The organism is Flagellimonas oceani, assembly GCF_011068285.1.
Taxonomy (GTDB): Bacteria; Bacteroidota; Bacteroidia; order Flavobacteriales; family Flavobacteriaceae; genus Flagellimonas; species Flagellimonas oceani.
In genome coordinates this window covers 720,172-835,514 of record NZ_CP049616.1, presented here as the reverse complement: position 1 = coordinate 835,514, position 115,343 = coordinate 720,172, and the positions used below count along the sequence as shown (strand labels likewise).

Genomic DNA, 115,343 nt, shown 5'->3' with positions numbered 1-115,343 from the left:
TGTTTTATTGATGCAAATTAGCATCAAATGGTATGGGAATTTGAAACGCCTATGTTGATAACTCCAAAACTTTCGAATCGCCCGATGCTCAAAAACGCCAGTTTTGGGATTTTAATGTGAAGGCTTCCCTGTTTTTGAAGGCTTTGTAGCCTTCCCTAGAATGGGTAAGGTGTAAGGCTATATTTTTAGGGACACTTACACAATTAACTGTTCTTGATGGGAATTCAATTAATTAAATACTGGATTATGAAGGGACTTTTTGTTAAGTCAATACAAACTTCAAAAAATACTGTTAGGCTTTGACTCTTTAAGCAGCTATTGCTATCTCAAGAGCCCACTCAAATCCACTACTTTTTAAACAATATTTAACTGCAGCAGAATATTCAGAACTTGGATTTGCAAGTTGTTTTAATTCTTGCATGTTATTTTTAATCGTTTGTCTCCTAAACAAATCAAATTGCTGATTTTGAAGTATTAGCAATCTTGAAATATCTTGAATTAAATAAGAAGCTCTTCGAAATCTATCTTTTCTTGCTTCGATAAATTTTTCGTTTAATTTAAGTCTCCTTATGGTATATTCTGCTTGAAGATAATCTCTTGAATTTTCATCTGCAGATTTAGGGTTAACCTTTCCTTCAATATCGTAGGATAACTTTGGGGGATCATCAATCTCTGTTGGGTCAAGAAAAAGTATATCTTCCGCTTCAATAGGGTCGATAATACTCTGAGCTCTGTTAGCGTTAACATGAAAGTAGTCCCTTTTAGGCACATTGTTAGCAGGGGCTGAAAACCTATAATTTCTCCAATCAAAAGCTAACCACCAATATCCGCCTTCATCTCCTCCAGCTTCATTAATCGCCTTTTTCTTTGGACGAAAATGGTCCACATGACAATAGGCTCCGTCATTAATAGATTCGGAGTACCAGCATTTTCTGTAACTTATATTACTAAGATGCTCTCGCAATTCAGCCCATAATGCTTGGTTGTCATCAATAATTTGATTCCTCGTTTCTATATCCTCGGCTTCTAGCAATTGCTGAGTTACTGCATCCGCCCGATCAATCCAATCTTGAGGTGGCGGGTTATTTAATAAATCGATATGAATCATTCGCTACCCCCTTCCTCTGAGATTATTTCATTGAGAATATCCATGGCTATTTCATTCTGGCGTTTTATATTTTCCTCTGTAGGATTTTCGATGAAAAACTCCTCTCTTTTACCAACCGCCACAATAAATTTTTGGTATAGTGGATCCCTATCAGTAGTATTTATTCCCAAAGAGCTTAAATGCTCAAATAAAGCCCTTAATTCAGCTCTTTCGTTATCGGATAGTTCTTCTGTATCTTGTTTGGAAATAAGTTCATTACGTCGCTTAAGTAGCCCTAAAGTTTCTTTGTCCAATGTTGAGGAAAGTCCAAATAATTCGCTTGTTAAAATACCAGCAACACCCAACCCTTTTGGGTCAACTTCTGGCTCCGCCGCTACAACCTTCTTAAGTTCCATATCCCGTTTAAATACACGAACCTCTTCTTTTACCAGACTTCCAATTACCAGCGGATCATGTGTATTCATTATTATTTGTGTTGTTTCTGGCTTATTTACAACATCTTTTAAAAATTCTCTATATTTCCATTTCCAGATGGGATTTAAGTGAGTATCGGGTTCATCCAATAGAATTAGTGATTCTTCATCTCTTGTAAATTTTAAAAGCCCAAGAACAGTTAATAATTGTTGTTCTCCTTCACTTAATTCCTTAAAAGTTATATCACCTTTAACACCTTGTTTCTTTACTTTAACTCTTACTTCAAATATTAAATCCGAAATATAAGTGCTTTCAAGTGCTTTAAAAAAATCGGTATTTGAATTATAAAACGATGCTATCTCCCTAAGCTCATCTTTTCCTTTTATAAAAAGATACAACAATTCTCTTTTAGCGCTTCTTCTAAAGTCTAACGGAATATTCTCTTCGTTGTAAATTGGAGCTAAACTGTATTCCCATACCTTCTGAAGAAATTCATTTACGAGTCCTTTTGCTCCCCAAAAAGTTCCCTTTTTCCCCCAGTGAGGCTTATTTAAAACAAACAGAATGGACTCTAAATCTTTAATATTAAGTATCTCACTAAGGAATTTCGAAGATGATTTTTCTTCGTCGTCGAAAGAAAAATAAGCAAGTAATACAAAGTAGGAATGGACAAGTTGGACATAAAATAATCGTCTTAAATCCTCTACATCATCTTTTGTAACACCTTTCTTAATAGATTTTTCGTAAAACCTTTTTTGATGATCATCAAAATGATCCTTTAATTTATTACTGACACCAGAATAATAGGTAAAAACATATTTAGGAAGATAAATGTTCTTATTTACAAAAAACTCTTTGTTAGTTATTGAATTTAAGCTAACCAATTTCTTTTTTTCTCCGTGTATATTGGCTTTTAAAATTGTGTTAGCTTGGAATTTATATCTACTATTAATACATTCAACTTTAATCTGGAAATTTCTAAGTTCATACTCTATCTTGTATTCAAAAGGTGGTTTCGATTCTAAATCCAAATGCTTAAAAATCAAGACAAGAGCTTCAATGAAATTTGACTTTCCTGTAGCATTTTGACCAAGAAGTATCGTTTCCATCTTGGATTTATCAAGATTAATTGTGAAATCCTTTAGATTCTTATAATCTATTATTTTTACCCTATCTATACGCATTAAACAATTTCCAAATATTCTTTGTCTTTACTTTCTTTTATTTTGTTTTGATTGACTTCTTGCTTAAGTGCTGCGTAAAAGGCATCAATATCATCCTTATATTTTGATTTTTCCCATAATTCTTTAGTTTTCATACGTGAATTATGTGCTTGCAAAATTTCTAGTATATCCATAAGTTTTCTTTTTTCTTTTTTTGTACGATTTATAAGTCTTTTTCTCTCTTTTTCTTTACTTAAAACAAGTTCTTTCTCTCTTTTTATTTGTTTTAACAAATCTTTGGAAAAGCCTTCAACATCTTTTGTTTTTATCAAATCTCCAGAAAATGCCTTATCTAATATTGACTGATATAAGAGCTCTACTTTGTCCTTAATTTTTAGGCTTTCCGAATAAGCTCTATCTATAGACTTCAATAAAGTTTCAATTTTTGTCACCAATTTTTTCTGAATTCCCATTGGAGGGATTAAAATCTTTATTCTGTTAATCTCTTTGCTATTAATATTATTTACGCCACTTGTGGATCTTGATGTTCCAACTATTTGGTCTCTAACAAACTTAGAATGGAAGGCATAATTCAAAAATTTTGAATCTATAATATCAGCTTTTGGTCTGATTCGGATTAGATAACCAGCATAACACATACCTTCAAATTCCTTTGAAACAATAGAGGTCCTTCCCAAAAGATTCAAACTCCCGTTAGATCTGATTAATAATAAATCACCTTCTTTTAAGTAATAATTTTTAATCTCAGTATCTGTCAAACTGGAAAATTTTAAATCTGATTGATCTAATGCGAAGTTTACCAGGTTAGGTATTCTTAAAACTGGAGTACCTTTATTATCATAATCTGATTTTTTAGAAGTACCATATTTCAAACCATGAATTAAATCCTCAACATGATATTCGCTATATGCGACTTCCTCTGAAATTAATGAACCCGATAAGGTGCCGTTTAATACAATATTTTTGAAATCCTCTATTAGATTAGTAATTTTTAAAAGAGATGATTTGCTTTTATCTAGTTTGGTAAAAAGCAAATCTATCCTCTTTGCGATTTTTTTCTGAATAATTAGAGGAGCAAGCGGGAACTTTAAATTCGAGAAAACTATAGAATCGACATGCGGTATGCCAACTCCTTTTGTGTTTTGATTTAGATATTTAAACTTACTCTTAAGAAAATAGAATAAGTAGGTTTTATTGATGACAACTGGTTTTATGGCCACCAAAGTTGAACCTAATGCACCATCTTTACTAAGACCTACCCAACCACTTCTAGATCCATCCCATACTAAAACCAACTCTTCACTTGATGTTATTCTTGATGAGAATTTATCCGCCCATCTATCTATATTACCAGTCTCAATAGCTTTTATATCTAGATAGGGAATTGAATCTTTGAAATTTTTGTTTCTGAGAACCTTTGGTTTTTTACCTTTACCGTATATTATAACTTCATCAAGTTTTACGTAAATCCAACTCTCAGGTATTTTTTTATTCATTTTCATCAAGTAGTTGAATTACTTCTTTAAAGTTATCTGTAATAATTTCCAATTCATCAATCAAATTCAAGGCTAACTCATGAGGGTCTGAAATTTCTGTTATTTCAGAACTTAATTCTTCTTTTAACCATGTGAAATCTAACCTGTAATTTTGTTTTATTATTTCTTCTTTTGAAAACCGCTTAAAACGCAAAGATTCTTTTCGACTATCTTTACCATTGGGGTTAGTACCATAAACCTTTTCGAATTCTTCGAAGTGCGAACTATTTAATGGTCTATTTTTTTTAGTTACACTTTTGATATTTGTTCTACCATCGTATATCCAAACTTCATCCGTTGGAATTCCCGTTTCAAGAAAAATAACTATTGCTTTTACATTCGCATGTAGCCTTCCCCCTTTTAGGACATCGCTAAATTCATAAAATTATCATTAATGTTGTCCGTTTCGGGGAAGAATTCTTCCCCGAAACGGTTCTTGTATTCCCTGGGCGGCATATCCCCGATTGATGAATGGGGATGCCTTGTATTGTAATCCTCCATCCATTTTTGGGTCAGTGTCCTTACTTGGTGCAGGTCGTTGAACCAATAGGCATCTAGCACATCTTCCCTGTAAAACCTGTTGAGGCGTTCCATATATCCGTTCTGCATGGGCTTGCCGGGCTGGATGAACTGCAGCTCCACCCGTCTGCTCTTGCACCATTGCGATAGGGCCTTGGATATGAACTCCGGACCGTTATCGCAGCGTATGGTCTTTGGCAGGCCTATCTCTTGCTCCAATTGTGATAAGGTCTCCACGACCCTTATCGCCGGATAGTTAAGCCCCACATCCATGGCCAGTGCCTCCCGGTTGCAATCGTCCATGACATTGAACACCCTTATCTTCCTTCCATCGGACAGGACATCGGCCATAAAGTCCATGCTCCACACCTCGTTGAGCTCCATCGGGGCCTCCAATGGGTTCTTTGTCCTTGCGGGAAGCCTCTTCTTGTGCTTCCTCCTGAGCTTTAGGTTCATGGACCTGTAGACCCTCAACACCCGTTTCCTGTTCCAGTAGTGGCCTTCGCGACGCAAACGCTTGTAATATACCTCGAATCCCCTTGTCGGCAGCTCTTCGGCCAGCCTGGAAAGGGCGTCGACCACCTCGGTGTCGTCCCTTTTGCCATGGTAGTACCACATCGACCGTGCAAGGTCCAGTACCCCACAGGAACGCGATACACATACCGAATAGGCCTCCTGGAGGTATTTGGCGCGCTGCTTCTTGTCGGAAGGCCCTAGAACTTTTTTGACAGTACGTCCTTGAGCATGCGGATGTCAAGGCTGGCATCGGCGTACATCTGCTTGAGCTTGCGGTTCTCCTCCTCGAGTTCCTTCAAGCGCTTCATATGGGCCACTTCCATCCCCCCGTACTTCTTCCTCCAATAATAAAATGTGCTGGTGTCAATGCCCATCTCACGGGATATATCACCCACCTTGCGGCCCTGTTCGTTCTCTTTCAGTGCCTTGATGATCTGGCTCTCGGTAAACTTGCTTTTTTTCATGTGACAGTTAAAATTTAAAGTTAGAAAATCTGAATTTTAAACTGTCCTATTTTTAGGGAAGGCTACAAATTCAATTGTTTATTGGTAGTCTTAACTTTAAAATCACGATCAGGGATATTGTCAGCTCCTCTTGTACCAAAAGGAGGGTTTGTAAGGATACATGAAACCAGTTCAACTGGTCTTGGTTCATAAATGGTATCCCCTAATTCAATATTTGGGCTCAATCCGTGAAGATATAGATTCATCATTGCTAACCTGCGTGGTCTAATTACTAATTCCTGACCGTAATAGGTTTCATTAAGTAGTTTTTGTTTTTGTTTTTTTGATAATTCTTGATAATCATGTTTTTTCTTAAACCACTCATAACTTTCTGTAATGAACCCTGCGGTTCCACAGGCAACATCAGAAACTTTAAAAGTTGGTGTTTCAAAGGGATTAGGTTTCATTACGTTAACAATTGACCTTATTAGAGGTCTCGGTGTGAAGTACTGCCCTGCCCCCTTTTTGCTCTCGCTAGCTGCTTTTTCCAACAGTCCTTCAAATGTAGCACCAAGGACATCTAAATCATAATTAGACCAATTTACTTCATCTATAAGATTTAAAAGTTTTCGGAGGCTACTCGAATTATGAATCTTAGCAATTGGTTCACTAAAAATCTCTCTAAGTATACCCTGTTGCTCACTCAACCCTTTAAGGATTACATTATAATTTTCTAATAAATTTTTATCGGAAGAAGTTGTTAATGACACCCAATTGAGCTTTTCAGGAATTTCAATACTCCTTTCTTCCGCTATCTTTAGAAAAAGTAGATAGGTTAATTCTTCTATATAATCAGCATAATCGACACCTTCATGTCTTAGAGTATGGCAAAAACCCCAAAGCTTATTTACAATATTGGACATATCAACTTATCAATTATTTTTTAAGGTTAAATTTTTACATATCTCATTCATAACTTCACAGGGGTTTGTATCTATTGCCAGAGCAATAAGATATAATTCATCTACTCTTAATTTGGATGATTTGTTTAATGTAAGTTCACTCAAACGTGATTGACTCAATCCTGTTTTTCTAGAAACCTCTGCCTTTTTTATAGATTTTTTGGCTAAATATTCTCCTAGCAAAGTCATAACGTTAATTTTTTACAAACTAGAAGCTAATATAGTTTTTTAGGAGCAATATTTAGATTTTCTAAAATCATTATTTTCTCTTATCCCTACTCCCTTTATCAAATCCTATTAAATTAAACAGTTCCCGCATCCGCGATCTAACTCGGTTTCCATAGCGCTCCTCCAATTCCTGGGCATTGAGGTTGGTAGTGGCATGGGTCTTGACTCTATGGTTGAGATACAACTCATGGCGTGAGAGCAAAATTTCCCCCATCACATTGCAGTCTTTACCGTAGTGTCTACCCATAGGCTCCACTCCCAAATCATCAAAACAGTAAAACCGATGATCGCCGTACTGCTCGATGATGGAATACCCGATATGATTAAAGGCAAAGGAGATATTCCGGGCAGGAATCAAATCGTAGGGTGTAAAGTGCGGTGTAATATAGCGTATCAATCTCATCAAACTGGTCTTGCCACAACCTACCGGACCGGAAAGCAGAATCCCTTTTTTAGGATCAATGCCCAGCTTTTTACAGGTGCCCCAATTTTTGACCTGATAGTTGCAGAGTTTATACAGGATTTCATGGTCCTCTTTGTAAATCCTGAACTTTTTGCCGAAGAGCAGCCTTCCCTTGACATCCAGATAGGCAAGTATCTTCTCAAAATCATATTGTATGCAACGACCTTCAAGTGTGCCCAATCTGTACTGTGAACCACCCTCGGTAATGATATGCGGTGCGGGGTGTCTCATAACGGCTCATTGTAATCCTTGTCCCTGGTCGTTTTAAGGTTGTCCGTATATGGGACACCGCCGGGTTGTTTGCCGTTGCTTTCAAATTCCTGAAAAATTGAATTTTTAAAATTTTGCCGTTCGATCCTGTTTTTATTGTTTTCTATAGTTTGTATATGTTTGTTTATAGGTACCGATGCTTGTCCGGAACTTGTCCCGTTTTTGGTACGGCTTGGGTACAGCACCTGTCCGGTACTTGTCCCAAAATCGAACATCTTGATCCGGCTGCCCTTGAACGGATTGTGGGATGGGGTATAGAGAATGTATTTCCAATGACTGAGTTGCTTGATACACCTGTGATAGGTGGATTTGGAACCGATTTTTGAAAAGTCCATAACTTCGTCCCGATTGATATAGAATTCCGCTTTAAAAAAGTTGTTGTTCCAAATCTGGAACAAAGCCACGTACAAACTGATATGGGTCGGGTTCAATCGACCGTCCTTTGAGAATTGCTCCAATACCGCATTGAAGTGCCGGATATAATTGATCTCTTTCAAAACTTATTGTGTATCCGGTTCTTTTCCAACACTTCCATAATCTCAGTATACTCGTAGTACAACACACCCCCCACTTTCGTATAGGGTATCGTTCCATTGATCCTTAGATTTTGTAAGGTACCAGGGGAAATTCCCAATAGCTCCCTGACTTCCGGGGATTTCAGCCATTTTTTTGAAGGCTGGCCATGATGTGCCTGTATCAGTTGTTTGATCTCGTCCAGGAGTTCCATCTTGAACTCATAAAGGTCTTCGGTGGTAATGATTGTTGCGCCCATTGATCTTGTTTTAATAACAAAGCCGCCAAGGTTTCGCTTTTTTAATGGCGGCTTTGCATTGATTTGACTTTCGTTCTACAAAATTGATAGGCTTTGATGAGAATTCATCAGAGTCGGAACCGAGTTCGGTCAAATTTTAACAATTGTTTCTTTTGATGGTATTTGACGTGATTTGGTGTTGAATCAAGCTTATCCAGGTCACTAAATGGCCATGAAATTTATGGAAGACAAAAAAACCGAGTCGCAACCGAGTTCGGACTGTAAATCAACTATTTTACATCATCTTCATCCGCCATTTTTTGCCTTAATTTTTTTGTGGCTTCTTCAAGGAATTTTACCTGAGTACCCTTTCTAGCTTTGAGCTCGCTATAGGTTCTGGAATGGTTTCCCCGCGGTACCTGCAAATAATCCCCTAATACTTCAATAACTTTCTTGATTTTCTCATTCCCATTATTAATCGTTCCCATTTCTTGAAGGCCATATATCAGTTCTACAAATGCAGCATAGCTGCCGGTCCAAATGAGTTTGCTGGATTTACCACCCTCGCAATTTTTAAGAAATTCTTTCTTTTTCTTTATATAGTTCGCGTACATATTAAATCCTTTTATTCTTGCCCATAACTCATCATGGGATGTATTGAATATAGAATCTTTATAATATGGATAGCTCTTAACAATAGCATTTTTATTCTGGTTCTTCCTAGTGAAATAGTATTCATCAAGATGGGTATATCCCTGATTCATATATATAATGAACTCGGTATGTTTGGTAAAAAACTGGTTAACCTTTTTAGTTTGCTTATCTAGAAAGGATAATTGGAGCTTAAGGTCTAATTTAGGCATTCGGGCTTCGCAGGATCGGATTTCGGTATAGAGAATCAAATATTTCATGGGCTGACATTTTATAGCCTTGAAAAACGCAATCTCCTCTTCGATAGATTCAAAACCGGTTTTGGAAACACTTTCTTTGAAGATATCCAGAGCCCAAGCCGCAATACCAATACCTATATCAGCTTTTTTAAGTTGCTCTTGTGCGCTATTCTCTAGTTTCGCTATTTTATCATTGAATTTATTTATGATTGATGCATAGAACATGTGCCGACCTTATTACAAATTGATTTGGTGATAGGTTGGTCAGTTATACTATATCTTATCTACATAGTCGTTGCCCACAGTATTTTTTAATTTCCCCCTTCTTATATGTTTAATACATAAAAAAAACTCCAATATAAATTTTTCGATGTCAACATTCTATATCTTTCTTTTTATGCTATAAAACAATAAACTTGGGCTATTTGTCTTTCCAGTAAAGGAAACAACGCTCTTAAAATACTAGCCAAAAGATCCCCAAATCTTGGGCGGTAGAATATGAAATCTCGTTGCCCCCTTTATTAACCTTTACGGAGATACGTACAATTCCTAAAAAAAGGGTGGTTCGTTACAAACCACCCCCGATTAAACTAAACTAACTCAAAAAAACTAACTCAATGCCGCAATATTTAGTTATAATCTTTTACACATCTGAACCCGGTATGGGGAAAACCCGAATCCATACTGGATTTCATTCTCCTTGAAACCCTATAGCCACTACAGTAGTCATCATTGCACAGGAACGAACCTCCGCGGATAACATATTTAGGTATTTTGGGTTCATCGGGATCCAAAGATTCCTTTGGTCCTTTGGGGTTTTCAACTACCCCTTTTTTCTTATCCTCAAGGTATGCCCGAAAATGGTATTTATCGGCACACCACTCCCAAACATTGCCGGCCATGTCAAACAGGCCATATTTGTTGGGAGGGTACGATTTCACGGGTGCCGTGGTCAGATAACCATCCAACAAGGAATTTTTAAATGGAAAAAATCCTTGCCAAAAATTGGCCTTCTTGGAGGATTTTTCAGCTGGTTCGTTTCCCCATGGATATACAGGGTCATCCAAACCTCCCATGGAGGCCCATTCCCATTCTGCTTCCGTTGGCAATCTTTTGCCGGCCCATTTGCAATATGTTTGGGCATCTTCAAAAGCGATATGCACCACCGGATGATCCATACGTTGGATTATGGTAGATCCAGGGCCTTCGGGGTTTCTCCAAGAGGCTCCCACAGTCCATCTCCACCATTGTGAATAGTCTCTTGGGTCAACAGGCCCCTCTGTCATCGTAAACACCAGTGAACCGGCCCTTAAAAGTGAATCTGCCGGTTCTGGTGTCCCTACCGGCAGTTGTTGTTTCAAATCTTCCCAACTGATATTGCGTTCGGCTACAGTAATGTAACCCGTTTGATCGGTGAATTCCTTAAAGGCTCTATTGGTGACCTCAGTAATGTCCATGTGGAACCGGGACACTGAAACTTTGTGCCTTGGAAATTCATCAAAAGCAGCTTGTTCGCTTTTACCACCCATATAAAATGTTCCGGCAGGTATTAGGACCATATTGTCCGGACTTTTCAAATGAAAATTCTCTTGGGTCTCCTTTTTTGGTGAACAAGAGCTAATTACAGCGAATAAAACCGGGATAGAAACTAGTCTAATCATATTTTTGTATACAACCAGTTATTACTTGATTTTCTATTTTTAATCATTTTATCTTTGACCTATCATTTTGTCAACAATCTTGTGAGTGTTAATGGTTACCATGTGTCAATACCCCCTATCAATCCAATTATTATCCTTGTATTGCTGAATGAATTTTTCGTTCAGTTCATCTGAATCCTTATATTTTTTTCTCAGTTCTTCCAGTTCCTTCTTCAACAAAGCAATTTCATCGCTATATTCAGGGTCATCATATACATTGTTCATTTCATTGGGATCCTTTTTCCGATCATATAGTTCCCATTCATCAACATCATAATAGAAATGGATGAGTTTATACTCTTTGGTAACAATGGCGTAATGCCGTTTGACCATGTGTACTGCCGGATATTCATAATAATGATAATACACGCCATTCCTTGTCCAGCTTTCTTTATTGCCTTTCAACAATGGAATCAAGCTTTCACCCTGCATATCTTTGGGTGCCCCAATTCCTGCTGCTTCCAAAAGGGTTTGGGCAAAATCAAGGTTTTGAACCATTTCTTCTTCCGTGGTCCCGGGTTTTATGACATTTGGCCATCGTATCAACAATGGAGTCTTAAAAGACTCATTATAGGCAAAACGTTTGTCGAACCAACCATGTTCGCCAAGATAGAACCCTTGGTCCGAAGTGTACACTACAATTGTATTATCCGTGAGACCGCTTTCGTCTAAATAATTTAAGACTCTCCCTACATTTTCATCAACAGTGGCTAGGGTTCCCAAATAGTCTTGCATATATCTTTGATATTTCCATTGCATTTTTTCCCTATCGGTCATGCTGGGCCAATTTTTCTTGAAATCTACATTGATCGAATCCAGCACAGGACCATATTTGGCCTTTTGCTCTGCATTGGCACGACCATAAGGACCATAAAAACTGTTCTCATATTCAGGAACCTCGGGCATCACTTTTCCCATTAAAGCCAGAGTTTCAGGAAAAACTTTACTATCGTGGCCATACATCATATGGGTGAGCAAATTCATTTCGGCTGTTTTCGCTGCAGTACCCCTATTTTCGTAATCATCGAACAAAGATTCCGGTTCCGGGAATTTTTTCTTGGAGAACTCTGCAAACTTTTCAGGGCTGGGCCACCAAGGACGGTGAGGGGCTTTGTGCAGGTACATCATCATAAATGGTCTTGTAGAATCTCTTTCGGTTTGCAACCAGTTTAAGGTTAAATCCGTAATTATATCCGTTACATAACCATCAATTCTAACAGTATCTCCTTTTTTGTTGATAAAATCAGGGTTGATGTAAAAACCTTGACCCGGAAGTATCATGAACTCATCAACTCCCTTAGGGTTGTTTCCAAAATGCAATTTTCCAAACATTGCAGTTTGGTAACCTGCCTTTTGAAATAATTGTGGAAAAGTTACTTGTGTGGTGTCGAAAGGGGTCCTGTTATCAATTTTTCCATTGATATGTGTATGCTTACCAGTCAGAATGGTTGCTCTTGACGGCGCACAGATGGAATTGGTGACACTTGCATTGGTAAAGAGCATACCTTCTTTGGCTATTCTATCTATATTCGGGGTGCTTATGAGTTTGTCACTATATGCACTCAATGCTTGATAAGCATGGTCATCGGACATAATAAAAAGAATGTTGGGCCTCTCCTTTATACTGTCCTCCTTCATTTTATTTAAATCTTCGTTAATACCTTTGCAAGATATTGTCACAATTATGAGATTTGACACCAAAAGAAAACAAATGCATTTTTTCATAATCTTATAGAAATTAGTTTTTAGCATTTTAATTTATAGTTTTTGAATAGTTCATTCTGTCTAGTTGGCGGTATGTTAACCAACCATGCTTTTCCCTACATTTAATTGACTTCGAATCAAAAAACACCCCATTACTTATTGGTTTAACGGGGTGCGATTCAAACTAATTCAACTTAAATAGTCAAACTGATTCATTGTTTTGGAACAACTTTTTACAGTGTTCAGGCCCGAACCCATATAAGGGTATGTAGGTTTTCTTATGTTTCCGAATTTCCCATTTCCCTAATACCCCTCATTTTGCGTTAAGTTAGGATTACGTTCAATTTCCGTTTGAGGAATTGGGTATCTAACATGAAAAGCTTGGGCCGGTTTGCCCCGATCAATGGCCATTTCAATAAATTTGCCATGTCTTATCAAATCTTGTCTTCTTAATGCTTCGGTATGGAATTCCCTTCCCCTTTCATCCAAAATGAAATCCTTGAAAGCTGTTGGGCCGTTAAAGTCACTTATAACCAAAGTGCTAACTCCAGCTGCTTCCCTTATCATGTTCAAAAGATCAACAGATTCTTGGTTTAATCCATTGATTTCATTCAAAGCTTCTGCTCGCGATAAAATAATATCGGCATATCTTATAAACGGAAAATCATCGGAAGATCTACTTATACCTTGATTCGGGTATTCTGGAAATTTCAAACTTCTTGCGTTATCCTCACCCAATACAATGGTTTCGCCATCTTCATTTACGAATTCAAGCAAGAAGGCATCCAATCGTTCATCTTCGGCATCAAAAAGCTCTAAAAAATCTGACCATATCTTATATTCTGCAGCGAATATCTGTCGTGGCGGGTATTGCCATTGATACCCTCTTGGAACCACATGGCTCAGCCATCCGTCTCCAGTTATGTCATCGGGCGTATCCGACATTACTGAAACAAATATGAACTCATTGTCCCGTTGATTTTCCGGGCTGAACAACGCTGTCCTTTCACCTTCAGTGAACAGGTCATATACCTCAAGGTCCATTACTTGTTTTGCAGTATTGGCAGCTTCCTGCCATTTTTTGTTCATCATATAAAATTTGGTCAATGCCGCTAAAGCAGCCCCTTTTGTCGGGCGGCCGTACTGGTCTTTAGGCGGATTTATCGGGAGGATATTACTTATTTCCGATAACTCGGATTCAATAAATGAAATCATCTCGGTCTCGGAAGCACGCTCTGGACGATCCGTTACATCCGTTTCACTGGAAGTGATTAGGGGTACCGGACCAAAAAAGTCAAATAGCAAATAATAATTAAAGGCTCTTAGGAATCTGGCCTCTGCCAATATTTCTTGTCTTCTATTTTCATCCATTTCAGGCAAAGAGATATTGTCTATCACAGTATTGGCCTTATAGATACCTCTATATCTCCGTTCCCACGAGCTTTTTATCCATTGGTGGGAAGAGGTCCATACAAATTCTTCAATGGGTTGATTATGGGTAAAAATACCTCCACTTCGCTCAAAATGAATATCTGTGTTTACTTCTTGTAAGGTTACGGCGTCACGGGTTATATCACTATATCTCAGTTCACCGTAAACGGAGTTAAGTACTACTTCGATATCTTCCGCTGTTTTAAAGAAATCCTGAGGGCTCAATGCTGTATAGGTCTTCTCGTCCAATTGATCTTCGCATCCAACGGACAGAGCCAATACACAAATTACTACTATTATAAGTGCACAATATTTTTTAATCTTTTCCATGGTTAAAATGTTACATTAATACCGAGTGAATAAATCCTTGCAAGTGGATATGCGCTATAATCAATTCTTACATTTGACGAACCCAAAGAGTTTACATCTGGATTGTAGCCCCTATAGTCAGTTATGGTAAATAGATTTTGACCAGATGTATAAATTGAAAGTGCCTTGACCCCCTTAATGTTCAAATTGGGGAACGAATAAGCCAGTTTTGCGGATCTCAGCCTTAAGAATGAGGCATCCTCTACCACCCTACTATTAAAATCAAAGGTGCGTGAAGGGTTTACAAAAGAAGGGTGTTCATTGGTGGGGTTTTCAGGTGTCCACCTGTTTAGCACATAACGCTGTCTGTTCCTTAGGTCATCAATAGGATTTTCAGAATCCAAATTGGTAAAATTGGCCAATTCAAAACCAAATTTCCCTTCCAGGAAGAAGTCAAAGGTAAATCCTTTATAGTTGAGCGAATTGTTCAATCCCAATGTTATATCGGGAAATGGGTCGCCCAAGACAGTTCTGTCTTCAACATCTATTGCCCCGTCACCATTAATGTCCCTAAACTTTCTGGATCCCGGTGCTGCATTCGCTTGACTTGGTGAGGTGTCTACTTCTTGTTGGTTCTGAAATACACCATCAAATACATAACCATAATATGAATTAATAGGCTTGCCCACTTCCAACAGTGTAAATTCTGTCATAAACCTTTCTTCTCCTTGAAGTATTCTGGGTAGTTCACCTAGGTTTGTGACTTCGTTCTTTAAAGTCGCAAAATTCAAATCCGTTGTCCAGCTAAAATTTTCTCCTTGAAAGTTCCGGGATGTGATATTAAATTCAAAACCACTATTTCTTGTATCTCCAACATTCTGCAATGAATTGGAAAAACCTGATGTTGTTGGAATTGGCAACAAAAGCAATAAATCTCTGGTGTTATTACGAAAATATTCTATCGTACCGGATATTCGTCCATCAAAAAGCCCAAAATCGATTCCAGCATTAAATGATTGTGTTGTTTCCCATTTAAGATTTGGGTTAGCCAATTGAATTGGAGCAATGGACTGGAATTCAGTACCATCCAATACGGCAATTGGACCAGACCCCAAAAGGGTCAACGATCTTCCATTCGCAATTTCCTGGTTACCACTTTCCCCATAACTTGCCCTAAGCTTTAGATTGGATATAAGGCTGGTTTCGGGATAGAACGATTCATTGGAAATATTCCACGCTATGGCCCCAGATGGGAAATAGGCAAACTTGTTGTTCTCTCCAAACCTTGATGATCCATCTGCCCTAAATGAACCGGACAACAAATATCTATCGTCGAAATTGTAGTTTATCCTTCCGAAACCGGAAACAATGGTATTTTCACTTTTAAAAGAGCCTACATCAAATTTAGTGGGATCCCCTGCTCCCAAATTATTTGAACCAAATGAGTTTGTTGGAAAGTTTTGAGCTGCGGCAAAAAAATCAGAGTTTTCAAATTCTTGAAAAGAATATCCCCCAAGAAGATTCACTTTGTGTTTCCCATCATCAAATGCCAAATTATAATCGGCGGTAAATTCAAACAAATAACTACTGCTCTCCTCAAAATTCCGGGTAGCCCTACCTTCATCGAGTACTCCTCTTTGGGTTTGGGTGTCCATAAATAAATCACCGCGCAATAAACTTTGATCGTATCCAACATTGATCTTTGTTTTTAAATCTTTGATCAATTCGTATTCGACAAAGGCATTTCCATAGACGCGTGTAGTTTTTACAAGTTCATCAATGGTCTTGGCCTGGGCAACGGAATTACTTAAATCCTGCAAACTGATGGAAAAATTTCCATTCTCATCGAATACCGGTAAGGTCGGTGGCAATTGCAAAGAAGTGGCAATGGTTCCTGCCTCGGCATTGACCCCAAGTCCCAATGGAATCAAATTTTCTTGCTCAGAACTGGTGTTCAAGTTAAAACCTACCTTTAATTTTTCTCCAATGGAATGTGTAAGGTTTAGCCTTCCTGATAATCTTTTGAACCCTGAATTGATGACAATTCCATCTTGATCAAAATAATTCAATGATAAATAATATTGGGTATCACTGGAACCTCCGGATAGTGAAAGGCGGTGCTCATAAATCGGGGCCGATCGCAATATCTCATCCTGCCAGTTCGTTCCCCGACCTATTGCCACAATATCTTCTTGACTAAATGGAGGCTCATTGCCCCTGTCTACATGTACATCATTGTAAAAAGACATGTACTCTTGCGCATTCATTAAATCCAGTTTCTTTGCAGCTGACTGAAAGGCTATAGAAGTATTGTAATTAATTTCCAGTTTGGTATCTTTCCGGCCTTTTTTGGTAGTAATCAAAATAACCCCATTTGAGCCTCTGGCCCCATAAATAGCTGTTGCTGAAGCATCTTTTAATACTTCTATTGATTGAATATCAGAGGGGTTCAAAGAATTTCCCGGGTTGGCACCTGGAAGTCCGTCTATAACATACAGGGGTTCATTTCCCGCGGTAATGGAATTGGTTCCCCTTATCCGAATGGAAAAATTCCCTCCCGGTTCAGCACTGGATTGTGTAACCTGCACACCAGGGATTCTTCCTTGAATTATTTGATCAACCGATGCCTGTGAGTCGGTATTTAATTTATCTCCACGTATGGAACTCACCGCACCGGTCAGATCACTTTTCTTAACACTCCCATAACCTATTATTACCACTTCATCCAATTTGGCGGAATCCTCCGCCAAACTAACTTCAACAGAGGTTTGGCCATTAAGGGCAATCTCTTTCGTGGTAAAGCCCAGATAAGACACCACCAAAGTCGCGTTTTCATCCGCTACATTTATAGTAAAATTTCCGTCAAAATCTGTTTGGGTTCCATTGGTCGTACCTTTCTCTAAAATATTCGCACCGGGTAGGGGTGTTCCATTTTCATCATTGACTTTTCCCTGAACAGCTTTTTGAGCCTGTTCCTTGACTTTCGTTTCTGATTGTATCCGTTTTACAAGCGATATTTGCCGGTCGTCAATTTGGTATGTTGTCTTTGTTCCCGCAAATACCCGATCCAATACAGAATTTACTTTTTCCCTTTTTGCTTTTACCGATACAGTTCTTTTTAAATCGACATCTTCAAGAAGATAAAAAAACCTAAATTCTGTTTTATCTTCAATTTCATCAATAAACCGCTCGATGGTAATATTGTTCATGTCAAGAGTGACCTTGGTTCTTTGAGAATAACCTTCATTTGCATGCAATGCAAAAAGACCTGTCAACAATAAGAGGGCACTAAGTTTCATCTTTAAATCAAAATTGAACAACGAAGTTTGACCCTTCGTTCGTTTCAGAAGATTTTTCATAATTTTATAGTGTATTAATGTGGTTAAACTTTGGTCTAATCACTTTATCCAAATCGGGAAATGTTCGCGCATTTTCCGATTTTTCTTTTGAAAAAATGAACAATAGACCTTATTTCATAATTCAGTTGTTTATTTCATTGGCGCTTTGGTTTAGTTTGGTTATTTAAGTATGACTTTATCGGCATTAATGGTGTAGTTTATACCGTAGGTATTCTTAAAATAGTTCAATACCACCTCTAAGGGTTCATCACCAAAATTGGCATTGAATTTTTTTTTGGAATATTTTAAATTTTGATTTACAATGGTAATATTGTAATGCCTTTCCAATTTCTTTAAGATATTCTCTAAACTCATTCTCCTGAAAACCAGCTCTCCCTTCATCCATGAGGTATACACATCGGTTATTACAGGTTTTGTGACAATATTTCCTTGTTGCCTATCAAAACTTCCTTTAAAACCCGGCTCAAGAATAATGCCTTCACTTTTCTTGTCTGTTTGCAGACCCACCGAACCTTCAACCAAAACAACTTCTGTTGTTATATCTTCAGGATAATTAGAAACATTGAACCTGGTACCCAAAACCTGAATCTCAAAGTTATCGGAAGTGCTGACCGTGAAAGGACGTTTTGAATCTTTGGCCACATGCAAAAAAGCTTCCCCTACCAAGAAAACCTCTCTTTCACCTTCTTTTAAAAAACTGATTGGATATTTTAAAGATGTTCCCGCATTGAGATGAACAATAGATCCATCTGACAACTCAAGTTCAAATCGTTTTCCAAATGGAACCGTCAATTGATTATAAACCAATTCTTCTGATTCAATAGGAGCTTTATTGTAAGTCAGTCGATTACCTTTTTGTGTTCCTATTACCTCACCTTGAGCATTTATTATCTCCGTGGCCCCACCTTCAGAAAGCACCTCAAGATTTCCATTCTCAAGCTCTAAGGTAATTACGTCTTCACTGGGGAAAGCTATATTTTCAGTTTTGTTCGAAAAAAAATCTCGTTGAAAAAAATATCCGCTACCCAAAAGTATCACTACAACAGCTGCATACTTTAAATATTTGGTAATCTTCATGACGATCAAGGAGCGTTTATCCTTTTTTATTATTTCCAATAAAGTTTTTTTGGTTTTCTCTGTATTGAATTCACTCATTATATCTTCGATTACGTAATTGATCTTTATATACTCGTTAAAAAGTTTTTTGTCTCCAGATTTCTCAAACCACGAGTTCAGTTTATCCCACTCTTTTTTTGAAATGGAATTATTCAGATATTTTATAATGAGTTTTTCTGCGCTCTTCATCTTGGATTAAACAAAATCACTATACTTAGTACAAAGTCATTTTATCATACCACCAAGTTTTAGACATTTTTTTTAATATTTTGGCAGTATTTTTTTCACATTTGGTTCAAATTCCTACATTTGGAAGGTTAACAATGCATTATTGATTAAGTATTACATTTATGGGTATACCATTTTTTATGAGTTAGTTAACCAAACTAGATAGAATTATCCGGTCTTGACCATGAAAGATAACTGTAACAATAATTCTGATTTAATTCGCTATTTAAAAAATGGGGATACCAATGCTTATGCATATTTAGTAGATACTTATAACCATAAGCTGTGCTTGTACGCCAACAGTTTGATGAACGATATCCCTGCTTCAGAAGATATTGTACAAAACGTCTTCATAAAGGTCTGGGAAAGACGCGACAATTTGAAAACCAATTTTTCTATTAAAAGCTATTTGTACAAATCGGTTTATAATGCTTGTATAAATGAATACAAGAGGAACCAATCAGTTACTGCTCTTGAGAAAAAATACATTGAAGAATTGGGGCGAATCGTTGAGGATAAAGATGAAGATGCTTTAGAAAAATTGATTGGTTTGGTCAGGGAAGCTATACAAGAATTGCCTCCTAAGTGTAAAGAGGTTTTTCTTTTGAGCAAAAAAGAGGGGTTGACCAATATTGAAATTGCGGAATATTTGAATATTTCCAAAAATACCATCGAACGGCATATCAACATCGCTTTTTCAAAAATTCGTGAAAATGTAGGGAACAAGACAGATATAATCCTTTTTTTATTGTTCGGATTTCGGCAAAACCTCAGGGCGGAATAGTTTCCCTGTATTTGTATTTTATTTCTTAAAAATTAATTCCACTTCCCTATAAACTCTTTCAAAATTCATTTTTAATTCCATCTTTGAATACCGTCCTGGCTTTTTGGGGAGTTCCTTTTCAATAGCCTGCAATCTAAATTGTGTTCTCCTGTCCTTCCCATCCGCAAAGGCAATAAACTCCCCCTGTTTTAACCGAAAGAAAGTCTCGGCCCTACGTTTGGGCACTTCCCTTTCCCCTTTGGTAATGCGTGCCTCCCATGAAAGCCCGGTCCCTTTGCTCACACTCCGGGTCGGGTCCTTCACGATCTCAAAGAACCGTTCATAGTATTTGGCGGTATCCGGGTCGTTGACCTTCCCGAAAAACTGATAGGAAAGATTGCTCAAAATGGCCTTGCTCGCCCTGTCCCCATAGAGCATATCGTTCTGTACCTTGTCCTGCATCACATAGACCGTGGCAATGTCATAGCTCCTCAACGTTGCGGGAATACGGTGCATATTGGGCAGTTTAAGGGTCGGGGCCTCTTCCATCAGCAAAAAGGAATGGTTCCGGTCCCTAATGCTCATTTGCTTGATGACCGTATGTATGATGGTCGCTATAATGGGGGAATAGACCGTTTCATATTGTGGATCGTTCACAAGGGAAATGACCGATGGATCATCGGGGTTATTGATGTCCAATGGCACTTCGTCCCGGGACAGTACATAGAACAGCTTTTTGGAGCTTATCTTTTTAAAGGCATTGGCCAGGGTACTCTTGACCCCGGCGGTCTGCTTTTCAGACCCGATGCCATTGATAAAGGCACTGGCCATGGCATGGGAGGTACGATCCGACTTTAGGAAGGCCACCAGCTTTTTGGTATCCATGAGCTGGTACAGGGCAATGATATGGGGGAGGGTACATTGTTCACGGTAGGCCGTTTTCATTTTCCAGATCAACCCGCTCAACAAGCCCTCTACCGCATCGGCAAAGAACCTGGAGCTTCCCGAATTTTCCGAAAGGTTCCGCTCCAGGAGGTTATCCATCAACACCCTTGAAATCTCATTGACACTTTCCTCATTCGGCAAATATCGTGGGGCTATGGGATTGACCCGACAATGGATCTCATCAAAGGCGATGGTATGGAACTTGACGGTTTTCCCCCTGAAAAGTGGATATGCCATCTCGGTCAGTTCAAAATCCTTGTAGTCATGGATGACACCACAGAAACCATATTGGGAAAAATGCTGTAACAGATTATAGACCACACTCTCGGTCTTACCACTTCCGGCACTCCCTATGATGGAAATCCCCCTTCTCAGATTGTCGATCTTGAACCTGCCGTTACTTAACCTGAAACGGACCTGGTACCGTTTTGGGATTCTGTTCCCCGTCTCGGGAACCAAATAAACGAAAATGACGACGGCCAATGCCAACATTGGAACGATGATGTAAAGGATGATATGTGGCCATTCCCAGTTCATATGCCTATGGAACCGGATCGGATTCCCCTATCGATGCCCTTTTTCAGTTGCTTGAAAAGTTTGTAGGCCAGTTGTGCCTTGTTGGTCGGAATATTGGCCAAGGGGATATTTATCCCTGTTTTTGCCAATAGCTTGAATGCGGCCGACCTTTCATTGGCGGGCAGTCCCATAAGGTTGGCAAAATAGGTCGGGGGATGTTTGACCAATGTTTTTCTGGCCCTATAGGTCTCGACATAGTTGCGCTTATATCGGAATTGTGCATCGAACAGTCTTTCGGAGCTTTCAAAGAAACGGTTCCGGTCAAAGCCCCGTTTCACGGTCTTGCCGTTCATCTTAACTTCAGAGGCTTTGTACTTGCTGCCCGGGGAAAGGCTGTACCGGTTCGACCTGTCCTTACGGCTCACGATGATATGGATGTGGGCCTGGGAACCCTCCTTGGCCATGCCCTGGGTTATGCGCCTGCCGTTCAATCGGTGCGGGGCCGTTGCTTCCAACCGTTCGATCTCTTCCCGTTTCCTTTTGACGCTCCCGTTCAATTTCCCTTGCTCGATTTGTTGGATTTCGTTTCTCAATCGGGCGATCTTGGCGGAATAGGGGGCGTTTTCCCTGATGGCCCTGTCATTGCCCTTGTAGGTGCGTTGGTGCTCTATCTTGGCATAGTAGACAATATCGTTGACGTTTACCTTTCTCCCATCGATTTCACGGTGGAAGGATTTGGCATACTCCTTCATGAGTTTCCTGGTGTATGTCTTCAAATCCCTCGGGTGATCTTGTAAATGCTTTAGCTCCCTTCGGCTCGGATTGACCGTGATGGAATAGAACCTGGGCTCTTTCTTCTTGAGCTTTGCGGTATTTCCATCAATATCCCTTATGACCTCTCTTGGGGATATTCCCTCTCCGTATTGGTCGAAGAAATGTTCCTGCTCCTCCAGTTCCTTGCCCTTGTTCTCCTTTTCCAGATAGGCCACAAAATCAGAAGCGCTTTGAAGGTAGCTCCCGCCCAATTTCTGTGGGGTTATCGTGATGTACATGATCTAATCGTTGTTTAAATTGTTGAAACTCCTCCTTGGTCATATCCAGCCTTACATGGCCGTTGCCAAAAGTGCTTTTTATATAGGTGGCCCTTTCCAATACTTGCTCCAGTTCGCCCTTCAGTATCCCATGTTCCCTTAAGATGATGGAATAGGACTCCCTATAATGGGCCAGTTCCTCGTTCTCGTCCATCAACTGCGGGGTACCAAAACCATAGTCTTCTTCCCTTTCTTCTTCGGCAGCTTCCTCGAACAATCGTTGGAGCATGGCCGTTGTGGGCTTGGTCTGGTTCTTTTCTATGTCACGGATGATCGCGATGACAGCATTGAAACGTCGCTTGATCTGATGTTTCAGACTTGATACCGTCTCGCCCAATCGGTCGGTGGGGGACAGCTCGTTCACCTCGAAAAAATCCAGCATGGCCAACAGGGTCATCGATTGTGACCTTCCGAACCGCTTACAGAACCTCCTGAAACGCTTTGCCACGGATGTCTTTATCCGAAATCCCGCAAATCCCTCTTTTTCATATCCTCTGTCCATTTTTTCATAAAAAATCCACCTGTTTTATTGGCCTTTGGGCCTTTTTTCATAAAAACCACTATCGGCCTGTCTTTCCCAAAACCTTTCAATCCCTTGTGCAACAAGGTATTGCGCAAACAAATCAAATCCGTAACACCGTGAAACGTGTTACCCTCTTGCTTTTCGATTTTCGTCCCGCAGGGACCAAAATTTCCGAACAACCTGGTTTATGTACCAGTTGCTTTTTATTTAAAAACTGATGTTACGGTCAAGTGGAAAGTCAAATCCGAATAAGGAACCGACCGTATTTAAATTACTGTTCTACAGCCATATAAAGGTATACAAATAAAGGATTTTCACATAGAAAAAGCCCATCATAATCAATGGGCCTTTTTGGTGTGTTTTGATGTTTTAGATATTGAAAACATACTTGTAATTGTATAGATTTCGTATGGTTTCCTCTTCGACCAGTTCGTCATAGTCCAATCGATGCTTCAGGGCATATTCCCAAAGTTGCCTCCCAAATCGCCGTTCCACGTCCTTTTTGGAAAGGGAATGGAGATAGGATTGGGTCTCCTTGTCCAGATTGTTATAATCGGGTTCTATCATGGCAAGGGGACTTATAGGATCTCATTGTCTGCAAAACTGTAATAGTCGCCATTGGGCGTTATGATCAAATGGTCGAGTACCCTGATATCGAAAAGCTCGGCGGCCTTCCTGATCCTTTTGGTGATGCTTCTATCCGATTCACTTGGCTTTAATTGACCTGAGGGATGGCAGTGGGATAATACGATCCCGACACTCAAGGATTTTAACACCACTGCGAAAAGGATGCGCAGATCTACCAATGTTCCCGATATGCCCCCTTTTGAAAGTTCATAGATGCCCTTGACCTTATTGGCATTGTTCAATAGCAGTACCTTAAAGGTTTCCTGTAATCCTATGGTATCCTTGTCCCAATGCTCGAAAAGGAGTTCGGCAGCATCTTGGGACGATTGTATCCTGTACCAAAAGGAAGCGGGGATGCGTTCTTTGTAGCTGATTCTTATTTCGTTAACTTTGTCCTTCATTGTTATTTTCTTTACAGATTAATAATGAAAAAAGAGGGCAGAACTTTTGCGGGTGATGCCCTCTTTAATTTTTAAGTATTATTTGTTGGGTCTTCCGTTGAGCAAGAGAATTTCGTTTGCCACCACTTCGGTCACATAGCGTTGGTTGCCATCGTCCATGGTATAGGTTCGGGTCTTTAACTTGCCCACAATGCCAATTTCCTTGCCCTTGCCTACGAACTTTTCGATGATGTCGGCAACCTTTCCCCAAGCGACAACGGTATGCCAATTGGTGTCCGTCTGTTTTTCGCCCTTGCCGTTCTTGTAGTTCTCATTGGTGGCCAATGACAAGCGGGCAACTTTCTTACCGCTTTCAAGATTTGTAATGGTCGGGTCTTGCCCAACATTTCCGATCAACTGCACATGATTCTTAATTGTACTCATAACTAAAGATTTTAAGGCCTGTCCGTATGTCTTTTTGGACAGGCGGATTAATAATTCCCTTTTCAACTCGATTGGAATGAATTTTAAGGGGTGTTTGTTTGATTTCCTTCGTGCACGGCACAATGGATGGAGTGGGTTTTGTCAAGACTTTTGGAAAACAAATCAGGAGGGTCTGCAACGTAGTTTTTACCCACGGGCTAAAAACAAGGCAGTGGAAACCTTATTTTTTTCCAAAACCCTGTACGGTCTTGACAAGTTCCATAAGGGCATTAGCAATTCTTTTAAATCCATTTGCGACCTGAGCGTACAGGCAGTTAAGCGAGAAAAGCAAATGGATTTATATTAGAATTGTTTATGCACTGCCCCGTTTTCCGCTATCCCGGAAAACGATAAGGGCTCCATACATTATAAACCCCTTAAAATTTCAGGGGCGGTATCCCACCTTGGACGGCCGGCAGCAAATGCCAGGGATCATTTGCAAGGGACGGCCATTTTTAAAGGTGGGGATAACGCCCTTCCTATTTGGATTCTGTCCGTACCAAAAAAATAACGGCACATCCCGGTTATCGGGATGTGCCGTATCATGACTGATTTGCATTGCTAGAGCTGAAACTCGATTATCTCTTTTTCAAGTTCCGTCTTTCTTGCCTGTAGGGTCAACTGTAGATGCTCGGTCACCAACTTGATAAGGTTTGAATTGGTGGTCTTGAACTCCAATCCATGGGAATCCCTTATAAAGAAGGAACATGAATCCCCTTGGTTGTAGTTGAACTTGGTCAGTTCGTTCAAGGTACTGGTTAACCGTTCCCGGTTGGTGGCAAGGCCCCTGAGCTTCTCGAACCGTTGGATGCGGTCATCCAGATTGATGGTGGGCTTTTCCCTGTCTGGGACATCTTTTCCGTTTACAGTACTGGCCATGGCCTCTTGGGTCAATTTGTCCTTTACCGTTTTAACGGTTGCATTTTGCTTTACGGTCTTCCCATTGGTCGAACTTCTTTTTGTCTTTGTTTCCATGATAATGAAATTTTAGTTAAACAATATTTGAGCATGGACCAAGCGGAAGACAAAATTTTGGAGTGGAAAGGAAACGTATATAAAAAGTGACGGAGGAACGGCTTTATGCCGTCCCTTTTCCGAGAAAATTTTGCGAGCTTACCTTTCGATAATATTGGTTAAGGTAATTTCGGATATAAACTGAATTGGCATCGGGCAATACCTTCCAAATTCATCTCACCACACGTAGTTGAACATTACTGTGGTCATGGGTAGATTCATTATCCGATTTCAGTTTCATCAGTTCTTTGAGTCTGCCCATATCCTTACTGATCTTTTTCTCCACTACCCTGGCGTAACGTTGTGTAGTGGATAACTTGGTATGCCCCAATAGTTTTGAAACGGTTTCCAAAGGAACATTGTTCATCAATGTTATGGTCGTTGCAAAAGTGTGCCTGGCCACATGGAATGTCAGATGTTTGTTTATATGTGCCCGTTTTGCGATGGTCTTTAAATGTTTGTTCGACCTTTGATTGGAATAGACAGGCAAAAGACACTTCCCATTGTCCTTGTCCCGATAGCTCGAATATTTGCCCAATATCTCTTTCGCCTGGATAAGAAGTGGCACTCTTACAGGGGTCTTGGTCTTTTTCCGCCTGACATTGATCCACTGCTCTCCATCGATTCCCCTTACTATGTCTTTTTGCCCCAACATCTTGACCTCTATATAACTCAGTCCGGTATAACACGCGAAGAGAAAAACGTCCCTGACCAATCCAATTCCCGCTTCCGGAATCTCGATTCCTGCAATTTTTTTCAATTCGTGCTCTTCCAGAAAATCACTGTCGTACTCTTCGAACTTCATTTTATAGAAATTGAAGGGATTCTGTGAAATGCACCCGAACTTATGGGCAATGTTCACCAGTTTTTTAAACCGTTCCATATGTTTCATGATACCATTGTTGTTCAATGGTTGGGATTTGTTGATCGGGTCACATTTCCTTAAAAAGTTCTCAAATTCCATCACGAAAGTGTAATCGATAAAGGAAAGACCGATGTCGGGGGTTCTGAATTTTTTCTTGATGAAACTCTTCAGGTACTTTTCAGTGGCCGAATAGTTCTTGACCGTGCCTTTTTCAAGTCTGGAAATTTCATGGGTCCGATGATATCGGATAAGGTCTTCAAGGGTAACAAAGACCTTGTCCTTACCGAGATACCGTAGTTTTATGGCCCTTGAGGTAATCAGTGTTCCCTCCGAATATAGTTGTCTGTGACACTCCAATAAATTGGCGTGGATATCATCGAGGTATTTATTGATACTGCTGGCCCCTTTGACCCGATGGTCGATTTTACCCGAAATAGGACACCAACATTCTTCTAAGGTCGATCTATGGACGCTGATGTCCGAATATCTACCTTTAAATCTAATACGGACGTAGATTGGAATCTGTCCGTCTTTCTTTTTGGCCGTTTTTTTCAGCCAAAAGCTGATACTGAATGAGTTGGAAGTTTTCATATGCTTCGCTTTAAGTGGAACAATCCGTTAAGCGAAAGCCAAATCACACGAAAAATCGAATCAGGATATGCAATTTACGTAATCCTTTTTGATAAAAATAGGACATCGTATAGGACATCGTCACCGATGGTTTCAATTGGGTACAAAAAAAACCAGAAAAAATTAATTTTCTGGTTTTCAATTAATTAAGGTTTTGTTTGTTGCAACAAAAACCCCATTCGTCGGGGTGGCAGGATTCACACTCCCCTGTAAAACCCCTTATTTTATAGGGTATGCACAACAATAATCCTTAAGATATTACCTTTTTTGGGGAGTAATACTCCCCATAGTTATTTATTCAAAACGGAATCTTCATTTATCAGATTAAATATCATCAATGGTTTTCTCATTCCTTATTTTCCTTTCTTTATCCAACTCCTGTTTTTTCTCTAATTCTTGAACCTCTTTGTTGTCTTTCTCTCTACTTAATTCCTTCAAATACTTTTCAAAACTATCCTCCGTGAAGTGATAGATTGAAATCGTGTATGAAGATTTTATGATATTACCATTCTTATCCTGTTGGTAAATCATTCCATTGTCACGATTGGTCCAAGTATCTATATAAATCACGTTATTCTTTTCTCCTGTGATATTATATTTTTTCTTTAAAACATAAGAATCCTCCCTATATGATTGAGGTGTACCTATTGGAGTGTTTCCATTCAAATCAGTAACATCATCATATTTCTCACCATAAATTGAAAGAATTCCGTTTAAATCACCATCATACCAGATTCTAAAATCTCCTGGATTTTTCTTACTGTAGTACAACCCTATATAATCCTCATTAAAACTTGATTCCATTAATATCAAATCATAACTAGAATTATTGTACTCCAACGTGTATATGATATCATTACCTTTTTGTGTTAAATTTCCTCTTTCCAACTCTTTCTGCACTAATCTTTCTCCCATTTCAAATCCCATATTTGGGTAGAAGGACATAAAAACAAAATTGTCCTTATTTTGATTTAAAATTGAATTAAATTCTTCATCCGTTATCCCTTTTTCCTTGCACCCTAAAATGATAAATGGTATGATTAATAGAATTTGTTTCATCAACTGATTCTTTAAGTTATGGTGGAGAAAAGTTAATTATAATAATTCGTAAATTCAATATCCAAAGGATAAACCCTCATTTATCTCAAAAACTTGATTAACCATATCTAACACTTGTAAAAATACTGATAACAAATCACTTGGAAGACACGGAGAAAAATAGAAACCAGAAGGAAAATGAAAACAAGGGGTGTTATAAAAATTTAATATATATCATCCTCTTCGTCATAATTTACGTTATAGTTTGGGTTTCATTTATTGGTGATTTCTCTGATTTACTCGGTTTTGGAATTCTTGGAATATTAGGAGTCATTGCTATGATATTACTAATATATTTTGCATTCTATTTTTTTGACAACCTTCCTTGATTAAATCCCTTTTAATCATCCTGGTACCAAATTCCCTTTTTTTTATAAAACCGTTAAAGTTTCCACTTTTTACCGAAAACATTTACGTTTTCCCCTTCTCTCCAATATTTATTGTAAGAAAGAGGTAAATACTGTAATACAGTACCATGAGAGTGGTTGAAAGTGTACTAACGATTTCTAAGTTTAACGAACATCAATACCGGTAATGGGTAAATGGTATTCCATTATTCCATTACCAATAACTCAAATAACAATTATGAAATCAATGGGAGTAATGTTCAGAAAGATTGATAAATCTGCTAACAACAGAATCACCAATCCAAACAGGGAACTATTGAAAAAACAAGTAAAAACCCTTCACAGAAAATTGAAGAAGAAGGATGATATAACCACTTACTACGTCATTGAAAGTGACACCAACAAAGGAGGTAAGTACCATACCCACCTCCTTATCAAGTACAACAATCAGGAGAACCTCTACAACGGGTTATCTCGGTTCATAGGTGGAACAACATGGGAAGAAAAAGATTGGGGATTGGACACCCTTAAAACTTGCAAGGGAACGTTTGGTGAGGTTGATGTACACCCCATCCATGATGAAGTTGAGTTCATGAGGTACATGGACAAAAAGGAAATGATTGAAAAACCCTTGATTTAAAGAAATATTGGAACAAGGGTATTTATACAAAAAGAGGAACTAATTATGATAGATGGAATAAAACTGACAACAGAGGGTATAACACCTCAACAAATGAAAATCCGATTAAAAGAACTTAGTGGTGTCCCATTGTATGAATGGGAAAAAAAAGAAGTGGAAATCCCTTCAGAGGATGAAGATGAACTCTTTGATTTGGATGAAATCCTCAGAGAAATGGGATATGATGATGAAGATGAATTTGATATAGAGGATTCAGAGGAAGATATTTACAAGAAACTTTCCAGTTTGGAACTCAATGAGGGAAAGGTGAACGTGGATGGTATAAAGTTCATTTCCGTTATTACCTCAGATAACATTTTATCGTTCATACCATCCACCATGAAGGATATCATGGGGATTGAGGACAAGGGGTGGGGTGAAATGGATACCATCAAAAATATCATCACCCATTTGAAGAAGAAATTCAAAGGATTGGATTTCAACCCATCATTTGATTATGATGGTCAAGGATACGGTGTCGAGGTGGATATGAACTCGTTTATTTAATAAAGATGGAAATGGAAAAAAGAATTACAAAACAAGAACTTGAAAAAATGTACGGTGTGGGTAGAAAGACCATTGAGAATTGGGTAAAAAAATATGATTTACCTTTGATTAGGGTATCACCCAATAAGAAGTATATCAGAAAGAGTGATTTGATGGAGGGTGTAAACTGAACTCTGTCTGAAATAAATTTAAGTGCTAATTTTATTCAGACAGAATCATGAGAAAAGAAGAACAGACAGAATTCGAGAAAAAGGTACTTGACCAGTTTATGTCCGGCAAGAATCTTTTCGGCAAAGGAGGCGCATTCGCCCCAATGCTGAAGAATGTTATTGAAAAGGCCCTTGAGGCAGAGATGGAAGGTCATCTGGACGAGTCTCAACGTAACCAAGGTAACAAGCGCAATGGCAAGGGTAAGAAGACGATCAAAAGCGGCTTTGGCACTTTTGATATCGATACGCCACAGGACAGGCAAAGCAGCTTTGAGCCCGAACTGGTAAAAAAGCGGCAAACTATTCTGGCCGACAATCTATCGGACAAGATCATTGGCCTTTACGGCCTTGGGATGAGTTACCGAGACATTTCCTCCCATATCAAAGAAATGTACGATACCGATATCTCCCATACCGTTCTGAGCCAAATAACCGATAAGATCATACCTGACGTGAAAGCCTGGCAGAACCGCCCATTAGAGCCGCTCTATTGTATCGTGTGGCTCGATGCGATGCATTACAAGGTCAAAGAGGATGGTAGGATAACCCATAAGGCCCTTTACAATATTCTGGGCATCAACAAGGAAGGTCGCAAAGAAATATTGGGCATGTACATTTCCGAGAGCGAAGGAGCCAATTTTTGGTTGCAAGTACTTACAGACCTGAACAACCGTGGACTTAAAGATATCCTGATCGCCTGTACGGACAACCTCAGAGGCTTTACCGATGCGATATTGAGCGTATTCCCGAAAGCACAGGTGCAGCTCTGCATCGTACATCAAATACGCAACTCGCTGAAGTACATTGCCTCTAAGGATCAAAAAGAGTTCATGCGAGACCTAAAACTTGTTTATCGTGCCACCAGCAAGGAAGTTGCGGAGGATGCCCTTATCGATTTGGAAGAGAAATGGGGCGACAAATACCCCGTGGTCATCGAAAGCTGGCAGCGTAATTGGGAGCAGCTATCACAGTACTTCCAATATACGGAACCCATCAGAAAAATAATCTATACCACCAATGCAGTAGAAGGGTTCCACCGTCAGGTGCGTAAGGTCACCAAAACCAAAGGGGCGTTCACCAATGACATGGCCCTGCTCAAACTGGTATACCTGGCCACAAAGAACATCGAAAAAAAATGGACCAGCCCTTTGCACAATTGGAGCCTAACGGTTCAACAACTTTATATTAAATTTGGGGAGAGGATACCCTTGATATTAAACACCAATTCCTTTGGGGCTAGCCCCAAAGGAATTGAATCAAAGGACAGAGTTTAATTTACAGACCCATTTGATGGAATGGGAAGAATCAAAGATGGGTAATCAATTGTAATCCATGTAAGACCACTCCATACTCTTTCTTTTCCCATATTCTTCATCATACTGATTAAACCACTCAATCACACCTTTCAGGTTATGGGGTGTATTATGAAATTCAAGATACCCGTTTTTGTACAAATGGTATTTGGTATAACCATCAACGAAACCCCATTGTATATCCAATCTTAAATCATCTTCACCCACCGTGGAGTAATCCTTGTTCCTGTTTTTGTATTGATTGAGTATTTCAGGTATTTCTTCCCAAGGACCACAAGAAATTTTCTTCTTCTTATAATCAGTTCCAAGTTTATATTGAATCATCACAACCACCCTTTTGTTCGGTTCAAGGTTGGGATTCTCTTTACATTTCTTTTTGTTTCTCCACTCTACCTCAACCCATGAATTGAAATCCAGTTCCTTACCAAGATGTTTCACCTTATCAAAGTGTTTGAACAACTCCTTTTGATATCTTTTAATGGATGATTTCTTTTCACCGATCAAAGATTTCAATTCCTCCAATTGAGATTCCAATTCCTCAACTTCTTGTATTTGTCTGTGGTATTTCAGATGATGGTGACGATACTTACTGTAAGTACTTCGTTCCTCCTTTGTGAACCCATTGAAAACCACCTTCGGGAGATAATCTATAAAGAACTTCCTTCCCTTACTCTGATACTCCATACCCAAACCTTTTTCACAAAGATATGGATTCCAATCTATTTGGGTGGGAAACAATTTATCATCTAATTAGCACCCCACCCACATCCCGTATTTTAGTATTGTGATTGGGGGAGAGGTTCTCCCCCTGGTTAAAGAAGTGAGAATCAATATTAAAATTTAAAACAAAGTATTATGGAAAATCAAAATTTGTATGTGGGAACAAGAGAACCACGAAGTAAATTTCAAAACATCTTAAATCGTGATATCTATCATTTGAATGAAGGATTATCCAAGAAGTTGAGAACTTCTGTCATGAAAAAAGGAATTAAAAAAACTGAACAAGGGAAGAAACTAATGTTCTTTTCAGTAGGTGGTTCGGAATACCAAACTCTGATGGACAACAACATAGATATCCTTGTTAAGGTTGATGAAGATTCCCTATCAAATAAACTTCAAGAGATAAACTCTAACTATCCAAGAAGAATGGATTGGGACCTTTCTAAAAAATATAAAATAGAATTAGAAAGTGGACTTCTGGATTGTGTTGAGGTTGTTGGTAAGGATAAAAACATTAGAAAGAAACCAACACGAAATAACAACTATATCAATGGAAACACCAAACTCGGAAAACTAATCTACAATACAGATGGGTATCAACGGTGTTTAGGGGAGTTAAGTAATTTCTTTAATTACATCTTCTATAAAGGATATGTGATTGATTTCTCATATACGATAGATCATTCAAACATTGATTATGAATCATATAAATGGAATAAACAAAAAGAGATTAGTAAAGAGGTGTTTGAGAAATATCAAGATTGTTATCGTTTACTTACAAAATGGAGTAAGTTGGGTGGTTATGGAGAAATGAGAATTCACCTATATGAAATCAACGGAGAGTTCAGTTTATCTAACGGTTATTCCTATGATGGATTTTCAAATGATGTTGAGATTACAACTATTAAACACATTAAGGATTTGTACGATGAATATCTTAAACAATACAACCCTAATGATTTTACAGATTCTCTCATGTATAACTACTCACCATATGGATTTTGGGATTTCTTCAAAAATTATGAACCGATAACATGGGATGAGTGTAGAGAAACTTACGAAAATATATTTGTTCCAATCATAGTTGAAGAAGAAGGTAATGATGGATGTATCGGATATGACACATTAAACAGAGAGAGAATGAGGGATATATTGTTATCAAAGAGAGGACAAAATTGGATAACATTAGAAAACGGATTATGGATTAAGAAATACTACCTAAAAGAAAATGTTACAAAACAAGATATCGTTGATATATGGTGGTGGAACAAAAAGACCGATATACTCTATTTTAATCCTGATATTACAGAACAACAATTGAGTAAAGAAAAAGAGGAATTTGACAAGTTTTCGTGGAGTTCCGAATCAAGATTGGAGGAAATTTATGAGAGACTTAATCCTAAAATCTAAAAGAAATCAAATAATTCAAAAGGTTGTAAAACTTCTTTCAGATGAAATAAAGAAGGAACTGAATGAGATTAAAGAGAAAGAGTTAGAAACATTCTCTCAATTTCCAATGGATTAAAATGATGTTTAATTATTACAGTCAAAGTATATGGAGAGAATAGGTTGAACCCATCCCTCTCAATTGGGTTGAAATAATTTTATGGTTTACAAGGAAAGTCCCTCACTATCGATTGTGGGGTTTTTTCCTTTTAGGGAGTATGTGAGTACAAAAATGAAAAGGAATGAAAGATTGATATACTCTGTTTGGGATCGGTACATAACCACCCTGCAAGATATGTTGGAGATGGTTCATTGATTGTCCCTATATCCAACCCATTCAAACCAACTTACAGAGGGTTCTTTTTTCAACCCTCTCACATACCTCAACCCATTTATCCTTTCATATTCTTCACGAAGTTCCTTCTTCCGTTTCTTGGATATAGTTTTCATACCTCAACATATTTACGAACCTTGACCACCGTTGTGGTGGAGACACTCAACCTACTACTGATATCCCTGACGGATTTACCCTTTTCCAATAGAGAGATTATTTTTTGGGTCTTGTCCTTCTTCAAAAAATCCTTTCTTGTTTCAATCGAACCAACCTTCCTACCCAACTTACCACCGTTCATCACATATACCTTTCTTCCCATCTCGGTTCTCTCCAAGATGTTTTCCCTCTCCAGTTCATAAAGGGAACTCATAACGGATGTAATCAAGTTCCAAATAGGGTTCTTTTTACCGTTCACCTTACTTTGGAGATTACCCATCCCCCGGACAACTACATTTACCCCGTTATCCTCAAAGGTTTTAAGAGTGGTTAGGACATCGATGGTATTTCTACCCAAACGTGAGAGTTCCTCTACCACAACCTCATTGACCTCACCGTTCTCAACTAAATGGGTGAGTTTCCTACCACCTTCTCTTTTGGAAAATGGTATCTTACCCGATACTCCCTTATCAAAAATGGTTAAATCGTATTCCTCTTTGTCCAACTTGAATCTTTCACCTTCTTGTTGTAGAGTTGAGGTTCTGTTGTATTTGACCTTCATGGTGTTACATTTTTAATCTCAAAATAAAAATACAACACAAATGACTGACTTACAAGTATTTACGTTATTATTAGATGAAACGGGTGTATTATTTTTTATTGTGAATTAAAATGGGACAGTATTATCAAACTACTTAGTTCCTCAGAATTAGAATAAAACAAAGACTTCTCGATTAGAATTAATTATTTTTAAGTTTGATTGTCTTACAAAAAACTTTTCAATGAAAAATCTCAACTCTTATATTGAAAGTGGAGAATACAGGGAGGAATTCGAAAAACTTTTCTCAAATAATAAAAGTTTACTTCTGACTATGGTTTCTAAATATTATCCTATGTCAGAAAAGTTCATTTTGGAATATTTTAATAAGTTATCATCAGATTATCTTGGTACAAATAAGAACATAACGTTCACGGATTCACTATTAGAAAATTTGAAGGAGGAACTAGGGTTATTATCAGGTAGTATTAATATTCCATGGAGTGAATCAATAATTGATGAATATATAGATTTCTGGAATTGGGATGAACTTTCATCAAACAGGTCTTTACCCTGGTCCATATCATTTATTGGTAAATATGAAGATTACTGGAATTGGGAAAATATATCCCAAAATGAAAGTATCCCTTTTAATAAAAATATGTTGGTCAAATTTGAGAATAGAATAGGTTTTTATTGGGATAATATTTCATTTAATTCCTCCTTAAGGTTGGATGATGAATTATTTCTTAAATATGAAGATGAATGGGATTTACAGGGATTATATAACAACCCACGATTAGTTAATTTCCTTTCAAAAGAATTACTCAAAAAGAAGTTTGGTAATATAGGTTCAAGATTCTTCGTCACAAATAAAATCCCATGGACAAAAGAATCTATTCAGAAGATGAAAGATGATGTTTTAACAACCCATGGAATTTCATCTAACACTAATATTCTTTGGACTGAAGAACTGATTGAGGAATTTGTGGATTTTTGGGATTGGAGTGAATTATCTTATAACAACCAAATTATATGGACGAGTTCAATGATTGAAAAATATAAGGAAAAACTCGATTGGGTAAATTTATCTCTAAATACTTCGGTTCCTTGGTCAGAATATCTTATTGAAAAGTACAAGGATAAATGGTTTTGGTCAAATCTTTCTGGAAATCCAAAGTTACCGTGGTCTTATAGTTTTTTTTCAAAATATATTTCCAAATGGTCATGTTTTGGGGAGGATGTACTTTACCCGTTCGCAAATTATTTATCTTCTTTAGTTGAAAACAAGACAATCTATTCTCTATACTTAGAATTCATTTCAGAACATGACATTGAACAACTTTTAGAATCCAATAGGAATTCAAATTCCGATAAATTTTTACCATGTATAGACGGAAGTGATAAATTAAATGAAAACAATAGGAATGATGATTTCTTGGAAGAACAAAATTATCAGGGATATTCAAATTTCGATCACAATGATATAAGTACGTATCCAAACTATGATTCGGACATGGATATAGACCAACAGGGTCCGGATTTCGATTTTTAAAATACTTCCTTAAATCCCTCAACTGATTCAACAATTCAGGTTTAGGGATAAACAATTGAATCAATCTTTCCTTGTTTTCTTTTATATTAAGATTAAAAAGGAGGTGAATTAAATGGTAACAAAAAAATTACCGATTAAATGGATTGCTGAAAATACTATTTTGAAAAATTACCAACAATTTGTGAGGTTTGGTTTAGGAAGTTCCCATTGTAAAGTGTTAGAATCAAAATATGTACAATTAGAAACAGATTGTACATTCCAACCACTTAAATCTTGATTGAATACACTTGAGTCTTGAAACATTCCATACATATCAGTAACATTACTAACATCCCAATCACTTATGTCTTGGTTGAAAACTGAGTTTGAAAACATTGTACTCATATCAGTAACATTACCAACATCCCAATCACCTATGGGTTGGTCAAAACTAGAGAATCCAAACATACCCAACATATTGGTAACATTACTTACATCCCAATTACCTATGGGTTGATTAAAATTGGAATCTCCAAACATTTCTCTCATATCAGTAACATTACCAACATTCCAATTACCTATGGGTTGGTCAAAACTTGATTGATTAAAAATTTCAACCATATTGGTAACACTACTTACATCCCAATCACCTATGGGTTGGTTAAATATGGTTACTTGAAACATCTGACTCATATCATTCACACTACTAACATCCCAAGAACTGATATCTTGGTTAAATCCTGAACCTTTAAACATTTCACTCATATTTGTAACCAATCCAACATTCCAAGAACCTATTTCACCATTAAAAGGAGAATCCTTAAACATTTCACTCATATCAATGACACCACTTACATCCCATGAACTGATATCTTGGTTAAAATTAGAATTTCGAAACATCTGTCTCATATCAACTACTCCACTAACATCCCAATCACCTATGGGTTGATTAAAATTTGAATAATTGAATAAACCTATCATAGTAATTACCCCACTGACATCCCAATCATCTATTGGTTGATTAAAACTTGAAAAACTAAACATACCATTCATATTAGCAACATTACTAACATCCCATGAACTGATATCTTGGTCAAAGTTTGTACCCTGAAACATAAGTGACATATCAGTAACACCACTTACATCCCATAAAGTAATATCTGAATTAATATAACCATTGTATGAAAACATTCCACTCATTTCGATTACGTTACTAACATCCCAGGAACTAATATCTAGATTGTTTGACAAATTCCTTAATAACTCACTCATGTTCGTAACTTTGGTAGTACATACTGGATAATAATCACCGTTTTCAACCATTTCCCTTAAAGATGTTTCATCAACAATAGTATAGGTTACCCCGTTAACATCTCCTGTATCACCAACCTCACCCCAATCATAGGATTTAATAGTCACCCCATTTTCATCCAAATAAATTGGATTTCCTTGGTTAGAATCATTTGGTTCGGGGTTATTAGTTTCTTGATTTTCTGGTTCCGGTTCAGAATCAAACCTTGAAGGATCTTCATTAACCCCATTATTAGAACAACTAAAAACCAAAAGAGTTGACACCAACATTGAAATTCGAATCCAATGATTCATGATTATAACTTTGTCTTTGAACATCATTCAAAATTTTAATAAAAATGGGTAATGTAATAGATTACAATTAAATATACTGTTTCTTGTTAACCTTGTTGGGAACATACTTATAATTTCTCGTAAAAGTACCCCTCCCCCCCTTATTAAAACCCTTAAAGGATGGGTTTTTATATACAGGATGACTTTTTGATAGTAGTGTTGTAAATAATGTCAAGATTAAAAGGGAAGTGAATTAAAATGGGACAAGATTGTTTAATCTGACCAAATCTTTAAGAACTTGATTTTTCTCATATAATAGGACTAACTGATAACCTATCCCATTTTAAATACTAAAAACTAAAGTTGACAACAAAAACTAGATGTATATTCTTACTAATTCTTAGGTTTGATAACAAATCAACCTAATCATGAAAAAACTCTTAACATTAATCTTAATTGGAGGTTCAGTTCTTATTTCTAGTTGTAATGGAAAACGGATTCATATCTCTGAAACCAATCTTGGATTAGACAATACTGGTTTCCCAGTAAATGAAAAGTTTTTTTTAAATGGAGACCCCTTTACAGGTATCATTTTTGACGAAAATGATGAAAACCAAGTTCTTTTTGAAATAAATTTTAAAGAGGGTTTTATGGATGGACCAGTTGTAAAGTATTATGATGATGGTGAGTTGAAGTATAAGGGGAATTACAAACAAGGTGAAAAAGATGGACCATTTGAGGGTTATTATGACAATGGTCAGTTAAAGTTAAGTGGAGGTTATAAACTTGGGGATAGAGATGGATTGTATAAAGGTTATTTTGAAAATGGTACACTAAAGGTTGTATCTAATTATATCGAGGGTAAGTTGGATGGACCTTTTGAAAGTTATTATGAGAATGGTCAATTATTGGAGAAAGGTAATTATAAGATGGGAGAACTGGACGGACCATTTGAAAAGTATCATTATAATGGTAATACAATGGAATCGGGTAATTATAAATTGGGTCAACTAGATGGACAATTCAGAAAGTTCTTTGAAACTGGAAAACTAGAGGAGTTGATTAATTACAAAGATGGTAGAAAGGATGGACCATTTTTTAAATATCACCAAAAAAATGGTCAATTGAGTGAAAGTGGTTCTCACAAAAATGGGAATCGAGAAGGACCATTTGAAAGTTACTATGAAAATGGTCAATTAAAATTGAAAGGAACTTTTTCTAAAGGTGATTTGGTTGGTCCTTATGTAGAGTATTACGAAGGTGGTCAGGTTAAAGGAAGTGGTGTAGTGAATATCCTTCCAAAAACATAATTTCACAATATTTCTAACCAAAAGTCTCTACATATTTTTTTAAGATGTGATTATTCACCCATTTCTCTAGTTTTTCAGATGAACCACCCTGTGGAGATGGACTAACCGATTCAAGAACAAGTTCAATTTCTCTTGACTCACAAATTTGAAATAATTGATTCTTGAATTCTGACCATTCCTTCTCTCTTTTATTGAATTCAAGATTACCATTTTCACCACCAAGAGTATTGATAACCTTCTTTATGGATTTAGAATTGGATAAGGTTTCCAAGACTTTTTCATTATAGTTTCTCTTGATATTGATGGGAATGGATTCATACTTTGTTTTTGTTGTCCATATATCATTATCCCCAAAATTTCCATAAACCTTTTTGTTGAGAAACTGGTCCAAAATCATTTCATCCTCTGATTTGAACACTATACTTTTTATCAAATCAAGAAACATAAATTCTGATTCAACTAACTCCTCAAATCTCCTTTCAAGGTTTTCTCTGAAGTATTTAGGGTTATTGTATTTCAATTTCCCTATGGTTGTCCAAAATCTGTTTCCACTCCCCCTTTTAGGTAATCTACTGTAATAGAAATCAGTTGGGTTTTCGTCCGTTGGGTTATAAGGGTTAAAAGAACCTAAAATCAATGTTCTTGGTTCTTTTGGTTGTTTCGAATCCCAATCAAAGATTTCCGATAAGTGATGAACCACCTTTTCCATTGTCAAATACTTCAATAATTAGTTTGGTAAAATTTAGAACCTCTATCATCCCCTCAACTGATTCAACAATTCAGGTTTGGAGATAAACAATTGAATCAACCTTTCCTTGTTCTCTTTCTTATCAAAGTATTCAAAGAGTTTGGTACTAATATCCAAAGTACCAATGTTCTTTTCATCATATATCTTCCTCAGTTTATCCCGTTTGTTGGAATCGGTATTGTTGGAATTTACCACATACTCAAACTCCGTATCTGAAACCATGTTTTGAATCAGTTTCTTGGAACTTTCCTCCGTCCCTTCTGGTACATTTCCATAGATGTTATTGATATCCTCAATGATTTGTGAGAGTAAATCAAATTCTTCTTCATCCTTACCCCTACCCGTACCATACTTATTCGGGTCAAAAACATTATCCTCGGGATTCAATGAAATATCCGTTTTTCCCTTGATATCCAAGGTCAAGGATTCCAAATCTACAAGGTTGGAAACATCTATCCTTTCCAAACTATCCACAGGGAACTTCTTTCTCAAATACTCAAAGAACACATAATGTTTCTCCAACTCGATATTATCGAATTGGTGTATCATGGATATATACCCATAGAGTTTGCAGTAATTGGAAACCTTGGAACGGGATTCATCCCTATCTTCATCAGAAAGTTCCCTCCACCTCTCAATCACCGTGTTCAAAGTTGGTTGGAGTTGTCCATCATCCCTACGTTTATCCTGATAAAATATGGAACACCAGTCATCCACCTCCTGTTTGGTGAACAATCCATAGTTTCTGATTTCATCCAATAAATCATACACCAAGTTCGGGTCTGTTTCCTCAGAAAGAATAGTAGTCTGATAGAAGTTTTGGAAAGAATCCTGAATGGTATCGATACTATTGACGAAATCGAGTACGAATGTACTTTTCTTACCTCTTGTTTTTCGGTTCAGACGTGAAAGGGTCTGGACACATTGGACACCGTTCAAGGGTTTATCGATGAACATCGAATGGAGAAGGGGTTCATCAAACCCTGTTTGGAACTTGTTACAAACGATTAGAACACGATATACTGGGTTTTTGAACCCCTTCGGTATATCTTTACCATCAAAACCATTTTCACGGTTCAAGTCACCTTCAGTTACCTTTGAACCTTCCAACTGGACATCCCCAGTGAAACTTACCAAAGGTTTTATTCGATTATACAACCCACGTTCTTTAAGTTGTTTGTTCATCTCCACGAAATACTTCACCGTATCATCTATGGAACGGACTACCACCATTCCTTTTCCTCTCCCTTCAATAGATTTAACGGTGGTGGAAAGAAGATTGTCCAAAATGATGGATACCTTTCTCCTAATGGTTTCTTCATTGGAATCCACCCATTTGATAAGTTCCTTCTTCCCCCTACTTTCAGGGAGTTCCACATCTTCACCCTTACCACGAAGTTTGAACCATCGTTTTACTGGTGTGAATGATTTGAGAACATCCATGGTGAACCCTTCCCCAATGGATTGTCTCATGGTATAGGTGTGGAAGGGTATCTTAGAACCATCAGGTTGAGGTGTTCCAAAGATTTCAATCGTCTGGGGTTTCGGGGTTCCCGTGAACCCAAAGAAGGAAATGTGGTTTTGTTTCTGACGGGATTTCATTTCCATTTGGATTTTCCCTACTTCCTCGTTCACCCTATCATCATCCACATCGGGTTCATCTTGATTAAGGTTTACGGAAAGAGTTTTGTTGAGGTTCTTTGTACCCTTACCCCCTTGTGAGGAATGGACTTCATCCACTATTACCCCAAACTTCATTCCTTTCAGTTCCTTGATACGGTTTACCACCACGGAGAATTTCTGAATGGTGGTAATGATGATGTTCTTTCCTGAACCGAGGGATTTTTCAAGTTGTTTTGAATCTTTATCAATCTGTTGTACCACTCCCTGAACCTGTTCCAAACTCTTAACCGTATCCTGAAGTTGTCTATCCAATACCTTTCTATCGGTAATGATGATAATGGAATCGAACATCCTATCCTGACCATCATTCTTGAAAAGGTTTATCAACATAAAGGATAACCAACCGATGGAATAGGATTTACCTGAACCTGTGGTATGTTGGACAAGGTAGTTTGTTCCCACATTATCGAGAACCACTTGTTTTTGAAGTTCACGTATAACATCCAATTGATGGTATCTTGGAAATATGAGAACGGATTTCTTTTTCTCAATGACCTTTTTCTTTTCATCACTCCAAATCAAATCTGATTCTTGGGTAAACAGGACAAAGTTTTCAAGGATATCCAAAAGGGAAGTTGGGGTTAGGATTTCTTCCCACATATAGGATACCCGATACCCATTTGGATTGATTGGATTCTCCAACCCTTTGTTGAACGGTAGGAAGAAAGTATCCTCTCCACTCAATTTAGTGGTCATCATTACCCTGTCATTATCCATACTAAAATGACAGACACACCTTTGGAATTGAAGTAAGGGTTCTCCTTTAGGGTCCCTATCAAATTTATATTGGTAATTGGAATCTTGAACGGTTTGACCCGTTAGTTGGTTTTTGAGTTCAATCGTGAGTATGGGAATCCCATTGATGAAAAGAACCACATCTATGGATTTCTCAGTATGGGGTGAGTAATGGAGTTGACGAACAAATAGAAAACGGTTTTTAAGGTACTTATCCTCCCTATATTTCTTGTTGAGGGAACTACTCGGTTGGAAATAGACCGTTTTAATGTTACCTCCTTGAATCTCATTGAAACCCTTTCTCAGAACATGAATCAACCCTTTGTTTCCAATCTCCTTGTTGAGACGGGAGAGGATTTTGGAATCCGTGTTCCCTCCGTACTTCTTTTGTAGTGTTTTGTAAACATCGGGTTGGGAATCCTTTACGAACTGAATGTATTCCCCACCGATGATACATTTCTCCCTATCGTACCAAGTATCCGTGGAACGGTGGGTTTTTGATTCATATTTCAATCCATCATCTTCCAATGAGGTGAGATAATCCTCTATAAATTCTTCAAACCGTTTTTCTGTTGGGACCCACGTCATACCTATGAAACTTTGATTTTACCCGTTACCACCTCTGAAATGAGGGATTGACGGTATTCTTTGAGTAGTTCTATTCTCTTTTCCTCATTTGAAACAGTAGTATCAATGAGTTGGATTTCATTATCGAGATATTCAACGATTTCCTTTTGTTCTGATAGGGGTGGTAAACTAATTTGAAAATCTTTGATACCCTCAATAGTTAAACCTTCTCTATTACCACCAGTTAAATTATATTTAACCTGACTTTGTCCAACATCACAACTTATTATGTAATTCAAAAAATAGTTCAGAAGTTTTTCTTTAGTCCTTATAATACTGACATGTTGGTTAACATTCATTTCCCCATCAATATTTACAACACAACACCTTCCAATTGAACCACCAGTAATATTTAATAAAACATCGTTCTTAACCACAACAGAACCTTTCATAGAGTCATGGACATCATTTTCAATAAAAGAAACATTATCCAACTTCAAACCATCAAAATGGACATTTTGACTTCTTATAAATGGAATACCTGTCTCAACGTAAATTTCTGACCCACCCCGTGGAGTAGAACCTGAACCAACTTTAGTTGTGTAAAGACCAAGTTTGGTAGTTACCCAATGACTTGGAATCTCACCAATCCATTCCACCCCACTGTCTTTCATTTCCACATTGGGATTCAATCCTTTGGTAACTACTTCATTGATCAAAGAGGTTCGTTGTTCTTTGATTAACTCAATCTTTCGTTGGGTTTTCTCAATCAGGGAATCAATCAGGGAGGTTTTGGTATCGAGGAAGGAGACGATTTGGTTTTGCTGATGTAATGGTGGAATGAATATTGGAGTATCTTTCAATCTATCCTGTCGAAGATTGATTCTTGTAAATCCCCTACCTTCCACGGAAATAAGTTCTTTATGAACCTGTCCCAATAACTGATAATTCAAGAATACAGGGTTTATACTTGAATCTGTAACTCTTAATCCTTTACAAAAACTATTAAGATAAAGTTCGTCCACATCTTCAATTAGAATACAAGGTTTACCCAAATCTTCATGAGTTTCAGAACTCATTAAAAAAAATAAATCAAACTTTCTTACTAAATTCTGATTCTCACCTTCATCGATTACCACATAGTCGAAATGTTCTTTTGAGATATAGGTGTTATTGAAAATGTTAGTATAGGGTATATATGGTTTGTTGTTGGGGTTATTGTCTTGTTTGAAATCATCCCCCGATTTTCCTGATAATCCCCCATACAAATCTCCCGTGAATCTCAATCGTGAAATTTCCCATTCTGATGGGATTTTATCTATCCATTCAACCCCCGAATCCTTATATGAATCGTATCTATCCATTAAAGTTGATTTTCATAGGATTGTTTCACTAAACTAATGGTGTATTCCAAATCATCCTCCTTCTTCAACCATATTCTATAATCTCCACTACCCCAATGTCCCTTCTCACTCAAATCCTCTGTCTTATTTAGTGGGTCTTTCAATTCACCCTTTTTTAGGTTCAAAACAACACCAACACCTTTGTTATAAATTATCAAATCGGTGAACACTCTATTTTGTCTGAACCCTATGGTTTGTTTACCAAATCGAACTTCAATACTATCACCTAATTCAAGGATTCTCTCTTTAACTTTTCGATAAAGTTCTATTACAAATTCGGGTCTATTTTTACTTTTATTCAAATGGTAATCTTCATCGTATCTTACTACTTCCTTTCTCACTTTATCCACAACACCTCCCTTACCAACATCAGGGATAGTAGAATTGATATCCACGTTGGATTCAGTAGATATTTTACTCAAACCAATAGAATCATCTGTATATCGTGTAATCTCCCATAGTTCAAATGGAAGGTTCTTGAAATTCACAGAGTTCTTTTGGTAATCGTTAAAGTTTGGGGAAATGAATATCACTTTAGACTGTGACCAATCTATTTCATCCCTTTTAACACTTTTCCCAAGTGTTTCATTGTATTCAAGAATGAAATCAGATTTATTGTTCAACAAAAGGGAGAGGTATGTATATCCTTGGTCAATTACCGAATAACTTGAACCTTTTTTGTATTCTATGATTACAAAGGAGTTCGTTTCACTATCAAAACAAAGTGTATCAAATCTGAAACTTCCAAAGGACAACTCAGACTTGATAAACTCCAAATCAAATAATGTAGTAAGATTGGACTCTACAATATTTTGAATATCCTTCTCTAACTTAAACGGATTCACTTTAACCCTATTTAATTCTCCAGATTTTGATTTATAGAGTTTCATCAATCCACTATCTCTTTTAGTAATGACTCAGTCTCCTTTTCCAATTCCAATAAATCATTGGTAATCTCTTTCAAACTCCTTAAAGGTTTGTATTTATAGAAATACTTGGTGAAGTTGATTTCATACCCCACCTTATTATTATCCCAATCAATCCATGAATTAGGTAAGTGAGGTTTCACCTCTCTATCAAAATATTCTTGAATATCTTCAGTTAAAGGAACTCGTTCATAATCCCTCAACTTTGTATCAGGTTTGGGGTTTCCACTTCTATCCCTTTTGACTACCCCATTTTCAATTATGGGTTGTTCAATCCTTACCTTAGTGTAACCGAAGAACTCATTGGGATATATCTTGGAGATTTCAGATTCTTCAAAACGGTTATAGAGTTCCACAATGTGAATCTTTTGTTCTTCATCCACAAACTTCCTCTTACTTCCCAAGGATTTCTTCATGGTTTTATAGAGAGAAGAACCATCAATGAGTTGAACCTTTCCTTTTCGGTGAGGTTTCTTTTTGTTGGTGACAATCCAAATGTAGGTTGATATTCCAGTATTAAAGAACAATTGGTCAGGTAGAGAAACAACACCCTCCAACCAATCGTTTTCAATTATCCATCTACGGATTTCAGATTCCCCACTACCACTATCCCCTGTGAACAAAGGAGAACCATTGAACACTACCCCAATTCGTGAACCTTGGGTTTCCATTTTGGAAATCATGTGTTGTAGAAACAACAGGGAACCATCACTACTACGGGGTGTTCCCACAAAGAATCTACTTCCTTCTTCTTGGGAAAGTTTCGATTCGTTTTCAATCTTTTTCTTCTCCGATTTCCAACTTACCCCGAACGGAGGGTTGGTAATCATATAATCAAACTTCCTACCCCTATCACTATATTGGTCATTGGTGAGGGTAGAACCCAATTTGATGTTGTTGGGTTCTTCATCGGTAATCAAGAAATCGGATTTACAGATGGAATAGGTTTGGGGGTTGAGTTCTTGGCCAAAGAGGTTCACATCAACATCGGAACTTATATTTTCCTGTATATAATCCTTCCCTATGGTCAACATACCACCGGTACCACAACACGGGTCATAGATTGAAACAATCTTACCCGGTTGGGAAAGTTTCTCCTTATCAGGTGAAAGAACCAAGGAAACCAACAATCGAACAATATCACGGGGGGTATAGTGTTCCCCACTTGTTTCGTTGGACATCTCAGAGAACTTACGAAGGAGTTCCTCAAAGATTTGTCCCATAGTGTGGTTATCCACCATATTAGGATGAAGGTTCACCTCGGTAAACTTCTCAATGAGGATGTAGAGTTTATCATTGGAATCGAGTTTGTCAATGTGTTTCTGTAACCCAAAGTTTTGGATAATATCCTGAACATTGGTTGAGAAACTACTGAGGTAATCGTAAATGTTCTCAGAGAGTTTGGATGGTTCTTGTTTCAACCGATTCAAATCATATCGAGAGTAATTGGAAAACTTTAGGTTGAGTTTGGAATGGATGATTCGAGAGGTATCCTCAAACTTATCCTTGTATTCCTCATGAATCCTGATGATATCATCCTTCTTTCCTTCAAGGACACAGTCCAATCTTCTCAGAACCACAAAGGGAAGAATGACATCACCGTACTCATGTTGTTTGAACAATCCTCTGAGAACATCATCACAGACGTTCCAAATAAATGAGGAAATTTCGTTATGGTTGGACATATAATTCTGGTTAGGTTTTAAAAATAGTCATTACCTAAAGAATAAAAAACAAGAAACATCATTACTTGATTCTTGGGATAATTTCTCGTAAAAGTACCCCCACCCCCCTTCATTAAAAACCTTAAAGGACCTTTTTATATATCGGAACTGGTTTTTTCCCTATGTGAACTTTTTCAAAAATAAAAATACATGATACTTATAGATGAAGTGTGAATCAACAACACTTCCAAAGAACCAATAAGAAAAGAATTATGGATAAAATAAATGAATATGAAATTGAGGGGTTGATTGGAATCCTTAGAGAAACAGGAATAAAGGGAATACTCAAACACTCCGATCTGATTGTCTGGAATCACATTTTGGAGAGGGGATGGTGTGAGGATAGTTCAAGGGATGGAATGATTAGATACCTACGTGAGAACACCGATATGAGTTATGGGGAAATCACCTCGTTACTGAATAGGTTCAAGGATTGGAAACAACTTCTTCCATCCTACTCGTTGAGGTTGAACCAAAAGTTGGATTCAATCAATAAGAGATACAATTCAATTGTACCGTTCCAATGGATTGGGGAAAGTGATAATCAGAAACTACTTGGTTTTGTAAACGAAGAACGTGGTATCAATGTCTATGATGGTAGTGGAGATTTCTTGGTGAAGGTATGTGAGATAAAAAAGGGAAGTTGGGAAGTAAATTGGAAAAATACAATGAACCTTACAGTACCTCAACAGAGATATATATTGGATGAAATCTCACGTTTGAAAAAGACAAATTGGATTTGATTATGGAGAATCCATTTAAAGAACAGATTGAAGGTCTGGAATTCTATCGATGGATATCGGTGGATGATTGTTCAGAAAAATTGAACGTGAGTAAAAGAACCGTTTTCAAATACCTTAAAGAGGGAAAGATTAGGGGTGTGAAATGGAAAAACCGAAGGTTGGTAGATTCAGTTTCGGTAATCGGTTTCCTGCTGGAGAAAAGGGTGATTGAATACGAACAACTCAAAAGTGAGGAAATGAAGAAGATGGTTAAAAGAAAGTTGATTGAGTAGATTCAATACGAGTTATTAAAACCTCTCATAACACCCAATATGACATCTTTGTTTTCCTCACTTAACTTGGAAAACTCTTTTTTGAATTGTTCAAACTTATCTTCTTGGGTTTTCTTATCAGATTTATATAACCCCCTAATTTTAAGGGTATCGGTAGTAGTTACCGAAATGTATTTTGAAAATTCGGAGAAGGTTTTATGTCCAGAGAGTTTCATTATCGTTTGATAATCCATATTCCCCAAATCAATGGAATTCTTTACAAAACCTCTCCTTCCACCATGGGATGATATTAACTCCCAAAGTGGTTTTTCCTCTGTATCCACCACTTTGGACCCTATCATTTTTGGTTTGGTAATCATTCTATTGAATCCCAAATCCTTTAAGAGATATTTTAGTTGTTTATTGAATTTCTGTTGGGAAATTTTTGGAAAAAGGGTTTGTGTTTTTGATTTCCCACTACTGAACTTTCTGAATATGAATCCCCCAATATCATTAAGGGGAACACTTACCTTTTTGTTTGTTTTTTGTTGAACCCAACTGAATATTTGAGTTTTCGGGTCAAAGTCCATGTTACTCAATTTGAAATGGGGAATATCCCCAATCCTACAACCAATAGAGTTTTGAAATAAGAAAATATACTTTACCAGTTCCCAGTTCGTAACCTTTAGAACTCCACCGAACTCCTTACTCCGTGTTCCTTTCAAAGGTTCTTCAATGATAATAATATGAGGGTTCTTTCGTAATTCTTGTTCCTTCGTTTCATCATAATCCCATTTCTTTGAATTAAAGAGTTTAATAACTTCTTCTGTTCTCAGATAGACCTTTTCATCTTTCTCAATAGTTGATTCCAACTTCAACCGTGGTTTCCTATTGATATATCCCATTTGATGTGAGAAATACAAAAAACCACTTAGATTATCATAGAGTTTGTTGAGGTAGGAATTTGAAATGTTCTTTTGATTCCACATATAATCATTGAACTCACTTTGAAATAAGATGGTTTTTAATACCACATATTCAAATGAGATTTTCCTACCAATGTATTCTTCAAATTCCTTTAAGTGATTTACTAAAGTGGTGATGGTTTTACGATACCCGTAAGAGGTATTTTTCTTTGTATCAATATATTCATCAAAGGATTTCCAAAAGGATTGGATTTGAGGGGTTTTCAGTTCACGGAACTTCTTTCTTTCTTCGAATTCTCTTTTGATAAATTTCGGGTTCGGTTCAAAACCATCTTCGATAGATTCACTAATGATTCTTTGTAAATCATCTAATATTCCGTTGATTATCCTTTGTTTGTCCGTATAATTTGGAGTCCTTGGAGATAACCCTCCTTTCCTAAAATGTTTTTCGGATAAATCAACTCCACTATAAATTGAGGATTCAGAGTATTTCCCATTGGAATTCCTTCCACGAATTCTTATATACAATGGATATTCCCCAATATCATTTTTGGATTTTTTATCTAATTTGAGAGAAGTGGTCATATCTCAAATATAGTGAAATTCAATGTTTTATGGGGAGTAATATGGGGAGTTAAATATCAATAAAAGAAAAAACCCTTGAAAATCAAGGGTTTACAAGTAAAAAAGTCGGGGTGGCAGGATTCGAACCTGCGACCTCCTGCTCCCAAAGCAGGCGCGATAACCGGGCTACGCTACACCCCGTGATACAGCATAAAGCTGATATATTTTAAACTCAAACTCCAAAAAATTCGCTACTCTTGGTAGCCCGCTCGGGCGGAGTTTATACCGAGCGAAGTCGAGGTGATACACCCCGAAATATATTGGAAAAAGCGGAGAGACTGGGACTCGAACCCAGGCAGCACTTACGCGCTGACAGATTAGCAATCTGCTCCGTTACCACTCCGGCACCTCTCCTTTGTTTTTTTATGAACGTGCATTCTGAAAATGCGGATGCAAATGTACCTTTTCAGATGTAAGATCGCAACTATTTTTTCACTTTTTTCTTGGAACTTTTACAACCGTCCTGCTATTCAGGATATTCCACCCTTAAATGATAGATGTTGGTAAGCTTCTGCTTAAGCACTTTCTTAACCATTTCTATCTCCTTTAAGGTAATATTGGCATTTAAGTACTGGTTGGCCTGCATCTGCCCTTTCACTATTTTCTCCACAAACTCATCAATAATGGTAAAAGTAGGATTTTTCAAACTCTTGGATGCGGCCTCAACGGCATCGGACATCATCAAAATAGCAGTTTCCTTGGAAAAAGGAATGGGCCCAGGGTATTTGAAATCCTCCATATCCACCTCTTGATCTAACTCTTGCTGCTTTTTGTAAAAGTAATACACCAAGGTGGTTCCATGGTGGGTTCTAATAAAATCGATTACACGGTCCGGCAGATTGTTTTTTCTGGCAATCTCGATTCCATTGATCACATGATCAATAATAATCTTGGCGCTTTCTTTGGGCGGAAGGTCATCGTGCGGGTTAACATTTGTAATTTGATTCTCGGTAAAGTATGCGGGACGCTCCATTTTACCAACATCATGATATAGCGCCCCTACCCTCACCAACATGGCATTGGCGCCAATCTCGTTGGCTGCCGCTTCGGCAAGGTTGGCTACTTGCAGGGAATGATGAAATGTTCCGGGCGCCTTGTCCGAAAGTTCTTTGAGCAATTTGGAATTGGTATCGGAAAGCTCCAACAAGGACACATCGGATACAAGCCCGAAGAGTTTCTCGAACATATAGATCAGTGGCTGTGCAAAAAGCGTCAACAACCCATTTAGGACAAACACACCGAACAATATCCATTCAATGTTTTCCAAATTACCTTCGTGAATGGCGTGGAAGGCAAAATATCCAATAATATATATTAGGGTAATCTGGCCTACCGAAATAAACAGATTTGCCCTCTTATATAGCTCAGAAGCCGTTAATATGGTTACTATACCGGCAATGATTTGCAGAAAGATATATTCAAAACTATTGGCAACCACAAAGCCTAGGATCAACACCGTGAGTACATGTACAAAAAGCCCCAATCTGGCATCGAAAAAGTTTTTCAAGATCAAGGGTAGAATGCACAATGGCACCATGTAGATAAAATCCTCATAGTGCTTCACCATCAACGTGGTGGCAATTACCATCAACAAAATATTGAAGAAAATAAAGGTCACCTTGTTGTTGTTCTGAAAAATATCGTTCCTGTACTTTTTCAAAAACAAAAACAGCATTATTAGCCCCAACGCCACCAAAATGGTATATCCCAATAAAATGAAATAGTAATTACTGCCCATCCAAAGTTCGGACTCGTATTCATCTTTAAGGGAATTGAGTATTTTAAAATCTTCATTCTCCACAATTTCACCCTTGGCAATGATCAACTGCCCTTGATCTACCTCGCCCCTAGTGTACGAAATCTTCGAGAGCTCATCACTCAGGGCACTTTCCGTAAGGGTCTCATCGTAAAAAAGATTGGCCTTTAGACTGTTTTTGATAAGGGACTGAAGACGTTCCGCCCCATCAATCCCTATCTCGGAAAAAATTTCGGACACCCTCTTTTTGGCTTGCTCAAGACTTAGGTAATCACTCGGGGAAATAGGCTGAGCTTCGTTGCTCTTCACCACGACCGTGGATTTTGATTGTGGCAGATTTTGGAAGATTCCATGCACATATACATCATCAATGGTTTCTTCGGAAGCATTTCTTAGTGCCCGTTGTTGCGATGACGAAAAGTTCCCCGATCGGACAATCGCATTAATCCCTTCCCGAACCTCTTTCTTTACATCGGAGATCAAAGAGGTGTTATAGGTGTAATAATCCGTTTTATTGGCCCTAATGGAAGATTGCTCTTCCTGTATTTCCTCTTGGGTCTTTTGTATGGAAAAATCTATGGGAGCATACAAGTTTTCGTACTGCCAGGGCTTACCTTTTTGAAACTCATACTTGAACTTGCCCCCTTTTGGGAAGAAAAAAACAATGAGTGCTACCGATACCACATACAGGAAATACTTGTAGACCAGTGATTGGTGTTTATATACATTATCCAAAGTTTTTCCCATTCCGTAAAACTGTTAGCTTCAAAAATAGAAAATTAATATATAAGAAGTGAGTTGACCGAGCTCCTTATCGGTTTGCATTTAAATTTAGTATTTTCGCAGGAGTAAAAATGCACATATGAAAAAAGTAGTAATCGTTTCCGCCGCAAGAACCCCGATAGGAAGTTTTATGGGAGCTTTATCATCCGTTCCAGCACCCAAATTAGGTGCCGTTGCCATAAAGGGAGCATTGGATAAAATAGGGCTTAAGCCAGAACTTGTGGAAGAAGTTTTAATGGGCAATGTGGTACAGGCAGGTACCGGGCAAGCACCGGCCCGGCAGGCCGCAATTTTTGCCGGAATTCCCAATACCGTACCCTGCACTACGGTGAACAAAGTATGTTCTTCCGGAATGAAAACGATTATGCAAGGAGCGCAATCCATCGCTTTGGGCGAAAATTCGATTGTTGTTGCCGGAGGTATGGAAAACATGAGCCTTATCCCCCATTACGCTTATATGAGAAGCGGAACCAAGTTCGGTCCCGCAACTTTGGTGGATGGTATGCAGAAAGACGGTCTTGTGGATGCGTATGATCAAAATGCCATGGGAGTTTGTGCCGACGCCTGCGCCACCGAATATAAATTCAGCAGAGAAGACCAAGATGCCTATGCCATTCAGTCGTACAAAAGATCTGCTGAAGCTTGGAAAAGCGGAAAATTTGATAACGAAGTAGTTCCCGTGGAGGTACCTCAGCGAAGAGGAGAACCCATTGTGGTAAGCGAGGACGAAGAGTATAAAAATGTAAAGTTGGAAAAGGTAGCGTCCTTACGGCCCGCATTTTCCAAGGATGGTACGGTGACCGCGGCCAACGCCTCAACCATTAACGATGGTGCAGCTGCAGTTGTGCTGATGAGCGAGGAGAAAGCCAAAGAACTTGGTTTAACGCCACTGGCGACCATTAAAGGGTATGCCGATGCCGCACATGAGCCAGAATGGTTCACCACCGCCCCGGCCAAAGCACTTCCAAAAGCATTGGACCGTGCAGGGGTATCCATCGAGGATATCGATTATTTTGAGTTCAACGAGGCATTTTCCGTAGTAGGTTTGGCCAACATGAAGATTCTTGGGCTTACCGATTCCAACGTAAATGTTAATGGTGGCGCTGTTTCCCTGGGACACCCATTGGGCTGTTCTGGAGCAAGAATCACCATCACTTTATTGAATATATTGGAGCAGAACAATGCCAAATTGGGAGCTGCGGCCATTTGCAATGGTGGTGGCGGAGCATCATCCATTGTTTTGGAAAGAAATTAGTGATTCAATCTGTACAGTAAATGCAATATGGAATTTGTCCTCTAAGTATTGTTCCCATCAGAACAAATCCGGACGATTGTGCCGAAATGTCTTCCCAACTACTTTACGGGGAACATTTTAAAGTTTTGGAGAGCAGGAAGAAATGGAGCAGGATAAGATCAGCTTATGACAGTTTTGAAGGTTGGATTCTCAACAATCAACTGAGGTTTATCAACGAGGACATCTATGACGAGATTGAGGCCCTAAAGCCACGAAAAATTTCGTCTGACATCATTTCGCACATCTGTACCAGCGATGGCATGTTATTGCCCATTCTCTTGGGTTCCATGATAAATTCTTCCGTCCTGCTCAACCATACCTTTGAAGGTAATGTTCACACGGACAAAAATCCAAAAGAGAGTTTGGTCGACATTGCAATTATGTACTTAAAGGCGCCCTATTTGGCCGGAGGGAAAACACCTTTCGGCATTGACTGTTCGGGTTTTACACAGATGGTATACAAAATCAATGGACATTCACTGGAACGAACGGCGGCCGGTCAGTCCAAGCAAGGAGAAGCCTTGAGTTTTATTGAAGAAAGCGAGCCTGGCGATCTGGCGTTTTTTGATGATAACGAAGGTGTGATAGACCATGTCGGCATTATTCTTAAAGATAATTATATCATCCATGTAAACGGCCACGTCCGCATTGATAGAATAGACCATACGGGTATATTCAACTCCGAAGAAAAACTGTACACCCACCAATTGCGGGTCATCAAAAAAGTGATATAAAAAAAGCCCCGAATTATCGGGGCACATTTTTTATAGGAAGTCAATACGTGATGATTACTCTCCCAAAAGCTTTTTGATTCTCATGAAGTTTTCATTGTCACCCAAAGCTCCATAAATGTTTTTCAACTGGGTCAAGATACTTTCGTTATCCGGGTTTGACTGCAATGCATCTTCCAAAACAGCAGCTCCTTCTTTGAACAAGCTATCCTTTTTCTCCTTTAGCTCATCGTACTTGGCGATATCGGCTTTGGAGGTTCCCAATGCGTTCATCTCATCAATAAGACCGTTACCTTCGTTCACATAGGTAGTGGAAAGGTTCAATAGTGCATTGATGTAACCTGGGTCAATGGCCAATGCTTTTTTGTAGGCGTCCCTTGCATCCTGCAAGTTTCCTTGCTCCATATTGATTACACCAATATTATATAGCAAATCGGCGTTGTCAGGGGCCATGGCAGATGCCTGTCCCATCAATTCCTTGAACTTGTCCTTTTCCCCAATAGCGTAGTAAAGGTTGGCTTCGCCCAATACTAAGTTTACATCTTCTGGATTTTCAGCTCTTGCATCCGCGTAAGCTTCAATTGCCTTTTCATTTTCACCCATTTGCTGATAAATCAACGCAATGTTCTTAACGATCTCCGGCTTTTTGGATGGGCTTACCTCTTCTTTAGGGTCTTTGTGGGTACCAGCTTTTACATACAGGTCGCGGGTCGCCTTGTCCATGCTTTCGGTTTCACCGGACTCAACGTTTACCGCAGTATATGTTGTAGATTCTCCATTGTATCCCAAGTCCTTAAGTTCCTTGTAGTATTTCAAAGCCTCTTCATAATCCTGCCCGTTTACGGCGCTGCTGGCCGCATAGTAAAGATATACGGTATCTTTTGGGCTTAATTTGTATCCCATGTACAATTTTTCAGCTGCCTCACCGAACTTTTTGTTATTGTTGTCCTCAACGGCAGAGTTCACCAAATCAGCCGTCATTTGGCTCATTTTTTCTTGTGCCACAGAAGTGTACTTGGATTTTCCGTCAGCTTCCTCTATCTCGATTACTTTATTGTAGGCATCTACGGCTTCTTGAAATGCGGAAACTTCACCTTTTTTGGCGATTTCATAGTTTGCATTTCCCAAAAGGGCATAATACTCGGCCTGGTCTTTCTCCTTGGCCGAACCGATTGTGGAAGATGCACTTACCAGAGCAGCTTTTGCAGCTGCAGCATCACCATCCTTAAGAGCCTTTTCTGCCGTCTTCATCTCATCCTTCTGGGCAAATCCCATTGCGGATACCCCTACGGCCAATAGCATTAATATTCTTGTTCTCATGTTTAAAATTGAAATTATTTAGTGTTTATCGATTACTACTTAATATACTAATTATTCTTTTTCGTCCGTAATATCATCAATAGCCGTGCCATCTTCCCCTTTGACTTCGATATCCCTAATATCCACTTCGTCCACCGGGTCATCTTCTTTCATTACTTTGGCAACTGCGGCAATGGAATCGTTGTCCTTTAGGTTGATGAGTCGAACGCCCTGTGTAGCCCGTCCCATTACCCTTAGGTCCTCAACGCCCATTCTAATGGCAATTCCAGACTTGTTGATGATCATCAAATCATCGGTATCGGTTACGTTTTTGATGGCTACCAAACCTCCGGTCTTCTCGGTAATGGAAATGGTCTTCACACCTTTTCCGCCCCTGTTGGTAATCCTATAGTCCTCAATATTGGAACGTTTACCATAACCTCTTTCGGACACCACAAGAATATCGTCTTCAAAATTATGGACGGAAACCATTCCTACCACTTCATCCTTGTCGTCTGCCAAAGTAACACCTCTTACACCTGAAGCGTTCCTTCCCATCGGCCTGGTTTTTGATTCTTCAAAACGAATGGCTTTCCCTGACTTGAGCCCAAGGAATATTTGACTCGTACCTGTGGTCAGTTTAGCTTCCAGCAACTCATCGTCCTCACGTATGGTGATGGCATTGATACCATTTTGACGCGGTCTGGAGTATTGCTCCAAAGATGTTTTCTTTACCGTTCCCTTTTTGGTCGCCATGATGACAAAGTGACTGTTCACATATTCCTCATCTTTTAGGTCCTGGGTACAGATAAATGCCTTGACCTTGTCATCCTGCTCTATATTGATCAGGTTTTGGATGGCCCTACCTTTGGATGTTCTACTTCCTTCAGGGATTTCGAATACGCGCATCCAGAAACATTTTCCTTTTTGGGTAAAGAACAACATGTATTGGTGGTTGGTGCCCACGAACAGGTGCTCCAAGAAATCCTCGTTTCGGGTAGAGGATGCCTTTTGACCAACTCCTCCCCTGTTCTGCGTCTTGTACTCGGTAAGCGATGTTCTTTTGATATAGCCGGCATGCGAAATGGTAATCACCACTTGTTCATCCGGAATCATATCCTCGATGCTCAAATCTCCACCTGCGTAGTTGATTTCGGACCTTCTATCGTCACCATACTTCTCTTTTACCTCAAGAAGTTCATCTTTGATGATTTGCATTCTGCGCTCCTTCTTTTCAAGAATATCCTTCAAATCTTCGATAGTCTTCAAAAGTTCCGCATGTTCTTCGCGCAATTTGTCCTGCTCCAGTCCGGTAAGCTGACGCAAACGCATTTCAACAATGGCCTTGGCCTGAACCTCGGTCAATTTGAAACGTTCCATCAACTTATTACGCGCTTCCTCAACATTGGAAGAACCTCTAATAATGGCAATTACTTCATCGATATTGTCCGAAGCAATAATGAGTCCTTCCAAGATATGGGCACGATCTTCGGCTTTTTTAAGTTCGAATTTGGTTCTTCGAACCACGACCTCGTGCCTGTGCTCCACAAAATGGTGGATAATTTCCTTAAGGTTCAGCAGTTCCGGCCTACCGTTAACAAGCGCAATGTTGTTTACACTGAACGAGGATTGAAGTGCCGTGTACTTGTACAACATATTGAGTACAATGTTCGGAATGGCATCACGCTTCAAAATATAAACGATGCGCATTCCGTTTCTGTCGGACTCATCCCTTATGGTAGAGATGCCTTCTATTTTCTTTTCGTTGACAAGGTCGGCAGTCTTCTTGATCATATCCGCCTTGTTCACTTGGTAAGGAATTTCGGTAACAACGATACTTTCCTTCCCCTGGACCTCTTCAATAGTGGCCTTGGCACGCATCACTACACGACCGCGACCTGTATGGAATGCTTCTTTTACGCCATCATAACCATAAATGATTCCGCCGGTAGGGAAATCCGGAGCTTTAATGTGCGTAATGAGTTCATCTATCTCTATATCGTGATTGTCAATATATGCTACGGTACCGTCCACAACCTCACGAAGATTGTGCGGCGGCATGTTGGTAGCCATACCTACGGCAATACCCGATGCCCCGTTCACCAATAAGTTGGGAATACGGGTCGGCAATACGGTAGGTTCCTGTATGGTATCATCAAAATTAAGCTGATGGTCCACGGTATCCTTATCGATATCGGCCAACATCTCCTCGGCGATCTTGCGCATTTTGGCCTCGGTATAACGCATGGCCGCAGGGCTGTCGCCATCCACGGAACCAAAGTTACCTTGACCATCCACCAACATGTACCTAAGGCTCCATTCCTGGGCCATACGCACCATGGTATCATATACGGAAGAATCACCGTGCGGGTGATACTTACCTAAAACCTCCCCCACGATACGGGCGGACTTTTTATGCGAACTATTGGACCTGACCCCTAAATCGTGCATTCCGTAGAGCACTCGTCGGTGAACAGGCTTTAAACCATCACGAACATCTGGCAGGGCACGTGACACAATGACCGACATTGAATAATCAATGTAGGCAGATTTCATCTCATCCTCAATATTAATGGGAATTAACTTTTCTCCTTCCGCCATGCTTATTTATTATAGATTTTTTGTGGTTAAATTATCATGGCAATATACAGAAAATAGCAGCTTTTATAACCCTTTGCGAATACTTTATTAAAAAAATTATCAACATTGCGGCCATAATCGATATTGGAACAATAAAGGTTTGTTAAATCCCAAAAAAACATTAATTATTCCGACATTTACCACTACTTTATCGAATAAGGGTACGGTATTTGACCACCATAACAATACTTTTATTAATTTTAATTGCTGAAAAAGAAACGTATGGACGATAATTTTTCCCCCAGAGTAAAAGACGTTATAGCATACAGCAAGGAAGAAGCCCTAAGACTGGGCCATGACTTTATTGGTACGGAGCACCTTATGCTAGGTCTTTTAAGAGACGGAAATGGCAAAGCCATAAATATATTGGATGCACTCGACGTGGATTTGGACCACCTGCGCAGAAAGGTGGAAATCCTTAGCCCGGCGAACCCCAACTCGGGAACAATCCAGAAGGACAAAAAGAATCTTCACCTGACCCGCCAAGCGGAACGGGCATTGAAGACCACATTTTTGGAAGCAAAGCTTTTCCAAAGTTCCTCTATAAACACAGCACACCTATTGCTGTGCATCCTTAGGAACGAGAATGATCCAACAACCAAATTGTTGCACAAGTTAAAAGTGGACTACGACAACGTCAAGGAACAGTTCAAATCCATGATTACAAGTGACGACGATTATATAGACACCCCTCAAGCGGAATCCTTCCCGGGGGACACAGATGATATGGGAGATAGCAAAGAAGGCTCTTTCGGTTCCGGAAGCGCTGCACAAAAAGGAAACAAAAAATCCAAAACCCCGGTTCTGGACAACTTTGGACGCGACCTTACCCGTTTGGCCGAAGAGAACAAATTGGACCCCGTTGTGGGCAGGGAAAAGGAAATTGAGCGTGTTTCCCAAATATTGAGCAGACGTAAAAAGAACAACCCGTTGCTTATTGGTGAGCCCGGTGTGGGCAAAAGTGCCATTGCCGAAGGTCTGGCATTGCGCATCATCAACAAAAAGGTATCGCGAATACTTTACAACAAACGTGTAGTAACCTTAGACCTTGCCTCTTTGGTGGCCGGTACAAAGTATCGTGGCCAGTTCGAGGAGCGCATGAAAGCGGTTATGAACGAATTGGAGAAGAACGACGACATCATCCTGTTTATTGACGAGATACACACCATTGTAGGTGCTGGTGGCGCAACTGGAAGCTTGGATGCCTCCAATATGTTCAAACCCGCATTGGCAAGGGGAGAAATTCAATGTATCGGTGCAACAACGCTGGATGAATACAGACAATACATAGAAAAAGACGGTGCCCTGGAACGTCGCTTCCAAAAGGTAATGGTAGAGCCCACCACCGTGGAAGAAACCATTGAAATTTTGATGAACATCAAGGGCAAGTACGAAGAGCACCACAATGTAAATTATACGGACGAAGCCATTATGGCCTGTGTAAAATTGACCAACCGTTACATGACGGACCGTTTCCTTCCGGACAAGGCCATCGATGCCTTGGATGAAGCGGGCTCAAGAGTACACATTGTTAACATGGACGTTCCCAAACAGATCTTGGAACTGGAAAGCCAGCTCGAAGATGTTCGCGAACTCAAGAACAGCGTTGTCAAAAAACAAAAGTACGAAGAGGCTGCCAAGCTACGTGACGATGAAAAACGTCTGGAAAAGGATTTGGCGACCGCACAGGAGCGTTGGGAAGAAGAAAGCAAACTCCATAGGGAGACCGTATCGGAAGACAATGTTGCCGACGTAGTTTCCATGATGAGCGGCATCCCCGTAAACAGAATAGCACAAACCGAAAGCAACAAATTGGCCGAACTGCCGAACCTCATCAAAGGATTTGTCATCGGTCAAGATGAAGCCGTATCCAAAGTTGCGAGGGCCATCCAACGTAACCGCGCTGGACTCAAGGACCCGAACAAACCTATTGGTTCGTTCATTTTCTTGGGGCAAACCGGTGTGGGTAAAACCCAGTTGGCAAAAATTTTGGCCAAGGAACTCTTTGATTCCGAAGATGCCCTTATCCGAATAGACATGAGCGAATACATGGAAAAATTCGCCATCTCAAGATTGGTGGGTGCACCTCCGGGATACGTAGGCTATGAAGAAGGTGGACAGTTGACGGAAAAAGTCCGTCGCAAGCCCTACTCCGTTATTCTATTGGACGAGGTGGAAAAAGCTCACCCCGATGTATTCAACATGCTGTTGCAAGTACTGGATGACGGTTTCCTGACCGATAGCCTAGGACGTAAAATCGATTTTAGGAACTCCATCATTATTATGACTTCCAATATCGGTGCCAGACAATTGAAGGATTTTGGACAGGGCGTAGGTTTTGGGACCGCAGCAAAAAAGGCTCAGGCGGACGACCATCAAAAGAGCGTTATCGAAAATGCCTTGAAAAAAGCATTTGCCCCCGAGTTCTTGAACAGGATAGATGATGTTGTGGTATTCAACGCTCTGGAAAGAGGGGACATTCACAAAATCATTGATATTGAGTTGAACAAACTCTATAAAAGAATCAAGGAAATCGGTTACGATTTAACGCTTTCCGACAAGGCAAAAGATTATATCGCCGATAAAGGGTTTGACAAGCAATATGGTGCAAGACCTCTAAAAAGAGCCATCCAAAAGTATATCGAGGACTCATTGGCAGAGGAAATCGTGAATTCCAAGTTGGAAGAGGGCGATAGCATTTTTATGGATTTGGACGAGAGCAAAGAAGAGCTCACCATCAAAATTAAAAAAGCCGAAAAATCACCTGAGGCCGAAAAATAGATTCGAACCTTATTAAATACAAAAGCTGACCGTCCGGTCAGCTTTTTTTTTGCCTAAAATTTAGCAAAAACTACTTGCCCGTTTTGTGCTAAAAAATTATGTTTGAAGTTTATTCGAACACAACCTATGATCTACACCCTCACCTACGAATCGGTAATCGTAAAACCAATGGATAACCAAGAGATGGGACTTTTATTGGAGCAATCACGCAACAACAACATACGCGACAATATTACGGGCTGCCTTATATATTACATGGGGGGATTTATACAGGTCCTGGAAGGGGACAGGACAAAGGTTCTTGAGCTATACGAAAAGATTAAGTTGGACAAGCGCCACAAGAATGTGCACATGTTTTCTTATCCAAGGTAAATCGTTATCCAAAGTTCTTGATAGGTACTCTTCATAAATACCTGTAAACCAATATTACTTTTGATAATACTATCGTGATAACGTTTGTTATTTTCAAATGAATGCAATGTCGCATTTACCTAAAGAAATAACAAATGGACACAGAAAAAGAAATCGGATTTCTGATCAAAGAATGTGCAGACCACCTAAGGAAGGAAGGCTACAGTGAACCACGGATCAAGGATTACCATCGCTTATGGCGGGATGGAATCCGGGAGTACATGCACAGGAACTCCCTGCCAAATTACAGTAAGGCCATCGGCGAGGACTTTTTGGACGGCATGCCGATAATGAGCGCTTCCCACATGCGTGCGATCCGTCGCAGCGTACACGTGCTGGATGATTTTCTTCTATATGGGAAAATCAGGAAAAGAATCGTACAATACGTAAACCACGAACTGCCCGGTGAGCTGGGAAAAGTTGCATTGGAGTTTATAGCGTCCCAGGAAAAACTCCGGCGCAGCAAACTCACCGTCAATGAGCATCGGCGTATTTTAAGTTATTTTATAGCCCATCTTACATTAAGGTCGGTAGACCATGTTTCCGATATTGGCGAGGACGACGTCCTTACGTTCATATCGTCCGCCCAGAACTGTAAGGACAAGTATCTCAATACCGTCCGTCTGTTCTGCCGTTTCCTGTACCAACGGAAGTACATCGGCAGAAACGTGGAATACGTCATCGGAAGAAACAATTATCCAGTGCGTGAAAAACTGCCCTCGGTATACGATGCCGACGAGATAGGGCTCATCGAGAATACTGTGGAACGCTCCAGTCCGGTGGGCAAGCGCGACTATGCGATGCTCCTTCTGGCCACTAGGCTCGGCCTGCGCTCTTCGGATATAGCGGGACTTACCTTCGGGAACCTGGATTGGCAGCGGAACCTCATATGCCTGGCCCAGTACAAGACAAAGAAAATAGTGGAACTGCCGCTCCTGGCCGAAGTAGGGGAAGCCATTATCGATTACCTGCGGTATGGCAGGTCCCTTTCCGATCTACAGCAGGTGTTCCTGACCGCTACCGCTCCCTATCGTCCTGTCAACAGAATGGTCATCAACGGAGCGGTAAGCAGAACGATAAGTGCATCCGGTGTCGATCTCAAAGGGCGAAAGTTCGGCCCCCACGCCATGCGCCATACCTTGGCAAGCCGATTATTGAACAACGGAACTTCGCTGCCGGTCATTTCCGAAACACTTGGGCATTCCGATACGCAGGCGACCATGAACTATCTGCGCATAGATATGGACAACCTGATGCGCTGCGCACTTGACGTGCCCTTGGTATCCACAAATTTTTATGAGCAGAAAGGAGGTGTTTTTTATGGATAGGCAATTTAAATACCGGAGCGTGTTCTCCCCTTACTTCGAGAGTTTTATGAAGATGAAGGACGCCATGGGGTACGGGCTCAACAAATTCGGGTATACATTCTTGGAACTTGATAGGTTCTTCTTGGAAACCGGGGCCACCGACACCTATATAACCAGTAGGCAGATTGCGGCATGGAGGGCGACCCGTTCAAACGACGGGGCCAGAACGCTGTACGAAAAGTACTCCGTCCTGTCCCAGTTCTGCCGGTATATGTGCCACCTTGGCCATGAATGCTACGTCCCGCGGATGCCCAAGAGAAAAGAGATAGACTTCATGCCGTATGTCTTCACCCATGAACAGATGGGAAGTATCTTCAGGGAATGTGACGGACTGGCCATATCGAACTGCAGCAATATGAGCACGGCCCTGGTCGCCATACCCGCCCTGATACGCTTACTCTACAGTACCGGGGCGAGAATTGGCGAAGCTTTGGCCATCAGGAACATGGATATCGATTACGCGCACGACCGGATTATCATAACGGAAACAAAAAACAAGATGCAGCGCATGGTACCCATAAATCCGTCCCTCAAGGAAGTAATGAAGCAGTACGAAAGTTATAGGGATCGCATGCCCGTCGAAGGCCTTGCGGACAGGGAGCGTTCTTTCTTTGTGACGGCCAATGGAAGGCCGTTTGCAAGAGGCACCGCATACAGCTGGTTCAAAAAGGTGCTTAAACAGTGCGGCATACCGCATATAGGGAAGCAACAAGGCCCGCGTGTTCATGACATCCGGCACACCTGTGCCGTCCACTCCCTTGAAAAAATGGTAAAAAGCGGAGCGGATATTTATTGCGCGCTTCCGATTCTCTCAACCTTTCTGGGGCACAAGACGATAGCGGGAACTGAAAAATATGTAAGGATGACACGGGAAATCCATCCGGACATCATTGATAAGGAAAATGTCCTTACCTCATTTGTGTTCCCCATCAAAACCGAAACAGATATCGATTATGGAAACGACTACTGATTTTGCAAAACACCTGACAAGGTTCTTTAACGAATATCTCGTCGGGGAAAGGGGGGCCAGCCCCCATACGATAAGATCTTACGGCAACACCTTTACCCTCGTGCTCGACTATATGGACAAGGTCGGAGGGACCGCGGCCGACAGGTTGACCCTGGACCACTTTAAAAGGGAAACCGTTCTCGGCTTTCTTGATTGGCTCCAGCAAAAACGTATGTGTGCCAACTCCACCAGAAACCAGCGATTGGCCGCCCTGCATTCATTTTTTGCATATATGCAATATGAAGATGTCAAACGCCTTGGGCAATGGCAGAGCATCCTGTCCATCAAGGTCAAGAAACAGGAAAGAAGAAGTACCGTCAATTACCTGACCGTTGACGGGATCAAACTTCTGCTGGAACGGATACCCGCAAACACCGGAACGGGACGGAGGAACCTAGCATTGCTGGCACTGCTTTATGACAGTGGGGCAAGGGTAAATGAACTAATAGAACTGACCCCTTCGTCCCTTAACCTGAACAGGCCATGTTATGTCACCCTTTTGGGTAAAGGCGGCAAAAAAAGAATGGTCCCGTTGCAGAACGAACAGGTAAACCTGCTGCAGTCCTATTTGAGGGAAAACCGTCTTGATGACCCGGCGAACAACCGTCGGCCGTTGTTTGCCAACAATCGGGGCGGAAAACTGACCAACTCGGGAGTGGCCTATATCCTAAATCTTTATGCCAGGGATGCGCGTTCGCTCAGACCTGACCTAATCCCCGAAAAAATCAGTCCGCATACCCTGCGCCATAGCAAGGCAATGCACCTTTTGCAATCCGGTGTAAATCTGGTATACATACGTGATATCCTGGGACACGTGTCCATACAGACCACGGAAATCTATGCAAGGGCCGATTCAAGGCAAAAACGTGAGGCATTGGAGGCCGCATATATTGCCGTTATACCTGCTCAAGGGAAGATAGGATCTTGGGAAAGGGACTCGAAACTTAAGGAATGGCTTAAGAACTTCACCAAATAATCAATATCGTTATCCGAAGCTGTTTCAAAAAGTATACTGGTTAATATTCTTATTGCCAATTACTTATGTAAACCCACTTTGGATAACGATTTACTTTGGATAACTAAACTTATCACGACTCATGATAAGTTTTCCGAAGATGAGAATGTGGAAAGAAGCTTCGCTAATTGGGGAATGGCCTATTATCCCATTGATGCCGAAACCACAAGCAAGAGCGAATTTGAGCAGTTTAAAAGAAACCTATTGCTTTTGGCCGACTTGACGACACCCAAAAACCTAACCGCAAAATTATTCTGGGAAAGGATCAAAATATTGATTGCTGATCCTCCCAACCATGGGTAGTCCATATCTGACAGACTGTTTATAAAATAGCCCAACACCATAAATACAGCTTAGATTTACCATACATAAGATATTTTAGCGTTTAATCTATTATTTTTCCGCTAGCCTGCACTCCCCCATAATTTCGTAACCGAGACACTATAATTACATTTGGGGATGAAAATAACTTCTAAAAAGAAGACCGTGGTGGTACGCGAGTACCAGCTCGAAGTAGGCACCGTACAGGTTTTTGAAAACTACATGGTAGCCTCCTTCAATGAGGGCGCCACCATTACATTGGAAAGGACTTATCAAATAATCGGAATTTCCGAAATCCATTTTAGAGACCGGGACTTTGGCTATATCAGCCTACGAAAAAATTCCTATGCAATAGATCCTACCGTTTATAATTACTTGAGAGGCATGGAAAATCTCAAGGCATTTGCCATAGTTTCCAAAAAGGAAATAGACATGCACAATTTCAATATTGAAAAGATGTTCTATAAAAAACCTATGGAATTTTTTATTGAGTTCGACAATGCCTTGGCATGGGTCCAGAAAAGACTTAAAATCAACAAAGGGAGCAAAAAATCCTAGTTGGTCTCTTTTTGCTCCACTTCGGGCTGTCGAAGTAATTCGGCATAAGCATTCCCAATGTGCTCCACCAACACCGAAGCTTTCAAGGCCTCATATCCTTTTGCAGAGGCACCCATGTCTCCCGCCAACCCGTGTAAATACACACCAAATATAGCCGCCTCCACCGGAGCATATCCCTGGGCCATCAGCCCCGTTATAATGCCGGTCAAAACATCACCGCTGCCCGCTGTGGCCATTCCCGGATTTCCGGTCGTATTTACATATCCTTTGCCATTATAAACGGTAATGGTATGGGCACCCTTGATCACGATCACTAAATTGTGCTTTAATGCAAACGCCTTGGCCTTTTCAAGTTTTTCAAAATCAGAATCCCAATACCCTATCAACCGCTCCAGCTCCTTTGGATGAGGGGTCAGCACCGACATTTCAGGCACATCCTTCAACATTTCTGTATTTTGTGATAAAATATTGAGTCCATCGGCATCGATTACCATCGGCGATTTGTTCTTCTTCAAAAAGGCACAAAAGGCCGAAACCGTGTCATCATCTTGGCCTATTCCCACTCCTATTCCCACCACCGTTGGTTGAAATGGAACCTCAATTCCCGAAATATACTTATCCCGAGAACCGGTAAGCACCATCACTTCGGGAACTGCCGTTTGCAGGGCATCATACCCACATTTGGGAATAAAAGCGGTGACCATTCCACTGCCCACAGTCAAACAGGCGTTACTGGCCAACTGTACTGCACCTATCTTGCCATAACTGCCCCCAACGATCAGCGAATGCCCAAAAGTTCCCTTATGGGAGAATTTGAGACGCGGCCTATACAGGGGCAAAACCTCGGGTCTCCCGATCAATTCAAAATCCGCTTCGGTATTGGCAATAAAATCGGGGTTCAACCCAATATCGAGTACCTCCCATTGGTTTACATACACCCCTGTTTTCGGTAAAAAGAAAACCAATTTGGGCAACTGAAAACTCAGCACATAACTGGCCTGTATCACATAATCAGGGTTCCAGGGCGCCTCGTCCAACGGCAAACCGGATGGCACGTCCACCGATAGTACAAATGCCCGTGAATTATTTATATGTGCAATAAGGCTTCCCACCCAATCATCGGGAGCACGGTTAAGCCCGATACCAAAAATTGCATCCACCACAATATCGTTCGGGGAAATCTCGGGCAGATCGCTCTCTTTATTTATAAAGTCGGGCCAAACTTTAAGGTCCTTCAACCGTTCCAAGTTCAACAGAAAATCTTCCGAGCGTTTATCGCTATAATTCACTACATATACCTTGATGGAATAACCATGTTCGTGCAACATTCTGGCCAGTGCAATGCCATCGCCCCCATTGTTTCCGATGCCGCAGAACAATTGAATATTGACCTGGGTGCCCCTTAATCGGGAATGAAGCCATTCGAACAACTGGTTTGCAGCCCTTTCCATGAGGTCATCACTCTTTATCTGTTCTTTTTGTATTGTGGATTTATCAGCTTGATAGATTTGTTGGGCAGAAAAAATTTTCATTCAATAAAAAAAATTGATTATTCGTACGGATTTCGCAAAAAACAACATCAACGATTTGATGAAGCACACAAAAGTACTACATTTATCATCTCATTATAGAGCAATGGAGTTAAAACAAACGGATATTAACCTTAATTTGATGAATTCTTTTTCATCAACCTTCACTATTACCACTACCACCCCTTTGGGGTAAGTCTGCTATATATAATTCCGTCCGTCTTTTAATCTATTTTCAATTTTTTACAACAAAATTTCTTTATGAAAGTCTTAAAATTTGGAGGCACTTCCGTTGCCAATCCAGAGAATATCAATAAGGTCAAATCCATCCTTAACAATCAAAATAACAATAAAATCGCCGTGGTGGTTTCCGCTTTCGGCGGTGTAACCGACCTGCTCCTCAAAGCATCCCGTTTGGCATCCGAACAAGATGTAGGTTACACAAAAAGCATTAAGGAAATCGAGGACAGGCATATTTCCGCCATCAGGGAACTGATTCCCGTGAAATCACAGAGCGCGGCCCTGAGCAAGGTAAAAAGTGAACTCAATATTTTGGAAACTTTATTGGAAGGGGCCTTTTTAATTGGGGAGCTCACGCCAAAACTATCCGATAAAATTGTGAGCTACGGCGAATTGCTTTCATCCTTTATCATAAGTGAGTTTCTTAGATCTGAAGGATTGGATGTTGCCTTCAAGGATAGCCGGGAGCTGATTAAAACCGATAATAATTTTGGGAGGGCCAACGTAGATTTCAAAATTACGAATGCCAACTGCAAGGAGTTCTTCTCATCCAACAAGAACCAGATTACCATACTACCGGGATTCGTGGCGTACAGCAAAAATGGCGACCTGACTACTTTGGGGCGCGGTGGTTCCGATTATACCGCCGCCATTATCGCTGCCGCAGTGGATGCGGAAATTTTGGAGATATGGACCGATGTAAGCGGCATGTACACCGCTAATCCAAAGTTGGTAAAACAGGCCAAATGCGTAGCTAACATTAGTTATCAAGAAGCTATGGAGCTATCACACTTTGGTGCCAAGGTGCTTTATCCACCAACGATTCAGCCTATTTTAGGCAAGGAAATCCCGATTGCCATTAAAAACACGTTCGACCCTGAAAAACCGGGCACTTTGATTGCCAAAAACACCAACGGAAATGGAAAAACCGTTCGTGGAATCAGTCATGTGGGAAACATTAGCCTGCTTTCATTGGAGGGTCCGGGAATGATAGGTATCCCAGGCATATCCAAACGATTTTTCGAAACACTTTCCGTAAAAAACATCAGCATTGTTCTGATTACCCAAGCATCCTCCGAGCACTCCATTTGTGTGGGTATTGCCGATGAGGACGTGGATTTGGCTGCCGAGGCGGTGAACGAGACTTTTGAGTTCGAAATCTCCACAAAAAAAATAAAGCCCGTCATTGTAGAAAAAGACTTGACCATTGTGGCCCTGGTGGGAGACAATATGAAAAGCCATCAAGGTTTGAGCGGCAAAATGTTCAGTACCTTGGGAAAAAACAATGTAAACATCCGCGCGATTGCGCAAGGAGCCTCGGAACGGAACATTTCTGCGGTAATAAAGAAAGAAGACGTAAAAAAAGCGCTCAATTCGTTGCACGAGACCTTTTTCGAGGAAAACATCAAACAGCTCAACCTTTTCGTGATGGGCGTTGGGAATGTAGGCTCCAAATTTTTACAACAGATTCGTCAACAGAAAAAATATTTAAAAGAGGAGCTAAAACTCAATGTGCGTGTTATCGGCATCAGCAATTCCAGAAAAATGGCTTTTGATGAAAGCGGCGTTTCCCTGAAAGATTGGGAGAACACTTTGGAACAAGGAGAGCCGGCGGACAAGGAGGCATTTTATGATCGCATCATTTCGCTGAACTACCGCAATAGTATTTTTGTGGACAACACTGCAAATGCCGAAGTTTCCAAAAGCTATTCCAGCTACCTCAAAAACAGTATTTCGGTGGTGACCTGCAATAAAATTGCATCATCTTCGGATTACGCCTATTACAAAGAACTGAAGCAATTGGCCAAGCAATACAATGCACCATATCTATTCGAGACCAATGTGGGTGCAGGTTTGCCCATTTTGGATACTTTGAAACATCTAATCGCCTCCGGAGACAAAATCAGGAAGATCCAGGCCGTTTTATCGGGCAGTCTCAATTTTGTATTCAACACGTTTGATGATTCCACTACCTTCCACGACGTGGTAAAACAGGCTCAGGAACAAGGCTATACCGAACCCGACCCGACCATCGACCTCAGTGGTGTTGACGTGATGCGGAAAATATTGATTTTGGCCAGGGAGAGCGGCTATCAATTGAACATTGATGATATTGAAAATGAAGCCTTTTTACCAAAGGAAAGTCTGGAAACCGACTCCAACGAAGCTTTTTTTGAAAGCCTGAAGAAATATGAAGCTGATTTTCAAAAATTGTACAAGGATGCGGCCGACTCGGATTGCAAACTAAAATATGTGGCCCAATTTGAAGATGGAAAGGCCAAAGTGGGACTGCAGCAAATACCGAAAGGACATGATTTTTATAACTTGGAGGGAAGCGACAATATCGTTCTTTTCTTCACCGATAGGTATGTAAATCAACCTTTGATCATAAAAGGTGCCGGAGCGGGGGCGGATGTTACTGCATCGGGTATCTTTGCGGATATAGTTCGAATCGGAAATTTCTAAACGATGGAAGAAATAACAGTATTTTGCCCGGCGACCATTGCCAATGTGTCCTGTGGGTTCGATGTTTTGGGCTTGGCCCTGGATTCCGTCGGTGACGAGATGACCGTTCGTAAAACTACTGAAAAAGGCATTCGAATCACCAAAATATTGGGACAAGACCTACCTCTGGAAACAGAAAACAATGTAGCCGGGGTAGCAGGTTTGGCGTTGTTGGCCCAAAGTGATTACGAAGGAGGTTTTGAAATCGAAATCGACAAGCGCATCAAACCGGGAAGTGGTATTGGAAGCAGTGCCGCTAGCTCCACAGGGGCCGTATGGGCCATGAACGAACTGTTGGGCAAACCATTTTCCAATTTAGAATTGGTGAAGTTTGCCATGCAAGGAGAGAAGTTGGCCAGCGATGTGGCGCATGCCGATAATGTGGCCCCTGCCATTTATGGCGGGTTTACATTGGTCCGAAGCTATGAGCCACTCGACATTGTTCCCATTCCCACACCACCGGAATTGTACGCAACGGTAATCCATCCGCAGATTGAGATCAAGACCTCGGATTCCCGTAAAATTCTAAAGACCACGATCTCCATGCAACAAGGAATCCAGCAGTGGGGCAACTTGGGCGGACTTGTCGCAGGGCTATTTCAAAACGACTACGATCTTATCGGGCGCTCGTTGCACGACCATATCGTGGAGCCCATTCGTTCCATTTTGATTCCCGCTTTTGACGATATCAAAGCAAACGCCATAAAAGCAGGAGCGCTGGGAAGTGGAATCTCAGGTTCCGGACCATCCATTTTTGCATTGAGCAAGGGTGGGGAAATTGCACAAAAAGTGGCCGAATCCATGAAAAAAACCTATCAAAACATTGGTGTGGATTTCGACATCCACGTTTCCAAAGTGAATAGCCAAGGCGTAAAAAAAATTGCTTAAACCCATGAAATTCTACAGTCTGAACAACCAAAATACCCAAGCTTCGTTCAAGGAAGCGGTCATTGCAGGGATAGCGCCCGATAAAGGGCTCTATTTTCCGGAACGTGTCACACCTCTTCCTGCTGATTTTTTCGAGAACATTGAGACGCTTTCCAACCATGAAATAGCTTTTAAGGCGATCCTTCAATTTGTGAACGAGGATATTCCAGATGAAGCTTTGAAGGACATCATCGCCCATACGTTGGATTTTGATTTTCCCGTAGTCGAGATTGAAGAAAATGTAGCCACTCTGGAACTTTTCCATGGCCCTACAATGGCCTTTAAAGATGTTGGAGCCCGTTTTATGGCCAACTGTCTTAGCTACTTTTCACAGGGCGAAAAACAGGATGTAACGGTTTTAGTCGCCACTTCCGGGGACACCGGAGGTGCTGTTGCCAATGGTTTTTTAGGGGTTGATGGTGTTAAGGTTGTCATCCTTTACCCTAGCGGAAAAGTAAGCGACATCCAAGAAAAGCAGTTGACCACCTTGGGCCAGAACATCGAAGCCATGGAAGTGAACGGTGTTTTTGATGATTGCCAACGCATGGTAAAGACAGCGTTTCTGGATACCGAGATCACGGACCATAAAAAATTGACCTCGGCAAACAGCATCAATGTGGCCAGATGGCTACCACAGCTTTTCTATTTTTTGTTTGCCTTCAAACAGGCAAAGTCAAAAGGAAAGGAAATTGTTTTTTCTGTGCCATCCGGGAATTTTGGAAACATTTGCGCGGGTATGGTGGCCCAAAAACTGGGCATGCCCGTCAAACAATTTGTAGCCTCCACCAATGTAAACGATGTAGTGCCCAAATTCATGGAAAATGGGGTTTATGAGCCCATGTCCTCCATTGCTACCATTTCAAATGCGATGGATGTAGGCGACCCGAGCAATTTTATCCGTATCAGGCATCTGCACAAGGATGACCTAAAAACACTGCGGAAACATCTATCCGCCTATTCCTTTACCGATGATGACACAAAAACAACCATGAAAAAGGTGTATTCCAATACAGGTTATGTGCTGGACCCTCATGGTGCTGTGGGTTATTTGGGGCTAACAGAATATCAAAAATCGCATCCAGATGCCTATGGTATTTTCTTGGAAACGGCGCACCCTGTCAAATTCCTGGATGTGGTCGAGGAAACTTTAGGAATAAGTCCAGAAATTCCACCACAGATCATGAAAGTGATGGACAAGGAGAAAAAATCGCACCAAATATCCAGTTACGATACGCTAAAATCCTATTTACTGGACAATTAGCACCCGCACTGGCGTATTTTAACAAAGAGGTGTTCAAAACATTCTTTTGGAAAAAGTTTCATCTGCTGCGAAATCAATAAATTTGCTGCAAAACCAAAAGGAATGAAAAATACTGCACTTACAAAAACGCATGAGGCTTTGGGGGCCAAAATGGTACCTTTTGCGGGTTATAATATGCCCGTTTCCTATGAGGGCGTGAATATTGAGCATGAAACGGTTCGCAAGGCTGTGGGTGTTTTCGATGTATCCCATATGGGAGAATTTTTGATAGAAGGGCCCAAGGCTTTGGAACTTATTCAAAAAATAAGCACCAACGATGCTTCCAAATTAACCGTAGGCAAGGCGCAGTATAGTTGTATGACCAATGAAACTGGTGGTATCGTAGACGACCTGATAATATATAGGGTAAAAGATGAAACCTATCTTTTGGTGGTAAATGCCTCCAACATTGACAAGGATTGGGAGCATATTTCCAAATATAACGAGGCCATTGGTGCAGAAATGCGCAACCTATCCGATGACTATTCCCTATTGGCCATCCAAGGTCCAAAAGCAGTTGAGGCCATGCAATCTTTAACGTCCGTGGATTTGTCGTCCATAAAGTTCTACAACTTTGTTGTTGCTGATTTTGCAGGAATAGAACATGTGATTATTTCGGCCACTGGATATACTGGTTCTGGTGGTTTTGAGATTTATTGCAAGAATTCGGAGGTGCAACAAGTATGGGACAAAGTTTTGGAGGCCGGTGCCGACTTTGGCATCAAGCCCATAGGTTTGGCCGCTCGTGATACTTTACGATTGGAAATGGGCTATTGCCTTTACGGAAACGACATTGACGATTCCACTTCTCCCCTTGAGGCCGGTTTGGGATGGATTACCAAGTTTACCAAAGAGTTTGTGAACAGTGACAACCTGTCCAAGGAAAAAGAAGAAGGTTCAAAAAGAAAATTGGTGGCTTTCCAAATGGAGGAACGTGGAATTCCCCGGGCTGGTTACCTTATTTTGGATGCCGATGGCAACGAAATCGGAAAAGTGACCTCCGGCACCATGTCGCCCTCGCTTTCCAAAGGAATCGGTTTGGGCTACGTGACCGTGGAACATTCCAAAGTGGATTCCCCGATCTTTATTCAAATCCGTATCAACAAGGTACCAGCGACCATTGTAAAACTGCCTTTTTATAAAAATACCTAAGTAGCCTTTGGATAAAAAAAAGATATTGATATTGGGAGCGAGTGGATTTGTGGGCAATGCCATATACAAAGAACTCTGCTCCTATTTTGATACGTACGGCACCTATTTTTCCAACAGCAGTTTTTCAAAGAACAAGCAATTTATTAAATATGATTTGGAGGAGGACGATATTTTTCAGGTCCTTGAACGCATAAGACCCGATGTGATCATATCATCGCTTCGCGGAAATTTTCCGGCACAGATACAGGCGCATCAGCATTTGATGGAATACTTGATGATGTCCAAGGCCAAGCTGTATTTTATTTCCTCCGCCAATGTTTTTGACGCCTACAGCAAGTTCCCATCCTACGAGCATGATAAAACGCTGTCCTTGAGTGTGTATGGGAGATTGAAAATCAAAATAGAAAACATGATGATGCGGTTGCCCAAGGAAAAGACCGCCATTCTTCGGATTCCCATGGTTTTCGGCAACTCGTCGCCCAGAATCAAGGAAATCAAGGAAAGTATCGATAACAACGAACCCATTGAGGTTTTTCCGAACCTGATCATCAACGTGACCAATGATGACAGGCTAACACAACAAATTCATTACCTCATCAACAGGAACAAAACCGGCATTTATCATTTGGGCAGCAGCGACCTCATCCAACATGAGGAATTCATCAAGGAGGTCATCGAACATCTTGGAAATTATCATCCCATTTACAAAAGGGTCTATACCACGAACGAAGACCGATATCTGGCCGCTCTGCCAAAGGACAACCTGCTGCCGAAGAACCTTCGTATCAGTTGCCAAGAAATTATTGACCATCATCTTCCCGTCTAGTTTTCTTTTGATTGTTTAATTGTTTATCTTCTGAAAAAACAATATTTATGAAGAAGATGAACACCACTGAAATTGAAAAAGCCCTTAAGACTTTATCTGGCTGGTCCCTAAAGGATGATATGATCGTAAAGTCATTTACCTTTGAGGATTTTACGGAGGCATTTTCCAAAATGACACATATTGCCTTTGAATGTGAAAAGCAAAACCATCATCCCAATTGGGAAAATGTCTATAATAGCCTCACCATAAAATTGAACACGCACGATGCCGACGGGGTTACCCAAAAGGACATTGACCTTGCCACTTCCATCGAAAAAATTATTGGGGAAGCTTAAAAATAATCATCTTGACAACGGTGCATTTTTTGCTAAATTTGCCAGCATCCAGAATTTAAGAATATATGGGAAGAGCGTTCGAATTTAGAAAAGCACGAAAAATGAAGCGTTGGGCGGCAATGTCCAAGGCATTTACACGAATTGGAAAGGACATTGTAATGGCCGTTAAGGAAGGAGGCCCCGACCCTGACGCCAATTCCAAGCTACGTGCCGTAATTCAGAACGCCAAGGCGGTGAACATGCCCAAGGATAATATTGAGCGGGCCATTAAAAGGGCATCGGACAAAAACCAAGGGGATTACAAAGAAGTACTTTTTGAAGGTTATGCACCGCACGGCATCGCTATTTTGATTGAGACCGCTACCGACAATAACACAAGAACGGTGGCCAACATCCGTAGTTATTTTAATAAATGTAACGGTAGTTTGGGGACCTCCGGTTCCGTAGAGTTTATGTTCGACCATACCTGTAGCTTCACCATTAATGCTGAAGGATTGGACCCTGAGGAACTGGAATTGGAACTTATCGATTTTGGTGCTGAAGAAGTGTTTGTTGATGAAGATGGCATTCATATTTATGCGCCTTTTGAAAACTTTGGGGCCATTCAAAAAGAACTTGAGTCCAGGGAAATTGAAATTATTTCTTCAGGCTTTGACCGGATTCCACAGGTAACCAAAGAATTGAACGAGGAAGAAGTGGCCGATGTGGAGAAACTGCTGGAAAAAATAGAGGAAGATGATGATGTACAGAACGTTTTTCACAGCATGAAAGAGTAAATAAATGTTTGATACGACCATTAAAAGGCTTGCTTAACGGCAAGCCTTTTAATTTACAATAGTTTTTCTGGTTTATCCATATCATGAACACTCAAGAACCTCCCAAAAAAACCAAGAGGCCTACAAAAATGCAGACCCCTTAGTCACCAAAATAACCCAACCTAAAACTTTACTTTATTTTTTTAGCTACGCTTTTTGTGCGTAATTTCCTATACTTACGAAAAAAGTATGGGGGTGGTTTGCTTTTTTTTAATTTTTTTTGAAAAAAAAGGGCCTACAAAATGTAGACCCTAAAGACACCTAATTCACTTTTCCTAGCTTTGGATTTTTATATTTTAATTGTTGTACAGATACATGGAGGAAGAACCTGCCAGATCCATACTCCATGATGGATAAACGTTACCTTCCGATTCCCAGCAGTTCTCAAACCCAAGCACTTTGCCATTACCGATTTCCGAAATGTAAACGGTCTGTGTTTTGGCATCGTAAGCCACATCGATAGGGTTGCCCAATTGTGTGTAAGACCCTGCAATTCGCTTTTGACTGCTAAGCGCTATTACACCGCCGTTCTCCGTATTGTTGATCAAGCTCGTAAAATTTGCCATGGTGTGGATACCTCCATCATCTGTGGTATTGGCAGCATCACCAATGTCCGTCATCACCAATACATCGTCAGAAACGCTATAGGTAATACCATGGGTTCTCACGATTCCTTCAATGGTCACTATCTTGGAAGCTGGCAAGGTGCAGTCCTCTGTGGTGGCAAAAAAGTCGGTAAAAATGGCAAGGTCACTGGAATTATCCACTACGGCCAACAAGTCATCTCCCATAAATGTGATGCCCCATACATCGAATTCAATATCGAAAGTATTCATCAAAGTAAAGGAGGAACCGTTTTGGGCATACACATAAAAAGTATGGTCCATGTTATCGGAAACCACCACTTTATTTCCATAGACGGCTATTTCCCTTGGGCTCATCAAATCAGCTGTACTGGAAAAATCGGCATCTACCATTACACCATCACTATTAAAACCAAACCCTCCATAATATTCCACGGTAAGATTAGATCTTGATGCTTGAATCAAATAATCATTTAAACCAGAGTAATAAATCCCCTCGGAAGCGGTGGAACCGGTAATAATTGTTTTTGAAGTGCTGTTCAGAAGGTCGTACACAACTACATCGCCGTTGGCGGTACTCGTGGTGTAGAGTTGGGTCATACCCATTTCACTGGAATCCCCCATATCGCCATCGGTTTCATCACTGGAAAAATATATTGAAGATGCTGCGGTCAAATCCACATTAAATGTCGGGGCAATATTTCCGCCACTGCCTATGGATGAAAAACCAAGTACTTTACTGGTTCCAATATCGGAAACATAAACAATGTCCATTTCAGAATCGTAGGCCACATCAATGGGATTGCCCATTACGGTAGATGATCCAGCCACTCTGATCTGATTATCGGTTGTGAGCACATCACCATCGGAAAGGGCATCGAACTTTAGGGAAAAGTCATTGATAATGTGAAAACCCCCATCATCATCGGTATTTGCCGCATCACCAATGTCCGTCATTACCATTACATCATCGGAACCACTGTAAGTAAGTCCATGTGTTCTTACTATCCCCTCGATGGTCACACGCTTGTCCGGATACATTGTCCCGTCCATCGCTTTGTCCAAAAAGTCGTAATAAACGGCCAAATCACTGGAAATATCTACAACGGCGTACAAATCTCCTCCTTTAAAGGTTATCCCCCAAACCGGAAATGGAACATCCACTGTGGTCTGCAAGGAAAATGTAGTTCCTGTTTTTTGATACACAAAGAATTTATTGGAACCATTATCGGCAACTACATAATAATCGCCATAAACGGCCAATTCACGAGGGCTTTCCAAATCTGCATCCCCGTTGAAAGAAATATCCAAGCTCAAATCCATGTCCAAAAGGTCGGTTACATCGAAAGATTCCAACCAATTGCTTGATCTTGATGCCTGTATCACCAAATCCTCGGAAGCATCGTAGTAAATACCTTCGGCCGCCGTGGACGAAGTTCCAATAGTCAGTTGGGTGTCGTTGGTGATATCAAACTTGGTGATGTCGCCATTCTCATTGTTGGTTACGTACAACTCGGCACGTCTGCCCTCCTCCACCATTTCATCGTCATCATTGCCGCCCATGTCGTCGGGCATCATTGAATTGTCGTCTTCATCGCAGGAGACCATAACCATAAACATGGATAGCAGTCCCATTTTAAAAATTGAGGTTGTTAATGTGTGTTTCATGTGACAGTTTTTTTACATTAGTATTCTGCCATACTTACGGAAACATACAGGGGAGGGTTTGGTTTTTATTAAATAACTACGGATTAAAACTGTATTCGGGTATTTTTCCTTTTACACCGATATAAAAACCATATATTTTTTTAAGGTCGCTTTCCATACTATCCGTGGGACAAAAAGGTTCCGCTATCTTGATTTCCTTTTTGCCAAAATCAAAAGCGACCATCACAATGGGCACTTGGGCCTTTTTGGCGATATGGTAAAACCCAGTGCGAAGCTGCTCTACCTTTTTCCGGGTACCTTCCGGGGCCAATGCCAATCGGAATATTTTTCTGGAATTGAAAATCCCAACAATATTTTCGACCGTATTGGAAGTTTTGGAACGATCTACGGGAGCGCCTCCGGTCCATTTAAAAAACCAGCCAAATGGAGGTTCAAAGAGACTCTTTTTTCCAATATAATTGATTTCCTCGTTGATGACCTTTCGAATCAAAAGACCTAAAAAAAAGTCGAGCCAATGCGTATGGGGCACTACAATTATGACACATTTGTCCAAATTGGGAAAGCTGCCGATGAGCTTCCATCCCAATATTTTGTAGTAGATAAATTTGGACAGCGACTGCATTTTGTGGAGCTGGTTCTATAACCAACCTATCTTATATTTTCTGATATATGGCCTGAAGACGTTCGGGTGTCATGATACTTTTCCAGTCCTTTCCCAAAGCATTCTCCCAAAGCGGCTCCAATCCAAGTGAGATATTGACCATAACGTCAAAATCGTTTTGGGTTAGGTCGGCGCAGATGCCTTTGGGCAACACGATACCGTGTTTGTCCATCATGCTATTGAATAGTGAAACGCCTTCCGGGTAAAATTCCTCCAGATGTTGAAACACCAAACAGTTTCCTATGCCATGCTTGATTCCTAAAAGATAGGATAGGCCGTAACTCATGGCATGTGCCACCCCGACTTGGGAATAGGCGATGCTCATTCCCCCGTGCCAAGAGGCCATCATTAATTTGTCGCGGGATTCCTCTGCGGGTAAATCTTCCAAAAATACTTCCTTGCAGAGTTCCATGGCCTTCTCGCCATAACTCTGACTGAATGCATTCAAATAGGTTCCCGTTAACGATTCCACACAGTGAATAAAACAATCCATCCCTGTATAAAACCATTGGTCTTTAGGAACGGTTTTACTGAAATCGGGATCTAAAAGCACTTGATCAAAAGGTGTGAAATCTGAATTGATGCCCAACTTTTTTTCTGGACCTAGCAGCACTGTAGTCCTAGAAACTTCGGCCCCTGTACCGCTTATGGTGGGTATGCCCACATGATAAAGTGCAGGTTTGTTCACCAAATCCCATCCTTGGTAGTCCTTTGCCAGTCCTTTATTGTTCAACAAAATGGAAACGGCCTTCGCCAAATCGAGCAAGGTGCCGCCTCCAATTCCAATAATGCCAGAAGGAAGTTCCCTATACTTTTCCCTGATCTGTGCCACCAAAGCATCCACTTGGGCAGTTTTGGGTTCCTCTTCCGCAGAAATGAAAATGATTTCATCGTTGAACAGTAGTGGCACTTTGGCCATAAAATCGGCGTTTTCGAAAAAATCGTCCACCAAAAAAATAAAGGGGGCCTCCGAACTTTTACGTTGGGGCAATAAAATATCTCCCAGCTGCGAAAAACATCCCGACCCAAATATCACCCTGGGCACCATGGGAAAGTTTTTATAAGCAGTTTTATGGTTTGATGCTGTTTCTTGTTTCTTCAAATTATTATCTGTCTTCATTAGTTGTCCAAATACTTCAAAACATCTTTTAGGCCGTTCAATTTAAGGTGGTTGTTCTGCATTTCGTCTTCCGACACCATCTCATGGGCCCATGTGGTATGAAACGGTACATGCACCGCTTGCGCACCAATATTCAAGATAGGCAATACATCCGACTTTAAGGAGTTTCCTATCATCAAAAATTCGTTGACATCTATTTTTAAATGTTCCAGCAAATTCCTGTAATTGCTTTCTTTTTTATCACTCAATACTTCCACGTGATGGAAATATTGGGACAGTCCCGACTTTTCCAGTTTCCGTTCCTGATCTAAAAGATCTCCTTTGGTGAGCACGATCAATCTATACTTGCCCATCAACTTGGAAAGCACTTCCTCTACGCCATCGAGCAATTCCACCGGGTGTGAAATCATATTTTTGCCCAGTTCCAATATTTGGGCGATGGTTTCCTGGGGCACCTTGTTGTTGGATAGGTCCAAGGCAGATTCTATCATGGAAAGCATAAAACCCTTTATGCCATACCCATAAATGTCCAGATTGGCCATTTCCATTTTAAAGAGCTCTTGGTCTATCTTGTTCTTGGTCTCGTAACCTTCCAATAGCTCTGCGAACTTTTCCTCGGTATCCCTAAAATAGGTCTCGTTCACCCAAAGGGTGTCATCTGCATCGAAGCCAATGGTTTTTATGTTGGAAAAATCTACTTCCATACTTTTCTTGCACGTTCTAAGTCCTCCGGTGTATCAATTTCGATACCGGTGACATGGGTTTCGACCATTTTTATTTTTTTCCCGTATTCCAAAAATCGGATGGCCTCAATTTTTTCCTTCGCTTCCAAGGGCAACATGGGCAGTTTCTGAAAATCCATCAACGCCCTTTTTCTGAACACATAAACTCCTTTGTGTTTATAATATTTCGCATCTACCTTCTCGTCCCTTGGATAAGGAATGGGTGACCTAGAGAAATACAGGGCAAAATCCTGATTGTCCACGATTACTTTTACGGTATTGGGGTTTGCTATCTCTTCCCAATCGGTAATCGGCGTCATTAATGAGCCCAGGTCAATCTCTTTCTCAGTGTCATTTTTAAAGACCTTGATAATTTTTTCCAAGCTTTCGGCATCGATAAAAGGCTCATCTCCCTGGACATTGATCACAATATCAACATCCATATCCTCTACGGCTTCGGCAATTCTATCGCTTCCACTTTCATGCGTCTTTTTGCTCATGATCACTTCGCCGCCAATGTCTTTAATTACATCGGCAATCACCGGGCTATCGGTAACCACATATACCTCATTAAAAAGGCCTGTTTTTACTGCCGCTTCGTAAGTCCTGACGATTACGGGCTTCCCGCCAAGGTCCTGCATCAGTTTGGCAGGGAACCGTGAGGCTTGGTAACGGGCGGGAATCATGGAGATTATATTCACTTTATCTTTTTTGGTTGAATTCTATTTTGATTTTGGTCTTATTTTTCGGTAAATCCTGAATATGATCAGCAAAATGATGATAACCAGAATGGCTGCAATGGGCGGCACCAATATGGATGCCGTGCTCACCGCTACGGCCGCACCGGTTTCCACGGTCGATACCAACGGATTGGCAAGACCTCCCGTTGCCCCCGTAGATGCCAATCTACCGGTAGCATTGGCTCCCTTAATGGCCGTTGCCGTTCCTCCCCCGGCAATTATGGCCAAAGACCAAGTGACCACAGGGTCCATGTTTGCTGCTGTGGACACAACTGCTGCCGTACCCGCTATTCCTGCCAACGGAATGGCTATGCTGTCCAAGGCATTGTCCACCCATGGGATAAAGTAGGCGAAAATCTCCACAATCGTAGCTATGCCCAACGTAATGAGGGCGGTAAGGCTCCCTATCCATTGCCAGCTTTCGTTCAATTCCCAAACCCCCATATAGGCGGCAAAGCTGAGGGCAAAAAGGGGCAGGAAAACTCGAAAACCTGCGGAGGCGGCCAATCCGATTCCGAGGAACAAACTTAATATGGTATCTGGTTCAATATTCATGTTGATGTCTAAAATAGCCTTTTCCTAGTCAAGAAAAAAATCATCCTTAAAACCTATCAAATAGAGTTGTCGCTCTGCCCTTGTCACAGCGGTATATAGCCATCTCAGGTAATCTTTGTCCACACCGTTGGGCAAATAAGGTTGCTCCACAAAAACGGTGTCCCACTGGCCCCCTTGGGATTTATGGCAGGTGATGGCGTAGGAAAATTTAACCTGTAGAGCGTTAAAGAACTTATTGTTCTTTACGCCCAAGAATTTCCTGTATTTGGATTTCTCGTGGGCATAATCCTTCATTACTTCTTGGTACAATCTGTTTCCATCATCATAGGAAAGCGAAGGGGTCTCCGCCGTAATGGTATCCAACAAAAGCACTGTTTCAAAAGGTTTTTGGTTGGGGTAATCCACCATTTTCACCTTTACCTCGGCAAATTTAAAACCATAAAGTTCCTTAATGGCAAAAAGCTCCAGCACCTCTATAATATCACCATTCGCAATAAAACCCGCTTCGGAATTGGGCTTTAGCCAGAAGTAATTGTTCTTCACGACCATCATATAGTCGCCTACGGAAATCTCATTGTCCAAAAAAAGTATTCGCTCCCTTATATTTTGATTGTAGAGGTTGGCCCTTTTATTAGATCGCACTATAATGGCCGTTTGTTCTTTTCCATTTTGGCTGTATGATGAATCTATGGCCTCTTGTATTTCGTTGCCATCTATCAAGCGAACAATGTCCTTATAATTGCCAAGATCAAATTTGAAGTCTTCAAAAAACTCCGATTGCAATTGTTCCCGAAGATTTGTTGCATTGTGCAGGATTCCCGAATCATCCGCTTGCCGCATCACCTCGTCCAGTTCCAAACATTCCACTTCCTTATCATAGTTTAAGGATAGGCGCCCTTCATCAAGAGCTGGGCTCAATTCCAATTTTACAGGGGGCAACTGTGCCGTGTCCCCGATCAATATCAACTTACAGTTATGGCCGGAGTGTACATAGAACATTAAATCGTCCAACAAGGAACCGTTCTCGAACAATTTGGAATCTGCGGGCGTATCCGGAATCATGGATGCCTCGTCCACTATAAAAACGGTATTTCTATGCTTGTTCGGGGCCAAAACAAATTGAATGCCCCCACCGGATTGCTTCTTTGGAAAATAGATTTTTTTATGGATGGTAAATGCCTTGTTTCCGGAATAAACGGACATAACTTTTGCCGCCCTGCCCGTTGGGGCCATTAAAACAGCGCTCATTTTCACTTTCCAGAGGCTGCTCACCAAAGTGGCCACCAAGGTCGTTTTCCCGGTTCCGGCAAACCCTTTTAACAAGAACACTTCGTCCTTCTTGCCCTCTAAAACAAAGTTAGACAGCTTATTAAGTGCCAAGCCCTGTTTCAAGGTGGGTGTATGGGGAAACTTTTCGGTTAAAATCTTTAAAAATCCTGGTGCGTTAAAATCCTTCATGAGCGCTAAATATAGTGGTCTTTTTTAAAGCAAAAAGTTTCCCAATAAAAAAAATATTGTAGATTTGTCTGTAACCACTAAATTAACTTTGAAAGACAGTATCAGATATGTTAAACTTAATTCTTATTGTTGTTTTAATATGCCTTGTGACCATAGGGCTAGTTTTTGTTATTGATAGATTTTTACCTCAAAAAGTAAAGCCGGTTCTTGTAATTCTATTTGGAATTCTTAGTATTTTTCTAGGCTATAAAATATACGATTCTATCAATGCCCCCATAAAGTTCAACAAGGTAAGAAACGAAAGGTTCACCCAAGTCATCAAAAAACTTAAGGACATAAGGGATTCGCAGGAAGCATATAAAACCGTAAATGGTAAATATGCCAACGATTTTGAAAGCTTGATCAAATTCATAGATACCGGCAACTATACCATCACCACCCAACGTGATTCCTCTTTCATGAGATACGACAAAGTATATCAAATTGAAATGCAGCAAGATACCGTTATCGTGGATACTTTGGGAACTGTTAAGGTTAAGGATTCCCTTTTTGGAGCGGACAACCGATACAAGTCCATGATGGACGTACCTTTTGCCCAGAACAACGAGAAATTTGAAATGAAGGCCGACATTATTGACAAGAGTGGGTACAAAGCTCCTGTTTTTGAAGCCAAAGTGAAGAAAGAAGTTGTGCTTTACGACCAACCTCAAGACCTGCTCGAAAAGGAAAAGGCCTATCAGAGTGTTGAAGAAGTCAACGGAGCCGAAATAAAGGTAGGTTCTTTAACAGATGTTAGTACCAACGGTAACTGGCCACCTATTTACGATAGGAAAAAGATAAACTAGCTATAGCACAGAACGAACAAAATAGCACGTATAGAAAATTGTCCATTCAAGTTGGCTTGAATGGACTTTCTTTTTGTGTGATAGATACCATTACCCACAAAATCCTAGCCTTTGAAAAACTAATTTTCAAAACACAGCTCACCCCCTACCTGATGCTCAAAGAGTTAAAGGAAAAGCTGGGAGATCAAAGTGGAATTGGCAAGGACTTTTCCGAAGTAATGGTCATTCACAAGAACAATATGTTCAGTTTGGTGCCCAAGCCACTTTTTAACAGGGAAGAGCTACCCAACTACCTTAAGTTCAACGCCAAGATCATGGCGAACGACCTTATCGCCCACGATGAGATCCCTAATCAGGATATCATCAACGTTTATATTCCGTACACCAACATCAACAACTATATTTTTGACCTTTTTGGTGAGTTCGAGTTCAAGCACAGCGGAACCGTTCTCTTAAACACATTATTAAACCAGAACCGGACTACATCGGAACCCATATGCTATGTACAGGTATCCGATAGGGAAATGGAAATGATGGTAATGTCAGAAAAGAAATTACTCTTTTATAATCAGTTTGAATACAAGAGCAAAGAAGATTTTCTTTACTATTTGTTGTTCAGCTTGGAGCAATTGGTCATGGATCTGGAAAAAATCCACCTCAAGCTGTTTGGCGCCATTGAGGAGGGCGATCCTATTTATGAGCTCTGCTACCAGTATGTAAAAAACATTTCCGTTTTTGTTCCAAGCAACCCCTCCTTTACTTTGGAGCAAATGGAGAACGAAAGCATAGACTTTTCCATTTTAAGCGCACTTTAAAATGCGGATCATTTCAGGAAAATATAAAGGAAAGCGACTGACCGCTCCCAAAAAATTGCCTGTTCGTCCAACGACCGATATGGCAAAAGAGGCCCTGTTCAACATTTTGAACAACCGTTTCTATTTTGATGAACTTAAGGTTTTGGACCTATTTTCCGGCACCGGCAACATAAGCTACGAATTTGCATCACGAGGCGCTGAAAACGTTACCGCCGTTGATGCTTTCCAAGGATGCGTCCGGTACATCTCCAAAACAGCGCAGGAACTGGAGTTTACCATCAACACCATAAAGTCTGATGTTTTTAAGTTTTTGGAAGGCACACCGGCAAAGTTTGACCTTGTTTTTGCCGACCCTCCATACGATTTTAGCACCGACCAGTTTTTAAAAATTGCCGACTTGGTTTTCGAAAAAGAACTTTTATTGGAAGATGGTGTGCTGATCATTGAGCATTCGGACCAAACCAATCTTTCCGAACACCCCCGATTTTCGGAGCAACGGAAATATGGTGGAAGTATTTTTAGCTTTTTTGAAGCTGAATAAAAGCAGGCCATAAGCCGGATTCTGTATACCCTTATCATTTATCTAGACAAATGGTTGCCCAAGTGTTCCAACCGCCTACCCTCCAACTCGGGCGTGCAGCCCTCTCCCGATAGCTATCGGGACGTTGGTTTACATGACGTTTCACCGCATAGAGTTTACCTGATTTCACTACAGCCGAACTGTACTTGCTTTCTGTTGCACTGGTCCTCGCCTCTCGGCGGACGGGCGTTACCCGCTATGCCGCACTATGGTGTCCGGACTTTCCTCTTCAAGCATGGTTGCCCAAACTTGCAGCGATAAGGTGGCCTGCTGGGCGCAAAGGTAATCCAATTGTTAATAAAAAACGTGGTAACTCTCGTATTGGGTTCAACTTTGGCAAATGCTATTTTTATATTTGTATTAATTCTATTTTTCTGAGTATTGGAACCGTTCATTGTATCAGCAAGAAAATATAGGCCCCAAACATTCAAGGATGTTGTGGGACAGTCTTCCATTACCAATACGCTGCTGAACGCCATCGAGAACAACCATTTGGCACAGGCCTTATTGTTCTGCGGACCGAGAGGTGTCGGGAAAACCACCTGCGCGCGTATTTTGGCCAAAAAAATAAACCAAGATGGTACGGAACGGGAGGATGAGGATTTTGCCTTCAATATTTTTGAGCTCGATGCCGCCTCCAACAACTCTGTGGATGATATCCGTAGTTTGATTGACCAAGTACGCATTCCTCCGCAAACCGGAAAGTACAAGGTGTATATCATCGATGAGGTGCACATGCTATCCCAATCGGCGTTCAATGCTTTTTTAAAGACGCTGGAGGAACCGCCCAAGCATGCCATTTTTATTTTGGCAACCACGGAAAAACATAAAATTATTCCAACTATCCTATCCAGATGTCAAATTTTTGATTTTAAAAGAATTACGGTAAAGGATGCCTCGGAATACTTGAAGTACATAGCCCAGCAGCAAGGCATTCAAGCTGAAGAAAGTGCATTGCACATCATAGCCCAAAAGGCAGATGGCGCCATGCGGGACGCTCTGTCCATTTTTGATAGGGTAGTAAGCTTCTCAGGAAAAGAATTGACCAGAAAGGCCGTAACGGAAAACCTCAACGTTCTAGATTACGATATTTATTTCTCGGCGACCGATTTGATTCTTGAAAACAACATTCCCGAACTTTTGATCTTGTTCAACAAAACCTTATCATTTGGTTTTGACGGCCACCATTTTATCACCGGCCTTGCCACACATTTCAGGGATCTTATGGTATGTCAGCATCCCGATACCTTAAACTTGCTAGAGGTCGGGGAAGATGTGACCCAACAATACCAAGATCAAGCCAAAAAGGCTTCAAAACAGTTCTTGTTGAAGGCCATTGATATGGCCAACGATTGCGACCTGCAATACAAGAGCAGTAAAAATCAACGGCTGCTCGTAGAGCTCACCCTTATGAAATTGGCGTCCATCACTTATGATGGAGAAAAAAAAAACTCTAGTTTCATAATACCGGCCTCACTCTTCAAAGAAAAGAAAGTGACCCAGTCGCCGTCGGTTACCGAAGTTCCAAAAGCCAACACCCCCAACAATGCAGCTTCAGATACATCGAAGACAGAGCAGACTGCAATTCCATCGGTCCAAAAAACAGAACTCACCCCAGATGTTGTTATTGAAACGGAACCTGAAAAAGAATTGGTAAGTGAGCCTAAAGAACCCTATCAACCCAAAAAAATACAAATAAAGGGATCGGAGAAAAGAGTATCCGGTCTTTCGCTATCCAGTATCAAGGTCAAAAAGGCGCACGAGAATACCAAATCCCCGAACATAGACGTAAAAGACCTTCCCAAAGATGCATTTGAGGAAAAGGAAATGCAGCAACATTGGGACGATTTTGTGCACGAACTGGAAAGACAGGGAAGAAAAATATTGGCGAGCAATCTTCAAACCGATGTGCCCAAACTTAAGAACGATCATGTAATTTGGATTGAGTTGCCGAACGGCACCATGAAAAAGGAAATTGAGCGAGAGCAAAGTTTAATGCTTGACTACCTTAAACAGAAACTGAACAATTATTCCATTTCACTTTACATTACGGTAAATGAGGAGGTCGCCAAAAAGTTTGCCTTTACTCCGGAGGAAAAGTACGAGAAACTGAAAGAAAAGAACCCGAACATCGAACTCTTGCGCAAGGAGTTTGACCTTGATTTTTAACATCACCTACATTCCCTTTATCTTTGCACCCGTAACACCGAAAAAATATATTCATGCTAGGCCTAAAACTACCAACAGACCCAAGATGGGTGAACATTGTAGAAAAGAACATCGAGGAAATTTTGACCGACCATGCCTATTGTGAACAGAAGGCTGCCAGTACTGCTATTTCATTGATCATAGGTTTCCCGGAAAAATCCGAATTGGTCAAGGAAATGACGGCCCTGGCCCGTGAAGAAATGGGCCATTTTAATATGGTGCACGATAAAATCTTGAACCGTGGCTGGGTTTTGGGCCGCGAACGCAAGGATGAATATGTGATCCAACTCATGAAGTTTTTTCCGAAAGGCGGCAGTAGGGACACACACTTGGTGCACAAACTTTTGTACGCTGCCTTGATAGAGGCGCGAAGCTGCGAACGTTTTAGATTGCTCTCCGAAGAAATAGACGACGAAGAACTGTCCGAATTTTACCGGAATTTAATGGTAAGCGAAGCCAACCACTACACCATGTTCCTAAAATTTGCCCGTAAATATGGTGACAAAAAGGAGGTAGATCAAAAGTGGGAAGACCTTTTGGGATACGAGGCCCAACTTATGAGGGATCTCGGTAAAAAGGAAACCATGCACGGGTAGCCCTCTATTTTACTCTTCAAGCTTTCTCTTGTAATAATCGTACATTTCAAATTGAGAACGCAGTTCCGATTGCCCCTTCGCCTTTTTACGGTACGCATTGTCCTGTTTTGCTGAGAACACACGTGCTTTGGAATTGTCCTTCCAAGATATTTCAAACGTATCCAGCAATTCCTGTCTGATATCCGGATCGTAAATAGGACAGCCTACCTCTACCCTAAAATCCAGGTTACGTGTCATCCAATCTGCCGAGGATATGTAAATCTTTGGATTGCCATCATTACCAAAAATGAACAATCTAGGGTGCTCCAAAAACTTATCCACCACGCTAATCGCCTCGATATTTTCACTCATGCCCTCTACACCGGGAATCAAACAGCAGATTCCCCTCACTATCATCTTGATCTTTACCCCTGCCCTACTGGCTTCATAAAGTTTGTCCACCATCTTGTACGAGGTAAGACTGTTCATCTTTATTTTGATGTACGCCTCCTTACCCGCTTTGGCCAATGCAATCTCTTTGTCGATCAACTTGGTAAAAGATGACTTGGTATAATGTGGGGAGACAATAAGGTGCTTGTATTTATTGATTTTATAATTGGTCTCGAAAAAACCGAACACCTTGCTCATATCCTTTAAAATACCTTGGTGGGCAGTGAACAACGTATAATCCGTATAAATTTTTGCGGTAGACTCGTTAAAGTTACCTGTGCTGATGAACCCATATCGTTTGATTCCCTCGTCCTCTTCGCGTTCCACCAAGCAGATTTTACTGTGCACCTTAAGCCCCGGAACTCCAAAAATCAAATTAACGCCTTCATCTTGAAGATAGTTGGCATATTCAATATTGTTCTGCTCATCGAACCGTGCCTGCAACTCTATCTGGACAGTGACATGCTTGCCATTCTTTACCGCGTTCACCAAAGCGGAAGCAATCTGGCTGTCACTCGCCAATCGGTAAATCGTGATCTGTATTCTGCGTACTTTTGGATCCAAAGCGGCTTCCCTCAAAAACTTGGTGACGTAACTAAACGTATGGTAAGGCGCGTAGATCATATAATCCTTGTGCGCTATCATATCCAACAAACTCCCCTTCATGCTCAATCCCTTAACAGGTAGAGGCTCAATTTTATCGTACATCAGATCATGCCTTCCCAAACTGGGGAAGCCCATATAATCTCTACGGTTGTGGTAGCGGCCGCCTGGAATGACACTATCCGTTCCCATGATGTCCATTTTTTCCTTTAGGAACTGGAGTGTATCCTTGTCGATACTTTTATCATAAACAAAGCGGACGGGATCACTGATTTTTCTGTGCTCTACGCTGGAAGAAATCTTTTCGATAAAACTCTTGCTCAAATCATTATCGATATCGAGCTCGGCATCACGTGTAATCTTGATCATGTGCGCGGATATGGACTCGAACTCGAACATGGTAAACACACTGTCCAGGCAAAATCGGATCAGGTCGTCCAACATGATCACATAATCCTTATCCCCCTCTTTGGGCAATACCACAAAACGGTCGATGCCCTTCGGTATCTCGATCAATGCATATCGGTTGTGCTTTTTGCGGGCAGTTCCGTTTTTCATTACCACTTTAACGGCCAAATAGGCTGCCGTGTCCTTCAAAAGCGGAAACTCGGTAAGGTCGTTGAGTATGATGGTCATCAATTCCTGGTTCACCTTTTTGAAGAAGTAGTCCCGAATAAATTCGGCCTGGCTTTCATTTACTTCGGTTTCCCTGATGATGAAGATGTTCTTTTCGCGCAGCTCCTTATCAATCTGTTTAAAAATTTCAAGGCTTCGGGTCTGCTGGTTGATTACGATTTTGGTGATTTCTTCCAATAGGTCCTTGGCCCGTTCTCCGCCCAAAACACTTTTGCCTGTTTTACCGGCATCCACGATCCGTTTTACGGTAGCATACCTTACTTTGAAAAATTCATCCAGATTATTACTGAAAATTCCTAAAAAGCGAAGTCGGTCAATCAGTGGGACACGCGGATCCTTGCTCTCTTGCAATACTCTTGCATTAAAATGCAACCAACTGATTTCCCGATTTATATATTCGTTCTTTGTTTTGATCATCTATTTTTTCAAGTGTTTTGGAAAGACCATTTGTTTAGTGGTTCCTTTTGCTATTTTGGACCAATCGTCCACACCAAATGTAATATGGACAAGTCCGGCCGTGGGAACGTTCTCAATATACTGATCTCCCCAAGTATTTGCAAGCGAAGTAAAGGCATAGTTATGCCCAAAAATGGCAACGGTATCCAAACCATTGTCCAACTTTTGCACAAATTGCTCCACACTATTGCCCGAAAAATCGTAAAGTGCGTTGGTTACGTTAAATTTTGATAGATCAAACCCTAGGTTTCTCACAAAGATCATACAGGTATGCAAGGCTCTATTGGCAGGGCTAGAATATATAAAATCGATTGTTGGCGCATGCAGTCCAAAGGTTTTCGCGACCAAGTGCGCATCGTTGACACCCCGTTCCTTAAGTGGCCGGTCCTTGTCGGAGACATCGTAGTCCCAAGAGGACTTACCATGCCGCATGAGTATTATCTGTTTCATGGGTCAGTGTTTTTATGGTGCCAATCGTTCTATTTTCCAGTCAAAATCTTCCTGCAGGGAATATCTAATTCTATCATGCAACCGGTTGGGACGCCCCTGCCAAAATTCGATGGACATGGGCCTTACAAGATAACCTCCCCAATATTCAGGTCTGGGCACTTCTTTTCCATCATATTTTTGCTCAAGATTCCTCAACTTGTCCTCCAAATATTCTCGGGAAGGCACCACTTGGCTCTGGTCCGAAACCACTGCTCCCAATTGGCTCCCATGCGGACGTGATTCAAAATAACCGTCCGAAAGATTTTCCGCAATTTTCTCTGCTTTACCTTTTATGATCACCTGACGTTCCATGTTGGGCCAAAAAAAAGATAGGCACACTGATGGGTTTGCCGCGATGGCCTTACCTTTTTCGCTGTGGTAATTGGTGTAGAAAATAAAGCCTTCAAAAGTAAATTTTTTCATCAGCACCACCCTGTTTTTTGGGAAACCGTCCAGCCCAAAGGTAGAAACCGTCATGGCATTGGGCTCGTCCACTCCATCCGAGGCTTCAACTTCATGGAACCATTTTTGAAACTGTTCCATAGGGTTTTCCTTGACCGATGCTTCGGTCAATTCACTTTTTTCGTAAGATTTTCTGTAATCGCCAAGGTCTTTTTGCATAGCGTGAAGTTCGGCAAAAATAGGGTGACCTCAAAGCGACGGATTTGTAAAAGTTTTGTAATTTTTTTTAAACGTCAAAATCGAACACCTTACCATCGTCGGCCAATTCCACTACCGGAAAAACTTCCTGAGCTTCCTTTTTGAAGAGTTCAATGGATTTATAACGGGTGGAATAATGTCCTAAAATCAACAGTTTGGCATTGGCCTTCTTCGCGATTTGTGCCGCCTGTTTGGATGTGGAATGTTTGGTTTTCTCGCACAGATGCAGTTCGGAGTCCAAAAATGTGGATTCGTGGTAAAGTACGGTCACATCCTTAATGATGGGCAAAATAGCTTCATTGTATAGCGTATCGCTACAAAAAGCATAGCTTTTCGGTGCAGGAGGAGCCAAAGTGAGCTTTTTGTTGGGAATGATTTTACCAGTGGCATCCACACCATCAACGCCTTTTTTAATGTTGTTAAACTGACTCCTATCCACACCGAATTTTCTGGCCGTATCGATGTCCAGGGTTCGGGGAGCTTCTTTTTCCTCAAACAAAAAACCGTTGGTGTATACCCTGTGAATCAAAGGGACTGTTCGAACAGTAACTTTATCATCTTCAAAAACAAGTTCGGATTCTTTTGATTCCAATTCGTGAAAGATCAAAGGGTAGTTGGTCCATGAATCGCCTAATTTCAAAAATAATGTGATGGCCTGTTTGATTCCTTTCGGACCATAAATATGCAGTTCTTTTTCCCTACCCAGCAATCGAAACGTAGAAATTAGCCCGGGAAGACCGAAAAAGTGGTCTCCATGAAGGTGTGATATAAAAATATGGTTGATCCTGGAAAACTTGACCTTGTACTTTCTGAGCTGCACTTGGGTTCCCTCACCACAATCGATCAAAAAAAGATGATTCTTTATCTCGAGTACCTGCGAAGTAGGATTGGTAAATGTTCGTGGTGTAGCGGCATAACAACCAAGTACGGTAAGTTTCATATGCCAAGGTCGCGTTCTATTTCTTCCATTTCAATAAGATCCTTGGCTTCTTGAAGGGTCGGTACTACGCTTATCTCTTCGGGGATTTCGTCATAACTCAACTTATCCGTCACCAAAACAAAGGATTGACCACCAGACTTGTGCATATTGGAGAGGTCCAAAAACTCTAAAATATCGTTCACTCCCAGTTTGTTGAAAGAAAATAGGTTGACGACAATATTGTCGTGCTTTAGCTTTGGGTATGCTTTATTGAGGTTTTCCAAAAATCCGCTCAAAATGGTCTTTTCTTGGAAAACTATGGTCGTTGTCCCGTCTTTGTCGATAATCATGGTTTACTTAATTTTTGATGCCAAAAGATACAGTACGGCCATTCGAACCGCAACTCCATTTTCCACTTGGTGCAATATAATGGATTGGTCGGAATCGGCCACATCACTGGTAATTTCCACACCACGGTTTATGGGACCGGGATGCATGATCACGATTTCCTTGTCCAAACTGTTCAGAAGTTCTTTGTTTACCCCGAATTGTTGTGTGTATTCACGCGTGGATGGGAAGTAACTGATATCCATTCGTTCGTTCTGCACACGGAGCATGTTGGCCACGTCGCACCATTCCAAAGCCTTTCTCAGGTTGGTCTCCACACCTACTCCCAAAGATTCAATATGCTTTGGAATCAATGTTTTTGGACCGCAAACTTTTACGTTGGCCCCTTGCAATTTCAGGGCAAAAATATTGGAGAGGGCCACTCGTGAGTGCAGAATATCACCAACAATAACGACATTCTTACCTCCTACATCGCCTAGTTTTTCCCGGATGGAAAAGGAATCCAATAATGCCTGTGTTGGATGTTCGTGGGCTCCGTCCCCAGCATTTACAATGGATGCCTTTACGTGCTGTGACAAAAAGATTCCCGCGCCCGGATTGGGGTGGCGCATCACCACCATATCCACTTTCATGGAAAGGATATTGTTTACGGTATCGATAAGGGTCTCCCCTTTTTTTACGGATGATTGCCCTGCCGAAAAATTGACCACATCGGCGGAAAGTCGTTTTTCTGCCAGTTCAAAAGAGAGTTTTGTGCGGGTACTGTTCTCGAAAAAGATATTGGCAATCGTAATATCGCGAAGGGTTGGCACTTTTTTAATGGAACGGTTGATGACCTCCTTAAAGTGGTCGGCCGTTTCAAAAATGAGCGATATATCCTTTTTGTTCAGATACTTTATTCCCAACAAGTGGTTTACACTTAACTCGCTCATTCCCTTTTATTTGCTTACTAAATATACTTTATCTTCACCGTCGTTTTCTTCCCACATCACCTTTACTTTTTCTTCGTTGATGGCATCCACTTGTCGCCCCCTGTAGGTGGGTTGAATAGGTAGATGTCGGCTAAAACGTCTATCTATTAATGTCAAAAGTTCAATGTTACTTGGTCTACCGAAGGATTGAATGGCCGTTAATGCCGACCTGATACTTCTTCCCGTGTAAAGCACATCATCAATAAACACCACTTTTTTGTCCTCTACCAAAAAATTCATTTGTGTGGAATTGGCCTTAAGGATTTCCCCTCGTCCAAAATCGTCCCTAAAAAATGTGATGTCCAAGAAACCAAGGTCAATATGCTTGATCTTGTATTCCTTTTTGAGAATCTTTACCAATCGTTCTGCCAAAAAAACGCCTCTGGGCTGAATACCTATCAAAGCGGTATCCTTAAAATCCAAATGGTTTTCCATTAGCTGACAGGCCAACCGGTGCAGTATGATGTTGATTTCCTTTGAAGTAAGCAGAACTTTTTGACTCATATGCTGTGTGCGACCAACTCGGTTGAATACAAAAGTAAGCAATTCTTTAAAATTTTTAGGACATAAAAAAGCCCCGACTGTTTCCAGCGGGGCTTTGTATCATTGAAAAGTCTGATTACTTTTTCTTGGAATCAGCTTCCATTTTGTCTTTCAATGCTTGCAATGCGGAGTTGGCATCACCAAGGGTCGGAGCGGCTTCGTCGCTGGACGCGGCTCTTTTCTTGGCAGCAGCCTTCACATTTCTATCCTCTTGCTCTCTAAAGATGGCAGTGTGGCTGGCCACAACTCTCTTGAAATCTTTGTTGAACTCGATGATCTTGAATTCGGCCTCTTCTCCTTTTTGAAGCTTCTTGCCGTCTTCTTTTTCCATGTGACGTTGTGGAACAAACCCAACGATGTCCTCGTTGAAGTTGATCGTAGCTCCTTTGTCAACAACCTCTGCGATTGCAGCTGTGTGCACTGTACCTTCAGCGAACTCATCGGAATATTTGTCCCAAGGGTTCTCGGTGGTCTGCTTGTGACCAAGGCTCAATTTGCGGCCTTCCACGTCCAATTCCAATACCTCCACTTCCAAGGTGTCACCAACGGTAACAAACTCGGATGGGTGCTTTATCTTTTTGGTCCAAGAAAGGTCGGAAATGTAGATCAAACCGTCGATTCCTTCTTCCAACTCTACAAATACACCGAAGTTGGTAAAGTTTCTAACGATTCCTTTATGTTTTGATCCTACAGGATATTTAGAAGTGATATCGGTCCATGGGTCCGGAGTCAATTGCTTGATACCCAACGACATTTTACGATCTTCCCTATCCAAGGTCAATACAACTGCTTCAACCTCGTCACCTACGTTTACGAAATCCTGTGCAGATCTAAGGTGTGTGCTCCAAGACATTTCTGAAACGTGGATCAAACCTTCAACACCTTCGGCAACTTCGATAAATGCACCATAATCAGCGATCACAACCACTTTACCTTTTACTTTGTCACCTACTTTGATCTCATCACCTAGGGCATCCCATGGGTGTTTCTCCAATTGCTTAAGACCCAACTGGATTCTTGATTTGTTATCATCGAAATCAAGGATAACAACGTTCAATTTCTGATCTAGGTCCACAACCTCGTTCGGGTGGTTGATACGGCTCCAGGAAAGGTCGGTAATGTGTACCAATCCATCCACGCCTCCAAGGTCGATAAATACCCCGTAAGATGTAATGTTTTTGACCACACCTTCCAATACTTGACCTTTTTCCAACTGGCCGATGATCTCTTTTTTCTGTTCTTCGATGTCCGCTTCGATCAAAGCTTTGTGCGATACCACTACGTTCTTGAACTCGTGGTTGATCTTCACTACTTTGAACTCCATGGTCTTGCCTACATACTGATCGTAGTCACGGATAGGCTTCACATCGATTTGAGAACCTGGCAAGAACGCCTCGATTCCGAATACGTCAACGATCATACCACCTTTGGTACGACATTTTACGAATCCAGTTACGATTTCCTCTTTGTCGTGTGCATTGTTGACACGCTCCCATGCCTTGATGGTTCTTGCTTTTCTGTGGGACAACACCAACTGACCGGTCTTGTCTTCACGGATATCGATAAGTACCTCAACTTTATCTCCAACTTTAAGATCGGGATTGTAGCGGAACTCATTCAAGGAAATCACACCCTCGGACTTTGCATTGATATCAATGATCGCCTCACGGTCTGTCATGTGGACTACTTCTCCTTCCACTACTTCCTCATCGGCAGTGTCCACAAAGTTTTCCTCTACAAGTGTTTCAAATTCCTTAAGCTTGTTGTCATCAACACGCTCAATTCCTTCTTCGTACTTGTCCCAGTCAAAATTCTCAAGAAATTCCTTTGGATCTTGTTGGGGCTGTGTTTCTTCTTTTACTTCTGTTGCTGCGGCAGTTTCTTCTACCTCAACGTTTTGCTTTTCTTCAGCCATTTGCTGATCAAAATTTGTATTCCACGTTTTACAAGAGCTGAACAATTACCGTGGAAGTGGTTTTAAATTGATTTTCTAATTTCCCTTTTTCCCTTGCCTCCTTGCCAAAAGGGGTGCAAAAATACAATTAAATTATTGATATACAAAGACTACAGACAAGGTTTCCGCAAAAAAAGTATTACAATTATTTAATGGCAAAATAAGGGTAGATTGTTTATCTTGAAACTTCTAATTATTAACTGTAAAAAAGTACCCTTATGAGTGTAAAAGCAAAGTATCAACCTGTATTGGACCTAGGCGAGCAATTGGACGTGAAAAACGGCGATGTAAATGTTGAAGGCGACATTTTAAAAATAAAGGGAATGACCAAGACCCAGTATGAAAAAAACTTGCTGTGGGACAAAATCAAGGAAATCGGGGGAGAAAAACCATCCGACATAAAAGCGAACATTACCGTGGAGGATGAATCCGTTTATGCATACCACACGGTAAAAAGTGGTGAATCGTTGAGCAAAATTTCCAAGCACTACTACGGAGACCCAATGAAGTATAACAAAATCTTTGATGCGAATACGGATCAGTTAAAGAATCCAGATGTCATACATCCCGACCAAGTATTGAAGATTCCGAACCTGTAATAGGTTCCAAAACTTATTATCCGAAAAGCGCCCTTTGGGTGCTTTTTTTGACTCATAAAGTTTAAAATGAAAATTGCCGACCTCATTTATTGGTCAATAAAATTCATTGAAAAACGAATCATATCTTAAACTTTCTAATCTATCTAAAAAAATAAAAATTCTACAATAGCATATTAAGATTCTAAAAAAAAAATTAAATGAAAGTTTTTTGGAAGTTTGATTGAAATATATAGTTTTCCACAACGTTCTAAAACTATTATACATAGAGTGTCCATGATAAAAACGTTATTCCACATAGCAATGACTATTTCATTGACATTATTTATTTCTTGCGCAAAAGATGATACTGTAGCTAGCCCTAGTTATATTTCTGACAACAAATATTTTAGCGATGGTGACATTGAAGTTGTTTTTGAAAATGATAAATCAAACGGAATAAATGTAATATTTATGGGAGATGTTTACTTCCAAAACCATTTGGAGGCAAGTGATGGTATTTATCGAAAGCACGCTTTAAATACGATTTCTTACCTTTTTAATTCTACTCCATTTTCTCAATACAAGAAACATTTCAATGCTTATATTATTTATGCTGAATCAAAATTATTCGTTTCTGAAGACAAAAAAAATGAAGTTAAGACACCCTTTGGCAGTTCAGTTAGCCCTGATGGATTACCCTCAATTTCAAATTGGCGCGCCATTGATGGATACGTAAGCAAATTAACCGGTAAACCGCGTGGTGAAAAAGACTTAATTCTTATATCAATAAAATCGCATTCAGGTGGAGGCACTGCTTGGCTAAATAATAATGTAGCCATATTTGGTGCCGAAGACCACAGGGTTATGTTACATGAGGTGGGTCATGCATTTGCCAACTTAGGGGATGAATATGCAAATGAGAGCTATCAACCGATAATACTTCAAGAAGTAGCAAACCTAGACTCAACAAATAATCCAGACTTAATTAAATGGAAACATTTTTTAGGCCTATCTGACTATATTGAAGTAGGGGCTTACGAAGGTGGAAATTACAGGGAATCTGGCTTTTGGAGACCAGAAGAACAAAGTGTAATGGGTTGGGGCTCCTATTTCAATGCGCCGAGTAGAGAAGCAATCGTTAAAAAAATAATGGAGCTTAAAAAGCTAGAATACAATTTTAAAGAGTTTTTAAAAATTGACAAAAGCAATGACAATTCCTCGAAAAAGACTGATTCGGACTTGGAAAATAAAAATTCAATAGAATTGAAATGCGGAGTTAATTTGCAATCACAATAATCATCTTATCAAAAAATTATTAGTCGTTTCTTCCTAATTTGCTCAGGACAAACCCCATAAAAAAATATGGTAAACCCATAAAACCAGTAGGTTGATTGGTGAATTTCCAGTGAAGCTTTAAAAAGAAAAATACTAACTTCACTCCTGTCTGACTACAGGCAGGTATCATACGCTAAAAATCATTGAAACGATATTTAGCTAACAGTTGGCAACAAGCTTATACCACGATCATGAAAAAAACAATTCTTCTAGCAATTTTTTCTTTACTTTTCTTAGGATGTGCAAAAGATAAGGAAGTCGATGGCAAAAAAATCTTTAGGGAATCAATGGATTATCACGATCCTTCGAATTCATGGGAAAATACTACACTGAATATTCATATCCAAGAACCAAGAACACTTAACCCTCACAGATATTCTGTTGTAGAACTGGATAATTCTGATAACACTTTCAGACTAAAAAGGAATAGAGATGATAATATTTCAGAACACATAATTGATAAGAATGGTAGCAGCTCGGTCTTATTGAATGGAGAAATTGCTACCGATACTGCCCTGATTAACAAATACAGGCTAGATCCTTCACGGAATATCGGTTACAGGCAATTCTATCAAATATTTTATGGACTTCCAATGTCATTAGAAAATCGGATTTCTGAAATAAAAAATACTATGGAAACTACTTTTGCAAACCAAGAGTGCTATAAGGTGGAAATAGAGCTTAAAGAACCGATGTTTTCAAAAGATTGGAACCTGTTCATATCAAAATCGACTAAAGAGATTATTGGAATTGAGATTGTCACTAAGGATAAACCGGCTGAGGGTGAGAGACTGTATTTTGAGAAAACCATAACAATAAACGAGATCAGGATTCCCAGAATTAGGCATTGGCACGAACTAAGCGATGATTCTTATTCAGGAACAGATATAATCATTGATATTCTAACTGATTAAGCCAGTTGCCAATAACGTATAACGAACGCATTGTTGTGGAGTTGGTCACACTGCTAAAAAGCCTGACATTTCATTAAAGAAGCTCCTAATCTGAAAAAAAATATAACTTAAAGATTACAAAACGAGCGTTATACAAGAACCGATAAATGCAACTCCAAAAATCTTTTACTTGTTAAACATGCTTCGCAATCACCCGTTTGGTAAACTCAAGGATGCGCTCAAACTGCTCTTCCAAGCCCCTATTACCATTTATCCATCAATTTAAAACAGGCATCCATAAACCCAGAAGGTTTGTTCGTGAATTCCCATTGGAACTTTAATTAGAAAAATACTAACTTCACTTATCGTACGCTAAAAATCATTGAAACGATATTTAGCTAACCGTTGTACACCATTTGACGAAACAATGATATTTCTAATTGACAAAATAGATTCTGAACACCAAGTAATAGTTTACGAAAGCATTGCCGATTTAACTCAAAGAGTTGAATGGCAAGATATTTTTGAAGGAAAGTCAATCATTATCGATGAAAACGGAATTGAATACGAATGGGATTCCTCAAAAAAGAATGAAATCGGAACTGTACACAATTACAGTTTAATTCCTACTTCAAGAGTTTCGCAATTAATCACTGAATGTTTAAAAAGAGTAAAAGTTGACCAAAATATCTGTGAATTTAACTTTTAAGAAATGAGTTGGGACATTGTACTTTTTAATTCAAAACAGAAAATAGAATCAGTTGCAGAATTGGACGAAAACCAACTTGAACCGATTGATTTTACTGAGATATTGGAAAACTCATTTGACCGAATTAATAAAGATGATAACCACAGAGAAATAATCGGAACTGATTTTGCAATTGACTTTTTTGCGGACAATGAACTCTCAAGCAATTTTATGCTTTCATTATACGGAAAAAATGGGATTTACGCTCTAATTGAGCTTGCTAAAAAGCATAATTGGCAGATTTACGACTCTGGAATTGATGGAATGGTGGACTTGGAAAATCCCGAAAAGAATGGATTTGACAATCACAGAAAATATGTTGAACAGACATTAAAAAATAAATAAAAACGGTGTACAACAACACCTATACGCAATGCCCTACGGGACACTGCGCATAGCTAAAACGATAAGTGCAACTCATAATTCCTTTACTTCTCAACCATGCTTCCCAATCACCCGTTTGGCAAACTCATGGATACGCTCAAACTGTTCCTCCAGCCCCATATCGCTATTATCAAACTCAATGGCATCCTTGGCCTTGGTGAGCGGTGAAATAGTTCGGGTAGAGTCGATTCGGTCACGCTCCTCAACATTTTTCAATACTTCGGCATAGGTAACTTCCTCTCCTTTTTCCAATAGTTCTTTGTAGCGTCGGGCGGCACGGGTCTCCGGAGAAGCCGTCATAAACAATTTTAATTCGGCATCGGGGAAGACCACGGTACCAATATCGCGGCCGTCCATCACAATGCCCTTGTCCTTGCCCATCTCCTGTTGAATCTTCACCAACTTTTCACGGACTTCCTTTATGGCAGCCACTGGGCTTACAAAACCGGACACCCGCATGGAACGGATTTCCTGCTCCACGTTCTCATCGTTCAAAAACATATCCGAACGACCGGTTTCGGTGTTGGGAACAAATTTGAGGTTGACCTCGGAGAGTTTATCTATCAAAGCAGCTGAATCGAGCGCACCTTTCTCACTGACAAATCCGTTGTTCAATGCAAAAAGGGTCACCGCACGGTACATGGCACCCGTGTCCACATAAATATAACCTAAGGCAGCTGCCAGCCGTTTGGCGATGGTACTTTTTCCCGTGGAGGAATACCCATCAATGGCTATCGTAATTTTTCCCATACGCCAAAAATAGGCAGAAATATCATGATGATCACATGACAAAGTATCATCTAAAGTTCCTTGGCGTTCTTCACCTTCTGTTTGGTAATGGCCAAATCGATGACCTCGCTCATATCCGTCACGTAATGGAACGTCAGCCCCTTTAAGTACTCGTCCTTAATTTCTTCGATATCCCTTTTATTATCGGCACACAAAATGATCTCTTTGATCTTTGCCCTTTTGGCCGCCAAGATCTTCTCTTTGATACCACCCACGGGCAATACCTTGCCGCGAAGGGTAATCTCACCCGTCATGGCCAAACTCTTCTTTACCTTGCGTTGGGTAAACAGGGAAATCAAAGAAGTCAGCATCGTGATACCGGCACTCGGGCCATCTTTTGGAGTGGCGCCTTCGGGCACGTGGATATGCACATTATATTTTTCGAATACGCTGGCATCGATACCATACACATCCGCATTGGATTTGATGTATTCCATCGCAATCGTTGCGGATTCCTTCATTACCTTACCAAGGTTGCCCGTAATGTTCATGGCCCCCTTTCCTTTGGAAAGAATGGATTCAATGAACAGAATATCTCCACCTACACTGGTCCAGGCCAAGCCCGTGACCACACCGGCCACATCATTGTTCTCGTATTTGTCGCGCTCCAATCGGGCTGGGCCCAAGATGTCCTCAATATTTTCGTTCGTCAACGTAACATTGTACTCCTCCTCCATGGCTATGGATTTTGCAGCATAGCGCACTACTTTGGCAATTTGTTTTTCCAAGCTACGCACTCCGGACTCACGGGTATAGCCCTCAACGATTTTCTCCAATTGGCGCTTGCCGATTTTCAAATCTTTTTTGGACAATCCGTGTTCTTCCAACTGTTTGGGCAACAAGTGCCGCTTGGCAATCTCCACCTTCTCCTCGATGGTGTAGCCCGTTACGTTGATGATTTCCATACGATCGCGCAAGGCAGGTTGTATGGTAGAAAGGTTGTTCGCCGTGGCAATGAACATCACTTTTGACAAATCGTAGCCCATTTCCAAGAAATTATCATGGAACTCGCTGTTTTGCTCTGGGTCCAACACCTCCAACATCGCAGAAGACGGGTCGCCCTGATGACTGCTCGCCAACTTGTCTATTTCGTCCAAAATAAATACGGGGTTGGAGGTTCCCGCTTTCTTCAAGCTCTGTATAATCCTTCCCGGCATGGCACCGATATAGGTTTTTCTATGCCCACGGATTTCTGCTTCGTCGCGAAGCCCTCCCAAGGACATCCGCACATATTCACGGCCCAAGGCCTCCGCCACGGATTTACCCAACGAGGTCTTACCCACACCGGGAGGTCCGTACAAGCACAGGATGGGCGATTTCATATCGTTTCGAAGTTTCAAAACGGCCAAATACTCGATGATTCGTCGCTTTACATCTTCCAGACCGTAATGGTCTCTGTCCAAAATCTTTTGGGCCCTTTTTAGGTCGAACTTATCTTTGGAAAATTCGTTCCACGGCAAATCCAGCAACAGGTCCAAATAGTTTCGTTGAATGGAATATTCGGCCACTTGAGGGTTCATGCGCTGCATTTTGGAAAGCTCTTTCTCAAAATGCTCTTGCACTTTTTTGCTCCATTTTTTCTTTTTGGCCTTTTCTGCCATTTCATCCACCTCTTCCTCGTAGGACAGCCCACCAAGTTCCTCCTGGATGGTCTTCATTTGTTGGTGAAGGAAATATTCGCGCTGCTGTTGGTCCATATCGCTACGCACCTTGCTCTGTATATCGTTGCGCAGTTCCAACTTTTGAAGTTCCATGTTCATGTACTTCAAGGTGGCCAATGCCCTTTCCTGAAGATTTGGCATCTCCAAAAGTTGCTGTTTTTCCTTTACGGGAAGATTCAAATTAGAGGATACAAAATTGATCAAGAACGAATTGCTCTGAATATTCTTAATAGCAAAAGTCGCCTCACTGGGAATGTTTGGATTGTCCTTGATGATTTTGAAGGCCAGTTCCTTGATGGAATCGATGATGGCCTCAAACTCGCTACTCCGCTCATCGGGACGTTCTTCCTTGGCCTCGCTCACCTGCGCTGTAATGTATGGCTTCTCGGTGAGCACCGCATCGATCTTGAACCTTTTTTTACCTTGGATGATCACCGTGGTGTTGCCATCCGGCATTTGAAGTACCCGCAAAATACGTGCAACGGTCCCAACGGTATTGATGTCTTCCGGACCCGGGTTTTCCACACTTTCGTCCTTTTGGGACACCACTCCAATGGTCTTGGAGCCGTTATTGGCATCCTTGATCAAATTGATGGACTTATCCCTCCCGGCAGTAATCGGAATCACCACACCGGGGAACAAAACGGTATTTCTAAGAGGCAATACCGGCAAGGTTTCCGGTAAGCTCTCCTTGTTCATCTGTTCCTCATCTTCCGGGGTCAACAACGGAATCAACTCGGCGTCTTCGTCCAAGCCCTGTAGTTCTATATTGTCAAAATTGGTTATTTTCATCTCTCCCATATCAACTTTTCGGTCATTTTGTCATAAAAGACAACCGACCCACATTTTTATTCCACATTCAAGCTCCCTCAAACCCCTAAAAATCAAAGTTTAGAGCGGTTCTTAAGCTTATTGTCACCCATTAGTTGGCAATTCCTGTGCCATTAAAAATCAAATTTTAAGAAAAAAGTGTAACAAATGGTAAATTGGCTCATCTATAAGACAAACCAATCATTTTTTGAGCCAACAAAATGAACATATTGACACACTGCTCCAGTTGTGCATGCAGGGCAAACAAAGCGCGCAGCTAGAGGTTTACAATCGGTACTACAAGGCGATGTACAACACCGCTTTTAGGATTGTAAAACATACTGCGGAGGCCGAGGATGTGATGCAGGAATCGTTCCTGAGCGCATTTACCAAATTGCACACCTTTAAGGGAGACGTCGCCTTTGGAGCTTGGTTAAAGCGGATCGTGATCAATAACAGCATCTATCATTACAAAAAGCAGCAAAAAAAACGTACTGACGATTTGGATGATATAATGTACAAGGTCGAAGATAACGAAGGAGTTGCTTCAGATCAAAATGGTTACACAGAACTGAAGGCTCAAAAAGTGATGGAAACCATGAAAAGTTTGAAAGACAATTACAGAGTTTCTTTGACCTTACATTTAATTGAAGGGTACGATTACGAAGAAATAAGCGAAATAATGAATATAAGCTATGCTAATTGTAGAACCATGATTTCGAGGGCCAAAGAAAGCCTCAGAAAAAAATTGACCGTAAATGTTTAGTTATGAAGAAAGATAATTTAGATCATCTGTTCGAGAGACTCCAAGGGGAGTTTGATGTAGAGGAGCCCCAGGGCGGGCACCAGGAGCGGTTTTTGGAAAAATTGAACCAATCCCAGGGCACCGTTGCCCTACATAAAAAGAAAACATCTTGGTGGAAGCCCATGTCCATTGCGGCATCTATTGCACTGGTGGCACTTTTGGGGTACCAAGCCTTTGGTCCACAGCCCACCCTTAAACAACAGGTAACAGAAATAGCCCCCGAGGTTTCCAAAACCGAGTTCTATTTTGCGAATTTGATAGAAGAGCAGGTAGCGGAACTCAAAGACGAAAAAACACCGGAAACGGCACAATTGGTAGATGACACCTTGGCACAACTGGCCAAGCTGGACAAAGACTACCAATCCCTTGAACAGGATCTGGTCGATGGCGGAGACAGTAAGATCATATTGAGCGCAATGATCACCAATTTCCAGACACGCATAGACCTTTTAAAAGAAGTTTTGAGCCAAATAGAAAATATAAAGAATTTAAAAACACAAAATGATGAGAGCTTTACAATTTAAACACATCTTTTTCGCCTTGGCTTTTATTCCCCTGGTCGTTAGCGCCAATGTGGATAATGACAAATTGAACGGAAAGTACACCAAGGAAAAAACAATAAAGAAAGAATTCAAAGTTAATTCGGACGCCCTTTTGAAGGTAAGCAACAGCTACGGCAACCTCAACATTACCTCTTGGAACGAAAACAGGGTGATGATCGAGGTTCACATCAAAACCAATGGAAACGATGAGGACCGCGTAAGGGAACGTTTGGAAGAAATCAACGTAGACTTCGACAACAGCGCCAGTATGGTAAGTGCCATTACCGATTTTGGAAACGGCAACAGTGGTTGGAACTGGAGCTGGGGCAGAAGAAAAAGCGTGAGCGTACAGGTCAACTACACCATTAAACTTCCCGTGAAGAACAGTGTAAACCTGAGCAACGACTACGGCAACATTATGTTGGACAGGATTGATGGACATGCCAAAATAAGCTGTGACTACGGTAAAATGGATATTGGCGAACTACATGGACGCAATAACGAGTTGCGGTTTGATTATACCTCTCGTTCCACCTTTGGGTACATTAACAGTGCTGAAATCATCGCCGATTACTCGGGCTTCACCATCGACAAGGCTGGAAACCTTATCATTAAGGCCGATTATACCAACGGTGTTGTGGAAGAAATGGACAATCTTCAATACTCCAGCGATTACGGTTCCATAGATGTTAGAAACGTGAAGAACGTAGATGGTAACGGGGATTACATTGGGGTTAAACTGGGCAATGTACACGGTAATGTTTCCATTACCAGCGATTATGGCTCCATCAAAATTGACAGATTGGCACCGGACGCCGGCAACGTGCAGATCCGAACCGATTACACTGGCATCAAAATCGGTTACGATTCGGGCTATAATTTTGACTTCGAAATTTCTACCGAGTATGCCGGAGTAAGTGGCAAGGAAGATTTTGAGATCAACATCAGCAAAGAAAAATCCACCGAAAAATACTATAGTGGTTACTACGGAAGTCCAAACTCCGGAAACAAAGTGAGCATTACCAGTGACTATGGTGGGATATCATTTTACAGAAATTAACATCAATTCAAAAACAATTAAAACTAAACACAAGATCATGAAAAAATTTATCACACTTTCGCTTGCATTGGGAATGTTGGCCTGTACCAACGCACAATGGGGCAAAAAAGTAAAAGGGAACGGCGATGTGGTTACCATTGAACGCTCCGTAGGCGACTACGACGAGGTTGCCATGGCCGGGTGGTTCGATGTAGAGTTGGTATCCGGTAGCGAAGGCGAAATCACGCTAAAAGGAGAGTCCAATTTATTGGAACACATCGTAACCGAAGTTAAAAATGGCAAACTGGTCATCAAGGTGGAGAAAGGTATGAACCTTAGGCCCTCCAACTGGAAAAATGGCATTTACGTAACGGTTCCCATAGAATCCATTAATGGGGTGAGTTTATCGGGCTCGGGAGACCTTGTTGGAAAAACGACCATTAAGGCTTCCCAATTCAGCACAGCCATGTCCGGTTCTGGCGATGTTACCCTAACCGTGGAGGCAGAAGAAGTAGATGCAGCACTTTCGGGCTCCGGGGACATCAATCTATCCGGTAGGGCTACAGATTTTACCGTTACGGTTTCCGGTTCCGGCGACATCAAAGCTTTTGATTTGGAAGCTGATTTTGTTAAGGCCACCGTTTCCGGCTCTGCGGATATCAAGGTCACTGCCAACCAATCTTTGGAAGCCAGGGTTTCCGGCTCCGGTGACATTCAATATCGCGGCAATCCCAAAAAAGTAAATTCCAAATCTTCAGGTTCTGGGGATATTACGAAGGTATAATTCTGAGTTTATCATCAATCAAAGACTGAAAAAGCCCTGAAGATCTCAGGGCTTTTTTATGTTCTTAATTTGATGCCTTCACCTTGTTGACCCGAAGGAGCAGAAAGATGCCAATCAAAAAGAATAGCCCCAGAAAGATAGTGCTGTTCCGCATGCTTCCCGTAAGTTGGGCGATAATACCATACATAAAGGTTCCTATGATGATACCTATTTTTTCGGCCACATCATAAAAACTAAAAAACGATGTGGTATCCGTAGTCTCCGGCAAAAACTTGGAATAGGTGGAGCGGGACAGGGCCTGAATCCCTCCCATAACTACACCGACCAGACCTGCTGCAATGTAAAAATCCATCGGGGTCTGTAAAAAATAGGCATACACACAAAGCAATCCCCAAATTACATTGATAACGATAAGGGTGTTTATGTTTCCGTAAGCCTTGGAGGCACGTGCTGTGACCGTAGCTCCCAATATGGCAACAATTTGTATCAACAGAATACTTACGATCAAGCCCATGGTCCGTTCATCATCCGAGCCCCAAACAATTTCTTCCTCCCCAAAATAGGTGGCGATAAGCATTATAGTCTGTACGGCCATACTATAGGTGAAAAATGCGCCTAGATACCGTTTTAACTTTCTATTCTCGCCGAGCTGTTGCCATACCTGCTTTAATTCTTTAAAACCATTTAAAATGATATGCTTCCGTTCCCCTTCCCGCTTATAGCCTTTTGGTAAATGTGCAAAGGTGTATTGACTGAACAGCATCCACCAGATGCCAACCGAGATGAAGGAATATTTCATGGCCTTGATCTCCGCAACTTCGCCCCCACTATCCGTGATGCCAAAAAAGTCGGGTTTCATCACCATAAAAAGATTGAAAACCAATAAAATAACGCTTCCAATATAACCCAATGAAAACCCTTTGGCACTTATGCTATCCTGCTGATCCGGAAAAGCGATGTCCGGCAAATAGGAATTGTTGATGGCAAAACTCACCCAAAAGCCCACCAGTCCGAAAAAATAACAGACCAATCCAAAATAAATATGCTCCAGAGAGAACCAATACAGCCCAATACACGAAGCCGCCCCCAAATAACAGAAGAACTTTAGAAAAATCTTTTTATTCCCCAAATAATCGGCTACGCCGGATACCAATGGTGTTACAATGGCAATAAACACAAAGGCCAAGGATGTTACATAACTGATCAAGGGCGCCCTTGCTATTTCGCCACCAAAAATGGTGACTTGCTCAATACCCGCCGTTCGGAACAGCAGGCCATAAAAAAGCGGGAAAATGGCAGAGGAAATCACCAAGCTGTAAACCGAATTGGCCCAGTCGTAAAATGCCCACGCGTTCAACAGTTTCTTACTCCCCTTTAATGCCAATGTTTGTACCATAACTTTTATCACAAAAAAATGTCACTTCGAATCCCTGTGAAAAACCCTTTTTGGTGTCAGTTGGATTTTTCGTCTGTTTCGAAGTGACATTTAAAGTTCGTTGTTTATAAATCTATTCGAAGGATGTTACCCCAAATTTTCGCGCTTCTTGTTTTGCGGCCGGTGCCCAAGCTGTCAGATTGCTGATCCTTGTATCGTTGGATGGATGCGTGCTCAAAAACTCCGGTGGCGCCTGTCCGCCCGATTTTGCTTTCATGCGCTTCCAAAGTTCGGCGGCCTCACTGGGGTCGTAACCTGCAATGGCCATAATCTGAAGTCCTATCCTATCCGCTTCGGTCTCGTGGCTCCGACTAAAGGGAAGCATTATCCCAACCTGAGAGCCGATTCCGTACGCTTGATTGAACAATCCAAGTGTCTTTTCATCCTGTATGGCCACATTTCCGGCAACAGCTCCAATTTGCTGCAATGTACCGGCGCTCATACGCTGAGCTCCATGATCGGCCAAGGCATGGGCCACCTCGTGCCCCATGACCACGGCAACACCGGTTTCATCTTGGGTAATCGGTAAAATTCCGGTATAAAAAACAATCTTTCCGCCTGGCATACACCAAGCGTTCACGGTTTCGTCCTGTACCAGATTATATTCCCATTTGTAATCTTTTAAATATCCGGGGTAACCATTGGCATTCAACCAACGCTCGGCAGCAGAAGCTATGCGCTGCCCGACTTTGGTTATCATTTTTGCATCGGAGGTACCCGTAACGACTTTATTTGTTTCCAAAAATTGGTCATATTCGGCAAAAGCCATGGGGAACACTTGACTGTTCGGGTAAAAATTCAGTGTGCTTTTTCCTGTAAACGGATTGGTCTTACAAGCAGCAACCGCTAAAAAGACCAAACCAGTCAAAACTATCTTTTTCATATGGTAAATAGTGTTTTTATCTAATGAAATTTACGAAATTTTATTTTCCAAAAATATGAAGCTCCGTAAAATCCTTGCCTACCTCTATGGAATTGTTACCATTTAATTTGATTGAGTTCAAATCTACTTCCTCGTTGTCCACCTCTACGGTATCAATCGTGAAAGGCAATCCATGGAAGGACATTTTAAAATTATCGTATGGAGTTATAAAGTTGCCATCCTTGAATTGTTGGATGATCAATTCATTCTCCTTGCCCGTCAATTTGAAACGCCGCAGGCTATATCTACCTTTTTTATAATCATACCCATCTTGCTGGTCCTCGTAGACTTGTGAGTTTTCCGTGCCGGCCTTATAATATACATCGATGTTCAATTTTTCGATTTCCTTTTCCCCAACATATTGCTGTACGGGATATTTTGGAATCATCGCACCTTCCTTCACAAAAAGTGGAATTCGGTGGATTTCGGCGGAAACCCATCGCTCCACGCCTCCTTCGGTCAACTCGTCCGTCCAGTAATTGTACCAATTTCCCTTCGGAAAATACATTCTTCTGCCTTGGGAATTGGGTTCCTGTACGGGACATACCAACATTTGTTTGCCAAAGATGAACTCATCGGTACGGAAATGGGTCTGATGGTCCTCTTGATCATAAAACACCAAGGACTGAAGCATCGGGAACCCTTCTTTGATATAATTGTAGAACATCGTGTACAAGTAGGGCAGCAATTGGTACCTCAATTCAATGAACTCGCGTACAATATCGGTAATTTCATCCCCGAACGACCAAGGTTCCTGATCGCCGTGGTCCCCACTGGAGTGTACCCTGCAAAACGGGTGAAAAACGGCCAACTGCATCCAACGGGCAAAGAGCTCGCCGTTGGGCTGCTCCGCAAATCCACCGATATCGGAACCTACAAAGGAGTAACCGCTCATGCACATTCGCTGCATTTGTACATTGGCGATCCACAAGTGTTCCCAAGTGGCCACGTTATCACCTGTCCAAGTGGCACAATAACGCTGTGTACCCGAATAAGCCGCTCTTGTAAGCACGAAGGGCCTACGGGGAAACATAAATTTTTTAACGCCCTCATAGGTAGCCCTTACCATCTGCATTCCGTAGACATTGTGCGCTTTTCGGTGACTACAGGGGTGGCCATCATAGTCGTGCCGCACATCCAAATTGGCGGTTTTTGATGGCACTTCCATAATAGCGGGTTCGTTCATATCGTTCCAAACCCCGCTAACCCCCATCTCGGCTATCATTTCCTTATAAAGTTCGGCCCACCATTCCCGTACCTCGGGATTGGTAAAGTCCGGAAACTTACATTCGCCCGGCCAAACTTTTCCCTTAAAGTGGGGGCCATCTGCCCTGCGGCAGAAGAAACCATTGTTCATGGCCTGCTGGTACACCCAATAATCACGGTCTATCTTTATTCCTGGGTCTATCATGGTAATGGTCTTAAAACCATCATCCTCCAATTCCTCTATCATTTTTTTGGGATTGGGAAAATATTGATTGTTCCAGGTAAAGCAACGGAATCCTTCCATGTAGTCAATGTCCAAATAAATGGCATCGCAGGGAATGTTCAATTTTCTAAAGGTAGTGGCGATATCCCTTACCTTTTGCTCTGGAAAGTAGCTCCATTTGGATTGATGGAAACCTAAAGCCCATAAAGGCGGAAGTTCAGGGACACCGGTCAGGTCGGTATAGGACTCCACCACGTCCTTCATTTGTGGGCCATAGAAAAAATAGTAGTTCATTTCCCCTCCATCGGCCCAAAAACTGGTTACGTTTCGTTTTTCGGCGGCAAAATCGAAATAGGTACTGAAAGAATTATCGAAGAATATACCGTAGGCCTTGCTTTCCTTGAGTCCAATGTAGAACGGTATGGACTTGTACAACGGTTCTTGATCCTTTCCGTAGGCGTAGGAATCCGTGACCCAATTGTTGATACGCTTTCCTTTAAGATTGGTATGGGATGCTTTATCGCCCATCCCGTAATAGCTTTCACCAGAGTGACAAACTTTGCTCATTTTAACCACGTTACCGCCATAATCAAAGTTTTCTTCCCAATGGAACCCAAGTTCATCTTCCGTAAGAATGACATTGTCCAAATCGGTAATCTGGACCTTTAGGTTTTCCTTATTGATAAAAATCCTGATCTTGGAAGTGGTGATCACATATTCCGGTATCTCGTCCTCAATGGTCAATTCGTTGTACCCAAGGTTGACGTCCTCACTAATGGCATAGGAAAAATCCGGTTCAAAAACATATTCGGTAGCATACCTAAAACGCACCACACTGTCCCTTAAAATGGTAACTTGTAGGATAACACCGTTTTGGGTGGTAAAATATATTTTTTCGTTTTCTTGTTTAAAGTCTACGATATGGTTTGGGGACTGATTCCCTCTAGTTGCAATTTCCGTGTTGGTTATCATCTGTAATCAGTTGAGGTTCACAAAAGAAATATAAAAGCCTGAATAATTAAAAATATGTTTTGAAAAGCAATCAACTATAACGTTTTAGTTGTCATTTTACTTGTAAACTACCACTCCCAAAGGCGGCAAGTTCAATAAAACGGATTGTTCGTATCCGTTCCATGGTGTTTTGGACGGCTTCACCGTTTTTTTGCCCACGCCACTGCCCGAGTATTTTTTATCATCACTGTTAAATACCAGTTTTAATGTTGAAGCCTTGGGCATTCCCAATCGGTAATTATCGCGCGGGACGGGCGTAAAGTTGCAAACAACGATCAAATCGTCCTTGGAATCGCTTCCTTTTCTAATAAACGATATCACCGTATTCTCTTGATCATTGTACTCTATCCATTGGAAACCATCGGGTTTGAATTGTTTTTGATACAAAGCTGGGCTGGACTTGTACAACTTGTTCAGGTCCTTCACCGCTTCTTGTATACCGGAATGAAAATCGTATTGTGTCAAATGCCATTCCAAACTCTCCTGAAAGTTCCATTCGGACGATTGCCCGAATTCACCTCCCATAAACAATAGATTACCTCCCGGATGCGTGAACATGTAACCGAAGAGCAGCCTTAGGTTGGCAAAGCGTTGCCACTCATCGCCTGGCATTCTGTAGAGCAAGGATTGTTTGCCGTACACCACCTCATCATGCGAAAAAGGCAGCATAAAGTTCTCGGTAAAGGCATAAGTAAGGCCAAAACTGATCATGTTCAGGTCGTAGGAACGGTGTATTGGGTCCCTTTTAAAGAATTCCAACGTATCGTGCATCCATCCCATCATCCATTTCATGCCAAAGCCCAAGCCTCCATAATGTACAGGTTTTGTAACTCCGGTAAAGGCCGTGGACTCCTCCGCAATGGTCTGAACGCCCTTAAAACTGGCATAGACCTCTTGGTTCATTTCCCTTAAAAAGGACATGGCTTCCAAGTTTTCATTGTTTCCGTACATATTGGGTTCCCATTCACCATCCTCCCGCGAATAATCGAGATAAAGCATGGATGCAACAGCATCGACCCGCAATCCATCCACATGATATTGATCCAGCCAAAAAACGGCATTACTGATCAAAAATGCGCGTACTTCGTTTCTACCATAATTAAAAATAAGGCTTTTCCAGTCGGGATGGTACCCCCTGCGCCTATCCGGATGCTCATAGAGATGCGAACCATCAAACAATCCAAGTCCGTGCGCATCTTCGGGGAAATGGGAAGGTACCCAATCCAAAATGACCCCGATACCACGCTGGTGGAGGGCGTCCACCAAAACTTTAAAATCTTCCGGCTTTCCGAACCGCGAGGTCGGGGCAAAATATCCCGTTATTTGATATCCCCAAGATGGATCATACGGATACTCCATTACAGGCATCAACTCCACATGGGTAAAGCCCATTTCCTCCACATAATCCGCAAGCTCCTCCGCCATCTCCAAATAGCTGAGGGATTCCCAACCATTTTTCTTCTTCCAAGACCCCAAATGCACCTCGTAGACGGAATAGGGCCTGTCCAACCCGTTTTTTTCTTCACGGGTTTCCATCCATTTGCTGTCGTTCCATTGGTGTGTATCGTCCCAAACCACAGAGGCCGTATGCGGCGGTTGTTCGCAAAATCGGGCAAATGGGTCGGCCTTCTCCGTCCAAATATCGTTGTTGTTGGAATGTATCTTGTATTTGTACTTGGTGCCTTTATCAACTCCGGGAATAAACCCTTCCCAAATTCCGCTGCTGTCCCACCGCACATTTAATTGATGTTCGTCTGCGTTCCAATAATTAAAATCGCCCACAACACTTACCGATTTGGCAGAAGGGGCCCAAACGGCAAAATAGGTACCTTTGACGCCATCGACCTCCGTTAGGTGCGAACCCAACTTATGGTAGAGGCGGAAATGCTTTCCTCCTTTAAAAAGGTCGATATCAAAATCCGTAAAAAAACTATGGGCAACTACCTTGGACATATATGCGGGTTTAGTACTATACAATAATAAGCATCTTTGGGCAGGAATACGATTATCCCGACAGGTTTGATATTAGAAACAACATTTTTTTAAAAATGGAACGCTTTTTGATTTTATTGCAACAAGAGTTAAAACGAACACAAATTCAAAATCCAAAAATCATGAATAAATTTAGTACAATTTTAGGCGCAGTAATCGTTTTTGTCCTCGCAGCTTGCGAAGGACCACAAGGCCCTCCAGGTTTCGATGGGCTTGATGGAGCACAAGGACCTCAAGGAGCACCGGGCATCCAAGGGCAAGTGGTAGAAGTCGAGGGCGTTAACTTTGATTATATCGCCGAAGACAATCTTTTTTCCACCTTGATCACTTTTTCGGACGTGACCAATTTCGAAGTTTTTGAATCGGACGCCGTTTTGGTATACAGACACGATGGCGTTATCGATCTTAGCGACGGGTCCACTGCCGATGCCTGGACACAACTGCCTCAGAATTATTTCTTGCCCGAAGGCACCATGCAATACGTTTTCGCCCACACTTTTGTGGATGTTGAACTATTTATTGACGGCAATTTTGATTTATCCACCTTGAGCACCGACTTCACCGATGATCAATTGTTCCGAATTGTTTTTGTGCCCAGCGAGTTTGCAGAATCGCCAGATTTTGATCCTGCCAACATCGACAACGTAATGTCAAAACTCCAAATTGGCGAAGGAGAAGTCATGAAATTGAACATTAATTAGTTTCGATAAAAAAGAGTATATTAAGTCTCATTGATAATCAATGGGACTTTTTTTTGATTTATTTTGAAAGGAACGGAACCAAACTGCGTCCAAACACATAAAAAACAATTCATGGGAAAAAGATTGCTATTGATTGTTCTCGTCATCTTTATGGGATGCAAGGGAACGTCTCAGGAAGAAAAAAAAGAAAATACTAAAGAAACTGCATTCAAAGTCAACAAAACCGATGCGGAATGGCGGGCGGAGCTTACCGAAATGGAGTATTACGTTTTGCGCAAAGAAGCCACGGAGAACGCATTTTCGAGCGACTTGTTGGACATCAAGGAAAAAGGGACCTACGTATGTGCAGGGTGCGGGACCCCTGTTTTTAAAAGCGAGCACAAGTTTGATTCAGGGACCGGTTGGCCCAGCTTTGATAGAGAGATTGAAGGAAACGTCGCTTTTGATACCGACTACAAAATCGGTGTGGCACGTACCGAAGAGCATTGTGCCGTATGTGGCGGGCACTTGGGGCATGTTTTTAATGATGGTCCAAGCAACACCACGGGAAAAAGGCATTGTATTAACGGAGCAGCCCTTGATTTTATCCCGGACAACAAATAAATTCCTTAAAAATTTTCATGGACAAAAAATATAGCGTGAACAAATCCGAAGAGGAGTGGAAAAAACAACTCTCTCCAGAAGAATATTATGTACTGCGCCAAAAAGGAACCGAACGCCCCTACACCGGAAAGTTCGACCTTCATTTTGAAAATGGCGATTACCATTGCAAGGCCTGCAACGCAAAATTGTTCGAAAGTGAGCATAAATTTGAAAGTGGCTGCGGATGGCCCTCGTTCGACCAAGCTGTCGAAGGCGCCATCGAATATATTAGGGACACCAGCCATGGGATGATACGGACCGAAACCGTTTGTGCCAATTGCGGAAGCCATTTGGGACATGTTTTCAACGATGGCCCCAAAGAAACGACGGGACAACGGTACTGCATCAATTCGGTGAGCATTGATTTTGATGCTGAAGAATAAATTAAGTTTTCAATAGAACTTTTTATCGTAAAAACTTTTTTTTAGTTGTTTTACAAACAAACCCACATTTGCCTTTTTTCAACTTGGGAAATGGGGATGGTTTTCCGTACTTTTGCACCTGCCGAGACGGCAAGTTTCTAATCTAACAACTAAAATCAAAATCTAATGAGCAAGTTCGATATAATTGTTTTGGGAAGTGGTCCAGGTGGATATGTTACTGCCATAAGGGCATCACAATTAGGTTTCAAAACAGCCATTATAGAAAAAGAAAGTTTGGGAGGTGTATGTCTTAACTGGGGTTGTATCCCGACCAAGGCCCTTCTTAAATCCGCTCAGGTTTTTGAATATTTGAAGCATGCCGAAGATTACGGTTTGAGCGCCAAGGATGTAGAGCACGATTTTGGTGCCGTTATTAAAAGAAGCCGCGGTGTTGCCGATGGAATGAGCAAAGGTGTCCAGTTCTTGATGAAAAAGAACAAAATCGAGGTCATCAATGGATTTGGAAAGGTAAAACCGGGCAAAAAAGTTGAAGTAAAATCGGAAAACGGGGAAACCTCCGAATATTCCGCCGATAATATCATTATTGCCACAGGAGCGCGCAGCCGTGAATTACCAAGTCTCCCTCAGGATGGTAAAAAAGTAATTGGCTACCGCGAGGCCATGTCCTTGGAAAAACAACCCAAGAAAATGATCGTGGTGGGCAGTGGCGCCATCGGAATGGAATTTGCCTATTTCTACCACTCCATGGGTACCGAGGTAACCGTTGTGGAATACATGCCGAACATTGTTCCCGTTGAGGACGAAGATATCTCCAAACAACTGGAGCGCAGCTTCAAAAAGTCTGGAGTAAAAATCAAGACTTCCGCCGAAGTCACCAAGGTAGATACCTCTGGTGATGGTGTAAAGGCTACCGTCAAAACACAAAAAGGCGAGGAAGTACTGGAAGCCGATATCGTACTATCCGCAGTGGGAATCAAAACAAACATTGAAAACATTGGATTGGAAGATGTTGGAATCGCTACAGACAGGGATAAGATTTTGGTGAACGATTACTACCAGACCAACATTCCCGGCTATTTTGCCATTGGAGATGTTACTCCTGGACAGGCATTGGCTCACGTTGCCTCCGCCGAAGGGATTCTTTGTGTGGAAAAGTTGGCAGGAATGCATGTGGAAGCCTTGGATTATGGTAATATCCCAGGATGTACGTACTGTATCCCCGAGGTAGCTTCCG

The 115,343-nt window shown here is 40.8% G+C and carries 105 protein-coding genes, 2 tRNA genes, 1 other RNA gene and 1 pseudogene (1 of these 109 running past the window's edge); 45 read left to right on the top strand and 64 right to left on the bottom strand.

The features are described from left to right. Window positions 1–307 precede the first annotated feature (307 nt). The 17 genes and pseudogenes from GVT53_RS03910 to GVT53_RS03835 form a co-directional block, all read right to left on the bottom strand. On the bottom strand, window positions 308–1,108 hold the full coding sequence (locus tag GVT53_RS03910; protein WP_166247515.1) for an HNH endonuclease family protein: 801 nt from the start codon (window positions 1,106–1,108) through the stop codon (window positions 308–310). Continuing rightward, a complete protein-coding gene (locus tag GVT53_RS03905) occupies window positions 1,105–2,706 on the bottom strand; it encodes an AAA family ATPase (RefSeq protein ID WP_166247514.1) in 1,602 nt (533 codons plus the stop codon). Before GVT53_RS03905 ends, GVT53_RS03910 begins: the two co-directional genes overlap by 4 nt. Next, window positions 2,706–4,208 carry a restriction endonuclease subunit S gene (locus GVT53_RS03900; protein WP_205791879.1) on the bottom strand — a complete coding sequence of 501 codons (1,503 nt, stop codon included), beginning with the start codon at window positions 4,206–4,208 and terminating at the stop codon, window positions 2,706–2,708. Before GVT53_RS03900 ends, GVT53_RS03905 begins: the two co-directional genes overlap by 1 nt. Then, on the bottom strand, window positions 4,195–4,395 hold the full coding sequence (locus tag GVT53_RS21005; RefSeq protein ID WP_240905131.1) for a hypothetical protein: 201 nt from the start codon (window positions 4,393–4,395) through the stop codon (window positions 4,195–4,197). Before GVT53_RS21005 ends, GVT53_RS03900 begins: the two co-directional genes overlap by 14 nt. Continuing rightward, window positions 4,396–4,524, bottom strand: a pseudogene (locus GVT53_RS21240) (hypothetical protein); the annotation flags it as partial. A gap of 77 nt (window positions 4,525–4,601) precedes the next feature. Beyond that, window positions 4,602–5,740, bottom strand: a protein-coding gene (locus GVT53_RS03890; RefSeq protein WP_240905130.1) for an IS3 family transposase whose coding sequence is annotated in 2 segments (ribosomal slippage) — window positions 4,602–5,479 and window positions 5,479–5,740 — 1,140 coding nt in all. Because the reading frame shifts where the segments join, the coding sequence is not laid out codon by codon here. A 62-nt stretch (window positions 5,741–5,802) separates the two neighbouring features. After that, entirely contained in the window at window positions 5,803–6,642 is an 840-nt protein-coding gene (locus GVT53_RS03885; RefSeq protein WP_166247512.1) for a class I SAM-dependent DNA methyltransferase, read from the bottom strand. A 9-nt stretch (window positions 6,643–6,651) separates the two neighbouring features. Beyond that, on the bottom strand, window positions 6,652–6,870 hold the full coding sequence (locus GVT53_RS03880) for a helix-turn-helix domain-containing protein (RefSeq protein WP_166247511.1): 219 nt from the start codon (window positions 6,868–6,870) through the stop codon (window positions 6,652–6,654). 70 nt (window positions 6,871–6,940) lie between these two features. Then, window positions 6,941–7,603 (bottom strand): ATPase, encoded by a 663-nt coding sequence (locus GVT53_RS03875; RefSeq protein ID WP_166247510.1) that lies wholly within the window; start codon window positions 7,601–7,603, stop codon window positions 6,941–6,943. Next, window positions 7,600–8,139 carry a hypothetical protein gene (locus GVT53_RS03870; protein WP_166247509.1) on the bottom strand — a complete coding sequence of 180 codons (540 nt, stop codon included), beginning with the start codon at window positions 8,137–8,139 and terminating at the stop codon, window positions 7,600–7,602. The genes GVT53_RS03875 and GVT53_RS03870 overlap by 4 nt, the downstream gene beginning before the upstream one ends. Next, a complete protein-coding gene (locus GVT53_RS03865; protein ID WP_166247508.1) occupies window positions 8,136–8,414 on the bottom strand; it encodes a helix-turn-helix domain-containing protein in 279 nt (92 codons plus the stop codon). The genes GVT53_RS03870 and GVT53_RS03865 overlap by 4 nt, the downstream gene beginning before the upstream one ends. A gap of 269 nt (window positions 8,415–8,683) precedes the next feature. Next, complete coding sequence (locus GVT53_RS03860) at window positions 8,684–9,508, bottom strand: RteC domain-containing protein (protein ID WP_166247507.1); 825 nt, start codon at window positions 9,506–9,508, stop codon at window positions 8,684–8,686. A gap of 404 nt (window positions 9,509–9,912) precedes the next feature. Then, window positions 9,913–10,944: a formylglycine-generating enzyme family protein gene (locus GVT53_RS03855; protein ID WP_166247506.1), complete on the bottom strand. Its 1,032-nt coding sequence runs from the start codon at window positions 10,942–10,944 to the stop codon at window positions 9,913–9,915. A 105-nt stretch (window positions 10,945–11,049) separates the two neighbouring features. Next, the gene (locus tag GVT53_RS03850) at window positions 11,050–12,621 is read right to left on the bottom strand and encodes a sulfatase family protein (protein WP_240905129.1); all 1,572 of its coding nucleotides are present in this window, start codon (window positions 12,619–12,621) and stop codon (window positions 11,050–11,052) included. Between the two features lie 369 nt (window positions 12,622–12,990). Then, on the bottom strand, window positions 12,991–14,448 hold the full coding sequence (locus GVT53_RS03845) for a RagB/SusD family nutrient uptake outer membrane protein (RefSeq protein ID WP_166247504.1): 1,458 nt from the start codon (window positions 14,446–14,448) through the stop codon (window positions 12,991–12,993). Between the two features lie 2 nt (window positions 14,449–14,450). After that, window positions 14,451–17,786 carry a TonB-dependent receptor gene (locus tag GVT53_RS03840; protein WP_166247503.1) on the bottom strand — a complete coding sequence of 1,112 codons (3,336 nt, stop codon included), beginning with the start codon at window positions 17,784–17,786 and terminating at the stop codon, window positions 14,451–14,453. A gap of 159 nt (window positions 17,787–17,945) precedes the next feature. Continuing rightward, on the bottom strand, window positions 17,946–19,091 hold the full coding sequence (locus GVT53_RS03835) for a FecR family protein (protein WP_166247502.1): 1,146 nt from the start codon (window positions 19,089–19,091) through the stop codon (window positions 17,946–17,948). Between the two features lie 223 nt (window positions 19,092–19,314). Between GVT53_RS03835 and GVT53_RS03830 the strand changes: the two genes are divergently transcribed. Continuing rightward, complete coding sequence (locus GVT53_RS03830) at window positions 19,315–19,914, top strand: RNA polymerase sigma factor (RefSeq protein WP_166247501.1); 600 nt, start codon at window positions 19,315–19,317, stop codon at window positions 19,912–19,914. An 18-nt stretch (window positions 19,915–19,932) separates the two neighbouring features. Here the strand turns inward: GVT53_RS03830 and GVT53_RS03825 are convergent, their stop codons facing one another. The 6 genes from GVT53_RS03825 to GVT53_RS03800 all read right to left on the bottom strand — a co-directional run bounded on the left by GVT53_RS03825 (window position 19,933) and on the right by GVT53_RS03800 (window position 24,419). After that, the gene (locus GVT53_RS03825; protein WP_166247500.1) at window positions 19,933–21,375 is read right to left on the bottom strand and encodes a type IV secretory system conjugative DNA transfer family protein; all 1,443 of its coding nucleotides are present in this window, start codon (window positions 21,373–21,375) and stop codon (window positions 19,933–19,935) included. Beyond that, window positions 21,372–22,406, bottom strand: coding sequence for a MobB family relaxase (gene mobB, locus GVT53_RS03820; RefSeq protein ID WP_166247499.1), 1,035 nt, complete (start codon window positions 22,404–22,406; stop codon window positions 21,372–21,374). Before mobB ends, GVT53_RS03825 begins: the two co-directional genes overlap by 4 nt. After that, on the bottom strand, window positions 22,348–22,947 hold the full coding sequence (locus GVT53_RS03815; protein ID WP_166247498.1) for a BfmA/BtgA family mobilization protein: 600 nt from the start codon (window positions 22,945–22,947) through the stop codon (window positions 22,348–22,350). Before GVT53_RS03815 ends, mobB begins: the two co-directional genes overlap by 59 nt. Before the next feature lie 390 nt (window positions 22,948–23,337). Next, window positions 23,338–23,535 (bottom strand): hypothetical protein, encoded by a 198-nt coding sequence (locus GVT53_RS03810; RefSeq protein ID WP_166247497.1) that lies wholly within the window; start codon window positions 23,533–23,535, stop codon window positions 23,338–23,340. An 11-nt stretch (window positions 23,536–23,546) separates the two neighbouring features. Next, window positions 23,547–23,996 carry a JAB domain-containing protein gene (locus GVT53_RS03805; protein WP_166247496.1) on the bottom strand — a complete coding sequence of 150 codons (450 nt, stop codon included), beginning with the start codon at window positions 23,994–23,996 and terminating at the stop codon, window positions 23,547–23,549. Between the two features lie 78 nt (window positions 23,997–24,074). Next, window positions 24,075–24,419 carry a single-stranded DNA-binding protein gene (locus tag GVT53_RS03800; RefSeq protein WP_166247495.1) on the bottom strand — a complete coding sequence of 115 codons (345 nt, stop codon included), beginning with the start codon at window positions 24,417–24,419 and terminating at the stop codon, window positions 24,075–24,077. 211 nt (window positions 24,420–24,630) lie between these two features. On the opposite strand from GVT53_RS03800, the gene GVT53_RS21145 reads away from it, so the two are divergent. Next, window positions 24,631–24,765: a hypothetical protein gene (locus tag GVT53_RS21145; protein WP_258537764.1), complete on the top strand. Its 135-nt coding sequence runs from the start codon at window positions 24,631–24,633 to the stop codon at window positions 24,763–24,765. Between the two features lie 254 nt (window positions 24,766–25,019). On the opposite strand, the gene GVT53_RS03795 is transcribed toward GVT53_RS21145, so the two are convergent. From GVT53_RS03795 to GVT53_RS03785, 3 genes are all read right to left on the bottom strand, one after another. After that, a complete protein-coding gene (locus GVT53_RS03795) occupies window positions 25,020–25,433 on the bottom strand; it encodes a hypothetical protein (RefSeq protein WP_166247494.1) in 414 nt (137 codons plus the stop codon). Between the two features lie 211 nt (window positions 25,434–25,644). Continuing rightward, window positions 25,645–26,928, bottom strand: coding sequence for a site-specific integrase (locus tag GVT53_RS03790; RefSeq protein WP_166247493.1), 1,284 nt, complete (start codon window positions 26,926–26,928; stop codon window positions 25,645–25,647). Between the two features lie 363 nt (window positions 26,929–27,291). Continuing rightward, the gene (locus GVT53_RS03785; RefSeq protein WP_166247492.1) at window positions 27,292–28,026 is read right to left on the bottom strand and encodes a hypothetical protein; all 735 of its coding nucleotides are present in this window, start codon (window positions 28,024–28,026) and stop codon (window positions 27,292–27,294) included. 642 nt (window positions 28,027–28,668) lie between these two features. Between GVT53_RS03785 and GVT53_RS03780 the strand changes: the two genes are divergently transcribed. From GVT53_RS03780 to GVT53_RS03765, 4 genes are read left to right on the top strand one after another with little or no spacing between them, the layout of a single operon-like run. Continuing rightward, entirely contained in the window at window positions 28,669–29,052 is a 384-nt protein-coding gene (locus GVT53_RS03780) for a hypothetical protein (RefSeq protein WP_166247491.1), read from the top strand. A 45-nt stretch (window positions 29,053–29,097) separates the two neighbouring features. Next, window positions 29,098–29,598, top strand: a complete 501-nt coding sequence (locus GVT53_RS03775; protein WP_166247490.1) for a hypothetical protein — start codon at window positions 29,098–29,100, stop codon at window positions 29,596–29,598. Window positions 29,599–29,609: 11 nt separating this feature from the next. Further along, complete coding sequence (locus tag GVT53_RS03770; RefSeq protein WP_166247489.1) at window positions 29,610–29,768, top strand: helix-turn-helix transcriptional regulator; 159 nt, start codon at window positions 29,610–29,612, stop codon at window positions 29,766–29,768. A gap of 47 nt (window positions 29,769–29,815) precedes the next feature. Then, on the top strand, window positions 29,816–31,081 hold the full coding sequence (locus tag GVT53_RS03765) for an IS256 family transposase (RefSeq protein ID WP_166247002.1): 1,266 nt from the start codon (window positions 29,816–29,818) through the stop codon (window positions 31,079–31,081). 45 nt (window positions 31,082–31,126) lie between these two features. Here GVT53_RS03765 and GVT53_RS03760 read toward each other — a convergent pair whose 3' ends face one another. Continuing rightward, window positions 31,127–31,804, bottom strand: coding sequence for a hypothetical protein (locus GVT53_RS03760; protein WP_166247488.1), 678 nt, complete (start codon window positions 31,802–31,804; stop codon window positions 31,127–31,129). A gap of 171 nt (window positions 31,805–31,975) precedes the next feature. On the opposite strand from GVT53_RS03760, the gene GVT53_RS03755 reads away from it, so the two are divergent. Then, entirely contained in the window at window positions 31,976–33,250 is a 1,275-nt protein-coding gene (locus tag GVT53_RS03755; protein ID WP_166247487.1) for a hypothetical protein, read from the top strand. Window positions 33,251–33,595: 345 nt separating this feature from the next. Here the strand turns inward: GVT53_RS03755 and GVT53_RS20925 are convergent, their stop codons facing one another. Both GVT53_RS20925 and GVT53_RS03750 read right to left on the bottom strand, forming a co-directional pair. Then, the gene (locus GVT53_RS20925) at window positions 33,596–33,736 is read right to left on the bottom strand and encodes a hypothetical protein (RefSeq protein WP_205791872.1); all 141 of its coding nucleotides are present in this window, start codon (window positions 33,734–33,736) and stop codon (window positions 33,596–33,598) included. Continuing rightward, window positions 33,733–34,338 carry a recombinase family protein gene (locus GVT53_RS03750; protein WP_166247486.1) on the bottom strand — a complete coding sequence of 202 codons (606 nt, stop codon included), beginning with the start codon at window positions 34,336–34,338 and terminating at the stop codon, window positions 33,733–33,735. Before GVT53_RS03750 ends, GVT53_RS20925 begins: the two co-directional genes overlap by 4 nt. A gap of 220 nt (window positions 34,339–34,558) precedes the next feature. Here GVT53_RS03750 and GVT53_RS03745 point away from each other — a divergent pair, with 220 nt between their 5' ends. Next, window positions 34,559–35,869, top strand: coding sequence for a hypothetical protein (locus tag GVT53_RS03745; protein WP_166247485.1), 1,311 nt, complete (start codon window positions 34,559–34,561; stop codon window positions 35,867–35,869). A 168-nt stretch (window positions 35,870–36,037) separates the two neighbouring features. On the opposite strand, the gene GVT53_RS03740 is transcribed toward GVT53_RS03745, so the two are convergent. After that, window positions 36,038–37,453 carry a BspA family leucine-rich repeat surface protein gene (locus GVT53_RS03740; protein WP_166247484.1) on the bottom strand — a complete coding sequence of 472 codons (1,416 nt, stop codon included), beginning with the start codon at window positions 37,451–37,453 and terminating at the stop codon, window positions 36,038–36,040. Window positions 37,454–37,860: 407 nt separating this feature from the next. Here GVT53_RS03740 and GVT53_RS03735 point away from each other — a divergent pair, with 407 nt between their 5' ends. Then, window positions 37,861–38,742, top strand: coding sequence for a toxin-antitoxin system YwqK family antitoxin (locus GVT53_RS03735; protein WP_166247483.1), 882 nt, complete (start codon window positions 37,861–37,863; stop codon window positions 38,740–38,742). 13 nt (window positions 38,743–38,755) lie between these two features. Here the strand turns inward: GVT53_RS03735 and GVT53_RS03730 are convergent, their stop codons facing one another. Genes GVT53_RS03730 through GVT53_RS03710 form a run of 5 tightly spaced genes read right to left on the bottom strand, consistent with a single transcriptional unit; the run spans window position 38,756 to window position 46,489 of the window. Further along, on the bottom strand, window positions 38,756–39,451 hold the full coding sequence (locus GVT53_RS03730; RefSeq protein WP_166247482.1) for a hypothetical protein: 696 nt from the start codon (window positions 39,449–39,451) through the stop codon (window positions 38,756–38,758). 45 nt (window positions 39,452–39,496) lie between these two features. Next, window positions 39,497–42,496 (bottom strand): type I restriction endonuclease subunit R, encoded by a 3,000-nt coding sequence (locus tag GVT53_RS03725; RefSeq protein WP_166247481.1) that lies wholly within the window; start codon window positions 42,494–42,496, stop codon window positions 39,497–39,499. A 2-nt stretch (window positions 42,497–42,498) separates the two neighbouring features. After that, complete coding sequence (locus GVT53_RS03720; protein WP_166247480.1) at window positions 42,499–43,839, bottom strand: restriction endonuclease subunit S; 1,341 nt, start codon at window positions 43,837–43,839, stop codon at window positions 42,499–42,501. After that, a complete protein-coding gene (locus tag GVT53_RS03715) occupies window positions 43,839–44,768 on the bottom strand; it encodes a DUF5655 domain-containing protein (protein ID WP_166247479.1) in 930 nt (309 codons plus the stop codon). Before GVT53_RS03715 ends, GVT53_RS03720 begins: the two co-directional genes overlap by 1 nt. After that, a complete protein-coding gene (locus tag GVT53_RS03710) occupies window positions 44,768–46,489 on the bottom strand; it encodes a type I restriction-modification system subunit M (RefSeq protein ID WP_166247478.1) in 1,722 nt (573 codons plus the stop codon). The genes GVT53_RS03715 and GVT53_RS03710 overlap by 1 nt, the downstream gene beginning before the upstream one ends. A gap of 251 nt (window positions 46,490–46,740) precedes the next feature. Here GVT53_RS03710 and GVT53_RS03705 point away from each other — a divergent pair, with 251 nt between their 5' ends. Together GVT53_RS03705 and GVT53_RS03700 are read left to right on the top strand one after the other, a co-directional pair. Beyond that, on the top strand, window positions 46,741–47,271 hold the full coding sequence (locus tag GVT53_RS03705; RefSeq protein WP_166247477.1) for a hypothetical protein: 531 nt from the start codon (window positions 46,741–46,743) through the stop codon (window positions 47,269–47,271). A gap of 2 nt (window positions 47,272–47,273) precedes the next feature. Beyond that, window positions 47,274–47,543, top strand: coding sequence for a MerR family transcriptional regulator (locus GVT53_RS03700; protein WP_166247476.1), 270 nt, complete (start codon window positions 47,274–47,276; stop codon window positions 47,541–47,543). A 2-nt stretch (window positions 47,544–47,545) separates the two neighbouring features. Here GVT53_RS03700 and GVT53_RS03695 read toward each other — a convergent pair whose 3' ends face one another. From GVT53_RS03695 to GVT53_RS03680, 4 genes are all read right to left on the bottom strand, one after another. Next, window positions 47,546–49,033, bottom strand: coding sequence for a tyrosine-type recombinase/integrase (locus GVT53_RS03695; protein WP_166247475.1), 1,488 nt, complete (start codon window positions 49,031–49,033; stop codon window positions 47,546–47,548). Between the two features lie 105 nt (window positions 49,034–49,138). Beyond that, window positions 49,139–49,213, bottom strand: a tRNA-Pro gene (locus GVT53_RS03690). Window positions 49,214–49,342: 129 nt separating this feature from the next. After that, a tRNA-Ser gene (locus GVT53_RS03685) sits at window positions 49,343–49,426 on the bottom strand. A gap of 112 nt (window positions 49,427–49,538) precedes the next feature. Continuing rightward, window positions 49,539–51,575 carry an HD family phosphohydrolase gene (locus GVT53_RS03680; protein WP_166247474.1) on the bottom strand — a complete coding sequence of 679 codons (2,037 nt, stop codon included), beginning with the start codon at window positions 51,573–51,575 and terminating at the stop codon, window positions 49,539–49,541. 115 nt (window positions 51,576–51,690) lie between these two features. On the opposite strand from GVT53_RS03680, the gene GVT53_RS03675 reads away from it, so the two are divergent. Next, window positions 51,691–52,866, top strand: coding sequence for an acetyl-CoA C-acyltransferase (locus tag GVT53_RS03675; protein ID WP_166247473.1), 1,176 nt, complete (start codon window positions 51,691–51,693; stop codon window positions 52,864–52,866). A gap of 20 nt (window positions 52,867–52,886) precedes the next feature. Then, window positions 52,887–53,639 (top strand): C40 family peptidase, encoded by a 753-nt coding sequence (locus GVT53_RS03670; protein ID WP_166247472.1) that lies wholly within the window; start codon window positions 52,887–52,889, stop codon window positions 53,637–53,639. 54 nt (window positions 53,640–53,693) lie between these two features. Here the strand turns inward: GVT53_RS03670 and GVT53_RS03665 are convergent, their stop codons facing one another. Further along, a complete protein-coding gene (locus tag GVT53_RS03665; RefSeq protein ID WP_166247471.1) occupies window positions 53,694–54,956 on the bottom strand; it encodes a tetratricopeptide repeat protein in 1,263 nt (420 codons plus the stop codon). Between the two features lie 51 nt (window positions 54,957–55,007). Next, the gene (gene gyrA / locus GVT53_RS03660) at window positions 55,008–57,536 is read right to left on the bottom strand and encodes a DNA gyrase subunit A (RefSeq protein ID WP_166247470.1); all 2,529 of its coding nucleotides are present in this window, start codon (window positions 57,534–57,536) and stop codon (window positions 55,008–55,010) included. 261 nt (window positions 57,537–57,797) lie between these two features. Between gyrA and GVT53_RS03655 the strand changes: the two genes are divergently transcribed. The 7 genes from GVT53_RS03655 to GVT53_RS03625 all read left to right on the top strand — a co-directional run bounded on the left by GVT53_RS03655 (window position 57,798) and on the right by GVT53_RS03625 (window position 65,037). Beyond that, window positions 57,798–60,356, top strand: coding sequence for an ATP-dependent Clp protease ATP-binding subunit (locus GVT53_RS03655; RefSeq protein WP_166247469.1), 2,559 nt, complete (start codon window positions 57,798–57,800; stop codon window positions 60,354–60,356). 126 nt (window positions 60,357–60,482) lie between these two features. Then, window positions 60,483–60,728: a BLUF domain-containing protein gene (locus tag GVT53_RS03650; RefSeq protein WP_166247468.1), complete on the top strand. Its 246-nt coding sequence runs from the start codon at window positions 60,483–60,485 to the stop codon at window positions 60,726–60,728. Between the two features lie 134 nt (window positions 60,729–60,862). Next, window positions 60,863–62,095, top strand: coding sequence for a site-specific integrase (locus GVT53_RS03645; protein ID WP_119648326.1), 1,233 nt, complete (start codon window positions 60,863–60,865; stop codon window positions 62,093–62,095). Then, entirely contained in the window at window positions 62,064–63,104 is a 1,041-nt protein-coding gene (locus tag GVT53_RS03640; RefSeq protein WP_119648325.1) for a tyrosine-type recombinase/integrase, read from the top strand. Before GVT53_RS03645 ends, GVT53_RS03640 begins: the two co-directional genes overlap by 32 nt. Next, a complete protein-coding gene (locus tag GVT53_RS03635; protein WP_119648324.1) occupies window positions 63,088–64,119 on the top strand; it encodes a tyrosine-type recombinase/integrase in 1,032 nt (343 codons plus the stop codon). Before GVT53_RS03640 ends, GVT53_RS03635 begins: the two co-directional genes overlap by 17 nt. 78 nt (window positions 64,120–64,197) lie before the next feature. After that, the gene (locus GVT53_RS03630; RefSeq protein ID WP_166247467.1) at window positions 64,198–64,461 is read left to right on the top strand and encodes a hypothetical protein; all 264 of its coding nucleotides are present in this window, start codon (window positions 64,198–64,200) and stop codon (window positions 64,459–64,461) included. A gap of 156 nt (window positions 64,462–64,617) precedes the next feature. Further along, complete coding sequence (locus GVT53_RS03625; protein WP_166247466.1) at window positions 64,618–65,037, top strand: STAS/SEC14 domain-containing protein; 420 nt, start codon at window positions 64,618–64,620, stop codon at window positions 65,035–65,037. Here the strand turns inward: GVT53_RS03625 and GVT53_RS03620 are convergent. After that, window positions 65,034–66,569, bottom strand: a complete 1,536-nt coding sequence (locus GVT53_RS03620) for an NAD(P)H-hydrate dehydratase (protein WP_166247465.1) — start codon at window positions 66,567–66,569, stop codon at window positions 65,034–65,036. The two genes, GVT53_RS03625 and GVT53_RS03620, sit on opposite strands and share 4 nt — an antisense overlap. Window positions 66,570–66,827: 258 nt before the next feature. Here GVT53_RS03620 and thrA point away from each other — a divergent pair, with 258 nt between their 5' ends. The 7 genes from thrA to GVT53_RS03585 all read left to right on the top strand — a co-directional run bounded on the left by thrA (window position 66,828) and on the right by GVT53_RS03585 (window position 74,627). Then, window positions 66,828–69,272 (top strand): bifunctional aspartate kinase/homoserine dehydrogenase I, encoded by a 2,445-nt coding sequence (gene thrA / locus GVT53_RS03615; protein ID WP_166247464.1) that lies wholly within the window; start codon window positions 66,828–66,830, stop codon window positions 69,270–69,272. A 3-nt stretch (window positions 69,273–69,275) separates the two neighbouring features. After that, window positions 69,276–70,199 carry a homoserine kinase gene (locus GVT53_RS03610; RefSeq protein WP_166247463.1) on the top strand — a complete coding sequence of 308 codons (924 nt, stop codon included), beginning with the start codon at window positions 69,276–69,278 and terminating at the stop codon, window positions 70,197–70,199. Window positions 70,200–70,203: 4 nt separating this feature from the next. After that, window positions 70,204–71,499 carry a threonine synthase gene (gene thrC / locus GVT53_RS03605; protein WP_166247462.1) on the top strand — a complete coding sequence of 432 codons (1,296 nt, stop codon included), beginning with the start codon at window positions 70,204–70,206 and terminating at the stop codon, window positions 71,497–71,499. A gap of 102 nt (window positions 71,500–71,601) precedes the next feature. Beyond that, window positions 71,602–72,690 (top strand): glycine cleavage system aminomethyltransferase GcvT, encoded by a 1,089-nt coding sequence (gcvT, locus tag GVT53_RS03600; protein WP_166247461.1) that lies wholly within the window; start codon window positions 71,602–71,604, stop codon window positions 72,688–72,690. 7 nt (window positions 72,691–72,697) lie between these two features. Next, the gene (locus GVT53_RS03595) at window positions 72,698–73,516 is read left to right on the top strand and encodes a sugar nucleotide-binding protein (protein ID WP_166247460.1); all 819 of its coding nucleotides are present in this window, start codon (window positions 72,698–72,700) and stop codon (window positions 73,514–73,516) included. Window positions 73,517–73,563: 47 nt separating this feature from the next. Beyond that, on the top strand, window positions 73,564–73,851 hold the full coding sequence (locus GVT53_RS03590; RefSeq protein ID WP_166247459.1) for a 4a-hydroxytetrahydrobiopterin dehydratase: 288 nt from the start codon (window positions 73,564–73,566) through the stop codon (window positions 73,849–73,851). 65 nt (window positions 73,852–73,916) lie between these two features. Further along, on the top strand, window positions 73,917–74,627 hold the full coding sequence (locus GVT53_RS03585; RefSeq protein WP_166247458.1) for a YebC/PmpR family DNA-binding transcriptional regulator: 711 nt from the start codon (window positions 73,917–73,919) through the stop codon (window positions 74,625–74,627). A 335-nt stretch (window positions 74,628–74,962) separates the two neighbouring features. Here the strand turns inward: GVT53_RS03585 and GVT53_RS03580 are convergent, their stop codons facing one another. The 7 genes from GVT53_RS03580 to GVT53_RS03550 form a co-directional block, all read right to left on the bottom strand. Then, complete coding sequence (locus tag GVT53_RS03580; RefSeq protein WP_166247457.1) at window positions 74,963–76,918, bottom strand: autotransporter outer membrane beta-barrel domain-containing protein; 1,956 nt, start codon at window positions 76,916–76,918, stop codon at window positions 74,963–74,965. Between the two features lie 76 nt (window positions 76,919–76,994). After that, on the bottom strand, window positions 76,995–77,540 hold the full coding sequence (locus GVT53_RS03575; RefSeq protein WP_166247456.1) for a 1-acyl-sn-glycerol-3-phosphate acyltransferase: 546 nt from the start codon (window positions 77,538–77,540) through the stop codon (window positions 76,995–76,997). Window positions 77,541–77,571: 31 nt separating this feature from the next. Beyond that, complete coding sequence (locus GVT53_RS03570) at window positions 77,572–78,699, bottom strand: iron-containing alcohol dehydrogenase family protein (protein WP_166247455.1); 1,128 nt, start codon at window positions 78,697–78,699, stop codon at window positions 77,572–77,574. After that, entirely contained in the window at window positions 78,699–79,403 is a 705-nt protein-coding gene (locus GVT53_RS03565) for an HAD family hydrolase (protein WP_166247454.1), read from the bottom strand. Before GVT53_RS03565 ends, GVT53_RS03570 begins: the two co-directional genes overlap by 1 nt. Then, on the bottom strand, window positions 79,394–80,107 hold the full coding sequence (kdsB, locus tag GVT53_RS03560) for a 3-deoxy-manno-octulosonate cytidylyltransferase (protein WP_205791922.1): 714 nt from the start codon (window positions 80,105–80,107) through the stop codon (window positions 79,394–79,396). The genes GVT53_RS03565 and kdsB overlap by 10 nt, the downstream gene beginning before the upstream one ends. A 36-nt stretch (window positions 80,108–80,143) precedes the next feature. Further along, window positions 80,144–80,716, bottom strand: coding sequence for a DUF4126 domain-containing protein (locus tag GVT53_RS03555; protein WP_258537751.1), 573 nt, complete (start codon window positions 80,714–80,716; stop codon window positions 80,144–80,146). Window positions 80,717–80,740: 24 nt separating this feature from the next. After that, complete coding sequence (locus tag GVT53_RS03550) at window positions 80,741–82,174, bottom strand: ATP-dependent DNA helicase (protein ID WP_166247452.1); 1,434 nt, start codon at window positions 82,172–82,174, stop codon at window positions 80,741–80,743. Between the two features lie 107 nt (window positions 82,175–82,281). Between GVT53_RS03550 and GVT53_RS03545 the strand changes: the two genes are divergently transcribed. Genes GVT53_RS03545 through GVT53_RS03535 form a run of 3 tightly spaced genes read left to right on the top strand, consistent with a single transcriptional unit; the run spans window position 82,282 to window position 84,375 of the window. Further along, a complete protein-coding gene (locus GVT53_RS03545) occupies window positions 82,282–83,019 on the top strand; it encodes a hypothetical protein (protein ID WP_166247451.1) in 738 nt (245 codons plus the stop codon). Between the two features lie 38 nt (window positions 83,020–83,057). Further along, window positions 83,058–83,834, top strand: a complete 777-nt coding sequence (locus GVT53_RS03540; RefSeq protein WP_240905128.1) for a DUF3822 family protein — start codon at window positions 83,058–83,060, stop codon at window positions 83,832–83,834. Window position 83,835: 1 nt separating this feature from the next. After that, window positions 83,836–84,375 carry an RsmD family RNA methyltransferase gene (locus GVT53_RS03535; RefSeq protein WP_166247450.1) on the top strand — a complete coding sequence of 180 codons (540 nt, stop codon included), beginning with the start codon at window positions 83,836–83,838 and terminating at the stop codon, window positions 84,373–84,375. Here the strand turns inward: GVT53_RS03535 and rnpB are convergent. Then, window positions 84,371–84,688: RNase P RNA component class A (gene rnpB / locus GVT53_RS03530), an RNA gene on the bottom strand. The genes GVT53_RS03535 and rnpB overlap by 5 nt on opposite strands. Before the next feature lie 107 nt (window positions 84,689–84,795). Here rnpB and GVT53_RS03525 point away from each other — a divergent pair. Both GVT53_RS03525 and GVT53_RS03520 read left to right on the top strand, forming a co-directional pair. Beyond that, a complete protein-coding gene (locus GVT53_RS03525) occupies window positions 84,796–86,583 on the top strand; it encodes a DNA polymerase III subunit gamma/tau (RefSeq protein ID WP_166247449.1) in 1,788 nt (595 codons plus the stop codon). Between the two features lie 53 nt (window positions 86,584–86,636). Beyond that, window positions 86,637–87,218 carry a MiaE family protein gene (locus GVT53_RS03520; protein ID WP_166247448.1) on the top strand — a complete coding sequence of 194 codons (582 nt, stop codon included), beginning with the start codon at window positions 86,637–86,639 and terminating at the stop codon, window positions 87,216–87,218. Window positions 87,219–87,227: 9 nt separating this feature from the next. Here the strand turns inward: GVT53_RS03520 and ppk1 are convergent, their stop codons facing one another. The 8 genes from ppk1 to rpsA all read right to left on the bottom strand — a co-directional run bounded on the left by ppk1 (window position 87,228) and on the right by rpsA (window position 95,187). Continuing rightward, window positions 87,228–89,303 carry a polyphosphate kinase 1 gene (ppk1, locus tag GVT53_RS03515; protein WP_166247447.1) on the bottom strand — a complete coding sequence of 692 codons (2,076 nt, stop codon included), beginning with the start codon at window positions 89,301–89,303 and terminating at the stop codon, window positions 87,228–87,230. Beyond that, the gene (locus GVT53_RS03510) at window positions 89,304–89,792 is read right to left on the bottom strand and encodes a SixA phosphatase family protein (protein WP_166247446.1); all 489 of its coding nucleotides are present in this window, start codon (window positions 89,790–89,792) and stop codon (window positions 89,304–89,306) included. Between the two features lie 12 nt (window positions 89,793–89,804). After that, window positions 89,805–90,452 (bottom strand): pyridoxamine 5'-phosphate oxidase, encoded by a 648-nt coding sequence (pdxH, locus tag GVT53_RS03505; protein WP_166247445.1) that lies wholly within the window; start codon window positions 90,450–90,452, stop codon window positions 89,805–89,807. A 67-nt stretch (window positions 90,453–90,519) separates the two neighbouring features. After that, window positions 90,520–91,431, bottom strand: coding sequence for a ribonuclease Z (locus GVT53_RS03500; protein ID WP_166247444.1), 912 nt, complete (start codon window positions 91,429–91,431; stop codon window positions 90,520–90,522). Next, window positions 91,428–91,760, bottom strand: a complete 333-nt coding sequence (locus GVT53_RS03495; protein ID WP_166247443.1) for a ribonuclease Z — start codon at window positions 91,758–91,760, stop codon at window positions 91,428–91,430. The genes GVT53_RS03500 and GVT53_RS03495 overlap by 4 nt, the downstream gene beginning before the upstream one ends. Window positions 91,761–91,763: 3 nt before the next feature. Beyond that, window positions 91,764–92,690: an aspartate carbamoyltransferase catalytic subunit gene (locus GVT53_RS03490; RefSeq protein WP_166247442.1), complete on the bottom strand. Its 927-nt coding sequence runs from the start codon at window positions 92,688–92,690 to the stop codon at window positions 91,764–91,766. A 6-nt stretch (window positions 92,691–92,696) separates the two neighbouring features. Beyond that, complete coding sequence (pyrR, locus tag GVT53_RS03485) at window positions 92,697–93,233, bottom strand: bifunctional pyr operon transcriptional regulator/uracil phosphoribosyltransferase PyrR (RefSeq protein ID WP_108245023.1); 537 nt, start codon at window positions 93,231–93,233, stop codon at window positions 92,697–92,699. Window positions 93,234–93,348: 115 nt separating this feature from the next. Continuing rightward, a complete protein-coding gene (rpsA, locus tag GVT53_RS03480) occupies window positions 93,349–95,187 on the bottom strand; it encodes a 30S ribosomal protein S1 (RefSeq protein ID WP_166247441.1) in 1,839 nt (612 codons plus the stop codon). A 257-nt stretch (window positions 95,188–95,444) separates the two neighbouring features. Between rpsA and GVT53_RS03475 the strand changes: the two genes are divergently transcribed. From GVT53_RS03475 to GVT53_RS03455, 5 genes are all read left to right on the top strand, one after another. Next, on the top strand, window positions 95,445–95,825 hold the full coding sequence (locus GVT53_RS03475; protein WP_166247440.1) for a LysM peptidoglycan-binding domain-containing protein: 381 nt from the start codon (window positions 95,445–95,447) through the stop codon (window positions 95,823–95,825). Window positions 95,826–96,098: 273 nt separating this feature from the next. Further along, window positions 96,099–97,100 carry a M64 family metallopeptidase gene (locus GVT53_RS03470; protein ID WP_166247439.1) on the top strand — a complete coding sequence of 334 codons (1,002 nt, stop codon included), beginning with the start codon at window positions 96,099–96,101 and terminating at the stop codon, window positions 97,098–97,100. 230 nt (window positions 97,101–97,330) lie between these two features. Further along, on the top strand, window positions 97,331–98,053 hold the full coding sequence (locus GVT53_RS03465; RefSeq protein WP_166247438.1) for a DUF6503 family protein: 723 nt from the start codon (window positions 97,331–97,333) through the stop codon (window positions 98,051–98,053). A 361-nt stretch (window positions 98,054–98,414) separates the two neighbouring features. After that, window positions 98,415–98,741: a hypothetical protein gene (locus GVT53_RS03460; protein WP_166247437.1), complete on the top strand. Its 327-nt coding sequence runs from the start codon at window positions 98,415–98,417 to the stop codon at window positions 98,739–98,741. A gap of 3 nt (window positions 98,742–98,744) precedes the next feature. Beyond that, entirely contained in the window at window positions 98,745–99,125 is a 381-nt protein-coding gene (locus tag GVT53_RS03455; protein ID WP_166247436.1) for a hypothetical protein, read from the top strand. Window positions 99,126–99,215: 90 nt separating this feature from the next. On the opposite strand, the gene cmk is transcribed toward GVT53_RS03455, so the two are convergent. Together cmk and lon are read right to left on the bottom strand one after the other, a co-directional pair. Then, the gene (gene cmk, locus GVT53_RS03450; RefSeq protein WP_166247435.1) at window positions 99,216–99,914 is read right to left on the bottom strand and encodes a (d)CMP kinase; all 699 of its coding nucleotides are present in this window, start codon (window positions 99,912–99,914) and stop codon (window positions 99,216–99,218) included. A 50-nt stretch (window positions 99,915–99,964) separates the two neighbouring features. Then, entirely contained in the window at window positions 99,965–102,415 is a 2,451-nt protein-coding gene (gene lon, locus GVT53_RS03445) for an endopeptidase La (RefSeq protein ID WP_166247434.1), read from the bottom strand. Window positions 102,416–102,632: 217 nt separating this feature from the next. On the opposite strand from lon, the gene GVT53_RS03440 reads away from it, so the two are divergent. Genes GVT53_RS03440 through GVT53_RS03425 form a run of 4 tightly spaced genes read left to right on the top strand, consistent with a single transcriptional unit; the run spans window position 102,633 to window position 105,594 of the window. Beyond that, window positions 102,633–103,190, top strand: coding sequence for an RNA polymerase sigma factor (locus tag GVT53_RS03440; RefSeq protein WP_166247433.1), 558 nt, complete (start codon window positions 102,633–102,635; stop codon window positions 103,188–103,190). A gap of 2 nt (window positions 103,191–103,192) precedes the next feature. After that, window positions 103,193–103,753: a hypothetical protein gene (locus tag GVT53_RS03435; protein ID WP_166247432.1), complete on the top strand. Its 561-nt coding sequence runs from the start codon at window positions 103,193–103,195 to the stop codon at window positions 103,751–103,753. Further along, window positions 103,734–104,831 (top strand): DUF4097 family beta strand repeat-containing protein, encoded by a 1,098-nt coding sequence (locus GVT53_RS03430; protein ID WP_166250406.1) that lies wholly within the window; start codon window positions 103,734–103,736, stop codon window positions 104,829–104,831. Before GVT53_RS03435 ends, GVT53_RS03430 begins: the two co-directional genes overlap by 20 nt. A 37-nt stretch (window positions 104,832–104,868) precedes the next feature. After that, complete coding sequence (locus GVT53_RS03425; protein WP_166247431.1) at window positions 104,869–105,594, top strand: head GIN domain-containing protein; 726 nt, start codon at window positions 104,869–104,871, stop codon at window positions 105,592–105,594. Between the two features lie 64 nt (window positions 105,595–105,658). Here GVT53_RS03425 and GVT53_RS03420 read toward each other — a convergent pair whose 3' ends face one another. The 4 genes from GVT53_RS03420 to glgB all read right to left on the bottom strand — a co-directional run bounded on the left by GVT53_RS03420 (window position 105,659) and on the right by glgB (window position 112,344). Then, a complete protein-coding gene (locus GVT53_RS03420) occupies window positions 105,659–106,990 on the bottom strand; it encodes an MFS transporter (protein ID WP_166247430.1) in 1,332 nt (443 codons plus the stop codon). 112 nt (window positions 106,991–107,102) lie between these two features. Beyond that, on the bottom strand, window positions 107,103–107,912 hold the full coding sequence (locus GVT53_RS03415; RefSeq protein ID WP_166247429.1) for a M48 family metallopeptidase: 810 nt from the start codon (window positions 107,910–107,912) through the stop codon (window positions 107,103–107,105). A 40-nt stretch (window positions 107,913–107,952) separates the two neighbouring features. Beyond that, a complete protein-coding gene (locus tag GVT53_RS03410; protein WP_166247428.1) occupies window positions 107,953–110,352 on the bottom strand; it encodes a glycoside hydrolase family 31 protein in 2,400 nt (799 codons plus the stop codon). A gap of 96 nt (window positions 110,353–110,448) precedes the next feature. Then, window positions 110,449–112,344 (bottom strand): 1,4-alpha-glucan branching protein GlgB, encoded by a 1,896-nt coding sequence (glgB, locus tag GVT53_RS03405; protein WP_166247427.1) that lies wholly within the window; start codon window positions 112,342–112,344, stop codon window positions 110,449–110,451. Between the two features lie 161 nt (window positions 112,345–112,505). Here glgB and GVT53_RS03400 point away from each other — a divergent pair, with 161 nt between their 5' ends. The 4 genes from GVT53_RS03400 to lpdA form a co-directional block, all read left to right on the top strand. Beyond that, entirely contained in the window at window positions 112,506–113,084 is a 579-nt protein-coding gene (locus GVT53_RS03400) for a collagen-like triple helix repeat-containing protein (RefSeq protein WP_166247426.1), read from the top strand. Window positions 113,085–113,195: 111 nt separating this feature from the next. Beyond that, window positions 113,196–113,687: a peptide-methionine (R)-S-oxide reductase MsrB gene (gene msrB / locus GVT53_RS03395; protein ID WP_166247425.1), complete on the top strand. Its 492-nt coding sequence runs from the start codon at window positions 113,196–113,198 to the stop codon at window positions 113,685–113,687. A 17-nt stretch (window positions 113,688–113,704) separates the two neighbouring features. Beyond that, on the top strand, window positions 113,705–114,109 hold the full coding sequence (gene msrB, locus GVT53_RS03390; protein WP_166247424.1) for a peptide-methionine (R)-S-oxide reductase MsrB: 405 nt from the start codon (window positions 113,705–113,707) through the stop codon (window positions 114,107–114,109). A gap of 165 nt (window positions 114,110–114,274) precedes the next feature. Continuing rightward, on the top strand, window positions 114,275–115,343 hold the 5' portion of the coding sequence (gene lpdA, locus GVT53_RS03385) for a dihydrolipoyl dehydrogenase (protein ID WP_166247423.1). Its footprint extends 323 nt past the window's final position; 1,069 of the gene's 1,392 nt are visible here — the first part of the coding sequence; it begins with the start codon at window positions 114,275–114,277; its stop codon lies beyond the right edge, outside the window.

Excerpts from the sequence above, each read along its gene's own strand:
- GVT53_RS03910 (WP_166247515.1), bottom strand. The coding sequence starts at position 1,108 with ATGATTCATATCGATTTATTAAATAACCCGCCACCTCAAGATTGGATT.
- GVT53_RS03905 (WP_166247514.1), bottom strand. The coding sequence starts at position 2,706 with ATGCGTATAGATAGGGTAAAAATAATAGATTATAAGAATCTAAAGGAT.
- GVT53_RS03900 (WP_205791879.1), bottom strand. The coding sequence starts at position 4,208 with ATGAAAATGAATAAAAAAATACCTGAGAGTTGGATTTACGTAAAACTT.
- GVT53_RS03885 (WP_166247512.1), bottom strand. The coding sequence starts at position 6,642 with ATGTCCAATATTGTAAATAAGCTTTGGGGTTTTTGCCATACTCTAAGA.
- GVT53_RS03880 (WP_166247511.1), bottom strand. The coding sequence starts at position 6,870 with ATGACTTTGCTAGGAGAATATTTAGCCAAAAAATCTATAAAAAAGGCA.
- GVT53_RS03875 (WP_166247510.1), bottom strand. The coding sequence starts at position 7,603 with ATGAGACACCCCGCACCGCATATCATTACCGAGGGTGGTTCACAGTAC.
- GVT53_RS03865 (WP_166247508.1), bottom strand. The coding sequence starts at position 8,414 with ATGGGCGCAACAATCATTACCACCGAAGACCTTTATGAGTTCAAGATG.
- GVT53_RS03860 (WP_166247507.1), bottom strand. The coding sequence starts at position 9,508 with ATGTTCTATGCATCAATCATAAATAAATTCAATGATAAAATAGCGAAA.
- GVT53_RS03855 (WP_166247506.1), bottom strand. The coding sequence starts at position 10,944 with ATGATTAGACTAGTTTCTATCCCGGTTTTATTCGCTGTAATTAGCTCT.
- GVT53_RS03850 (WP_240905129.1), bottom strand. The coding sequence starts at position 12,621 with ATGAAGGAGGACAGTATAAAGGAGAGGCCCAACATTCTTTTTATTATG.
- GVT53_RS03845 (WP_166247504.1), bottom strand. The coding sequence starts at position 14,448 with ATGGAAAAGATTAAAAAATATTGTGCACTTATAATAGTAGTAATTTGT.
- GVT53_RS03840 (WP_166247503.1), bottom strand. The coding sequence starts at position 17,786 with ATGAAAAATCTTCTGAAACGAACGAAGGGTCAAACTTCGTTGTTCAAT.
- GVT53_RS03835 (WP_166247502.1), bottom strand. The coding sequence starts at position 19,091 with ATGAAGAGCGCAGAAAAACTCATTATAAAATATCTGAATAATTCCATT.
- GVT53_RS03830 (WP_166247501.1), top strand. The coding sequence starts at position 19,315 with ATGAAAGATAACTGTAACAATAATTCTGATTTAATTCGCTATTTAAAA.
- GVT53_RS03825 (WP_166247500.1), bottom strand. The coding sequence starts at position 21,375 with ATGAACTGGGAATGGCCACATATCATCCTTTACATCATCGTTCCAATG.
- mobB (WP_166247499.1), bottom strand. The coding sequence starts at position 22,406 with ATGTACATCACGATAACCCCACAGAAATTGGGCGGGAGCTACCTTCAA.
- GVT53_RS03815 (WP_166247498.1), bottom strand. The coding sequence starts at position 22,947 with ATGGACAGAGGATATGAAAAAGAGGGATTTGCGGGATTTCGGATAAAG.
- GVT53_RS03810 (WP_166247497.1), bottom strand. The coding sequence starts at position 23,535 with ATGATAGAACCCGATTATAACAATCTGGACAAGGAGACCCAATCCTAT.
- GVT53_RS03805 (WP_166247496.1), bottom strand. The coding sequence starts at position 23,996 with ATGAAGGACAAAGTTAACGAAATAAGAATCAGCTACAAAGAACGCATC.
- GVT53_RS03800 (WP_166247495.1), bottom strand. The coding sequence starts at position 24,419 with ATGAGTACAATTAAGAATCATGTGCAGTTGATCGGAAATGTTGGGCAA.
- GVT53_RS03795 (WP_166247494.1), bottom strand. The coding sequence starts at position 25,433 with ATGGAAACAAAGACAAAAAGAAGTTCGACCAATGGGAAGACCGTAAAG.
- GVT53_RS03790 (WP_166247493.1), bottom strand. The coding sequence starts at position 26,928 with ATGAAAACTTCCAACTCATTCAGTATCAGCTTTTGGCTGAAAAAAACG.
- GVT53_RS03785 (WP_166247492.1), bottom strand. The coding sequence starts at position 28,026 with ATGAAACAAATTCTATTAATCATACCATTTATCATTTTAGGGTGCAAG.
- GVT53_RS03780 (WP_166247491.1), top strand. The coding sequence starts at position 28,669 with ATGTTCAGAAAGATTGATAAATCTGCTAACAACAGAATCACCAATCCA.
- GVT53_RS03775 (WP_166247490.1), top strand. The coding sequence starts at position 29,098 with ATGATAGATGGAATAAAACTGACAACAGAGGGTATAACACCTCAACAA.
- GVT53_RS03770 (WP_166247489.1), top strand. The coding sequence starts at position 29,610 with ATGGAAAAAAGAATTACAAAACAAGAACTTGAAAAAATGTACGGTGTG.
- GVT53_RS03765 (WP_166247002.1), top strand. The coding sequence starts at position 29,816 with ATGAGAAAAGAAGAACAGACAGAATTCGAGAAAAAGGTACTTGACCAG.
- GVT53_RS03760 (WP_166247488.1), bottom strand. The coding sequence starts at position 31,804 with ATGGAGTATCAGAGTAAGGGAAGGAAGTTCTTTATAGATTATCTCCCG.
- GVT53_RS03755 (WP_166247487.1), top strand. The coding sequence starts at position 31,976 with ATGGAAAATCAAAATTTGTATGTGGGAACAAGAGAACCACGAAGTAAA.
- GVT53_RS20925 (WP_205791872.1), bottom strand. The coding sequence starts at position 33,736 with ATGAAAACTATATCCAAGAAACGGAAGAAGGAACTTCGTGAAGAATAT.
- GVT53_RS03750 (WP_166247486.1), bottom strand. The coding sequence starts at position 34,338 with ATGAAGGTCAAATACAACAGAACCTCAACTCTACAACAAGAAGGTGAA.
- GVT53_RS03745 (WP_166247485.1), top strand. The coding sequence starts at position 34,559 with ATGAAAAATCTCAACTCTTATATTGAAAGTGGAGAATACAGGGAGGAA.
- GVT53_RS03740 (WP_166247484.1), bottom strand. The coding sequence starts at position 37,453 with ATGAATCATTGGATTCGAATTTCAATGTTGGTGTCAACTCTTTTGGTT.
- GVT53_RS03735 (WP_166247483.1), top strand. The coding sequence starts at position 37,861 with ATGAAAAAACTCTTAACATTAATCTTAATTGGAGGTTCAGTTCTTATT.
- GVT53_RS03730 (WP_166247482.1), bottom strand. The coding sequence starts at position 39,451 with ATGGAAAAGGTGGTTCATCACTTATCGGAAATCTTTGATTGGGATTCG.
- GVT53_RS03725 (WP_166247481.1), bottom strand. The coding sequence starts at position 42,496 with ATGACGTGGGTCCCAACAGAAAAACGGTTTGAAGAATTTATAGAGGAT.
- GVT53_RS03720 (WP_166247480.1), bottom strand. The coding sequence starts at position 43,839 with ATGGATAGATACGATTCATATAAGGATTCGGGGGTTGAATGGATAGAT.
- GVT53_RS03715 (WP_166247479.1), bottom strand. The coding sequence starts at position 44,768 with ATGAAACTCTATAAATCAAAATCTGGAGAATTAAATAGGGTTAAAGTG.
- GVT53_RS03710 (WP_166247478.1), bottom strand. The coding sequence starts at position 46,489 with ATGTCCAACCATAACGAAATTTCCTCATTTATTTGGAACGTCTGTGAT.
- GVT53_RS03705 (WP_166247477.1), top strand. The coding sequence starts at position 46,741 with ATGGATAAAATAAATGAATATGAAATTGAGGGGTTGATTGGAATCCTT.
- GVT53_RS03700 (WP_166247476.1), top strand. The coding sequence starts at position 47,274 with ATGGAGAATCCATTTAAAGAACAGATTGAAGGTCTGGAATTCTATCGA.
- GVT53_RS03695 (WP_166247475.1), bottom strand. The coding sequence starts at position 49,033 with ATGACCACTTCTCTCAAATTAGATAAAAAATCCAAAAATGATATTGGG.
- GVT53_RS03680 (WP_166247474.1), bottom strand. The coding sequence starts at position 51,575 with ATGGGAAAAACTTTGGATAATGTATATAAACACCAATCACTGGTCTAC.
- GVT53_RS03675 (WP_166247473.1), top strand. The coding sequence starts at position 51,691 with ATGAAAAAAGTAGTAATCGTTTCCGCCGCAAGAACCCCGATAGGAAGT.
- GVT53_RS03670 (WP_166247472.1), top strand. The coding sequence starts at position 52,887 with ATGCAATATGGAATTTGTCCTCTAAGTATTGTTCCCATCAGAACAAAT.
- GVT53_RS03665 (WP_166247471.1), bottom strand. The coding sequence starts at position 54,956 with ATGAGAACAAGAATATTAATGCTATTGGCCGTAGGGGTATCCGCAATG.
- gyrA (WP_166247470.1), bottom strand. The coding sequence starts at position 57,536 with ATGGCGGAAGGAGAAAAGTTAATTCCCATTAATATTGAGGATGAGATG.
- GVT53_RS03655 (WP_166247469.1), top strand. The coding sequence starts at position 57,798 with ATGGACGATAATTTTTCCCCCAGAGTAAAAGACGTTATAGCATACAGC.
- GVT53_RS03650 (WP_166247468.1), top strand. The coding sequence starts at position 60,483 with ATGATCTACACCCTCACCTACGAATCGGTAATCGTAAAACCAATGGAT.
- GVT53_RS03645 (WP_119648326.1), top strand. The coding sequence starts at position 60,863 with ATGGACACAGAAAAAGAAATCGGATTTCTGATCAAAGAATGTGCAGAC.
- GVT53_RS03640 (WP_119648325.1), top strand. The coding sequence starts at position 62,064 with ATGAGCAGAAAGGAGGTGTTTTTTATGGATAGGCAATTTAAATACCGG.
- GVT53_RS03635 (WP_119648324.1), top strand. The coding sequence starts at position 63,088 with ATGGAAACGACTACTGATTTTGCAAAACACCTGACAAGGTTCTTTAAC.
- GVT53_RS03625 (WP_166247466.1), top strand. The coding sequence starts at position 64,618 with ATGAAAATAACTTCTAAAAAGAAGACCGTGGTGGTACGCGAGTACCAG.
- GVT53_RS03620 (WP_166247465.1), bottom strand. The coding sequence starts at position 66,569 with ATGAAAATTTTTTCTGCCCAACAAATCTATCAAGCTGATAAATCCACA.
- thrA (WP_166247464.1), top strand. The coding sequence starts at position 66,828 with ATGAAAGTCTTAAAATTTGGAGGCACTTCCGTTGCCAATCCAGAGAAT.
- GVT53_RS03610 (WP_166247463.1), top strand. The coding sequence starts at position 69,276 with ATGGAAGAAATAACAGTATTTTGCCCGGCGACCATTGCCAATGTGTCC.
- thrC (WP_166247462.1), top strand. The coding sequence starts at position 70,204 with ATGAAATTCTACAGTCTGAACAACCAAAATACCCAAGCTTCGTTCAAG.
- gcvT (WP_166247461.1), top strand. The coding sequence starts at position 71,602 with ATGAAAAATACTGCACTTACAAAAACGCATGAGGCTTTGGGGGCCAAA.
- GVT53_RS03590 (WP_166247459.1), top strand. The coding sequence starts at position 73,564 with ATGAAGAAGATGAACACCACTGAAATTGAAAAAGCCCTTAAGACTTTA.
- GVT53_RS03585 (WP_166247458.1), top strand. The coding sequence starts at position 73,917 with ATGGGAAGAGCGTTCGAATTTAGAAAAGCACGAAAAATGAAGCGTTGG.
- GVT53_RS03580 (WP_166247457.1), bottom strand. The coding sequence starts at position 76,918 with ATGAAACACACATTAACAACCTCAATTTTTAAAATGGGACTGCTATCC.
- GVT53_RS03575 (WP_166247456.1), bottom strand. The coding sequence starts at position 77,540 with ATGCAGTCGCTGTCCAAATTTATCTACTACAAAATATTGGGATGGAAG.
- GVT53_RS03570 (WP_166247455.1), bottom strand. The coding sequence starts at position 78,699 with ATGAAGACAGATAATAATTTGAAGAAACAAGAAACAGCATCAAACCAT.
- GVT53_RS03565 (WP_166247454.1), bottom strand. The coding sequence starts at position 79,403 with ATGGAAGTAGATTTTTCCAACATAAAAACCATTGGCTTCGATGCAGAT.
- kdsB (WP_205791922.1), bottom strand. The coding sequence starts at position 80,107 with ATGATTCCCGCCCGTTACCAAGCCTCACGGTTCCCTGCCAAACTGATG.
- GVT53_RS03555 (WP_258537751.1), bottom strand. The coding sequence starts at position 80,716 with ATGAATATTGAACCAGATACCATATTAAGTTTGTTCCTCGGAATCGGA.
- GVT53_RS03550 (WP_166247452.1), bottom strand. The coding sequence starts at position 82,174 with ATGAAGGATTTTAACGCACCAGGATTTTTAAAGATTTTAACCGAAAAG.
- GVT53_RS03545 (WP_166247451.1), top strand. The coding sequence starts at position 82,282 with ATGTTAAACTTAATTCTTATTGTTGTTTTAATATGCCTTGTGACCATA.
- GVT53_RS03535 (WP_166247450.1), top strand. The coding sequence starts at position 83,836 with ATGCGGATCATTTCAGGAAAATATAAAGGAAAGCGACTGACCGCTCCC.
- GVT53_RS03520 (WP_166247448.1), top strand. The coding sequence starts at position 86,637 with ATGCTAGGCCTAAAACTACCAACAGACCCAAGATGGGTGAACATTGTA.
- ppk1 (WP_166247447.1), bottom strand. The coding sequence starts at position 89,303 with ATGATCAAAACAAAGAACGAATATATAAATCGGGAAATCAGTTGGTTG.
- GVT53_RS03510 (WP_166247446.1), bottom strand. The coding sequence starts at position 89,792 with ATGAAACAGATAATACTCATGCGGCATGGTAAGTCCTCTTGGGACTAC.
- pdxH (WP_166247445.1), bottom strand. The coding sequence starts at position 90,452 with ATGCAAAAAGACCTTGGCGATTACAGAAAATCTTACGAAAAAAGTGAA.
- GVT53_RS03500 (WP_166247444.1), bottom strand. The coding sequence starts at position 91,431 with ATGAAACTTACCGTACTTGGTTGTTATGCCGCTACACCACGAACATTT.
- GVT53_RS03495 (WP_166247443.1), bottom strand. The coding sequence starts at position 91,760 with ATGATTATCGACAAAGACGGGACAACGACCATAGTTTTCCAAGAAAAG.
- GVT53_RS03490 (WP_166247442.1), bottom strand. The coding sequence starts at position 92,690 with ATGAGCGAGTTAAGTGTAAACCACTTGTTGGGAATAAAGTATCTGAAC.
- pyrR (WP_108245023.1), bottom strand. The coding sequence starts at position 93,233 with ATGAGTCAAAAAGTTCTGCTTACTTCAAAGGAAATCAACATCATACTG.
- rpsA (WP_166247441.1), bottom strand. The coding sequence starts at position 95,187 with ATGGCTGAAGAAAAGCAAAACGTTGAGGTAGAAGAAACTGCCGCAGCA.
- GVT53_RS03475 (WP_166247440.1), top strand. The coding sequence starts at position 95,445 with ATGAGTGTAAAAGCAAAGTATCAACCTGTATTGGACCTAGGCGAGCAA.
- GVT53_RS03470 (WP_166247439.1), top strand. The coding sequence starts at position 96,099 with ATGATAAAAACGTTATTCCACATAGCAATGACTATTTCATTGACATTA.
- GVT53_RS03465 (WP_166247438.1), top strand. The coding sequence starts at position 97,331 with ATGAAAAAAACAATTCTTCTAGCAATTTTTTCTTTACTTTTCTTAGGA.
- GVT53_RS03455 (WP_166247436.1), top strand. The coding sequence starts at position 98,745 with ATGAGTTGGGACATTGTACTTTTTAATTCAAAACAGAAAATAGAATCA.
- cmk (WP_166247435.1), bottom strand. The coding sequence starts at position 99,914 with ATGGGAAAAATTACGATAGCCATTGATGGGTATTCCTCCACGGGAAAA.
- lon (WP_166247434.1), bottom strand. The coding sequence starts at position 102,415 with ATGGGAGAGATGAAAATAACCAATTTTGACAATATAGAACTACAGGGC.
- GVT53_RS03435 (WP_166247432.1), top strand. The coding sequence starts at position 103,193 with ATGAAGAAAGATAATTTAGATCATCTGTTCGAGAGACTCCAAGGGGAG.
- GVT53_RS03430 (WP_166250406.1), top strand. The coding sequence starts at position 103,734 with ATGAGAGCTTTACAATTTAAACACATCTTTTTCGCCTTGGCTTTTATT.
- GVT53_RS03425 (WP_166247431.1), top strand. The coding sequence starts at position 104,869 with ATGAAAAAATTTATCACACTTTCGCTTGCATTGGGAATGTTGGCCTGT.
- GVT53_RS03420 (WP_166247430.1), bottom strand. The coding sequence starts at position 106,990 with ATGGTACAAACATTGGCATTAAAGGGGAGTAAGAAACTGTTGAACGCG.
- GVT53_RS03415 (WP_166247429.1), bottom strand. The coding sequence starts at position 107,912 with ATGAAAAAGATAGTTTTGACTGGTTTGGTCTTTTTAGCGGTTGCTGCT.
- GVT53_RS03410 (WP_166247428.1), bottom strand. The coding sequence starts at position 110,352 with ATGATAACCAACACGGAAATTGCAACTAGAGGGAATCAGTCCCCAAAC.
- glgB (WP_166247427.1), bottom strand. The coding sequence starts at position 112,344 with ATGTCCAAGGTAGTTGCCCATAGTTTTTTTACGGATTTTGATATCGAC.
- GVT53_RS03400 (WP_166247426.1), top strand. The coding sequence starts at position 112,506 with ATGAATAAATTTAGTACAATTTTAGGCGCAGTAATCGTTTTTGTCCTC.
- msrB (WP_166247425.1), top strand. The coding sequence starts at position 113,196 with ATGGGAAAAAGATTGCTATTGATTGTTCTCGTCATCTTTATGGGATGC.
- msrB (WP_166247424.1), top strand. The coding sequence starts at position 113,705 with ATGGACAAAAAATATAGCGTGAACAAATCCGAAGAGGAGTGGAAAAAA.